Origin of the sequence: Marivivens donghaensis (genome assembly GCF_030410045.1) — a bacterium.
Classification (GTDB): domain Bacteria; phylum Pseudomonadota; class Alphaproteobacteria; order Rhodobacterales; family Rhodobacteraceae; genus Marivivens; species Marivivens donghaensis.
In genome coordinates this window covers 1-113096 of record NZ_JAUFRA010000004.1, presented here as the reverse complement: position 1 = coordinate 113096, position 113096 = coordinate 1, and the positions used below count along the sequence as shown (strand labels likewise).

The 113096-nt window shown below is 58.4% G+C and carries 111 protein-coding genes and 4 tRNA genes (1 of these 115 running past the window's edge); 39 read left to right on the top strand and 76 right to left on the bottom strand.

Annotation, left to right across the window (positions count from 1 at the left end; genetic code table 11):
- From QWY83_RS04050 to hisH, 5 genes are all read left to right on the top strand, one after another.
- On the top strand, positions 1–27 hold the end of the coding sequence (locus QWY83_RS04050; protein ID WP_249946476.1) for a pyruvate carboxylase. Its footprint begins 3420 nt before the window's first position; 27 of the gene's 3447 nt are visible here — the last part of the coding sequence; its start codon lies off the left edge, out of view; it ends in the stop codon at positions 25–27.
- A gap of 127 nt (positions 28–154) precedes the next feature.
- Positions 155–229, top strand: a tRNA-Gly gene (locus QWY83_RS04045).
- 18 nt (positions 230–247) lie between these two features.
- Positions 248–322: transfer RNA gene (locus QWY83_RS04040), tRNA-Gly, on the top strand.
- A gap of 105 nt (positions 323–427) precedes the next feature.
- Positions 428–1015 (top strand): imidazoleglycerol-phosphate dehydratase HisB, encoded by a 588-nt coding sequence (gene hisB, locus QWY83_RS04035; protein WP_249946477.1) that lies wholly within the window; start codon positions 428–430, stop codon positions 1013–1015.
- Positions 1012–1653, top strand: a complete 642-nt coding sequence (gene hisH / locus QWY83_RS04030) for an imidazole glycerol phosphate synthase subunit HisH (protein WP_249946478.1) — start codon at positions 1012–1014, stop codon at positions 1651–1653. The genes hisB and hisH overlap by 4 nt, the downstream gene beginning before the upstream one ends.
- Before the next feature lie 30 nt (positions 1654–1683).
- Here the strand turns inward: hisH and QWY83_RS04025 are convergent, their stop codons facing one another.
- Positions 1684–2070: a DUF2147 domain-containing protein gene (locus tag QWY83_RS04025; protein ID WP_249946479.1), complete on the bottom strand. Its 387-nt coding sequence runs from the start codon at positions 2068–2070 to the stop codon at positions 1684–1686.
- Positions 2071–2203: 133 nt separating this feature from the next.
- Between QWY83_RS04025 and hisA the strand changes: the two genes are divergently transcribed.
- Positions 2204–2926 carry a 1-(5-phosphoribosyl)-5-[(5-phosphoribosylamino)methylideneamino]imidazole-4-carboxamide isomerase gene (gene hisA, locus QWY83_RS04020; RefSeq protein ID WP_067549480.1) on the top strand — a complete coding sequence of 241 codons (723 nt, stop codon included), beginning with the start codon at positions 2204–2206 and terminating at the stop codon, positions 2924–2926.
- Positions 2927–2955: 29 nt separating this feature from the next.
- A complete protein-coding gene (locus QWY83_RS04015) occupies positions 2956–3249 on the top strand; it encodes a hypothetical protein (RefSeq protein WP_249946480.1) in 294 nt (97 codons plus the stop codon).
- Positions 3250–3301: 52 nt separating this feature from the next.
- Here the strand turns inward: QWY83_RS04015 and QWY83_RS04010 are convergent, their stop codons facing one another.
- The 4 genes from QWY83_RS04010 to QWY83_RS03995 form a co-directional block, all read right to left on the bottom strand.
- The gene (locus QWY83_RS04010; RefSeq protein WP_249946481.1) at positions 3302–3811 is read right to left on the bottom strand and encodes an alkylphosphonate utilization protein; all 510 of its coding nucleotides are present in this window, start codon (positions 3809–3811) and stop codon (positions 3302–3304) included.
- A 140-nt stretch (positions 3812–3951) separates the two neighbouring features.
- Complete coding sequence (locus tag QWY83_RS04005) at positions 3952–5844, bottom strand: acyl-CoA synthetase (RefSeq protein ID WP_249946482.1); 1893 nt, start codon at positions 5842–5844, stop codon at positions 3952–3954.
- 95 nt (positions 5845–5939) lie between these two features.
- Complete coding sequence (locus tag QWY83_RS04000) at positions 5940–7736, bottom strand: ABC transporter transmembrane domain-containing protein (protein ID WP_249946483.1); 1797 nt, start codon at positions 7734–7736, stop codon at positions 5940–5942.
- A 106-nt stretch (positions 7737–7842) separates the two neighbouring features.
- Positions 7843–7916 (bottom strand) — tRNA-Gly (locus QWY83_RS03995).
- Between the two features lie 143 nt (positions 7917–8059).
- Between QWY83_RS03995 and QWY83_RS03990 the strand changes: the two genes are divergently transcribed.
- Positions 8060–8455 (top strand): hypothetical protein, encoded by a 396-nt coding sequence (locus QWY83_RS03990; protein WP_158664535.1) that lies wholly within the window; start codon positions 8060–8062, stop codon positions 8453–8455.
- Here the strand turns inward: QWY83_RS03990 and QWY83_RS03985 are convergent, their stop codons facing one another.
- The 3 genes from QWY83_RS03985 to QWY83_RS03975 all read right to left on the bottom strand — a co-directional run bounded on the left by QWY83_RS03985 (position 8456) and on the right by QWY83_RS03975 (position 11071).
- A complete protein-coding gene (locus QWY83_RS03985) occupies positions 8456–9103 on the bottom strand; it encodes an SOS response-associated peptidase (protein WP_245918060.1) in 648 nt (215 codons plus the stop codon). It lies immediately after the preceding gene.
- 11 nt (positions 9104–9114) lie between these two features.
- The gene (locus tag QWY83_RS03980) at positions 9115–9423 is read right to left on the bottom strand and encodes a DnaJ family domain-containing protein (RefSeq protein ID WP_105235482.1); all 309 of its coding nucleotides are present in this window, start codon (positions 9421–9423) and stop codon (positions 9115–9117) included.
- Positions 9424–9508: 85 nt separating this feature from the next.
- Entirely contained in the window at positions 9509–11071 is a 1563-nt protein-coding gene (locus tag QWY83_RS03975) for a bifunctional metallophosphatase/5'-nucleotidase (RefSeq protein ID WP_249946484.1), read from the bottom strand.
- Positions 11072–11240: 169 nt separating this feature from the next.
- On the opposite strand from QWY83_RS03975, the gene QWY83_RS03970 reads away from it, so the two are divergent.
- The 3 genes from QWY83_RS03970 to arsC are packed head-to-tail and all read left to right on the top strand — an operon-like array spanning position 11241 to position 12957.
- Positions 11241–11573, top strand: a complete 333-nt coding sequence (locus tag QWY83_RS03970) for a DUF952 domain-containing protein (protein ID WP_249946485.1) — start codon at positions 11241–11243, stop codon at positions 11571–11573.
- Complete coding sequence (locus tag QWY83_RS03965; protein ID WP_249946486.1) at positions 11570–12622, top strand: quinone-dependent dihydroorotate dehydrogenase; 1053 nt, start codon at positions 11570–11572, stop codon at positions 12620–12622. Before QWY83_RS03970 ends, QWY83_RS03965 begins: the two co-directional genes overlap by 4 nt.
- Positions 12619–12957: an arsenate reductase (glutaredoxin) gene (arsC, locus tag QWY83_RS03960; RefSeq protein ID WP_249946487.1), complete on the top strand. Its 339-nt coding sequence runs from the start codon at positions 12619–12621 to the stop codon at positions 12955–12957. The genes QWY83_RS03965 and arsC overlap by 4 nt, the downstream gene beginning before the upstream one ends.
- On the opposite strand, the gene QWY83_RS03955 is transcribed toward arsC, so the two are convergent.
- Genes QWY83_RS03955 through QWY83_RS03945 form a run of 3 tightly spaced genes read right to left on the bottom strand, consistent with a single transcriptional unit; the run spans position 12954 to position 15200 of the window.
- Positions 12954–14252, bottom strand: a complete 1299-nt coding sequence (locus QWY83_RS03955; RefSeq protein WP_249946488.1) for an MATE family efflux transporter — start codon at positions 14250–14252, stop codon at positions 12954–12956. The two genes, arsC and QWY83_RS03955, sit on opposite strands and share 4 nt — an antisense overlap.
- The gene (locus tag QWY83_RS03950) at positions 14245–14745 is read right to left on the bottom strand and encodes a PaaI family thioesterase (RefSeq protein WP_249946489.1); all 501 of its coding nucleotides are present in this window, start codon (positions 14743–14745) and stop codon (positions 14245–14247) included. The genes QWY83_RS03955 and QWY83_RS03950 overlap by 8 nt, the downstream gene beginning before the upstream one ends.
- Positions 14745–15200 carry a PaaI family thioesterase gene (locus QWY83_RS03945; RefSeq protein ID WP_105235489.1) on the bottom strand — a complete coding sequence of 152 codons (456 nt, stop codon included), beginning with the start codon at positions 15198–15200 and terminating at the stop codon, positions 14745–14747. Before QWY83_RS03945 ends, QWY83_RS03950 begins: the two co-directional genes overlap by 1 nt.
- A 136-nt stretch (positions 15201–15336) precedes the next feature.
- Here QWY83_RS03945 and QWY83_RS03940 point away from each other — a divergent pair, with 136 nt between their 5' ends.
- The 6 genes from QWY83_RS03940 to QWY83_RS03915 all read left to right on the top strand — a co-directional run bounded on the left by QWY83_RS03940 (position 15337) and on the right by QWY83_RS03915 (position 22488).
- Positions 15337–15705, top strand: coding sequence for a MerR family transcriptional regulator (locus QWY83_RS03940; RefSeq protein WP_105235490.1), 369 nt, complete (start codon positions 15337–15339; stop codon positions 15703–15705).
- Positions 15706–15904: 199 nt separating this feature from the next.
- Positions 15905–16324 carry a MerR family transcriptional regulator gene (locus QWY83_RS03935; RefSeq protein WP_290245472.1) on the top strand — a complete coding sequence of 140 codons (420 nt, stop codon included), beginning with the start codon at positions 15905–15907 and terminating at the stop codon, positions 16322–16324.
- A 38-nt stretch (positions 16325–16362) separates the two neighbouring features.
- The gene (locus QWY83_RS03930; RefSeq protein WP_105235492.1) at positions 16363–18135 is read left to right on the top strand and encodes an acyl-CoA dehydrogenase C-terminal domain-containing protein; all 1773 of its coding nucleotides are present in this window, start codon (positions 16363–16365) and stop codon (positions 18133–18135) included.
- Positions 18136–18421: 286 nt separating this feature from the next.
- Positions 18422–19054, top strand: a complete 633-nt coding sequence (locus tag QWY83_RS03925; RefSeq protein ID WP_249946490.1) for a glutathione S-transferase family protein — start codon at positions 18422–18424, stop codon at positions 19052–19054.
- Between the two features lie 10 nt (positions 19055–19064).
- Complete coding sequence (locus QWY83_RS03920) at positions 19065–20276, top strand: acetyl-CoA C-acetyltransferase (RefSeq protein WP_249946491.1); 1212 nt, start codon at positions 19065–19067, stop codon at positions 20274–20276.
- A 13-nt stretch (positions 20277–20289) separates the two neighbouring features.
- Entirely contained in the window at positions 20290–22488 is a 2199-nt protein-coding gene (locus tag QWY83_RS03915; RefSeq protein WP_249946492.1) for a 3-hydroxyacyl-CoA dehydrogenase NAD-binding domain-containing protein, read from the top strand.
- 54 nt (positions 22489–22542) lie between these two features.
- Here QWY83_RS03915 and QWY83_RS03910 read toward each other — a convergent pair whose 3' ends face one another.
- The 4 genes from QWY83_RS03910 to QWY83_RS03895 form a co-directional block, all read right to left on the bottom strand.
- Positions 22543–23298, bottom strand: a complete 756-nt coding sequence (locus QWY83_RS03910; protein ID WP_249946493.1) for a hypothetical protein — start codon at positions 23296–23298, stop codon at positions 22543–22545.
- A 210-nt stretch (positions 23299–23508) separates the two neighbouring features.
- A complete protein-coding gene (locus QWY83_RS03905; RefSeq protein ID WP_249946494.1) occupies positions 23509–24168 on the bottom strand; it encodes a Hint domain-containing protein in 660 nt (219 codons plus the stop codon).
- Between the two features lie 161 nt (positions 24169–24329).
- The gene (locus QWY83_RS03900; protein ID WP_249946495.1) at positions 24330–24980 is read right to left on the bottom strand and encodes a sulfotransferase family 2 domain-containing protein; all 651 of its coding nucleotides are present in this window, start codon (positions 24978–24980) and stop codon (positions 24330–24332) included.
- Positions 24977–25930, bottom strand: a complete 954-nt coding sequence (locus QWY83_RS03895; RefSeq protein WP_249946496.1) for a DMT family transporter — start codon at positions 25928–25930, stop codon at positions 24977–24979. Before QWY83_RS03895 ends, QWY83_RS03900 begins: the two co-directional genes overlap by 4 nt.
- Positions 25931–26082: 152 nt before the next feature.
- Between QWY83_RS03895 and QWY83_RS03890 the strand changes: the two genes are divergently transcribed.
- Positions 26083–27102 carry a hypothetical protein gene (locus QWY83_RS03890; protein WP_249946497.1) on the top strand — a complete coding sequence of 340 codons (1020 nt, stop codon included), beginning with the start codon at positions 26083–26085 and terminating at the stop codon, positions 27100–27102.
- 10 nt (positions 27103–27112) lie between these two features.
- On the opposite strand, the gene QWY83_RS03885 is transcribed toward QWY83_RS03890, so the two are convergent.
- From QWY83_RS03885 to QWY83_RS03860, 6 genes are all read right to left on the bottom strand, one after another.
- Positions 27113–28249: a hypothetical protein gene (locus QWY83_RS03885; RefSeq protein ID WP_249946498.1), complete on the bottom strand. Its 1137-nt coding sequence runs from the start codon at positions 28247–28249 to the stop codon at positions 27113–27115.
- An 87-nt stretch (positions 28250–28336) separates the two neighbouring features.
- Positions 28337–28969: a uracil phosphoribosyltransferase gene (gene upp, locus QWY83_RS03880; protein WP_067549546.1), complete on the bottom strand. Its 633-nt coding sequence runs from the start codon at positions 28967–28969 to the stop codon at positions 28337–28339.
- Complete coding sequence (locus tag QWY83_RS03875; RefSeq protein ID WP_249946499.1) at positions 28966–29955, bottom strand: adenosine deaminase; 990 nt, start codon at positions 29953–29955, stop codon at positions 28966–28968. The genes upp and QWY83_RS03875 overlap by 4 nt, the downstream gene beginning before the upstream one ends.
- On the bottom strand, positions 29952–31142 hold the full coding sequence (locus tag QWY83_RS03870) for a phosphopentomutase (RefSeq protein WP_249946500.1): 1191 nt from the start codon (positions 31140–31142) through the stop codon (positions 29952–29954). The genes QWY83_RS03875 and QWY83_RS03870 overlap by 4 nt, the downstream gene beginning before the upstream one ends.
- Positions 31139–32443, bottom strand: coding sequence for a thymidine phosphorylase (locus tag QWY83_RS03865; RefSeq protein WP_249946501.1), 1305 nt, complete (start codon positions 32441–32443; stop codon positions 31139–31141). Before QWY83_RS03865 ends, QWY83_RS03870 begins: the two co-directional genes overlap by 4 nt.
- Position 32444: 1 nt before the next feature.
- The gene (locus QWY83_RS03860) at positions 32445–32837 is read right to left on the bottom strand and encodes a cytidine deaminase (RefSeq protein WP_105235506.1); all 393 of its coding nucleotides are present in this window, start codon (positions 32835–32837) and stop codon (positions 32445–32447) included.
- A gap of 179 nt (positions 32838–33016) precedes the next feature.
- Here QWY83_RS03860 and QWY83_RS03855 point away from each other — a divergent pair, with 179 nt between their 5' ends.
- Both QWY83_RS03855 and prpE read left to right on the top strand, forming a co-directional pair.
- Positions 33017–35296 carry an NADP-dependent malic enzyme gene (locus QWY83_RS03855; RefSeq protein WP_249946502.1) on the top strand — a complete coding sequence of 760 codons (2280 nt, stop codon included), beginning with the start codon at positions 33017–33019 and terminating at the stop codon, positions 35294–35296.
- A gap of 267 nt (positions 35297–35563) precedes the next feature.
- Positions 35564–37456: a propionate-CoA ligase PrpE gene (gene prpE, locus QWY83_RS03850; protein ID WP_249946503.1), complete on the top strand. Its 1893-nt coding sequence runs from the start codon at positions 35564–35566 to the stop codon at positions 37454–37456.
- Positions 37457–37513: 57 nt separating this feature from the next.
- Here the strand turns inward: prpE and QWY83_RS03845 are convergent, their stop codons facing one another.
- Positions 37514–38272: an NAD kinase gene (locus tag QWY83_RS03845; protein WP_105235509.1), complete on the bottom strand. Its 759-nt coding sequence runs from the start codon at positions 38270–38272 to the stop codon at positions 37514–37516.
- Between the two features lie 210 nt (positions 38273–38482).
- Between QWY83_RS03845 and glyA the strand changes: the two genes are divergently transcribed.
- Together glyA and QWY83_RS03835 are read left to right on the top strand one after the other, a co-directional pair.
- Entirely contained in the window at positions 38483–39772 is a 1290-nt protein-coding gene (glyA, locus tag QWY83_RS03840; RefSeq protein ID WP_105235510.1) for a serine hydroxymethyltransferase, read from the top strand.
- A 100-nt stretch (positions 39773–39872) separates the two neighbouring features.
- Positions 39873–40625: an alpha/beta fold hydrolase gene (locus QWY83_RS03835; RefSeq protein ID WP_249946566.1), complete on the top strand. Its 753-nt coding sequence runs from the start codon at positions 39873–39875 to the stop codon at positions 40623–40625.
- Between the two features lie 110 nt (positions 40626–40735).
- Here QWY83_RS03835 and QWY83_RS03830 read toward each other — a convergent pair whose 3' ends face one another.
- On the bottom strand, positions 40736–40918 hold the full coding sequence (locus QWY83_RS03830) for a CTP synthetase (RefSeq protein WP_249946504.1): 183 nt from the start codon (positions 40916–40918) through the stop codon (positions 40736–40738).
- Positions 40919–41207: 289 nt separating this feature from the next.
- On the opposite strand from QWY83_RS03830, the gene QWY83_RS03825 reads away from it, so the two are divergent.
- Entirely contained in the window at positions 41208–41513 is a 306-nt protein-coding gene (locus QWY83_RS03825; RefSeq protein ID WP_249946505.1) for a hypothetical protein, read from the top strand.
- A 19-nt stretch (positions 41514–41532) separates the two neighbouring features.
- Here QWY83_RS03825 and QWY83_RS03820 read toward each other — a convergent pair whose 3' ends face one another.
- Positions 41533–42504: a hypothetical protein gene (locus QWY83_RS03820; RefSeq protein ID WP_249946506.1), complete on the bottom strand. Its 972-nt coding sequence runs from the start codon at positions 42502–42504 to the stop codon at positions 41533–41535.
- 70 nt (positions 42505–42574) lie between these two features.
- Entirely contained in the window at positions 42575–44374 is a 1800-nt protein-coding gene (gene lepA / locus QWY83_RS03815; protein ID WP_249946507.1) for a translation elongation factor 4, read from the bottom strand.
- 266 nt (positions 44375–44640) lie between these two features.
- On the opposite strand from lepA, the gene QWY83_RS03810 reads away from it, so the two are divergent.
- The gene (locus QWY83_RS03810) at positions 44641–45615 is read left to right on the top strand and encodes a quinone oxidoreductase family protein (protein ID WP_249946508.1); all 975 of its coding nucleotides are present in this window, start codon (positions 44641–44643) and stop codon (positions 45613–45615) included.
- A gap of 26 nt (positions 45616–45641) precedes the next feature.
- Entirely contained in the window at positions 45642–46376 is a 735-nt protein-coding gene (locus QWY83_RS03805) for an SDR family oxidoreductase (RefSeq protein ID WP_249946509.1), read from the top strand.
- 26 nt (positions 46377–46402) lie between these two features.
- Here the strand turns inward: QWY83_RS03805 and glcF are convergent, their stop codons facing one another.
- From glcF to QWY83_RS03785, 4 genes are all read right to left on the bottom strand, one after another.
- A complete protein-coding gene (gene glcF, locus QWY83_RS03800; protein ID WP_249946510.1) occupies positions 46403–47677 on the bottom strand; it encodes a glycolate oxidase subunit GlcF in 1275 nt (424 codons plus the stop codon).
- A 3-nt stretch (positions 47678–47680) separates the two neighbouring features.
- Positions 47681–48757, bottom strand: coding sequence for an FAD-binding protein (locus tag QWY83_RS03795; protein WP_249946511.1), 1077 nt, complete (start codon positions 48755–48757; stop codon positions 47681–47683).
- Positions 48754–50184 (bottom strand): FAD-linked oxidase C-terminal domain-containing protein, encoded by a 1431-nt coding sequence (locus tag QWY83_RS03790; RefSeq protein WP_249946512.1) that lies wholly within the window; start codon positions 50182–50184, stop codon positions 48754–48756. Before QWY83_RS03790 ends, QWY83_RS03795 begins: the two co-directional genes overlap by 4 nt.
- 91 nt (positions 50185–50275) lie before the next feature.
- Positions 50276–51046, bottom strand: coding sequence for an IclR family transcriptional regulator (locus QWY83_RS03785; RefSeq protein ID WP_245918061.1), 771 nt, complete (start codon positions 51044–51046; stop codon positions 50276–50278).
- An 89-nt stretch (positions 51047–51135) separates the two neighbouring features.
- Between QWY83_RS03785 and QWY83_RS03780 the strand changes: the two genes are divergently transcribed.
- Complete coding sequence (locus QWY83_RS03780; RefSeq protein ID WP_249946513.1) at positions 51136–53268, top strand: malate synthase G; 2133 nt, start codon at positions 51136–51138, stop codon at positions 53266–53268.
- 12 nt (positions 53269–53280) lie between these two features.
- The gene (locus tag QWY83_RS03775) at positions 53281–53703 is read left to right on the top strand and encodes a GlcG/HbpS family heme-binding protein (protein ID WP_249946514.1); all 423 of its coding nucleotides are present in this window, start codon (positions 53281–53283) and stop codon (positions 53701–53703) included.
- Between the two features lie 56 nt (positions 53704–53759).
- Here the strand turns inward: QWY83_RS03775 and QWY83_RS03770 are convergent, their stop codons facing one another.
- From QWY83_RS03770 to QWY83_RS03735, 8 genes are all read right to left on the bottom strand, one after another.
- Positions 53760–53921 carry a hypothetical protein gene (locus QWY83_RS03770; protein ID WP_249946515.1) on the bottom strand — a complete coding sequence of 54 codons (162 nt, stop codon included), beginning with the start codon at positions 53919–53921 and terminating at the stop codon, positions 53760–53762.
- A 4-nt stretch (positions 53922–53925) separates the two neighbouring features.
- Positions 53926–55284 carry an amidase gene (locus tag QWY83_RS03765; RefSeq protein ID WP_249946516.1) on the bottom strand — a complete coding sequence of 453 codons (1359 nt, stop codon included), beginning with the start codon at positions 55282–55284 and terminating at the stop codon, positions 53926–53928.
- Positions 55268–56692, bottom strand: coding sequence for a TRAP transporter large permease (locus QWY83_RS03760; RefSeq protein ID WP_249946517.1), 1425 nt, complete (start codon positions 56690–56692; stop codon positions 55268–55270). The genes QWY83_RS03765 and QWY83_RS03760 overlap by 17 nt, the downstream gene beginning before the upstream one ends.
- A 59-nt stretch (positions 56693–56751) precedes the next feature.
- Positions 56752–57321, bottom strand: a complete 570-nt coding sequence (locus tag QWY83_RS03755) for a TRAP transporter small permease subunit (protein WP_105235522.1) — start codon at positions 57319–57321, stop codon at positions 56752–56754.
- A gap of 67 nt (positions 57322–57388) precedes the next feature.
- On the bottom strand, positions 57389–58528 hold the full coding sequence (locus QWY83_RS03750) for a TRAP transporter substrate-binding protein (protein WP_105235523.1): 1140 nt from the start codon (positions 58526–58528) through the stop codon (positions 57389–57391).
- A gap of 153 nt (positions 58529–58681) precedes the next feature.
- Positions 58682–59644 (bottom strand): 2-hydroxyacid dehydrogenase, encoded by a 963-nt coding sequence (locus QWY83_RS03745; RefSeq protein ID WP_249946518.1) that lies wholly within the window; start codon positions 59642–59644, stop codon positions 58682–58684.
- Between the two features lie 55 nt (positions 59645–59699).
- Positions 59700–60572, bottom strand: coding sequence for an NAD(P)-dependent oxidoreductase (locus QWY83_RS03740; RefSeq protein ID WP_249946519.1), 873 nt, complete (start codon positions 60570–60572; stop codon positions 59700–59702).
- 137 nt (positions 60573–60709) lie between these two features.
- Entirely contained in the window at positions 60710–61585 is an 876-nt protein-coding gene (locus QWY83_RS03735) for an AEC family transporter (protein ID WP_249946520.1), read from the bottom strand.
- 281 nt (positions 61586–61866) lie between these two features.
- Between QWY83_RS03735 and QWY83_RS03730 the strand changes: the two genes are divergently transcribed.
- A complete protein-coding gene (locus QWY83_RS03730; RefSeq protein WP_067549605.1) occupies positions 61867–62073 on the top strand; it encodes a cold-shock protein in 207 nt (68 codons plus the stop codon).
- A gap of 178 nt (positions 62074–62251) precedes the next feature.
- The gene (locus tag QWY83_RS03725) at positions 62252–62569 is read left to right on the top strand and encodes an arginine transporter (RefSeq protein ID WP_105235527.1); all 318 of its coding nucleotides are present in this window, start codon (positions 62252–62254) and stop codon (positions 62567–62569) included.
- A gap of 4 nt (positions 62570–62573) precedes the next feature.
- Here QWY83_RS03725 and QWY83_RS03720 read toward each other — a convergent pair whose 3' ends face one another.
- Complete coding sequence (locus tag QWY83_RS03720) at positions 62574–63326, bottom strand: SDR family NAD(P)-dependent oxidoreductase (protein ID WP_249946521.1); 753 nt, start codon at positions 63324–63326, stop codon at positions 62574–62576.
- An 88-nt stretch (positions 63327–63414) separates the two neighbouring features.
- Here QWY83_RS03720 and hisF point away from each other — a divergent pair, with 88 nt between their 5' ends.
- Both hisF and QWY83_RS03710 read left to right on the top strand, forming a co-directional pair.
- Complete coding sequence (gene hisF / locus QWY83_RS03715; RefSeq protein WP_067549611.1) at positions 63415–64173, top strand: imidazole glycerol phosphate synthase subunit HisF; 759 nt, start codon at positions 63415–63417, stop codon at positions 64171–64173.
- A complete protein-coding gene (locus QWY83_RS03710) occupies positions 64170–64481 on the top strand; it encodes a phosphoribosyl-ATP diphosphatase (RefSeq protein WP_211096447.1) in 312 nt (103 codons plus the stop codon). The genes hisF and QWY83_RS03710 overlap by 4 nt, the downstream gene beginning before the upstream one ends.
- A gap of 39 nt (positions 64482–64520) precedes the next feature.
- Here QWY83_RS03710 and QWY83_RS03705 read toward each other — a convergent pair whose 3' ends face one another.
- The 11 genes from QWY83_RS03705 to hemA all read right to left on the bottom strand — a co-directional run bounded on the left by QWY83_RS03705 (position 64521) and on the right by hemA (position 77736).
- A complete protein-coding gene (locus QWY83_RS03705; RefSeq protein ID WP_249946522.1) occupies positions 64521–65501 on the bottom strand; it encodes an ABC transporter substrate-binding protein in 981 nt (326 codons plus the stop codon).
- Between the two features lie 41 nt (positions 65502–65542).
- A complete protein-coding gene (locus QWY83_RS03700) occupies positions 65543–66391 on the bottom strand; it encodes an ABC transporter permease (RefSeq protein ID WP_249946523.1) in 849 nt (282 codons plus the stop codon).
- The gene (locus QWY83_RS03695; protein ID WP_249946524.1) at positions 66388–67335 is read right to left on the bottom strand and encodes an ABC transporter permease; all 948 of its coding nucleotides are present in this window, start codon (positions 67333–67335) and stop codon (positions 66388–66390) included. Before QWY83_RS03695 ends, QWY83_RS03700 begins: the two co-directional genes overlap by 4 nt.
- A complete protein-coding gene (locus QWY83_RS03690) occupies positions 67328–68101 on the bottom strand; it encodes an ABC transporter ATP-binding protein (RefSeq protein ID WP_249946525.1) in 774 nt (257 codons plus the stop codon). The genes QWY83_RS03695 and QWY83_RS03690 overlap by 8 nt, the downstream gene beginning before the upstream one ends.
- Before the next feature lie 21 nt (positions 68102–68122).
- The gene (gene hydA / locus QWY83_RS03685; protein WP_249946526.1) at positions 68123–69577 is read right to left on the bottom strand and encodes a dihydropyrimidinase; all 1455 of its coding nucleotides are present in this window, start codon (positions 69575–69577) and stop codon (positions 68123–68125) included.
- Positions 69578–69592: 15 nt separating this feature from the next.
- Positions 69593–70843, bottom strand: coding sequence for a Zn-dependent hydrolase (locus QWY83_RS03680; RefSeq protein WP_249946527.1), 1251 nt, complete (start codon positions 70841–70843; stop codon positions 69593–69595).
- A 178-nt stretch (positions 70844–71021) separates the two neighbouring features.
- On the bottom strand, positions 71022–72323 hold the full coding sequence (gene preA / locus QWY83_RS03675) for an NAD-dependent dihydropyrimidine dehydrogenase subunit PreA (protein WP_105235536.1): 1302 nt from the start codon (positions 72321–72323) through the stop codon (positions 71022–71024).
- A gap of 1 nt (position 72324) precedes the next feature.
- Positions 72325–73638: an NAD(P)-dependent oxidoreductase gene (locus tag QWY83_RS03670; protein WP_249946528.1), complete on the bottom strand. Its 1314-nt coding sequence runs from the start codon at positions 73636–73638 to the stop codon at positions 72325–72327.
- Positions 73639–73969: 331 nt separating this feature from the next.
- Entirely contained in the window at positions 73970–75091 is a 1122-nt protein-coding gene (ispG, locus tag QWY83_RS03665; RefSeq protein ID WP_249946529.1) for a flavodoxin-dependent (E)-4-hydroxy-3-methylbut-2-enyl-diphosphate synthase, read from the bottom strand.
- A gap of 93 nt (positions 75092–75184) precedes the next feature.
- The gene (locus QWY83_RS03660; RefSeq protein WP_249946530.1) at positions 75185–76399 is read right to left on the bottom strand and encodes a helix-turn-helix domain-containing protein; all 1215 of its coding nucleotides are present in this window, start codon (positions 76397–76399) and stop codon (positions 75185–75187) included.
- A 113-nt stretch (positions 76400–76512) separates the two neighbouring features.
- On the bottom strand, positions 76513–77736 hold the full coding sequence (gene hemA / locus QWY83_RS03655) for a 5-aminolevulinate synthase (protein WP_105235540.1): 1224 nt from the start codon (positions 77734–77736) through the stop codon (positions 76513–76515).
- Between the two features lie 186 nt (positions 77737–77922).
- Between hemA and QWY83_RS03650 the strand changes: the two genes are divergently transcribed.
- A complete protein-coding gene (locus tag QWY83_RS03650) occupies positions 77923–79296 on the top strand; it encodes a M20/M25/M40 family metallo-hydrolase (protein ID WP_249946531.1) in 1374 nt (457 codons plus the stop codon).
- Between the two features lie 15 nt (positions 79297–79311).
- On the opposite strand, the gene QWY83_RS03645 is transcribed toward QWY83_RS03650, so the two are convergent.
- The gene (locus QWY83_RS03645; RefSeq protein WP_249946532.1) at positions 79312–79731 is read right to left on the bottom strand and encodes a CoA-binding protein; all 420 of its coding nucleotides are present in this window, start codon (positions 79729–79731) and stop codon (positions 79312–79314) included.
- Between the two features lie 180 nt (positions 79732–79911).
- Complete coding sequence (rlmB, locus tag QWY83_RS03640) at positions 79912–80685, bottom strand: 23S rRNA (guanosine(2251)-2'-O)-methyltransferase RlmB (protein ID WP_067549636.1); 774 nt, start codon at positions 80683–80685, stop codon at positions 79912–79914.
- Positions 80686–80828: 143 nt separating this feature from the next.
- Between rlmB and QWY83_RS03635 the strand changes: the two genes are divergently transcribed.
- The 5 genes from QWY83_RS03635 to pdeM all read left to right on the top strand — a co-directional run bounded on the left by QWY83_RS03635 (position 80829) and on the right by pdeM (position 86344).
- A tRNA-Tyr gene (locus tag QWY83_RS03635) sits at positions 80829–80912 on the top strand.
- Between the two features lie 115 nt (positions 80913–81027).
- Positions 81028–82029, top strand: a complete 1002-nt coding sequence (locus QWY83_RS03630) for a GT-B fold glycosyltransferase domain-containing protein (protein ID WP_249946533.1) — start codon at positions 81028–81030, stop codon at positions 82027–82029.
- Positions 82030–82103: 74 nt separating this feature from the next.
- Positions 82104–83216 carry a CaiB/BaiF CoA transferase family protein gene (locus QWY83_RS03625; protein WP_249946534.1) on the top strand — a complete coding sequence of 371 codons (1113 nt, stop codon included), beginning with the start codon at positions 82104–82106 and terminating at the stop codon, positions 83214–83216.
- Between the two features lie 47 nt (positions 83217–83263).
- Positions 83264–85654 (top strand): ligase-associated DNA damage response DEXH box helicase, encoded by a 2391-nt coding sequence (locus tag QWY83_RS03620; protein WP_249946535.1) that lies wholly within the window; start codon positions 83264–83266, stop codon positions 85652–85654.
- A gap of 42 nt (positions 85655–85696) precedes the next feature.
- Positions 85697–86344, top strand: coding sequence for a ligase-associated DNA damage response endonuclease PdeM (pdeM, locus tag QWY83_RS03615; RefSeq protein WP_249946536.1), 648 nt, complete (start codon positions 85697–85699; stop codon positions 86342–86344).
- 21 nt (positions 86345–86365) lie between these two features.
- Here the strand turns inward: pdeM and folD are convergent, their stop codons facing one another.
- From folD to QWY83_RS03490, 25 genes are all read right to left on the bottom strand, one after another.
- The gene (gene folD, locus QWY83_RS03610) at positions 86366–87259 is read right to left on the bottom strand and encodes a bifunctional methylenetetrahydrofolate dehydrogenase/methenyltetrahydrofolate cyclohydrolase FolD (RefSeq protein ID WP_067549642.1); all 894 of its coding nucleotides are present in this window, start codon (positions 87257–87259) and stop codon (positions 86366–86368) included.
- A gap of 49 nt (positions 87260–87308) precedes the next feature.
- Positions 87309–88985: a formate--tetrahydrofolate ligase gene (locus QWY83_RS03605; RefSeq protein WP_249946537.1), complete on the bottom strand. Its 1677-nt coding sequence runs from the start codon at positions 88983–88985 to the stop codon at positions 87309–87311.
- Between the two features lie 127 nt (positions 88986–89112).
- On the bottom strand, positions 89113–89697 hold the full coding sequence (locus QWY83_RS03600; protein WP_249946538.1) for an MOSC domain-containing protein: 585 nt from the start codon (positions 89695–89697) through the stop codon (positions 89113–89115).
- A complete protein-coding gene (locus QWY83_RS03595) occupies positions 89698–90483 on the bottom strand; it encodes a methyltransferase domain-containing protein (RefSeq protein ID WP_249946539.1) in 786 nt (261 codons plus the stop codon).
- Positions 90480–92384, bottom strand: coding sequence for an ATP-dependent zinc metalloprotease FtsH (gene ftsH, locus QWY83_RS03590; RefSeq protein WP_249946540.1), 1905 nt, complete (start codon positions 92382–92384; stop codon positions 90480–90482). Before ftsH ends, QWY83_RS03595 begins: the two co-directional genes overlap by 4 nt.
- Before the next feature lie 79 nt (positions 92385–92463).
- On the bottom strand, positions 92464–93735 hold the full coding sequence (gene tilS, locus QWY83_RS03585) for a tRNA lysidine(34) synthetase TilS (protein WP_249946541.1): 1272 nt from the start codon (positions 93733–93735) through the stop codon (positions 92464–92466).
- Positions 93726–94547, bottom strand: a complete 822-nt coding sequence (gene ybgF / locus QWY83_RS03580; RefSeq protein ID WP_105235549.1) for a tol-pal system protein YbgF — start codon at positions 94545–94547, stop codon at positions 93726–93728. Before ybgF ends, tilS begins: the two co-directional genes overlap by 10 nt.
- Before the next feature lie 24 nt (positions 94548–94571).
- Positions 94572–95099: a peptidoglycan-associated lipoprotein Pal gene (pal, locus tag QWY83_RS03575; RefSeq protein ID WP_105235550.1), complete on the bottom strand. Its 528-nt coding sequence runs from the start codon at positions 95097–95099 to the stop codon at positions 94572–94574.
- 79 nt (positions 95100–95178) lie between these two features.
- The gene (tolB, locus tag QWY83_RS03570) at positions 95179–96495 is read right to left on the bottom strand and encodes a Tol-Pal system beta propeller repeat protein TolB (RefSeq protein WP_249946542.1); all 1317 of its coding nucleotides are present in this window, start codon (positions 96493–96495) and stop codon (positions 95179–95181) included.
- Between the two features lie 138 nt (positions 96496–96633).
- Complete coding sequence (locus QWY83_RS03565) at positions 96634–97806, bottom strand: energy transducer TonB (RefSeq protein WP_249946543.1); 1173 nt, start codon at positions 97804–97806, stop codon at positions 96634–96636.
- Positions 97807–97810: 4 nt separating this feature from the next.
- A complete protein-coding gene (gene tolR / locus QWY83_RS03560) occupies positions 97811–98281 on the bottom strand; it encodes a protein TolR (protein WP_067549661.1) in 471 nt (156 codons plus the stop codon).
- A 3-nt stretch (positions 98282–98284) separates the two neighbouring features.
- Entirely contained in the window at positions 98285–98959 is a 675-nt protein-coding gene (gene tolQ, locus QWY83_RS03555) for a protein TolQ (protein WP_211096399.1), read from the bottom strand.
- 159 nt (positions 98960–99118) lie between these two features.
- Positions 99119–99520, bottom strand: coding sequence for a tol-pal system-associated acyl-CoA thioesterase (gene ybgC, locus QWY83_RS03550; protein ID WP_249946544.1), 402 nt, complete (start codon positions 99518–99520; stop codon positions 99119–99121).
- The gene (locus tag QWY83_RS03545; RefSeq protein WP_249946545.1) at positions 99517–100137 is read right to left on the bottom strand and encodes a hypothetical protein; all 621 of its coding nucleotides are present in this window, start codon (positions 100135–100137) and stop codon (positions 99517–99519) included. The genes ybgC and QWY83_RS03545 overlap by 4 nt, the downstream gene beginning before the upstream one ends.
- Before the next feature lie 39 nt (positions 100138–100176).
- Complete coding sequence (gene ureG / locus QWY83_RS03540; protein ID WP_249946546.1) at positions 100177–100809, bottom strand: urease accessory protein UreG; 633 nt, start codon at positions 100807–100809, stop codon at positions 100177–100179.
- Complete coding sequence (locus QWY83_RS03535) at positions 100806–101441, bottom strand: urease accessory protein UreF (protein WP_249946547.1); 636 nt, start codon at positions 101439–101441, stop codon at positions 100806–100808. Before QWY83_RS03535 ends, ureG begins: the two co-directional genes overlap by 4 nt.
- Positions 101425–101880 carry an urease accessory protein UreE gene (locus QWY83_RS03530; RefSeq protein ID WP_249946548.1) on the bottom strand — a complete coding sequence of 152 codons (456 nt, stop codon included), beginning with the start codon at positions 101878–101880 and terminating at the stop codon, positions 101425–101427. The genes QWY83_RS03535 and QWY83_RS03530 overlap by 17 nt, the downstream gene beginning before the upstream one ends.
- A gap of 7 nt (positions 101881–101887) precedes the next feature.
- Positions 101888–103588 (bottom strand): urease subunit alpha, encoded by a 1701-nt coding sequence (gene ureC, locus QWY83_RS03525; protein ID WP_249946549.1) that lies wholly within the window; start codon positions 103586–103588, stop codon positions 101888–101890.
- Positions 103588–103893, bottom strand: a complete 306-nt coding sequence (locus QWY83_RS03520) for an urease subunit beta (protein WP_249946550.1) — start codon at positions 103891–103893, stop codon at positions 103588–103590. The genes ureC and QWY83_RS03520 overlap by 1 nt, the downstream gene beginning before the upstream one ends.
- Before the next feature lie 9 nt (positions 103894–103902).
- Positions 103903–104205, bottom strand: a complete 303-nt coding sequence (locus QWY83_RS03515) for an urease subunit gamma (RefSeq protein ID WP_249946551.1) — start codon at positions 104203–104205, stop codon at positions 103903–103905.
- 9 nt (positions 104206–104214) lie between these two features.
- Positions 104215–105012 carry an urease accessory protein UreD gene (locus tag QWY83_RS03510; RefSeq protein WP_249946552.1) on the bottom strand — a complete coding sequence of 266 codons (798 nt, stop codon included), beginning with the start codon at positions 105010–105012 and terminating at the stop codon, positions 104215–104217.
- Positions 105013–105148: 136 nt separating this feature from the next.
- Positions 105149–106843, bottom strand: coding sequence for an adenine deaminase (ade, locus tag QWY83_RS03505; protein WP_249946553.1), 1695 nt, complete (start codon positions 106841–106843; stop codon positions 105149–105151).
- A 382-nt stretch (positions 106844–107225) separates the two neighbouring features.
- The gene (locus QWY83_RS03500; RefSeq protein ID WP_249946554.1) at positions 107226–108158 is read right to left on the bottom strand and encodes an FAD:protein FMN transferase; all 933 of its coding nucleotides are present in this window, start codon (positions 108156–108158) and stop codon (positions 107226–107228) included.
- Entirely contained in the window at positions 108115–110310 is a 2196-nt protein-coding gene (locus tag QWY83_RS03495) for a PepSY domain-containing protein (protein WP_249946555.1), read from the bottom strand. Before QWY83_RS03495 ends, QWY83_RS03500 begins: the two co-directional genes overlap by 44 nt.
- 9 nt (positions 110311–110319) lie before the next feature.
- A complete protein-coding gene (locus QWY83_RS03490) occupies positions 110320–110790 on the bottom strand; it encodes a DUF2271 domain-containing protein (protein WP_105235565.1) in 471 nt (156 codons plus the stop codon).
- A gap of 154 nt (positions 110791–110944) precedes the next feature.
- Between QWY83_RS03490 and QWY83_RS03485 the strand changes: the two genes are divergently transcribed.
- Positions 110945–111604, top strand: coding sequence for a response regulator (locus QWY83_RS03485; RefSeq protein WP_105235566.1), 660 nt, complete (start codon positions 110945–110947; stop codon positions 111602–111604).
- On the top strand, positions 111604–112914 hold the full coding sequence (locus QWY83_RS03480; RefSeq protein WP_249946556.1) for an ATP-binding protein: 1311 nt from the start codon (positions 111604–111606) through the stop codon (positions 112912–112914). Before QWY83_RS03485 ends, QWY83_RS03480 begins: the two co-directional genes overlap by 1 nt.
- Positions 112915–113096 lie beyond the last annotated feature (182 nt).

Sequence of the window (113096 nt, the reverse complement as noted above, 5' to 3'; positions counted from 1 at the left end):
AAGGATCTGTTGATCGAGTTCGAATAAGAAAACGACGGGCGCCTTCGGGCGCCCGTTCTGTTTTCGGAAAAAGTTGGAAAAATTTCGTGGTGACCTTCATTTTCCTCTTGCAGCCCCCCGCGCCTTTTCATATCTCACGCCCACTGACACGGAAGCGGGCGTAGCTCAGGGGTAGAGCATAACCTTGCCAAGGTTAGGGTCGGGCGTTCGAATCGCCTCGCCCGCTCCAAGTCGGTCCATAACGGAAGCGGGCGTAGCTCAGGGGTAGAGCATAACCTTGCCAAGGTTAGGGTCGGGCGTTCGAATCGCCTCGCCCGCTCCAAAATGGACCACCAAACAGGACGCCCTCGGGCGTCCTTTTGTTTTTCAGTGCTTGGCCTACCCCCTGCCCCGCCGTATAAGGCCCTCGTAAGCGAACGGAGGCCCCATGCGCACCGCAAAGATCTCGAGAAAAACTGCCGAAACGTCGATTGAAGTCGAACTGAACCTCGACGGCAAAGGCACCTATGACAACCAAACTGGCGTTGGGTTCTTTGACCACATGCTCGACCAGTTGTCGCGTCACTCGCTGATCGACATGACCATCCGCGCCAAAGGCGACTACCACATCGACGATCACCACACCGTCGAGGACACAGGCATCGCTATCGGTCAGGCACTGGTTCAGGCACTGGGCGACAAAAAAGGCATCAACCGTTACGGCCACTTTGCGCTGGCGATGGATGACACGCAGGTGCGTGCCGCTCTCGATCTGTCGGGTCGGTCGTTCCTTGTCTGGAACTGCGATTTCCCGTCCCAGAAAATCGGCACCTTTGACACCGAACTCGTTCGCGAATTCTTTCAGGCGCTTGCGCTGCACGGTGGCATCACTCTGCACATTGACCTTGTGCACGGCGTGAACAGCCACCACATCGCAGAGTCTGCGTTCAAAGCGGTCGCAAAATCACTGCGCATGGCTGTAGAGACCGATCCGCGCATGGCAGGTAGCCTTCCGTCGACCAAAGGCGCCCTATGAGCCTGATCGCGCTTGTAGATTACGACAGCGGCAACCTTCACTCGGCTCACAAGGCCTTTGAACGGATGGCGCATGAAGCGGGGCGTGGCACGGTCGTTGTCACCTCCGAACCCGATGTTGTGGCCAAAGCGGATCGCATTGTCCTTCCGGGTGATGGTGCGTTCCCCGCTTGCCGCAAGGCGCTCAGCGATATGGGCGGTCTGGCCGAAGCGATTGTCGAAGCGGTGGAAAAGGACGGCAAACCCTTCCTTGGCATCTGCGTCGGCATGCAGATGCTCGCCACGATTGGTCACGAATACGAAGAAACCGCAGGGTTCGATTGGATCAGCGGCGAGATCGTTAAGATCACCCCAGCGGACGCCACGCTCAAGGTACCGCATATGGGATGGAATGATCTGGTGATCGACACCCCCCACCCCGTGCTCGACGGCATAAAAACGGGCGACCACGCTTATTTCGTGCACTCCTACCACATGAAAGTCAGCGACCCCGCCCAGCGGATCGCCCATGTGGATTACGCAGGCGACATCACCGCGATTGTGGGCCGCGACAACGTGGTCGGAACCCAGTTCCACCCAGAAAAGTCCCAAGCGACAGGGCTACGGCTCATCGCGAACTTCCTGAACTGGAAGCCATGAAAAAGGGCGCCTTGCGGCGCCCTTTCGTTTTTACTGACGCATCCACGTGCCGCCATTGCGGCAGATCATGAGAACGCATCCATTCACCTCAAGCGTATCTCCGCTCAGCACGAGTTTGGAGTTGTAGACCTTATCGCGGTCTGGGGACCAAACCTTACCAGAATAGGTGCCGTCACCGTTCGCAACGGTTTCATAGATGATCTGACGGCCGATGTTCTCGGATGCCATTTCAGCGCCCGCGCTATCAAACGACTTGATCAGGGTTCCGCAGAGTTGCTCACCGCAAGGTGCAACCGAAATCAGGCCAGAGTTGCCGTTATCATCCGCAACCGTGCGCCACGTTCCCTCGAGCGGATCGGCCAGAGCCGCGCCCGTAAATCCCAGTACAGCGATCGCCGCCAGTGCTAGTGTCTTCATGTCTTCCTCCCATGTTCTCGTTGCGATTAGCCTGCTCATCATGACCGATTCCAATCAAGTCTGACGTTGGGTTCGTTGCAATTCTGGCCTCTCCGTGGTTAAGGACAGGCAAACAGACAAACGGGTGCCCGCTATGATCCTCTATCCTGCTATCGACCTCAAAGACGGCAATGCCGTGCGCCTCTACAAAGGTGAAATGGATCAAGCCACGGTATTCAACGAAAACCCCGCTGCACAAGCGCTGGAGTTCGTGAACGCTGGCTGCGAATGGCTGCACCTCGTGGACCTGAACGGCGCCTTCGCGGGCGAACCCGTGAACGCGGCCCCCGTCGAAGAAATCCTCAAACAGTGCAAGGTCCCTGCCCAGCTCGGTGGTGGTATCCGCGATATGGCAACGATCGAACGCTGGTTGGACAAGGGCCTGACCCGAGTGATCCTCGGCACCGTTGCCGTCGAAAACCCTGATTTGGTGCGCGAAGCCTGCAAGGCCTTCCCCGGTCACGTGGCCGTCGGCATCGACGCCCGCAACGGCAAGGTCGCGACCAAAGGCTGGGCCGAAGAAACCAACGTCAATGTCATCGACCTCGCCCGTTCGTTCGAGGACGCAGGCGTGTCGGCTATCATCTACACCGACATCAACCGCGACGGCGCGATGCAAGGCCCGAACGTCGAAGCCACAGCCGAGCTTGCTAACGCTATGTCAATCCCAGTGATCGCCTCTGGCGGCGTGTCCTCGCTCGACGATTTGCGGAACCTAAAAAACTGCGGCGCAGCACTAAACGGCGCAATCTCTGGCCGCGCGCTCTATGACGGCGCGATTGATCTGGGCGAAGCGCTGAAGGTTCTTAAGGGGTGATTGGCACAGCCAACAAAGGCCGCGTCTAAATGCGGTGGCTCTACGGCATATGGATCGCTTTGATCGCCCTGTGCCTGAGCCCTATCGCCGTGCTGACTTGGGTTGGCTGGTTCGCTGACAAACACGGCTGCACCGTCACTGAAAACGCGACATTCCCGTGTATCGTGGACGGTTACGATTGGGGACCGACACTGGCGGGGTGGAGCCTGTCGGGCTGGATGCTGATCGTAACATTGCCGCTGGCCGCCCTACTCACCGCAGGCTTGGTCCTGACAGCGATCATCCACTTTATCCTGCGTAGACGGCGCGACGCAAAGCGCTGAGCGAGCCCACTACCCAAAGGTTGGATATGGGGGGCATTGCCCCCACGATCCCTTACTTCTTTTTGACGAATTGGGTCAGGATCACGATCCGCTGACCTTCAACGCGGCCTTCGATATGGCCTGCGTTATCAGGCACCAGCGAAATGTTCCGCACAGCCGTGCCACGTTTCGCGGTAAAGCCCGCACCTTTCACAGGAAGGTCCTTGATCAAGGTCACCGTGTCGCCGTTCGCCAGAACAGTGCCGTTGCTGTCTTTGTGCACAACGTCGCTGGCCTCAGCAATGCCAGCCTCGGCCCATGCTTGAACCTCAGGATCGAGGTAAACACCGTCGAGCACGTCATTCGCCCATGCCGCATCCAGTGCCTTGAGCACGCGGAAAGCCGCAACCTGCACCGCTGGGGTTTCAGACCAGATCGCGCCGTTCAGGCACTGCCAATGCGGGGCATCGGTCGGGGTGCCAGACAGACCTTCAGCGCAGGTCGCACAGAGCGCAATGGTGTCCTCACGCGGAGAAATTGTGATTTCGGTGGTGTCAGCGGCACCGCAAAACTCGCAAGTCATAATGACATCCTTTTTCTAAAACTTGCGCCGCTTATCTGCCCCTTGTCTGGTCAAGTCTACTATCTAGAACCCGCAAAAACGAAAATGGCAGCGCCGAAGGTTCGACACTGCCATTCTGTTCAATCAACACGTGTCGATCTTTACGCGGCCCACGCCCACGGACGGGTATGAGCACCAAGGCAGGTCGCGACCGCCTCGTCATCAACCTCGCCCGTTCGGGCCAGTTTAGCGACCAAGCCCAGCTTTTTATCCTCGACCACTTCGACCACTTCCGCGGCAAGACCCGCAGCCGCCAAAGCTTCGTTATAGACGCGGGTGATCGCACGTTTCCGCAGATCGGGTTTAAAGATCTTACCAACAGCCGTTTTCGGCAGTTCATCCAATATCTCGAGGTGTTTTGGATGCGCTGCACGTTCGTGGATTTTCTCTTTGGCAAAGGCCATGAGTTCCTCGACCGTCGCCTCTGCGCCGTCGATCAGTTCGACATAGGCGCAAGGCAGTTCGCCCGCGTAGCTGTCAGGCTGACCAATCGCGCCCGCAAAGGCGATTTTCGGGTGACCAGCCAGCGCCTCTTCGATCTCGGCGGGGTCGATGTTGTGACCCGAACGGATGATAAGGTCCTTGGCGCGGCCCGTGATCCACAGATAACCGTCCGCATCAATCCGACCCAAATCGCCCGTCCGCAGGTATTGGGTCGGCCCCAGATCACCTGGATAATAGAGGTCAGCGTTCTTTGCGGCCTCAGTATAGGTCGCACCCATGTTCACACCGGGGCTCGAGAGGCAAATCTCGCCAATCTGATCGGTACCGCACTCCTCATGCGTGACGTGGTCGAAAATCTTCACGTCCGTGTAGGGGAACGGGAAGCCGATAGACCCGATCTTCTTTTCGCCATCGGGCGGGTTGATCGACACGAGGCAGGTCGCCTCGGTCAGACCGTAACCTTCGCAGATGGTGACCTTGGCCGATTGTTCGAACCGTTTATACAGCTCCACTGGCAACGGCGCAGAGCCACAGAAGGCGAGCTGTAGCGACGAGATGTCTGCGTTCACAGGACGCTGCATAAGAGCCGCAATCGCCGTAGGCACGGTGATCATAAACGTGACCTTGTGGCGTTCGATCAGCTTCCAGAAGTTATCGAACACACCGTCGCCACGATAGCCAGCAGGGGTCGGCAGCACATAGTGCGCACCAGAGCCGAGCGACGCACCAAGCGACACAATCGTCGCGAACACGTGGAACAGTGGCAGCGGGCAGATCTGCACGTCTTCGGGTTTGAAGAGCAGTCGATCACCCAGCCACGCGTTGTAGATGATGCCCGAGTATTTGTGCTGCACGATCTTTGGCAGACCCGTCGTACCACCCGTATGGAAATAGGCCGCGACACGGTCACCTGTGCTGTCGGCAAAGGTCAGTTTGTCAGGCTGCTTGGCAACCGACTTGTTGAAATCGATGACTTTCGCGCTGTGCGACACGGGCACCTTCGGGCGGATCAGCGGGATGATCAGCTTTTTCAAGCCGGTCATATAGCGCAGCAAATCCACTTCAACGACGGTCTGCACGTTCGGCGCAAGCTTGACCGCTTCAGCCGCCTTTTGCGCGATGTCGGTCTTTGGGAAGGCCTTCAGCGTCACGAGAACCTTCGCCCCCGTTTCGCGCAGGATACCCCCGATATGTTCGGGATCGAGAAGCGGGTTGATCGGGTTCACGATGCCCGCAATCTGACCGCCCAAATAGGTCAGCACGGTTTCGGTGCTGTTGGGCATCAGATAGGCCACAACATCATTTTCACCGACGCCAAGGCTACGGAACAGGTTCGCCGTGCGGCAGGTTTGGTCATGCAATTCCGACCACGACAGCGTTTCCGCTGGCGCATCAGGATCAGAGAACATTTGGAACGTCACAGCAGGACGGCCACCATGTGCTGTGGTGGTCCGGTGCAACAATTCATACATTGTCTTTGGCTGATTGCGATCTTCCCACGGCTTTTCAGCCATGATCGCGGCACGGTCCGCTAGTGTGGCATAAGTCATGCCGTCTCCTCCCCTTGTGCGCATTGACGCGCGATTAACAGGAAAGATGGGGTATGCCCCCCCATGAACGCAAGTATGACGCTGCGAAAATGCGATTATTCCGCAGCGATACCGTCGGTAAACTGAAGTCGTGCAAGACGCGCGTAGAGCCCACCTTCGGCGACCAATGCGTCATGCGTGCCCACGGCGACGATCTGACCGTCCTCGAACACCACAATGCGGTCGGCCTTTTTCACAGTCGCCAAACGGTGCGCGATAATCAGCGTGGTGCGGGTGCTGGCCAGTTCATCGACCGCAGCCTGAACCAGACGTTCGCTTTCGGCATCTAGCGCCGATGTCGCCTCATCCAACAGAAGGATCGGCGCGTCACGCAGGATCGCGCGTGCAATCGCGATGCGCTGCTTTTGACCGCCAGACAGCATCACACCGCGTTCACCGACATAGGTGTCGTAGCCTTCAGGCAATGCAGTCAGGAAATCATGCGCAGCGGCAGCTTTGGCAGCGGCCTCAACTTCGGCATCTGTTGCCGACGGACGACCAAAGCGGATATTTTCGCGGGCTGTATCGGCAAAGATTACCGCGTCTTGCGGAACCAGAGCGATTTGCTGACGGAAGTCAGCACGGGTCATGTTCCGCAGGTCAACGCCATCCAATTTAATCGCGCCACTGTTCGGGTCATAGAACCGCAAGAGCAGTTGAATAATCGTCGACTTACCCGCCCCAGACGGACCAACCAATGCCACGGTTTCACCCGGCGCCACATCAAGGCTGATGGCATTAAGCGCAGGCGCATTTGGGCGGGACGGATAGAAGAACGTCACATCCTCGAACGAGATCTGGCCCTTCTCCATCTTCGGCGTGGCCACAGCCTGCGCTGGATCGGTCACGCTATCGTTCGCATTCAGAAGTTCGATCAAACGTTCGGTCGCACCGGCGGCACGCTGCAGTTCGCCCCAAATCTCGGTCAAGGCACCAACGGCACCTGCGACCATAACGGCGTAGATCACGAACTGAACCAGTTCGCCGACCGACATCTGGTCTGCACCAACGTCACGGGCCCCGATCCACAAGACGCCAACAACGCCCGAAAAGATCAGGAAAATAACGATCATCGTCATCATCGCACGGGTCAGAATACGGCGCTTTGCACTGGCAAAGCTCTGCTCTGTCACCTTGCGGAATTTCTCGCGGGTACGGTCCTCTTGGGTGAAGGCCTGAACGGTCTGCACCGACAACAGCGCCTCGGATGCGGAACCAGACGAATTGGCGATCCAGTCTTGGTTTTCACGACCCAACTGGCGCAACCGGCGGCCCAGAACAACGATCGGCACGATGACGGCGGGTACGATCAGCAACACCAAACCTGTAAGTTTTGCCGATGTCATCATCAACAAAACCATGCCACCAACGAATACAAACACGTTGCGCAGCGCGACAGATACCGACGACCCAATGACAGACAGGATCAAGGTGGTGTCCGTCGTGATGCGGCTCAGCACCTCACCCGTCATGATGTTTTCGTAGAACGACGGGCTCATGCCGACCATGCGGTCGAACACGGCTTCGCGGATGTCAGCCACCACACGTTCGCCCAAACGGGTCACGAGGTAATAGCGCACGGCGGTGCCCATCGCCAAAAGCGCAACGATGATTAGGGCCGCGCCGAAATATTGGTTCAACAGGGGCGATGTGCCCCCTTCAAAGTTGTCGACCACACGGCGCACAGCCAAAGGCAGGATCAGCGAAATCATCGCCGTGACCGACAGCGCCACAAAGGCCGCAAGGACCATCAGACGGTATGGCCGAATAAAAGGCCACAGCCCACCAAGAGCCGAAACACGTTTGGATCGGGCGCGGTCTTGTCCCGCGACGTCAATTGGTGCCTTTGCCATGAATCCTCGCCTTCAAAGTCGTTGTCGGGTTGATACTGACCACGACGCGCAATCACAAGCACAGGGTTGCCGCATACGACGATAAGGACCGAAACTGAGGGGATTTTGGAGCGGGTGACGGGAATCGAACCCGTGTCATCAGCTTGGAAGGCTGAGGTCTTACCATTACACAACACCCGCGTTCAGAACCATATAGTCCAGCCTTTAGGGGAAGTTCAAGACGCAGTTTTCAGCCTTTTTCGCGCCTTATTTCTGCCGAATTACCTACCTAATCGTATATGCGATGCTCCGAATGGGAGCGTATTTCATTTATGGAGGCGATGATGCTTCGCATTGCTATGCTCGCGTCTGTGGCGGTTCTCTCGACGGCTACGATGCTCAATGCCGATAGTGAACAAACCTATCAAACCGTGGTGATCACCGATTTCGGGTTCTTCCCGCTCACCACTTACGTTGATCCAGGCGAGATTGTTCAATTCAATAACCAAGCCGACAACGCCCGCGTGATCAGCGCGATCCCGTTTGAGGACAGCCAAATCGTTCAATGGACCAGCCCTTCGCTGGAAAAAGGTGAAACCTTCCTCATTCAAGTGAACGCAGACACCGTGCTCGAATTCACGTCGTCGCTTGCCGAAGAAGAACAGCACGGCGCGTTCAGCTTTGATGAACCCCCGATCGAAGAAGCACCGGACACCACCACGTCCAGCGGCAACAACTGATCATTCGTCCTCGATCAGTGGCTCGATCAGGTCTGGTCCTGTCGCACGATTCGAATTGACGGCTTTGGACACCCGCCGAAGGGAGAGGACCCCTTCTTTGGCGGGTGTCATCAATTTTGCGGCCCCATGTCCCGCTTCACCCAACCACAGCGCCCAGTCATCAGGCGGCAGGATCAATGGCAATCGGTGATGGATCGGCGCCATATCCGCATTGGCGTCGGTGGTGACAATCGCGCAGGTCGCCTGATCGCCCCACGTTTGCCAAATCCCCCCAAACACCATCGGCGCGCCATCAGTACGCGTCACCCAGTAAGGCAACGGCGTGTCACCATCGCGGTGCCATTCGTAAAACCCATCCGCCGCAATCAGGCAGCGCCTTTGACGGCAAGCTTCGCGAAACGCAGGCTTTTCCGCGATGGTTTCGGCACGGGCATTTATCAACAGCGGGCCGCCGTTCGGTTTGTCATACCACGACGGAATGAACCCCCAGCGCATTGGCCGCAAATGCCGAACGTTATCGTGGCTGGTCACAGCCGCGATGGTGGTTGTCGGACAAACGTTCCAGTTCGGTTCATCCGCTGGCAAAGTGTTGGACTTTGCCGCAGAGAACATCTGCGCCATCGCATCATGAGGCAGCGTGATCGCCATGCGCCCACACATCAGCGGGCAAAGGCCTTGCGCGACAGATCAATCCGCGCTTCTAGCATCGACATATCTTTGAGCAGTTGATGCCGCCGCGTGCGGTCCGACTCTTCAGCCAACTCTTCGCGAAGTTTTCGCAGCTCGCGGCCCAAGGTGACGAACTCTGGCACAGCGCCGTTTTCGCGGATCACCCGATTGATCAGCGCGTTTTCAGGATCATCACAGGGCGGCAACGGCTTTCCCGCGCCTTCGAGGTTATCAAAGGCACCGTCTTTTTCCGCTTCGGCAATGCGGGCGTTGATCAGGTCGAGCAAGGGATGATCCATACCAGCAGTGTGCCACCCTCCCCCGCAAACGAAAAGCCCCCACCGCATCCGGCAGGGGCCAAGTGTTTAGACAGTGGGGCCAGGATTATTCGCCAACAACTGTGATACGACCGTCAGTGTATGGGGTGAACGGCGATTGCGCGGCCAAGTATTCCGCCAGAACATCCGCAAGGTCAGGGCCAAAGTCATAGACGTTTGCCGCATTGACAAACATGCCATAGCCGTCGCCACCGTTGCGCACGTAGTTGTTCGACACAACGCCATAGGTCGCCGACACGTCAATCGGTGCGCCGCCAACCATGACGTCCGACACACGGTCGCCCGCCGGTTTCGACGGATCAACGGTAAAGCTCATGCCTGCAACCTGAGGGAAACGACCAGCACCTTCTTCCCACTGGCTCACCCCATTTTCCAACGCTGCAATCACAAAGTCGCCTGTGACTTGGAATGTCGAAAGCGTGTTCTGGAACGGCAGGACGGTCAGCACTTCGCCCATGGTGACAGGACCAGCATCGATCGAGGCACGAATACCGCCGCCGTTCTGGATCGCGATCTGAATGCCCTGATCCGCAACACGTGACAGCATCGCGTCCGCGATCAACGACCCCATCGCACATTCGCGGGCGCGGCAATCTTCACGCACGCCAACGATTTCCTCTGCAGTCTCGGCGACGACACGGTTGCGCACTTCTTCGAGCGGAGCCGCCAGTTCGCCGATACGCGCAACGACCGCTGCATCTTCTGCAACTTCGCCATTGATCAAGATCGGCTGACCCGAAGCCTCGGTCAGGTTGCCGTCGTCGTCAAAGGTGACGTTCAGCTCGCCAAGGAACTTGCCGTAAGCATAGGCCGACACAATCGCGGTGTTGTTCACCATGGTCGGATATGGACCTTCGGCTTTGTCCATGTCACCCAAAAGGGTGTTCGAGTGACCACCAACGATCACATCAACGCCTGTAGTTTCAGCCGCAACCCGTTGGTCCACCGAATAGCCAGAGTGGGACAGAACGATGATCTTGTTCACGCCCTCAGCGGTCAGTTTATCAACCTCGCCCTGAACCGCATCCACGGGATCGGTAAAGATCACGTTCGGACCGGGGCTTGCGAGTTCGTCCGTGTCATGCGGTGTCAAACCGATCAGGCCGATCTTTTCGCCACCACGTTCGATCACGGTCGACTTCAGCAGTTTGTCCGACAGCAGCGCCTCGCCCGAGAAATCGGCGTTCGACATCAGCACGGGGAATTCAACGCTATCCATAAATCCGCGCAGAACTTCGGGGCCGTCGTCGAATTCGTGGTTACCAACGGTCATACCGTCGTAGCCCAAGAGGTTCATGAACTCCGCCGCCATCGCACCCTTATAGAAGGTGTAGAACAGCGTGCCTTGGAACTGGTCGCCGCCATCAACAAGGATCGAGTTGTTCGACCGTGCGCGAGCCTCTGCCACCGCTGTGACTAGACGCGCGGTGCCGCCGAAACAATCACCCGCGGTGTTGTCCTCTGCAGAGCAGGTCGAATCGTATTTGCTGATCGGTTCAAAGCGAGCGTGGAAATCGTTCGTGTGCAAAATGGTCAGCGAATAATCCGCCATTGCTGCGCCGGCAGACAGCGCAAGAGCACAAGACGATGCTAGAATACGTGTAATCATTGGGATCCCCCTGGTTGATATTCGATCAGCTTGGGCAGAACTGACTATTGAGTCAAATATTGCCTGCATCCTTTCGACCTATTCCCGCCACGTAACAGGCTGGTGTCAGAGGCCTGCCCGAAATTGATGCACTCTTGACCAAATCGAGGGACAAAGGCATCACCGCGCCATGCTGATCTACAAAATCTTCCGCGCCCCAGAGTGGGCAGAGCTGCAGGCCAAGGGTGAAACCCTCGGTGCGCCGATCGACGTGATCGACGGCTATGTGCATTTTTCCACCGCTGAACAGGCCCAAGAAACCGCCGCGAAACACTTCGCTGGTGAGGATGGTCTGGTCCTCCTCGCGCTTGAGGCTGACAGCCTCGATCCGCTGGTCTGGGAACCCTCGCGCGGTGGTCAGTTGTTCCCGCATCTCTACCGCCCTCTGCGGATGACCGATATTTTGTGGGACAAGCCTTTGCCGATTGTTGACGGCGCACATCAGTTTCCGGAGCTCGCATGACCCTGCTTGAACAAATCGGGATGCGCGTCCTGCGCTCCACCGACCCCGAAGTGGCGCATGGCCTCGCTCTGAAATCGCTGAACCTCGGCCTCGGCCCCAAGGCTGGCCCGTTCACCACGCCGCGCCTTGCCACCACAGTTGCGGGCATGTCCCTGCCAAACCCTGTTGGTCTGGCCGCTGGTTTCGACAAAAACGCGACCGCGCTGCACGCTTTGGCGAAATGCGGGTTCGGCTTTGTTGAGGTCGGCGCGATCACGCCACGCCCACAGCCTGGCAACCCGAAACCGCGCCTCTTCCGCCTCACCGAGGATCAAGCCGCGATCAACCGCTTTGGTTTCAACAACGAAGGCATGGAGGCCGCTGCGACCCGCCTCGCTGCTCGTCCGCGTGGGGGCATCATTGGCCTCAACCTCGGCGCCAACAAAGACAGCGAAGACCGCGCGGCAGATTTCGCCCGCGTTCTGGCCCGCTGTGGTGCCCATCTCGATTTCGCAACGGTCAACGTATCCAGCCCGAACACCGAAAAGCTGCGTGATTTGCAAGGCAAGGACGCGCTCGCAGCACTCTTGGCTGGTGTGATTGAGACGAACGCTGGTCTGGCAAAACCGCTACCCATCTTCCTCAAGATCGCACCGGATCTGACCCACGAAGAACTCGACGACGTGGCCGAAGTTGCCAATGCCTCTGGCATCGCGGGGATCATCGCGACGAACACAACGCTATCGCGGGATGGTCTGCGCAGCGTTCACAAGGACGAAAAAGGTGGCCTTTCGGGGCAACCCGTCTTTGAAAAATCAACCCGCCTACTGGCGCGTCTGTCTGGACTGACCACCATTCCGATCATCGGTGTCGGTGGTGTCGGCAGCGCTGAACAAGCCTACCAGAAAATCCGCGCTGGCGCGTCTGCTGTGCAGCTTTACACCGCGCTCGTCTACGGCGGCATCAGCCTCGCGGATGACATCGCGCGTGGTCTGGACGCACTGCTGGCCCGCGACGGCTTTGCCAATGTTGCGGAGGCTGTTGGCACTGGACGGGGCGACTGGACATGATCACCATCTGGCACAATCCCCGCTGCAGCAAGAGCCGCGAGACGCTCGCTCTTTTGACCGACAAAGGGATCGCGCCAGAGGTTCGCCTCTACCTAGATGATGTGCCGACGGCGGATGAACTGCGGTCGGCCCTCGCCACCTTGGGCCTGACGGCGGGTGAATTGGTGCGGCGCAAAGAGGCGCTATTCAAGGACCTCGACCTCGCTAATGCCAGCGACGATCAACTGATCGATGCGATGGTTGCCAATCCCAAACTGATCGAACGCCCTATCGTGTTTGCCAATGGTCGTGCAGCACTTGGCCGTCCGCCTGAAAACGTGCTTGCAATCCTTTAGCGCGCTGCTCTTTCCAGCGCGGGGTAGCGGAGCGCAAGCGTCAGCCCACGAGCGCAATAGCTCACCATCATCGCCATCCAGAGCCCGTGATTGCCAAAAACGGGCATCAGCGTCAGTGCGGCGACCAGATAGAACCCGAGCGACAGGATACTCATGTTGCGCATGTCGCGGCTGCGAGTTGCCCCGATGAAAATCCCGTCGAACATGAACGCAGGCAGGCCAAGGATCGGCGCAACCGCCATATAGGGCAGGTAAATCCGCGCTTCCTCGCGTACATCAGGCGCGGTGGTCAAAATATCGATGATCGTGCCACCGCCCAACCAGAACCCTGCCGCCATCAGTACCGACGCCCCCAGCCCCCACGCTGAACTGCGCAACGCGGCCTGACGTAGCTCTGTCGGATCGCGCCGCCCAAAGGCCTTGCCCACCAACGTTTCCGCAGCAAAAGCGAACCCGTCCAAGGCAAACGCCGTGACGGAGGTGAACTGCAACAGCACTTGGTTCGCCGCCAATGGCACGTCGCCGAAACCAGCGCCCCAAAAGATGAACAACACAAAAACCGCGAGCAGTCCCAGCGAACGGATCAGAATATCGGTGTTCACCGCCGCCATATTCTTTAGCCGCGCGGGATCGAGGATCGCAGGCCAACCGACCTTTGTCCGCAGTGCATCACGGCAGAGCCATAAGCCCAGCGCCAACCCCAGCCATTCCGCGATAAAGGTCGCACCCGCAACGCCAGCCACACCCCAACCGAGGCCAAGCACAAACAGAACATCGAGCAGGATATTCGCCCCGTTCATCACGATCTGAAGGAGGAGAACCGCCCGCGTCCGCTCTGCCGCGATCAGCCAACCGTTCACCGCATAGAGCGCAATCGCCGCAGGGGCCGACCACACACGCACCGACATATAGTCATGAGCCAGCGCCTCTACGCCGACACTCCCCGGTGAAAGGTAGAGCGAAAGCGCGAAGATAGGCATTTGCAGCAGAATAATGAACGCCCCAAATCCACCACCCAGCAGTAGCCCGCGAAAGAGCAGCGCCGAAACCTCGCCGGTGTGCCCTGCCCCGATGGCTTGGCTCGTGAGGCCCGTGGTCCCCATCCGCAGAAACCCGAACACCCAGTAGATAGAGGTGAGGATCATCGCACCGATGGCCACGGCACCGATAGGCTCTGCCGCGCCCAATTGACCGACCACGCCCGTATCCACCAACCCCAGCAAAGGGACCGTCACATTGGCGAGGACGATAGGAACAGCGATCTTGAGGATGCGCCGATGGCTCAGGTCAGCCATTTCTGGACGGCATAAGGAAATGTCCTGTGGCCTGCGCAAAGAGACGCGACCGATTGTCCTGCCAGCCTTCGACATGAACGCTCGCATAGCGACGGCCCGACCTGTTGATCGTCGCCCGTGCATAGGCATCGCGCGGCAGACCAGATCGCAGGTAATCCACGGTGAAATCAATGGTCTTTGGCAAACGGATCGGCGCATCGCCCAGTTGGAAATCTGGGGCAGAGCCACTTTCCATCTCTTGCCACATCATCCCCCACGCCAATTCAATCAGCGCCGTGGTTTCGAGGAATGCAGCCGTCACGCCGCCGTGGATCGCGGGCAACATCGGGTTGCCGATCAGTTTGTCGTCAAACGGCAAAATGGCAGTCAATTCATCGCCACGACGGTCAAACTGGATGCCGAGGAACTGAATATAAGGCACGCCACTGACCAGCTTTTCCAAGGCCGCATCGCGGCGCTGTTTGATCACCTGAACGGGTTCTGGTTTGCGCATCACTTGCCCCCCTTACTGCCGTCGACCGTAAAGGCCCCTGTCGCCGTGGCCACAGGCCGCGCTGTGTCCTCATCCGTCGCGGTCGCGCGAACAAAGGCCACGCTGCGGGTCACGTGATAGCATTCCGCCGTGGCTGTGATCTTTTGACCGGGGGTGGCGGGGCGCATGTAATCAATCCGCAAATCCAAGGTCGCCGTCCCACCCGCACAGGAGGGATGGCTCATCACAGCCGCCCCGCCGCAGGTGTCCATCAGTGCGGACACCGCACCACCGTGGATCACGCCCGTTTCGGGGTCGCCAATGAACCGCGTGTCATAATCCATCTCAATCGTCGCCATCCCATCCCCGATAGCTGTCATCCGCATCCCCAGTGCCTTTGCGTGTGGCAGGGTCGCGATGAACTGGTCGGCAAGCCGTGCCTTGCGTTCTTGATGGTCTTGCGGTGCGTCAGTCATGAGCATTCCTTTCGGTTGCTCTATTGGTTCACGATCCAGAGCAAACGCGCAAGACTTGGTCTTAGATTTACCGTCGCGTCAGGAGCGGTTGCCCATCGTTTTTTTTCGCCCTAGTGTAGCCACGAGGGAGAGATAGATGCCGGATACACGTCTGACATTCAAAGAAATGTGCGCGAAGTTCGATGTGACGCCGCGGACCCTACGCTATTACGAGTATATCGAACTCATCTCCCCTGTTCGCGAAGGTCGGTCACGGTTCTACGGGGCCCGCGAAATCGCCCGAATGACGCTGATCCTACGTGGCCGCCGCTTTGGTTTTGCGCTCGAAGACATCCGTCAGTGGCTGTTGATCTACGAAAAAGAAGGCACTGACGCGCAGATGCGCCGCTGGGTCGAAATGGCGAATGGTCAGCTCGCTGAATTGGCAGAGCAAAAGATCCAGCTCGAACAGACCATCGCAGAGTTGGAATCACTCCGCGACGACACGCTGGCCTCGCTCGGCTAAGCCACCCCAAATTGAAAATTCGCGTTTCGCGTGTGGAAATTGATTTTCTGCACGCTCACATTATTTCGCCTTACGTAACGACAGCTTTAATGACCTTTCGTCATACTGAAAAATGACGCAGCGTTTCGTTTACGTTCTGGTAAACTTGGCTTGTATGGTGAAACTGTCTTTGCAGATTGCGCTACCATCACTTCAACGCATGAGTGAGACGAACATGAACGAAACGAACAACCAGACCATGACCATCCGCGAGATGTGCGACGCCTACGACGTAACACCTCGCACTTTGCGGTTCTACGAGGCCAAAGAGCTGTTGTTTCCGATCCGTGACGGGCAAAAGCGCCTGTTTACCAAACGCGATCGGGCTCGCTTGAAACTGATCCTGCGCGGTAAGCGCTTCGGTTTCTCGCTGGAAGAAATCCGGCAGCTCCTCGACCTCTACGAACTGGACGACCAGCAAGAAACCCAGCTGGTAAAGACCTACGAAGTGGCCAAACAACATCTGGCCGAGATGGAACAACAAAAGGCCGAGTTGGAAACCGCCATCGACGATCTCCGACAGCAGATCGAATGGGGTCGCCAACATCTGGCGAAATTACGCGCGGAACGGGCGGCTTAAGGCGCCCTTCCCACACCACCGGAGGAGAAGACCGCACAATGCCCAGCTACACCGCCCCCATCAAAGATATCCAATTCGTGCTGCACGACCTGTTGAAGGTTTCGGAACAAGATATCGCCGGATACGACGAGCTGGACCGCGATTTCACTTCTGCCGTGCTCGAAGAAGCTGGCAAAATCGCGTCGGAAGTTTTGGCCCCGCTGAACGCGGTTGGCGACACCGAAGGCTGCACCTATGAAAACGGTGTCGTCCGCACGCCGACTGGGTTCAAAGCGGCCTTTGACCAAATGAAAGAAGGCGGTTGGACCGCGCTCGACTGTGACCCCGAATACGGCGGTCAGGGTCTGCCTTACGTGTTCAACACCGCCGTGATGGAACCCTTCGTTTCGGCCAACATGGCCTTTAACATGTATCAGGGCCTCACCCACGGCGCATACTCTGCCATCCACGCTCACGCCTCGGACGACCTAAAGGCGAAATTCCTGCCCAAGATGGTCACCTGTGACTGGACTGGCACGATGAACCTGACCGAACCACATTGCGGCACCGATCTGGGCCTCATGCGGACCAAGGCAGAGCCGCAGGACGACGGCAGCTACAAAATTACTGGTCAAAAGATCTTTATCTCGGCAGGCGACCACGACCTGTCAGAGAACGTCATCCACCTCGTTCTGGCAAAAATCGTTGGCGGTCCCGAAGGCATCAAAGGCGTCTCGCTCTTTATCGTGCCGAAAATCATGGTGAATGATGATGGCTCGCTCGGCGACCGCAACGCGGTCTCGGTCGGTAAGATCGAAGAGAAAATGGGCATCCACGGCAACGCCACCTGCGTGATGAACTACGACGGCGCGACAGGCTATTTGGTGGGTGAGGCGCACAAAGGCATGCGCGCCATGTTCACCATGATGAACGAGGCACGTTTGGGTGTTGGCCTTCAGGGCTATGCCCAGTCCGAGGCCGCCTACCAAAACGCCGTCGCCTATGCCAAAGACCGCCTGCAGGGCCGCGCCGTCACGGGCGCCGAGAACCCCAACGGTCCAGCCGACCCGCTGATCGTGCACCCAGATATCCGCCGCAATCTGATGGACCAAAAGTCCTTTACCGAAGGCGCGCGGGCATTGACCTACTGGGGCGCAAACCTGATCGACCGTGCGCACCGCTCTGGTGATGCAGCGGCCGACGGCCTCGTGTCCCTGCTGACCCCTGTGATTAAGGGCTTCCAGACCGACAAAGGCTTTGAAATGGCCGTGCAGGCCCAACAGGTTTACGGCGGTCATGGCTATATCGAAGAATGGGGCATGTCCCAGTTCGCCCGCGATGCGCGGATTGCCATGATCTATGAGGGTGCGAACGGCATCCAAGCGCTCGACCTCGTTGGCCGCAAATTGGCCCAAGACGGCGGCAAACACGTCATGGCCTTCTTTGAGATGGTCAAGGCAGAGTGCAAGTCCCACACCGATGAGCGGATGCAACCCTTTGTCGAGGCCCTGAAAAACGCATCAAAACAGATGCAAGCGGCGGGCATGTATTTCATGCAAAACGGCATGAAAAACCCCAACAACGCGCTCTCTGGTTCCTATGACTTCATGCACCTCATGGGCCATGTCTGCCTCGGCCTGATGTGGACCCGTATGGCGGCAGCGTCTTACACCGCGCTCGACAACGGCGCCTCTGACACCGCGTTCTACGAAGGCAAAATCGCAACGGGCAAATACTACATGGCACGTCAACTGCCCGCCTGTGCGATGCACCTAGCCCGCATTGAAACGGGTGCAGAGACTGTCATGGATTTGTCAGCAGAGCAGTTCTAGAGTTTGGCATGTTACCGCCCTGCCCCGCGGTCGGGGCCTCCGGCGGGAGTTGTTACGGCAAGGTGAAACGAAAGTTCCACCCTGCCCGCGACATTCTCTCGGAGGACGCGGAACAGGGCTTCACCTTGCAGGGCCCTGGGTTCTCCAACCTGTACCTTGGGGTCTGAATAAGAGGGTGGCGTTAAAAAAGGATAAAGGTGGCCAGTTCACCTTGCTGCAACAACTCTCCGGGGGTCCGGGGGTGGAAAACCCCCGGCGCTCACGGCGACCTGAGGAGGATGAGACAGTGACCAAACAACTTTATTGTTTTGGGGAGAGCGGCCATTCGTACAAAGTGGCGCTGGCCCTGACCTTGGCCGAGGTCGATTGGGACCCCATTTTTGTTGATTTCTTCGCAGGTGGGTCGCGCAGCCCAGAGTTCCGCGCCGTGAACGAAATGGGCGAATGCCCCGTTTATGTGGATGACGATCTGGTGCTGACCCAATCGGGCGCGATTTTGGATCACCTCTCAAAAGTGACAGGCAAATTCGGTGGCGCGAACGACCGCGAGGCCTCTGAAATTCTGCGGTGGGTTTTGTGGGACAACCACAAATTCTCGTCCCAAGCGGGGATGCTGCGGTTCCTGATGAATTTCCTACCCGAGGACAAACGCCCGCAAGAGGTCATCGCTTTTGTCAGCGGTCGACTAAAGGCGGCTTTCGCAACGCTAGAGGCGCACCTTGAGGGACGTGATTGGATCGTGGGCGACACGATCACCAATGCTGATCTGTCCTGCTGTGCTTACCTTTATTACCCCGAACCCTTTGGGTTCGAGCGCAAGGATTATCCCAATATCGACCGTTGGCTCGACCGCATTGCGGCTCTGCCCGGTTGGAAACACCCATACGATTTGATGCGCCGCGCATTTCCTGCGGCCTGAGGAGGACTGAATGACCGAAGCCTATATTTACGACGCGATCCGAACTCCGCGGGGCAAGGGCCGCAAAGACGGCAGCCTGCACGAAGTGACCTCGGCCCGTTTGTCGGCAAATGTGTTGAACGCACTGAAATACCGCAATGGCCTTGATGGTCACGCGGTTGAAGACGTGATCTGGGGCAACGTGACCCAAGTTGGCGAACAGGGCGGCTGTTTGGCGCGCACTGCAGTTTTGGCCTCTGACCTTGACCAATCGATCCCCGGCCTTGCCATCAACCGGTTCTGCGCCTCTGGCATGGAAGCCGTGAACCTTGCTGCAAACCAGATCAAGGGCGGCGCGGGTATGGCCTATATCGCGGGCGGCGTTGAAATGATGGGCCGCGTTGCGATGGGCAGCGATGGTGCTGCGATTGCTGTTGATCCTTCGATCGCGATGGACACCTATTTCGTCCCCCAAGGCATTTCGGCAGACATCATCGCCACCGAATACGGGTTTAGCCGTGAAGACGCAGACGCGCTCGCTGTGGAATCTCAGCGCCGCGCAAAGGCTGCATGGGACGACAACCGCTTTGCCAAATCCGTGGTGCCTGTGATCGACCAAAACGGTCTCACCATCCTCGACCACGACGAATACATGCGCCCTGGCACGACCGCAGAGATGCTCGGCGCGCTGAAGGCGTCGTTCAAGGACATGGGCGAGGTGATGCCGGGCTTTGATAAAGTGGCCCTGATGAAATACCCGCATCTTGAGCGGATCAACCACATCCACCACGCAGGGAACTCATCAGGCATCGTGGACGGCTCGGCTGGTGTCCTGATCGGCAACAAAGAGTTCGGCGAAAAGTACGACCTGAAACCGCGTGCCCGCATCCGCGCCACCGCGAAAATCGGCACCGATCCGACGATCATGCTGACCGGTCCTGTTCCTGTGACCGAAAAGATCCTCGCTGACAGCGGCATGTCGATCTCTGACATTGATCTGTTCGAAGTGAACGAAGCCTTCGCTTCGGTCGTCCTGCGCTTCATGCAAGCGTTCAACGTTGATCCGTCGGTCGTGAACGTCAACGGCGGTTCGATTGCGATGGGTCACCCATTGGGCGCGACAGGCGCGATCATCATCGGCACCTTGCTCGATGAACTTGAACGTACGGGCAAGGGCACTGGCCTCGCCACCCTGTGCATCGCATCCGGCATGGGTGCAGCAACCATCATCGAACGCGTCTGAGGGAGGTAAGACCATGACCGATTTCACCATGACCACAGACGCCGATGGCGTTGCCGTAATCACGTGGGACGTTCCCAACAAATCCATGAACGTGCTGAGCCTCGAAGGGCTGGCGCATCTCTCTGATCTTATCGATCAGGCCCATGCCGACGAAGCCGTCAAAGGCATCGTAATCACCTCTGGCAAAGATACCTTTGCAGGCGGCATGGACCTCAACGTCATCGCCAAGATGAAAGAGAGCGCGGGCGATGATCCCGCCAAGGGCCTCTTTGAAGGCACCATGCAGATGCACGCGATCCTGCGCAAAATCGAACTCGCAGGGATGGATCCGAAAACCCAGAAGGGTGGCAAACCGACGGCAGCAGCCCTCCCCGGCACCGCTCTTGGCATTGGCCTCGAACTGCCACTGGCCACCCACCGTATTTTCGCGGCGGACAATCGAAAGGCCAAAATCGGCCTGCCTGAAATCCTCGTCGGTATTTTCCCGGGCGCTGGCGGCACCACACGCCTGTCGCGCAAGCTCGGCGCGATGGCAGCATCGCCGTTGTTGCTTGAGGGCAAACTGAACGATCCTAAGAAAGCCAAGGCCGCTGGCGTCATCGACGAAGTGGTGCCTGCTGAGGACCTCTTGTCCGCAGCCAAGGCATGGGTGCTAGAGGCCAAAGACGCTGATCTCGTGAAACCATGGGATCAGAAGGGCTTTAAAATTCCGGGCGGCACGCCCTACCACCCCGCAGGCTTCATGACTTACGTTGGTGCCTCTGCGATGGTGAATGGCAAGACCCAAGGCGTCTACCCTGCCGCCAAGGCCATGCTCTCTGCCGTCTATGAGGGCGCAATGGTGCCGTTTGACACCGCTCTGAAAATCGAGGCCCGTTGGTTCACCAACGTTCTGATGAACCCGTCGTCTGGCGCGATGATCCGCAGCCTCTTTATCAACAAAGAAGCGCTAGAAAAGGGCGCAAACCGTCCGAAGGTCGAGGACCAGAAGGTCAAAAAACTCGGCGTGATCGGCGCGGGCATGATGGGCGCAGGCATCACGCTCGTCTCTGCGCAGGCAGGCATGGAGGTTGTGCTCATCGACGCGACCCAAGAGGCCGCTGACCGTGGCAAGGCCTACACCGAGAAATACATGGACGCGGGCATCGCCAAACGCAAAGCCACGCCAGAGAAGAAAGAACAGGTTCTGTCGCTGATCACCGCGACCACCGACTATGCGGCGCTTGCTGGATGTGACCTGATTATTGAGGCTGTGTTCGAAGACCCGACCGTAAAGGCTGACGTGACGGCCAAGGTTGAGGCCGCCGTGGGCGAGGATTGCATCTTTGCCTCCAACACCTCGACCCTGCCAATCTCGATGCTGGCGAAGGCATCCAAGCGTCCAGAGCAGTTCATCGGCATCCACTTCTTCTCGCCCGTCGAGAAAATGATGCTCGTTGAGATCATCAAGGGCAAAGCAACAGGCGAACGCGCCGTGGCTAAGGCTCTCGATTACGTGCGCCAGATCCGTAAAACCCCGATCGTGGTCAATGACGCTCGGTTCTTCTACGCGAACCGCTGCATCATCCCCTACATCAACGAAGGCATCCGCATGGTTGCCGAAGGGGTTGAACCTGCACTGATCGAAAACGCCGCGAAACTGGTCGGTATGCCGCTCGGCCCGCTGCAGTTGGTGGATGAAACCTCCATCGACCTCGGCGTCAAAATCGCCAAAGCAACCAAAGCCGCAATGGGCGACGCCTACCCCGATGGCGCTGTGGACGCGGTTCTGTTCTGGATGGCCGACGAAGGCCGTCTGGGTCGCAAATCCGCGGCTGGTTTCTATGCCTACGACGAGAAAGGCAAACGTCAGGGCCTCTGGACGGGCCTCGCCGCGCAATACCCTGTGGCCGACGAACAGCCAGACCTACACACGGTTCAGCACCGCCTGCTCTTCGCTCAGGTCCTAGAAGCGGTCCGCGCGCTCGAAGAAGGCGTTCTCGAAGACATCCGCGAAGGTGACGTGGGCGCGATCCTCGGCTGGGGCTTTGCTCCGTGGTCTGGCGGTCCGTTCAGCTGGCTCGACATCATCGGCACGCCTTATGCGGCAGAGGTCTGTGATCAATTGACCGAAACCTACGGCGACCGCTTTGCCTGCCCCGCGTTGCTGCGTGAAATGGCGGATAAGGGCCAAGAGTTCTACAACCGCTTCGCTGCAGAGCAAGCAGCCTAAAACAACAAAGGGCGGGGAAATTCCCCGCCCTTTCTCTATCTGAAAACTTTCTGCTTATGCGTAAGCGAAGGTCAGCGCGGGAACGTCCGCCATGGTCAGACCTTTGAGGTAGACCATCGAATAAATCTCGCCGCTCCAGTCGTCGGTCACAGTGACCATCAGACCGTCGTCGTCCTCTTTGAAGCCAAGGAAGTCGTCGATGTTGTCTTCGGTGATGTGGGTCAGACCCAGATCAAAGACGAGAACGTCTTCTTCGGGATCAAAGTCCTCAATCGTAGCCTCAGTCGCGATGTCGCCCATCACGACCACATCCGCACCCGCGCCCAAGGTCAGGCTCTCAACGATCGAACCGTAGCCCAGTGTGACGCTATCGTCGCCCGCGCCGAGGTCGAGCTCATCCACATGCGACCCAAAATCGCCCTTAAGCACCACAGTGTCGTCGTCTGCGCCCGCATCGACGGTGTTGGTGCTGTCCAGACCGTCCTGCTCTGCCGCGCCGTCTAGGGTGATGTCGTCGTTGCCGTTGCCACCGCTAATGTCAAAGCTGTAGACCACGTCTTCGTTGGTGTAGTCATCTTCGTCGTCGTTGGTTTCAGCAACGATTGTATCGTCACCTTCGCCGCCATCAGCGCTGCCTTCGTTGGTCAGCGTGATCAGATCGTCAAAGAAGCTGGAAAGATCAGTAGTCGCCGCGAGGTCGTCGGTTTGCTCGTCAGCCGGTGCATTATCACCGTCTGTCTGCCCCAATAGCTCAGGGAGCACGAGACCACTTGCGGCCGCAGCACCCAACAGTAGAAACAGGAAACCCATTCGAAACTCCAGCGAAACAACATAGCATTATCTGCTGACCGCGTGGATATATCAAAATTACCTAAGGTTTAAGATACCCTATCCTTTTGAATGCAAATCTCGGTGAATTTGTCGATATTTTGACGAAATACACTCTAAAGGTGCGCGAATATTCAGATTAGCGCACCTTTAGAGTGAATATCAGCTGTGTCGGCGCCCTACAGCTTCGACTCAGGCCGCCAGATGGGCGCGCGTCGGAGCGACCGAACCATAGGTTTCGCTCTCGAGTTCAAGGAAGCTGACCAACAGATCGGCTTGCTCTTGCGACAGCACCGAATAGCACGGCTCACCCTTGTCAAAGAGATCCGACAGGATGTCAGTCGCTTTGGGGCAGTAGAACAATGCACCTGTGTTCGCGAATACGATCTCGTCGCCAGCAAAGTGCAGGGTAACGATTTCGATACGGTCGGCAGGGCGGGACGGTGTGATGCCACGGAAGCCTTCGAGAGACGCTACAGGGATCAGCGCAAAGGGATCACCGAACACGTCCTCGGCGGTATCGCTTTCGATCAGAACAGCCTGACGGGCGGGGATACGCATCTCTTCTCGGTTGCCCAGTGCACCAGCGGGAACCAACATCGGCCAGTCTTCAATAGCCGCTGCGGTTTCACCAGCAAAGATCACCTGACGGCGCACCGCCACAACGGTCTGCAAACCACCGTCAAAGGTCAGCACTTGATCGCCTTCGCAGATCGCCTCAACCCGACGCCAGCCCATCGCGGTCGCAACGCGGGTGCCAGCCAGCATCCCGTGATCTACATCGGAAAGGGTCGCATCATGGCCGAGAGCGGCATGGGCGTTTGTCCAGCTTTTGTCGTTCCAAGCATACATTTGCGTCTTCCTTCGCGGTCGGAGCACCTTCTGCACTCCCGTTAAAGAAGAATTCACCTATTCCCGCGTCAGAGTTTGGGACGGATCATGGTTTAATTGGGGCATTGTTCGGGGATATGCGAAAATACTGGGGGCGCACCCTAGGATTTCACCGAAATCCCTCAACAACCGAACCGATATCCAAAGCGTTCGATGTCCGCAGCGCAGAGCGATTCCACGACCGCTTTGGTTGATTCGTCGTAGTATCCGCGCCAATCTTTTTCGCGCTTTGACGTGTTCACCACGGGAATTTCTGGCACAAATTCAAGGTGATCTGACAAACCCGCCAAATCCTCCCCCAAATGTTCGATCCGGATGTAGGCGTTGCAATGCTCAACCCCTGCGGTATCCCGCATGTAGCTGTCAAAGGGCGATGATTTGAGGCTCGCATGGGTATGCGGATGGGCCATGAACCCCGTGAAATCCGTGGTCTTTGCCAGTGTCACAGCGGGATGCTCGAACTTCTGACCTTGCAACCAATGGTAATAACTCACCATCCGATCCCAAGGGTTACGCACCAGCGTAAAGGTGAAATACTCCGCCATCTGCTCGCGCGTGACCAATCCTTCGATATCGGCGAGGCGAGAATGCTTCCACAGACGCCCTGACACCTCTACCCCGCGCAACCGACGCCGCCGCTTGATCGCCTTGGGTGTATCGCCAATCAACACGTCATCCGCCATCGCCCGCGCCTCAAGCGCCAGCGCCATGGAGGTGCCCCCAGTTTTCGGGATATGGACAAAGATATAGCGACGACCGTGGGAAATTATCATTCCACGATGTTATCGGTTCTTGCCATCGGGGGCGAGTCTGTACGGATCGCGATGATCACCCCAGAGGTCGCAATCATGATCAGCCCCACAATCATCAGCGGTGTCGGAAATTCGCCCCAGAGGATCGACGCCCAGATCGTCGCAAAGACCAGAAGCGTGTTTTCAAACACCGATACGAATGTGGCGTCTGCGGCTTGATACGCCCGAATGGTCAGCCCCACGCCCAAGAGCGACCCAAAGCCATGCAAAACGATCAGGCCGAGGAACATCCCCACGGGCGCAACCCATCCACGGGTCACATAACCCGCAGGGCCACCCACATCCGGCACCGCCATCCACGTCACAATCATTAGCCCAACCGCGCCCCAGATCGTGATCATCACCGTGTAGCCCGTCAAAAGCGAAAGCGTCGTTTCGCCCTCGCACCAACGGCGCGTCGCCATATTCCCCATGGCATATGCCGCCCCCGCAAGGATCGGCAGCAGACTGACCAATGACAGCTCCCCTGCCCCGCCGCCCAAGGCCAAAACAGCACCGGTAAAGCCGATCACCACCGCAAAAATGCGCCGTGGCCCGACCTTTTCGCCAAAGAACACCACCGAAATCAGGATCACCCAGATCGGAGAGGTAAAGAGACCCGCAACGGCTTGGGCGATGGGCATGATGCCGAGGCAGGCAAAGTACAGAACCAGCGCCCCCGATGACACCACAGAGCGCGCATAGACATTCCGCCGCCGCTTGGGTTTGAGGCTATAGCCCGTCACCAACGAAATCGCGCCCAATCCCGCCAATGCGACCACACCGCGCAACAATTGGAACTGCCACAACCCTGCCTCTTCGGCGACCAAACGTACGAAGTTATCAATCAAACCGAACCACGCCATTGCGGACATGATCAGGAAGGCGGCCAATCCAGCGCGGTTGTGCGATGAGGCAGAGAGTGCAGTCATAAATATCCCTCAAACTGTTGCTAGGGTTATGCAAAACCTAAAACGACCTGACTTGTCCCCTAGCGACATATTTGATCAAATTTTGTCCGATTGTCCGCCCTATCCAATATCGCTGGGACAGGTTAAAGTGACGCAAAATAGAATAAGAGCAGATGACAGCACTTAAACAGTATACTCGGTTAGAAAGTTTGGGCCTTTGGCGGGCCGACGGACAGGCACAGCGCCGCGAGGTGGCTGTGTGCTTTGGCGATGCCACATTGATCATCCGCGATACGGCCAATCGGCCTCTGACCCACTGGTCCCTCCCCGCGATTGAACGGCTGAACCCTAACGAAGTGCCTGCCCTCTTTGCGCCCGACGACAGCGGTGATGAAACGCTGGAAATCGACGACGAACTGATGATCGAAGCGATTGAAAAGGTGCGCAAAGCGCTCTCCAAACGCCGTCCGAAACCGGGGCGTCTGCGCGGTGCGGGCCTGTCCTTTTCCATCGCTGCGGTGCTGGCCTTGGGCGTTCTGTGGCTGCCCTCCGCGCTGCGCACTCACACGCTCTCTGCGGTGTCTCAAGCTAGCCGCGCGTCGATTGGCGCGACGCTCTTGGGGCATGTGCAGCGACTGACGGGCTCCGTCTGCCGCAGCCCTCGTGGTATCCAAGCCCTCGAACGGCTCAAAGATCGCGCATTGGGCGCTGACAGTGATGTGCGTGTGCTCATTGTCCCCGAAGGCATCGCAACCACCCTCGCCCTGCCTGGCGGGATCATCCTGATGAACCGCGCCCTCGTCGAAGATTACGAGGACCCGGGCGTCCCCACAGGGTTCCTAATCGCCGCCGAATTGGCGCGTCAGTCCGACGACCCATTGGGGCACCTGATGAAAACCTCGGGCATTCAGGCGACTTTCCAACTGCTGACAACAGGCGACATGAGCAGCGCGACCCTGCGCGATTATGCCGAAATCGCCGTCACGGACAAAACCCCACCCATCTCGACCGATAGCCTGATCAAGGCCTTCGCTGACGCAGAGGTTTCCACGAAACCCTTCGCTTTTGCCTTGGACATCACAGGGGAACGCACGCTCGACCTAATCGAGGCCGATCCGGTGGACCCATCTCAAGCGCCACTGATCTTGTCAGATGGCGATTGGGTCGCGTTGCAAGGGATCTGTGGGAACTAATCCCTGCGGCTTAGTAGCTAGTCAAACCACGCTGCGGGTTCAAACGACCGTCCGTCCACGCGCCGATATACCCTTCGGGTGGAGAGTAAGGTCCAACGCTGCTCACGCCCACTGGGTTCGATGCGGGCACAACAGGCCCGAACAACCCGCTCCCCGTCACCATCGAAGTCGCACGTGTCGCGTCCACACCCACAGCGCTCGTCACATAACGGCTGGCCGATGGGGACTGTTGTTGCGGGGTGCAGCGGACGCCAGCGCCCCCTGCATATTGCGCACTCACGCTGTCAAAATTGCAGCCGCTCGACCGCACAGCGGGGGCGGGAACGGTCACGGTCGGGACCGAGACAACAGGCGCAGCCATGGCAGGCTGACGCGGCACATAGGTCGTTGTCGATACGCCGCTTGCCGCGGTGGTGTTGACCGCAATCGGATTGCTCGCTGGAACGCGGTTGCTGTAGCGCGAAATGGTTTGGGTCTGCGGACCACAGCGGACAGTCATGCCCGCGCCGCCCGTCAGATAGGCTTGTCCAATCGACGGACAGGCAGACGCTCCTACCGAAGGCACCATTGTCGGCGCGACAGTGGCAACCGCGACAGGACGCGCTGGACCGCAGTTGATCGGTTGACCGTTTGCTGCGTTCACATAGCCCGCCAAAATCCCACTCTGCCCCTGACAAATCTCAGCCAAGGTCACACGGCGCGGCTCTGGCCGTGTCACTTGCGGCGTCGCAACGACGGGCCCAGGTGCAGGCGCGACGACACGCGGGGACACGCCAATCGACGCAACAGTCTGGATCGGATCACGGGTCGCAGCAGGTGCCACAACAGCAGGCGCCGCAGCCGCAACAGTGGTCGTCGGTTCGCTCACACCGATGATCGGCACATCCGCAGGCAGCGGTGACGCAACGCGACCCCCAATCGACGGTTCAAACCCGCACAATTGCTTGCGATCACGGTTTACACGCGGCACCCAATTCACCGACCCCGCAAGGCCCGCACGAATGAACACACAGCCCTTGCTGTCGACGTATTGGTTACCCGTAAAGGACGCGGGTGGGATTTCCGCAGGAAGTGTATCGGCCAGTACGCCTTGCGATTGAACGGCAAGACCAACAACGACAGCTGCAATAAAACGAAAATCCGACATGAATGTCCCCATTAATTAACGGTGACAATGCCGCAGATCGGTGAACCTGTAAAGAGTCTGCACCCGCTTAACGCTAGTTTGCGCCCATTATTTTGTGCCAAACATGCGGTCACCCGCATCCCCTAGACCCGGAACAATATATCCATGGTCATTCAGACGCTCATCTACCGATGCTGTCACGATCGGAACGTCAGGATGCGCTTCCTTCATCCGCTCAACCCCTTCGGGTGCAGCGAGCAAGCAGAGGAACCGAATATCCTTAGCGCCCGCCTGTTTGATCAGGTCAATCGCCGCCGCCGAAGAGTTCCCCGTCGCCAACATCGGATCAACGACAATCACCGTGCGATCCTCTAGCTGGGTTGGCACTTTGAAGTAATACTGCACAGGCTGCAGCGTTTCCTCATCACGATAAAGCCCGACAAAGCCCACACGTGCCGCAGGGATCAGCTCTAGAATACCGTCCAGCAACCCGTTGCCCGCCCGCAGGATCGACACCAGCGCGAGCTTCTTACCCTCGATCTGCGGGGCCTCCATGCTGCACATCGGTGTTTCAATCGTCCGCGTGGTCATCGGCAGCCCGCGCGTCACCTCATAGGCCAGCAGCAGGGAAATTTCGCGCAGCAACTGACGGAACTGCGCCGTGGACGTGCGGGACTCGCGCATCAATGTCAGTTTGTGTTGAACCAGCGGGTGATCCACAACAGTCAGATGGTCGGTCATTGGGCAGTCTCCAATCGTTTGATGATGATGTCGCGGGTGGCTGCATCGCAGAACGCAGCCTCAATCGCGGTCTTGTTCAATTCGGCAAAGTCGTCGTCACCCCAGCCAAAAGTCTGGGCCAGCATGTCGTATTCTTTGGTCATAGTGGTGTGGAAAAACGGCGGGTCATCGGTGGACACGGTGACCTTAACGCCCGCATCGCGGAGCGGTTTGATCGGGTGATCCGCCCACTGGCCCGACGCGCCGAGGAACACGTTCGACCCTGGACAGACCTCCAGAACGATCCCCGCCTCAGCGATATCGTCCACCAATTTGCGGTCCTTGATCGCGTTGATGCCGTGGCCAATGCGTTCAACCTTTAGATCGCGGATGGTGTCAGCCACCATATCTGGCCCACCCCATTCGCCCGCATGACAGGTCAGCCGCAGCCCAGCCTCGCGGCCCATATCGAACGAATAAGCGAAATCACCAGGGCGGTGCATCATCTCTGCCCCACCCATGCCAAGCCCGACGATAAAGTCACCCTTCGTCTCAGCCGCACAGAGCGCCGCCTTTTTCGCCTGTTCAGGTCCGAAATGGCGGATCGGCGTCACGATCCCACGCAGCGTAATGCCCATGTCGCGGTCAGCCTTCGCCGCCGCTTCTTCAATCGCGTGCAAATATTCGCGCCACGCGCTCACATCCGCGCCACCGCAGAAATCGGGCGACAGGAACGTCTCGCAATAGACCACACCGTTTTCCGCGCTGCGTTCTAGCACCGCAGAGCAGAGCCGCGCAAAATGCTCTGGTGTTTTCAGAACCGAGGTCGCCGCCTCATAGACCTCAAGGAAATGGTCAAAGTCGCGGTATTTATAGCTGCAGTCCTCATTGAAAATCTTGGACAAATCGACCTTTTGTTCAAACGCCAATTGGCGAATGAAATCAGGTGGTGCAGCCCCTTCGAAATGGAGGTGAAGCTCGACCTTTGGGGTGGATTTATAGCTCATATCACTGATTTTCCTGTGCCTTGGGCGGGAACACCCAGATGGGCGGCAATCGTCGCGGCCACGTCGGAGAACCCGATGTGCCCCAGCGCGCGCGGCCCAAGTCCGTGGATCAAAACGGGCACTCGTTCACGGGTGTGATCGGTGCCTGTCCATGTCGGATCATTGCCGTGATCGGCGGTGACAACCAGCAGGTCGCCCTCACGCAGTCGCGGCAAAATCTCATTTAGTTTAACGCTAAACCATTCAAGGTGCGCCGCATATCCTGCCACATCCCGACGGTGCCCGTATTCGCTGTCGAACTCGACCAAATTGGCAAAGGTCAGCGATCCATCAACCGCCTCATCGACCAGATCGGACAGATGCCCCATCAGCACATCATCGCGGCCCTTTCGAACCTCATTGATGCCCCGCATAGAGAAAATATCTCCAATTTTACCAACGGCGTAGACATGCCGCCCAGCGCCCTGCACCCAATCGCAGAGTGTCGGCGCAGGCGGTTCAATCGCGAAATCCTTGCGGTTTGCGGTGCGGGCAAAGGCGCCGACCTTACCTACAAAAGGCCGCGCAATCACGCGCCCGATTTTCATCTCGTGCAGCATCGGCGCGATGCCTTTACAGAGGTCCAACAACCGCTCTAGACCAAACGCCTCTTCATGCGCTGCGATCTGAAACACGCTGTCAGCAGAGGTATAACAGATCGGATAGCCCGTCCGCAGATGCTCCGCCCCAAGGCGGGCGATGATTTCGGTGCCAGAGGCGTGGCAATTGCCCAAAATCCCATCAACGCCCGCAACCTTACAGACCTCGGCAATCACAGCCTCAGGGAACGAATTCTCGTGGTCTGTGAAATAGCCCCAGTCCCACGGCACAGGCACGCCCGCCAATTCCCAGTGACCTGACGGCGTATCTTTGCCCTTGGACACCTCGCTCGCTGCGGCCCACGCGCCCACGGGGTCAGCGCCTAGACCTTCGACCTCTAGTCCAGAGGCCAACCGCAACGCCGCGCCCAATCCCAGCGCATCCAAGGTCCCGACCTGCAACGGTTTCCCCGCCGCCGCCATCGCCTGCGCGATATGGCCAACGGTATTCGCGCCCGTATCAGGCCGCCCATCGTTGAAATAGCTGTCCGCATCGGGCGCGCCACCAATCCCGACAGAGTCGATCACGACCAGAAACGCACGGCTCATGGGTCGATCCTTTCATGCACCAAGGGGTGATCAGGGTCCGTCCCGCCAATCGATACCGCCGCTTGAACCTCGGCCACCGCACGCACCGCATCGTCGTCTCGCCGCGCGTGGACAAAGGCAATCGGATCGCCCTTTTGCACCTCACGACCCAGCGGGATCGCAGCCGACAGACCGACCGCAGGATCGACCTTATCCGTCTCAACCTGACGTCCGCCGCCCAATCCTACAACGGTGAGGCCAAGTGCCTGACCATTCCAGCCAGAGACCATTCCAGCCTCGGGCGCGGGCACAGGAACCACAATCGGCGCATTAGGCAAATGGGTGCGCCAGTCCTTATCCATGTCGGGCGGTCCGCCCATCTCGAACACCATCTGGGCAAAGCGATCCATCGCGGCACCGCTTTCGATCGAAGCGCGGATTTTCTCTTCGCCCTCACCTTCGGCCCCGCCAGCCAGCGCCAAAAGCCGCCCGCCCAGCGCGACCGTCAGATCAAAGAGCCGAGGTGCCGCGAGCCGATCACCGCCCATCACCTCCAAACACGTCGCAACCTCGAGAGCATTGCCCAATGTCGGCGCGAGCGGTTCGTTCATATCGGTGATCATCGCGGCCGTCGGGCACCCTGCCCCGTTCGCCGTATCCACCAACGACCGCGCCAAGGCCCGCGCCTCGTCTGGCGTTTTCATGAACGCACCCGTGCCGACTTTCACGTCGAGGATCAGCCCCTCTAGCCCTGCCGCCAATTTCTTGGACAGGATCGACGCGGTGATCAGGTCGACGCTTTCCACCGCCGCGCACACGTCCCGCACCGCATAGAGCCGCTTGTCCGCTGGCGCGATTGACCCCGTGGCACCTACGACCGCACAGCCGACCTTGGCCACGATGCGGCGCAACTCTGCCTCGGAAATCTGGGCCGTCACACCGGGGATGGCTTCCATTTTGTCCAATGTGCCGCCCGTATGCCCCAGCCCCCGACCAGAGATCATCGGAACCAACACACCACAGGCCGCCAGCGCTGGTGCGAGGATCAACGACACGCAATCCCCGACGCCGCCCGTCGAATGTTTGTCCATCACTGGACCATCCATCCGCCATTTCAGCACATCACCAGAATCGCGCATACCGAGCGTCAGAGCAATCCGCCCCTCTTCGCCCAGCCCATTCAACAGCGCCGCCATCGCAAAGGCCCCCGCCTGCGCGTCCGACACCGCGCCAGAGGCAAGCCCATTGGCAAACCACCGAAGCTCTTCGGTCGTAGGCGACTGGCGGTCGCGAACTTTGGCAATGATTGCGCGGGCGTCCATTTTAGGTATTGGCCATATGATCTGCGGTGAACACACCAGGCAGTAACTGCGCCACGGTCATATCCAGCTGCGCCCCACCCGTCGTATACATCCGCACGATCGTGTCAGGCTGCGCAAATTCTGCAATTTTCTGACGGCATCCGCCACAAGGCGTCACAGGGGTTGGGCTATCGGCGATCACCGCGACCTCAACAATCTTGCGGTCACCCGCCGCACACATGGCCGCAATAGCGCCCGCTTCGGCGCAGGTGCCTTCGGGGTAGGCGACATTTTCAACGTTGACGCCTGTATAGATCGTCCCGCTCGCTGTCTGGACCGCCGCGCCTACCTTAAAATTGGAATAGGGCGCATAGGCATTTTCGCGAACGGCTTTGGCATGATCGAGCAACGACATAGGACCCTCTTTGATCGTTTGGTAAAATGTGCAGCGCGAAGCGGACGGTTGCAAGCGCTATGACTTAAATACCGCCTATATCAGCCGATAAGGTTTGCAACGAGAGGTCAATCCCCTGTATGGAGGCCTTGGACCAACAGAAAATTTAGTTTAACGCTAAACTAAAAAGGAATGACCACATGACCGACAAGAGCAAGGACAACCTGCGTCAGGCAGCGCTGGACTACCACCAGTTCCCGAAACCGGGGAAACTGGAAATCCGCGCAACCAAACCTCTGGCAAACGGACGTGACCTTGCCCGCGCCTACAGCCCCGGCGTGGCCGAAGCCTGTCTGGAGATCAAGGCCGACGCGGAAACCGCGCGCGCTTATACCTCGCGCGGCAACCTTGTTGGTGTTGTGACAAACGGCACGGCAGTTCTGGGCCTTGGCAATATCGGTGCCTTGGCGTCCAAGCCCGTTATGGAAGGCAAGGCGGTTCTCTTTAAGAAGTTCGCGAACATCGACTGTTTCGACATCGAACTGAACGAACCCGATCCCTACAAACTGGCCGAGATTGTCTGTTCGCTCGAACCGACCTTTGGTGCGATCAACCTCGAAGACATCAAAGCGCCTGATTGCTTCATCGTCGAAAAGATCTGCCGCGAACGCATGAACATTCCTGTGTTCCACGACGACCAGCACGGCACCGCGATTGTTGTGGGTGCTGCTGCCACCAACGCGCTGCACGTCGCAGGCAAGAAATTCGAAGACATTAAGGTCGTCTCTACAGGCGGCGGCGCAGCAGGTATTGCCTGCCTTAACATGCTCCTGAAACTTGGCGTGAAGCGTGAAAACGTATGGCTCTGCGACATCGCGGGTCTGGTCTATCAGGGCCGCACTGAAGAAATGACCCCGCAGAAAGAAGCCTACGCTCAGGCCTCTGACCTGCGTACACTGGACGAGGTGATCGAAGGCGCGGACCTGTTCCTTGGCCTGTCTGGTCCGGGTGTCCTGAAACCCGAGATGGTCAAGAAAATGGCGACCCGCCCAATCGTCTTTGCACTGGCAAACCCGACACCAGAAATTCTGCCTGACCTCGCCCGCGAAGCCTCGCCTGATGCGATCATCGCGACAGGCCGTTCGGACTACCCGAACCAAGTCAATAACGTGCTCTGCTTCCCGTTCATCTTCCGCGGTGCCCTCGACGTGGGCGCGACAGAGATCAACGACGAAATGCAGATCGCCTGCGTTGAAGGCATCGCCGCCCTCGCCCGCGCAACCACCAGCGCCGAAGCCGCTGCTGCGTACCAAGGTGAAAAGCTCACCTTTGGCGCAGATTACCTGATCCCGAAACCGTTCGACCCGCGTCTTATGGGCGTTGTGGCCTCTGCCGTGGCAAAGGCGGCGATGGAAACTGGCGTTGCGAAAACCCCGCTCGACGATATGGCGGAGTATAAGAAACGCCTCGACGGGTCGGTCTTTAAATCCGCGCTCCTCATGCGCCCCGTCTTCGAAGCCGCCCGCACTGCGTCGCGCCGCATCGTATTCTCCGAGGGCGAAGACGAACGCGTTCTGCGCGCCGCTCAGGCCGTTCTCGAAGAAACCACAGAGACCCCGATCCTCATTGGTCGTCCCGAAGTCATCGAACGCCGGTGTGAACGCGCTGGCTTGAAAATCCGTCCGCAGGTCGATTTTGAGATCGTGAACCCCGAAAACGATCCGCGCTACTACGACTACTGGACCACCTACCACAGCCTAATGGAACGTCAGGGCGTCACGCCCGATCTGGCAAAGGCCATCATGCGCACCAACACCACCGCGATTGCGGCGATCATGGTGCAGCGTGGCGAGGCCGACAGCATGATCTGCGGCACCTTTGGTCAATACCTTTGGCACCTCAACTACGTGACCCAAGTTCTGGGCCGCGACGGACATGAACCGACCGCCGCTCTGTCGATGATGATCCTTGAGGACGGCCCGCTGTTCATCGCAGACACCCACCTGCACCCTGAACCGACCCCCGCGCAGATCGCAAAAACCGTGATCGGTGCTGCACGCCACGCAAAACGCTTTGGCATCACGCCGAACATCGCGCTCTGTTCTCATTCGCAGTTCGGTAGCCTCGACATTGACTCGGGTCGTCGGATGCGGGCCGCGATGGCGCTCTTGGACGCAGAGACACGTGATTTCTGCTATGAGGGCGAAATGCACATCGACGCAGCGCTCGATCCTGAACTGCGCGAACGCATCTTCCCGCAGAGCCGCATGAAGGGTTCGGCCAACGTGCTGATCTTTGCAAACTCTGACGCGGCCTCTGGTGTGCGCAATATTCTCAAAATGAAAGGCGGCGGTCTTGAGGTCGGCCCGATCCTGATGGGCATGGGCAACCGCGCCCACATCGTCACCCCGTCGATCACAGCACGCGGCCTGCTGAACATGTCGGCAATCGCGGGCACGCCAGTGTCGCACTACGGCTAAAATCGGGTTGTGGCGCTCTTGGCAACAGGGGCGCCACAGCTAGAATCTCTGCAAAGACAGATTTACAAAATCTGACACCAAACTTTGCAAACCTCGCCTATTTTTACCGAAATCCGTATATTTCTGTAAAGTTTGCAAAAATTTGCAACCCACAACACCCCTTTTCTGCAAATTTTTTGCGCCAAAGCGTCGCTCTGGACGCTAACATTGTTGCTTGCCTGATCCCCTCTCGCTTAGACCATTACCCAAGCAAGAGGAGGAGCTCTTATGACCTACAAAGACGTATACGACAGCTGGAAATCTGATCCCGAAGGGTTCTGGATGGAACAGGCCAAGGCAATCGACTGGGTCGAGGCTCCGACCAAGGCACTGTTTGATGACAACGCTCCGATTTACGAATGGTTCTCGGATGCAAAGGTCAACACCTGCTACAACGCCGTTGACCGCCACGTAGAGGCAGGTCGCGGCGAGCAGGCTGCGATCATCTATGACAGCCCGATCACTCACACCAAACGGTCGATCTCTTACGTCGAACTACGCAATCGTGTGGCATCGCTTGCTGGTGCGCTTCGTGCCAAAGGCATCGAAAAAGGCGACCGCGTCATCATCTACATGCCGATGATCCCCGAAGCTCTTGAGGCGATGCTGGCCTGCGCCCGTATTGGCGCGATCCACTCGGTCGTGTTCGGTGGTTTTGCGGCGCACGAACTGGCTGTTCGGATCGACGACGCGAAACCCAAAGCGATCATCGCGGCATCCTGTGGTTTGGAACCGAACCGCGTTGTGCACTACAAACCGCTCCTCGACGGTGCCATCGAACAAGCCACTCACAAGCCCGACTTCTGCGTTATTTTCCAGCGAGAACAAGAAGTCGCAGAACTGATCCCAGGTCGTGACTTTAACTGGCACGGCTTCCAATTCGGTGTTGAGCCTGCGGAATGTGTCCCTGTTGAGGGCAACCACCCCGCCTACATCCTCTACACCTCGGGCACCACAGGTCAGCCCAAAGGCGTCGTTCGTCCGACCGCAGGCCATCTGGTCGCGCTGAACTGGACGATGAAGAACATCTATAACGTCGATCCGGGTGATGTGTTCTGGGCTGCATCGGACGTGGGTTGGGTCGTAGGTCACTCTTACATCACCTACGGTCCGCTGGTGCACGGCAACACCACCATCGTCTTTGAAGGCAAACCTGTCGGCACCCCCGACGCTGGCACCTTCTGGCGCGTGATCCAAGAACACAACGTCCGTTCGTTCTTTACCGCACCGACCGCGTTCCGCGCGATCAAACGCGAAGATCCGAAGGGCGAGTTCATTAAGAAATACGACACCTCCTGCCTGCGTGCCCTCTACCTCGCTGGGGAACGCGCTGACCCTGACACCATCGTCTGGGCGCAAAATGTGCTGGGCGTGCCTGTCTATGACCACTGGTGGCAGACCGAAACCGGCTGGACCATCGCGGGCAACCCCGCGGGGATCGAAGCGCTCCCTGTTAAAATCGGCTCCCCGACCGTTCCTATGCCGGGCTATGATGTGCAGATCCTCGACGATGCTGGTCACCCTGTCCCAGACGGAGAGCTCGGCGCGATTGCGGTGAAACTCCCTCTGCCTCCGGGCACACTGCCGACCCTGTGGAACGCCGAAGAACGTTTCCGCAAGTCCTACCTGAACACCTTCCCCGGTTACTATGAAACGGGCGATGCAGGGATGAAGGACGAGGACGGCTACCTCTACATCATGGCCCGCACCGATGACGTGATCAACGTGGCAGGCCACCGCCTGTCGACTGGCGCGATGGAAGAAGTGCTCGCCTCGCACCCTGACGTGGCCGAATGCGCCGTGATCGGTGTTGGTGACGACCTCAAAGGTCAGTTACCAATGGGCTTCCTCTGCCTCAACTCGGGCTGCAACCGCCCGCACGATGAAATCATCAAAGAAGTCGTCAAACTCGTCCGTGACCAGATCGGCCCAGTGGCTGCGTTCAAACTCGCAACCGTGGTGGATCGCCTGCCGAAAACCCGTTCGGGCAAAATCCTGCGCGCGACGATGGTGAAAATCGCGGACGGCGATGAGTTCAAGATGCCCGCGACCATCGACGATCCTGCGATCTTGGATGAAATCCGCGCGGCTCTGATCCCGATGGGCTATGCGAAGTCGTAATCGACCGACAGACCAATAGACAAAGGCGGTAGGATCATCCTGCCGCCTTTTCTTACTCTATACGAACTGTTCTTGGATCAGACGTTCCTCTAATCCGTGGCCTGGGTCGAACATGATGCGGTGCACCACATCCGTCGCCGTCTTAATCCGGACCCGCGCAACATCCCGCACCGACCGCCCATCCGCGTCCGCCATCACGGGACGCTTTTTAGGGTCGATCACATCGAACTGAACCTCAGCCGATTTCGGCAACAACGCCCCGCGCCACCGCCGTGGACGGAACGCAGCCACAGCCGTCAAGGCCAGCACATCCGCACCAATCGGCAAAATCGGACCGTGGGCGGAATAGTTATAGGCCGTGGACCCCGCGGGCGTGGCAAGCAGCGCACCATCACAGACCAATTCGGCCATCCGCAGCTTTCCATCGACCGTGATCCGCAAACGCGCCGCCTGAGGCCCTTCGCGCAAGAGCGACACCTCGTTAATCGCCAGCGCATGATGAACTTTGCCATCATTGGTCTCTGCGGTCATGGAAAGCGGGTTGAACTGCTCTTCCTCCGCAGCGGCGAGACGGAACAACAGATCGTCCTCGTGGTATTCGTTCATCAAAAAGCCGACCGTGCCACGGTTCATCCCGTAAACAGGCAGGTCCAGATGTTCCGTCCCGTGCAAGGTCTGCAACATGAACCCATCCCCGCCCAAGGCGACGATGACCTCAGCCTCTTCGACGGGCACCGATTTATAACGCGCCAAAAGACGCTCCAGAGCATTCTGGGCGGTGGGTGCATCACTGGCAACAAAGGCAATTTTCGTCATTGTCCCCTCCGGTCAATGATCAATGGGTAGCAAAGGAACCGTCGCCCTGCACCGCCAAAGTTGCCTATGCGCGAAAATATCCCCGATCATGGCCCCCTTTCCCGCCTTTGCTTCGCTTTCATGATGATTATGACGTTTTCGCGACTTTCCCCGCGCCGCTAGAACCCCTAAACAACACTCAATCAAAACTCCTACTCTGAGGACGTGCGTATGACTGCCACCGACGCTGGTTTTTTCACCGAAAGCCTTGAAACCCGTGACCCCGATCTTTTTGCTGCGATCCGCTCTGAATTGGGCCGTCAGCGCCACGAGATCGAACTGATCGCTTCGGAAAACATCGTATCCAAAGCTGTGATGGAAGCCCAAGGCTCTGTCATGACCAACAAATACGCCGAAGGTTATGCTGGTAAGCGTTACTACGGCGGCTGCGAATACGTAGACATCGCTGAAACCCTCGCGATCGAACGCGCAAAACAGCTGTTCAACTGTGAATTCGCAAACGTTCAGCCGAACTCTGGTTCGCAAGCGAACCAAGGCGTGTTCCAAGCCCTCCTCCAGCCGGGTGACACCATCCTCGGCATGTCGCTCGACGCAGGCGGCCACCTGACCCATGGCGCAAAGCCGAACCAGTCGGGCAAATGGTTCAACGCGATCCAATACGGCGTTCGCCAGCAAGACAGCCAGATCGACTACGACCAGATCCAAGCTCTTGCCACCGAACACCAGCCGAAGATGATCATCGCAGGTGGCTCGGCTATCCCGCGCATCATCGACTTCGCTAAAATGCGCGAAATCGCAGACAGCGTTGGCGCATACCTCCTCGTCGACATGGCACACTTTGCGGGTCTCGTGGCTGCTGGCCTCTACCCGTCGCCGTTCCCGCATGCACACGTTGCTACCACAACTACCCACAAGACCCTCCGTGGTCCGCGCGGCGGCATGATCGTCACCAACGACGAAGCCATCGCAAAGAAACTGAACTCGGCGATCTTCCCGGGTATTCAGGGTGGCCCGCTGATGCACGTCATCGCAGGCAAAGCGGTTGCATTCGGTGAAGCACTGCGCCCCGAATTCAAAGAGTATCAGAAGCAGGTTGTTGCAAACGCTCAGGCGCTCGCAGACCAGCTGATGAAAGGTGGCCTCGACATCGTAACTGGCGGCACCGACAGCCACCTGATGCTCGTTGACCTGCGCCCCAAAGGCGTAAAAGGCAACGAAACCGAAGCCGCTCTGGGTCGCGCAAACATCACCTGCAACAAAAACGGCATCCCGTTTGACCCTGAAAAACCGACCGTAACCTCGGGCGTTCGTCTGGGTTCGCCAGCTGGCACCACCCGCGGCTTCAAAGAAGCAGAGTTCCGTCAGATCGCTGACTGGATCGTTGAGGTTGTCGACGGTCTGGCTGCAAACGGCGCCGACGGCAACGCAGAGGTCGAAGCTAAGGTCAAAGCCGAAGTCGAAGCCCTGTGCGAAAAGTTCCCGCTCTACCCGACCCTCTAAGGGCAACCAGAGCTACATGATCAAAGGGGTCGCGACAATGTCGCGGCCCTTTTTCTTTGCCCTATCGGTCGATATACCTGTGCCAAATTGGGGAAAGATTATGCTGAACACGATCCGCCACGGCGAACCGACCGACAAACCGAACCTCTTGATTGCACACGGACTTTTCGGGTCAGGCCGCAATTGGGGTGTGATCGCGAAACGTCTTTCAGATGAACGTGAGGTCGTGGCGGTCGATATGCGCAACCACGGCAGCAGCCCTTGGAACGACAGCCACACCTACCCCGAACTGGCCGATGACATCGCGGAAGTCATTGAAAAAAAATGGAATATCCTCGGTCACTCGATGGGTGGCAAATCGGCGATGATGGTGGCTTTGAATTACCCTGAAAAGGTTAACAGGCTGATTGTGGCAGATATAGCGCCGATTGCTTATAGCCATACGCAGACACAAAATATTGATGCGATGCGGGCTGTTGATCTAAATATTGTGGAAAAGCGGCAAGATGCGGTGGCTCAGCTGGCGCATTTAGACGAAGGGCTACAGGCGTTTTTCCTGCAATCCCTTGATTTAAAAGAGAAACGTTGGAAGCTCAATCTGGATGCGCTTGAGGTGAATATGCCTGCGATTTTGGGCTTTCCTGATGTCACGGGCAAGCGGTTTGAGGGCGAAACGCTGTTCCTGTCAGGCGCAAATTCGACCTATGTTTTGCCCGAATACCGAAACAAAATCAAAGAGTTATTCCCCAACGCGCATTTTGCCAAAATCCCTGGAACGGGGCATTGGTTGCATGCGGAAAAACCGCGGGAATTTGAACTGGCGGTCAGGACGTTCCTCAACCTAGATTATTGAGGACGAATAGACGGCGGCGACCGATAAAGCGCTGATAATAAGGAGATAAACTGTGGGCATTGGCGTCTCCTTTATAGGTAAACGCCGATGCCACTGATTTCCGTCGAGATTTATGCGTTCTGGATCGCTTTAGCGACCAGCCACGTCACGGGCAGAGCGGCGACAAAGCCCACGCCAGCCGCGATGAGGATGGGGTTCAGCGTGTCGTAACCCATTGTAAGTGCTGCAACAACGAGCGAACCCGCGAGGGTGGTGCCGATCAACGAATAGAGAATAGATGCAAGGCGAAGCATGGATGCCTCCTGTCAACAAATGCCAATATGTTGAGATTAACTTATATTAACGCCACTCCGCGTTGATCTGCGTCAATCCCTACATCTTGTGGCCTCACCCCCACCGCACGGTTGTGTAAGGGGACGTTAGGAGCGTTTTGGTAAACCTAATCGCACCTGTTTGAGGCAAATACAGGACGTATTAACCGTGCACCGTCACGGTCCGTTACTGGGCCAAAACCCCGTAAAGAGTCCGATTTTCCGCAAAACAGGACGTATTTTGAATTCCTTATGGAAGGTTTTGCCCCAAATGCACCTCGACCCGTTGCCTCAGTTCAAAAAAGTGTCGCTCACCACGTTCCGCACCCGCGCCAATGCCTATGTCGAATGGATCGACCGCATGGGCACCCACGTCTGGATCACCAAACACCGCCGCCTCGTCGCGGGGGTGGTGCCGTTCTACCAACTCCGCGCGATGGAGCGGCTGATGGGCAAAGACATCACCGACCACGAACGAGACATCGACGCCAAACGCCGCCGCGTGATGTGGGCGGCCTATGACCACCAGATCGAGATGCTCATGCGCGAGCAGGAGTTGCGGACGCGGAAGAAGTGATTGGCGGGCAGCAATCAGATCAACTCTCTTCTGGTGACGTTATAGGGCTAGAAGAAATTTTCGAAAAATTGGTGGAGGGGAGCAAAACGAAATCCTCCCCATCGAAAAACAATAGAAGATCGCTTTCTGCAGGACCTATAAATGACAACTCTAATAACTCTCCATTAGAATTTTCTATCAATAAATACTCCTTCAGTTCCCCGCTTAATTTCAACGCACCCGCAGCAACAAAAACAAGGACAGCCAGTGGATAGGTGATGACTGAACTTCGCCCCCCATTGTTCATTTTGTATATCTTCAATCTTAATTTATTTTTCTTGTTTGCACTTCGTGCAATCTTAAAAGAAAAATCAAAGAACCCTGAACGAACATCGTTAATGAATAATCTAATTTTTTGATATCTGAGTTTAACCGATAACACGCGCTCCCCGCGATCTAAGAGCTCCTTGTATCTCAAAAGTTCTCGATTTATCTCAAGATTCTTTCGCTTTCGTTTTTTCAAATTGTTATCTAAAATCAGCAAAAACCAATCTATGCATACCGTTTGAAATTCAATCATTTTGAATTCCATATCCCTTATAAGAATAGCAAACAAAATCACTAACCCAACTAACCCATAGGGATCAGCCGTATAAAACAATGGAAAGACTGACAGCGTTAATCCCATATTCAATTTAATAGGTGATTTAATAATCAACCTATGGAACCGTCTCCACCTAATTTTTCTATATTTCAATACGGTCGAAAAAGTGTCAAGAAAATGTAGGATAAGAACAAATACACCAGATATTACACCAGAATAAAAAATTGACTGAACTATTTCTGACTGCAGTGCGGCGTAGAACTGCAAGCCCAAAAACTCTCGAATTTCTGATGGTATATTTAAAAGATACCCAAAATAGACCGCATGAATGGAGACAAAAATAGAAGCCCCCCAGTATACAAGCGGATGTTTAAAATGCCCTGACAATTTCGCGATGTCTAAATACATCTTCCCCACCAATCAAAAAAGCCGCCCCGAACCGGAGCGGCTTTCATGTAACTACACCTTAGCGCGTTGATCAATCGTCCATTTTCAACGCAGAGATGAAGGCTTCCTGCGGGATTTCGACTTTGCCGAACTGACGCATCTTCTTCTTACCCGCCTTCTGTTTATCCAGAAGTTTGCGTTTACGGGTGGCGTCGCCGCCGTAACACTTGGCCGTCACGTCTTTGCGCATGGCGGAAAGGGTTTCGCGGGCGATCACCTTGGCGCCGATGGCCGCTTGGATCGGGATTTTGAACATGTGACGCGGGATCAGGTCCTTGAGCTTTTCACACATGGCGCGGCCACGGGTTTCGGCACGGTCACGGTGGACCAGCATGGAGAGCGCGTCCACGGGTTCTTCGTTCACGAGGATCGACATTTTGACGAGGTTATCCTCGCGGTAACCGACAAGGTGGTAGTCGAAGGAGGCATAGCCCTTGGTCACGGATTTCAGGCGGTCGTAGAAGTCAAAGACGACCTCGTTCAGGGGCAGGTCGTATTCGGTCATCGCGCGAGAACCTGCGTAGGTGAGGTTCAGCTGGATGCCGCGGCGGTCCTGACAGAGTTTGAGCACGTCACCGAGGTATTCATCGGGCACGAGGATGGTCGCTTTGATGCGGGGCTCTTCGATGTGGTCGATGAGGGTCTGATCGGGCATGTCAGCGGGGTTGTGCAGGTCGCGCACTTCGCCCGATTTCATGTGCAGGTGATAGACCACGGAGGGCGCGGTGGTGATCAGGTCGATATTATATTCGCGCTCAATGCGGTCACGGATCACTTCGAGGTGGAGAAGGCCGAGGAAGCCACAGCGGAAACCAAAGCCGAGGGCGGCAGAGGATTCCATCTCGTAGGAGAAGGAAGCGTCGTTGAGGGCGAGTTTTTCGATCGCGTCGCGCATGTCCTCGAATTCGGAGGAGTCGACGGGGAAGAGGCCGCAGAAGACCACAGGGATCGACGGCTTAAAGCCCGGAAGCGGTGTGTCGGCGCCCTTTTTGTCGTGGGTGATGGTGTCACCCACGCGGGTGTCGCGCACCTGTTTGATCGATGCGGTGAGGAAGCCGATCTCGCCCGGTCCAAGTTCATCAACGGCGAGCATGGCGGGTTTGAAAACGCCGATACGGTCCACGTGGTGGACGGTGCCGTTGGACATAAATTTGACTTTGTCGTTCTTGCGCAGAACGCCGTCGACGATACGGACGAGGACCACAACGCCGAGGTAGCTGTCGTACCACGAGTCCACGAGCATCGCCTTGAGCGGGGCATCGCGGTCGCCTTTGGGGGCGGGCAGACGGTGGACGATGGCTTCGAGCGTTTCTTTGATGCCGATACCAGATTTCGCAGAAACTTGGAGCGCCTCAGAGGCGTCGATGCCGATCACGTCTTCGATCTGTTCCGCCACGCGTTCGCAGTCTGCTGCGGGGAGGTCGATCTTGTTCAGGACTGGCACGATTTCATGGTTCGCGTCGATGGCCTGATAGACGTTGGCGAGGGTCTGTGCCTCAACGCCTTGGGTCGAGTCCACGACCAAGAGCGAGCCTTCAACCGCGCGCATTGAGCGGGAGACCTCATAGGCAAAGTCGACGTGTCCGGGAGTGTCGATCAGGTTGAGAACGTATTTCTCACCATTGTCAGCGAGGTAATCGATGCGGACGGTGTTCGCCTTAATGGTGATGCCGCGTTCGCGTTCGATGTCCATGCTGTCGAGAAGCTGCGCCTTCATATCGCGGTCAGCAACGGTTTGCGTCGACTGGATCAGACGGTCCGCAAGCGTGGATTTACCGTGGTCAATGTGAGCAACGATCGAGAAGTTCCGGATGTGGGACAGGTCGGTCATGGAAAAGGCAGCCTATGTGGGGTTCAGCGCCTGTCTATGTAGGGGAAAGGTCCGTTTTGCAAGGGGGGAGATACCGCCAACCGCATAGCCACGGGGCCTATGGGCGGAATGTCGTGCGAAAGCAGTGGATGGGTCGCCCTATCTGAAGGAATTTTCGGAAATCGCTGGCAATCGTGGCGGGCTGCGCCAGTTCCCTCAGGGAAATGATTGTGAACCGTTCAAACGGTCGCTAGCGTTTCCGAAAGACAGGGAGGAGGAGCCCGACGATGGATACAGTGATCAGGTTGGAGACAACTGGTGCACCCGAGGTTTTGCACGCCGTTCAAGTAGAACCAGTGGCCCCCGCAGCGGGAGAATTGCGGATCGAACATGAGGCGATTGGGATCAACTATCTCGACGTGATGCAGCGCAAGGGCACAGCGCCGTTTGCGGTTCCGAATGGGTTGGGGCTTGAGGGGGCTGGACGGGTTGTGGCGATTGGCGAAGGTGTCACGGGCTACAGCGTTGGCGATCGGATAGCCTATATTCTGGGACCTGTTGGGGCCTATGCCTCTGCCCGCAATATCCCTGCGGCGCGGGCCGTGAAAATCCCCGAGGCGCTGAGTTTTGAGGACGCGGCGGCGATTTTGTTCAAGGGGATCACGGCGGAATATCTGCTGACCGCCACAGGCGAAGTCAAAGCGGGCGATACGATCCTCGTTTTCGGGGCTGCGGGCGGCGTGGGTCAGATCCTGACCGCATTGGCCAAGGAAATCGGCGCGACGGTGATCGGCGTTGTGTCTTGTGCGCATAGTGTTGAATCGGCAAAGGCCGCGGGCTGTGATCTGGTGTTGATCTGGGGCACAGATAACATCGTTGAAGAGGTGAGCGCATTTACCAAGGGCGCGAAGGTTCAGGTGGTTTATGACGGCGTGGGGCGTGCAACGTTTGACACGTCCATCGACTGCCTCGCCCCGCGTGGGTTGATGGTGTCGATGGGGGCATCCTCTGGCGCGCCTGCTGCGGTCGAAATGTCGACGCTGAACACCAAGGGATCGCTGTTCATCACCCGCCCGACTATTGCCAACCATGCGGTCGACGAGGCCGAATATCGCATGCGGGCTAAGGCCGTCTTCGATGCGGCAGAGCGCGGTGTGATCAAGCCGAACGTCTGGCGTCGGTTCCCACTGGCGCAGGCCGCAGAGGCTCATGCCGCCATCGAAGCAGGCGGTGTAACGGGCGCAGTGTTGCTGACGGTGTAATGGGGGCTGACTTGGGCGATAACACGATGAAAACAATCATGATCACAGGGGCCGGGAGCGGCATCGGACGGGCCACGGCGCGTCATTTTCTGGAAAACGGCTGGCGGGTGGCTCTGGTCGGTCGCCGCGCGGAAACGCTGACCGAGACGGCACAGGGGCATGAGAACGCGCTCGTCCTGCCGTTCGACGTGACCGTGCCGAGCGAGGTCAATGCGGGCTTTGCCACGCTGCGCGACACCTGGGGGCGGCTCGATGTGTTGTTCAACAATGCAGGCGTCGGCGTTCCTGCGGCGCATATCGACGAGATCAAGGTCGAAGATTGGCTTAACCTGTCGAACATCAATATCACGGGCATGTTCCTCTGTGCCCGTGCGGCCTATGGGATGATGCGGCATCAGTCGCCGCAGGGCGGACGGATCATCAACAACGGGTCGATCTCTGCCCATGCTCCACGGGTGGGATCGGTGCCCTACACCATGTCGAAACACGCGGTGACGGGGCTGACAAAGACGCTGAGCCTCGATGGGCGGCAGTTCAACATTGCTTGCGGTCAGATCGACATCGGCAATGCGCTGACCGAAATGGCTGCACCGATGACCAAGGGCATTGCGCAGGCGGATGGGTCAATCAAGGTCGAACCGACGATGGACGTGGCTCAAGTCGCGACGAGCGTGATGTATATGGCGGGACTGCCGCTAGAGACGAACGTTCAGTTCATGACCATCATGGCGACCGCGATGCCGTTCATCGGACGCGGGTAAACGGGCAAAAAGGCCAGAGTAGTCCCCTACTCTGGCTTTGGTCCGCCGTAGGCCCAGTCGAGCAATTGAACCGTGTGGAACACGGGCACGTTTGCGCCTGACCCGATCTGGGTCATACAGCCAATGTTGCCTGCTACGATCACGTCGGGTTTGGTGTCGTTGATCGTTGCCAGCTTGCGGGCCTTGAGTTCATTCGCGATTTCCGGCTGCAAGAGGTTGTAGGTGCCTGCAGAACCACAGCAGAGGTGGGAATCCTTGGGCGTTGCCACGTCGAAACCTGCGCGGGTCAAGAGCGCCTTTGGCGCGTCTTTGACCTTTTGGCCGTGCTGGAGCGAACAGGCCGCGTGGTAGGTCACGCGCATGTTCTGTTTTGGCTGTTCGGGCAGGTCCAGCGTGGCGAGGAATTCGGTAATATCGCGGCAGATGCCTGACACTCGCGCGGCATCTTCGGCCAGATCGGTGTTGCGGAAAGTGTGGCCGTAGTCCTTGACCGTGGTGCCGCATCCCGACGTGTTGATGATGATCGCATCGAGCCCTTTGCCATCCATCTCACGCGCCCATGTCTGGATGTTCTGACGGGCAAAGCTGTGGCTCTCGGACTCGCGGCCCATGTGGTGGACGATGGCACCGCAGCAACCTTCGCCCTCTGGAATGACCACTTCGACGCCGAGGCGGGTCAGAAGGCGGATGGTGGCGGCGTTGATCTCTGAATCGAGCGCCTTTTGCGCACAGCCTGTCATCAGGGCCACGCGTTTCCGAGCCGCGCCTTGGGCCGCGTGGGTTTGCGGGCGGTCGTGGTCAGCGGGCGGCACGATACGGTCTGGGGCCAGCGCGAGCATGGCGCGTAGACGTGGGTCAGGCATAAGCGGGCCGAGGATGCGACCGATACGAGCCGCACGCAGTACGAGGCGGAACCGCGACGGGTATGGAATGATCCGCGCCAGCGTCCAACGCAGCACCCGATCAAAGAGCGGGCGCTTATAGGTCGCCTCAATATGGCTACGAGCATGGTCCAAGAGATGCGCGTAATGCACCCCCGACGGGCAAGTCGTCATGCAAGCCAGACAGCCGAGACAACGGTCGATGTGTTTGACCGTTTCCGCATCCGCAGGACGGTTGTTTTCCAGCATATCCTTGATCAGGTAGATGCGCCCACGGGGGCTATCCATTTCGTCGCCAAGGATTTGATAGGTCGGACAGGTCGCCGTGCAGAACCCGCAGTGGACGCAGGACCGCAGGATTTCGTTGGACCGCGCGATGGCGGGAATGGCGAGCTGTTCTGCTGTGAATTCAGTTTTCATGGATCACCCGTTGAACAACCCGCGTGGGTCGTAGGCTTTTTGCAATGCAGTGGTCAGTTGGGCAACGCCGTCAGCGGCGGGTTCGAGCGCGGGCGCATCCCCTGCCCCGCGCAGACGCGTGGCGTGTCCGTGTAGCCCGCCGAGGGCAGAACGCAGGTCAAAGCCGTTATCCGTGCTCGCCCAGAGGAGCGCACCGCCCCAATCCAAGGTCACATCTACGCCCATGCCCATCAGCCGCTCAGCCGCTTTCGCGCCGTTGCTGGCCCGCAGGGACACGCGCCAAATGTCGCGATCTGTGGTGGCCGCAAAACGCGCGTCGCGCAGATCGTCCCATGGGTTTTCATCGACGAGGGTCAGACCCGGTAGGAGGCCCGCGAGCTGGTCGGCGCGATAGCTGACGGAGTCGTTAAACCCTTCGACCCGAAGGAGAATACGGCCCTGATGCCATGCGGCACCGTTGACTTCGAACGGGGAACCGAGCGCTTTGGACAAGCCCGCAACCGCTGCGATGGGTGATGGTTCGGCCAGTGCCATAGTGGCGGTGCGTTCGGGCAGTGGCAGCACCTTGAGCGAGATTTCGGTCATCACGCCAAGTTTCCCACGCGCCCCGCAATGAAGGCGTGCAATGTCATAGCCCGTCACGTTTTTCATCACGCGGCCACCGTTTTTCACGATGCGTCCGCTGCCATCGACAAACCGCAGGCCCAAGAGCATATCGCGGGCCGATCCCGCCTGAACGCGGCGCGGACCGCAGTGGTTCAGCGCGATCATCCCGCCGAGTGTTGGTTCGCCTGTGGTGCCCAGAACCGCGCGGTGATCCATTGGCTCAAATGGCAGACGCTGGCCGTTATCCGCCAAGAGCGCGTTGATCTCTGCCATTGTGGTCCCTGCCCCAGCCACGAGGGTCAGCGCACCAGGTTCATAAAGGCGGACGCCCGATAGCCCAGCGGTCGAAAGACGCTGATGGCCCGCAGGCGTATGGCGCGTGCCGCCGCCGACGATGTCGAACGGCCCAATGGCAGACGCGATAATGTCGGACAGTTCGTCTTCGGTCGTCGGGGTGAATGTGGTTTGGGTCATGCGCGGCGGGCCTCTGACGCATCAAGCGGGAATACTTTGGCCGCGTTCAAGAGCCATTTCGGGTCGAACACATCCTTAACGATCATCTGCGCCTCTAGGTCTTGGGCGTTGAATTGCGCGTGCATGAGGTCGCGTTTTTCGATGCCAACGCCATGTTCGCCCGTGAGGCAGCCGCCGACCTCAATGCAGAGGCGGAGGATATCAGCCCCCATCGCTTCGCACCGTTCGAGATCACCAGGTTTATTCGCATCAAAGAGGATCAGCGGGTGCATATTGCCGTCGCCCGCGTGGAAAACGTTCGCAACGCCGAGGCCGTATTCCTTGGAAAGTTCGCCGATCCGTTCGAGGACGTAGGGCAGTTCAGACACAGGGATCGTGCCGTCGAGACACATGTAGTCATTGATCTGCCCCATCGCGCCAAAGGCCGATTTACGGCCTAACCAGATGCGGGCGGATTCATCGGCAGAACGGCTTTCGCGGATTTCGTCGGGGTTATGGCGTTCGGCAATCTCGCGGATCAGGGCAAGTTGGTGATCGATTTCGCGGTCAGAACCCTCTACCTCGATGATCAAAAGCGCCTCGCAATCGGGGTAGCCCGCTTTGGCGAAAGCTTCGCAGGCTTCAATGCATGGGCGGTCCATGAATTCGATGGCAACAGGGACGATGCCCGCCTGAATGGTGTCGGACACGCAAGCGCCCGCGACGGCGGAGGATCCGAAGGCCACCATGACAGGGCGTGCGCCTTCGGGTTTGGGCAGGATGCGCAGCGTGGCTTCGGTCACGATACCCAACTGGCCTTCGGCACCGCAGACCACGGGCAGAAGGTCGATATCGCCTGCATCCATATGAGCACCACCGAGGTCGATGATCGTGCCGTCCATCAGCACCATCCGCAGGCCCAAGAGGTTGTTAACCGTCACCCCGTATTTGAGGCAATGCGCCCCGCCAGAGTTCATACCGATGTTGCCAGAGATCGCACAGGCGAGCTGGGACGATGGATCGGGGGCGTAGAACCAGCCGTCCTCTTCGATTGCGGCGGTGACAGAGAGGTTCGTGCGGCCAGTTTGGATGCGCATGATGCGGTCGTCATAATCGACTTCGAGCACATCCGTCAGACGGGCAACGCCGACAACAACAGCGTCCGCCGTCGGCAGCGACCCACCCGCGAGTGAGGTGCCAGCGCCGCGTGGAACGACAGGGATGCCACGGTCATGGCAGAGTTTCAGGACGGCGGCGACCTCTTCGGTGTTGCAGGGCAGAACCACGGCGAGGGGCGTGCAGCGATAGGCAGTGAGTGCGTCACATTCGTAGGCACGCAGGCCAATCACGTCCTCAATCACGCGGTCCGCAGGCACCACGGATTTGAGCGCGGCTATATGATCTGCGCGGCGCGACAAAATCTCTGCGCTTGGAATTGGCATGTCCATCGGTTCGTCCTCCCTGACTTAACAATAGGCCGAAACGCGGAAAGACCAACGCAATTTTTCCAGTTTTTCCATCTAGTGGAAAAATGGACGATTAAGCGGTTCCGCGCAGCGATTCTGTCAATGATTGTGCCATATCGCGGATGCGAACGCCGACTTCGCTGATGCGATCAGGGGAAAGGCGCGAAGAGAGTGCAGAGACGGAAATCGCGCAGACTGCATCCTCTGCCCGCGACAAAACCACCGCCGCAACGCAGCGCAAACCAGCGGCGTGTTCTTCGTCATCGACGGCATATCCGACCTCGCGGATGTGGCGGATTTCGGTCATCAATGTGTCGAGGTTTCGGTGCGACCGAGGGGTCATTGGGTGGAACCCTGCCCGCTCTGCAAAGCGTTCGATTTGATTGTCTGACCACGTCGCCAAAATGGCCTTACCCATGCCCGAACAAAAGGCCGGAACGCGCCCGCCTGTGGGGGAAATGGCGCGGACGATTTCGCGGCTTTCTACTTGAGAAATCGTAACAATTTGCTCTCCGTCAAGCACGCCGAGGTTCGCGGTTTCGCGTGTCTCGTCCCGCAGTTTTCGCAGGTAGGGCAAGGCGGGGGTTACGAAGTTATATTTCTGCACATAGGCCGATCCGACAGAGTAGGCCTCGCGCCCGATGTGCCAGAGCGCACGCTCTGGATCGAAGTAGGCAAAGTTGTCGATTTCGAGTGTGGTCAACAGACGGTGGGTGGTGGACACAGCGAGGCCCGCACCCTTGGCAAGATCGCTGACGCGGTGACCTTCATCTGACGCCGCAAGGGCCTTGAGCAGGGTCATGGCCCGCTGCACCGATTGAACTGATCCGACTTTCTGTTTCATCGACATTTTCCGCATCGTGAAAAACTATTTCGTCGATGGTTAACACCCCGCCTGCCCTCGGTCTACATTTTTAAAAAATGGAGGCCGCTATGACTTATGTAAAACGCTCTGAACTTGAGGTGTCTGCTGATCTGGCGGCTCTCATTGAAAACGAAATCCTGCTTGGCATTGATGCTGATGCATTTTGGGATGGGTATTCCGCCCTTCTCAAGGACCTCGTGCCTGTGAACCGCGCGTTGATTGAAAAGCGTGAGGATCTGCAAGCGCAGATCGATGCGTGGTATAAGGCGCAGAAGGGCAAGGACTTTGACGTCGAAGAGGCGAACGCGTTCCTGCGCGAGATCGGCTATCTTCAGCCCGCGCCTGCCCCGTTCGAGATCAAGGTTGAAAACGTTGACCCAGAGATCGCAAGCATTGCGGGTCCGCAGCTGGTTGTGCCTGTGATGAATGCGCGCTTTGCGCTGAACGCGGCGAACGCACGTTGGGGGTCGCTCTACGATGCGCTCTACGGCACCGATGCGATCGAAGGAAAGCCTGCGGGCAAAGGCTATGACGCTGAGCGCGGCGCAAAGGTTGTTGCCTGGGCGCGTACGCATCTAGATGAGGTCGCACCGCTGGCCAATGGGTCGTGGGCGGATGTTGAGGCGCTGGACGCGGGTGAGGCTCTGTCGATCACCGTTGGTGGCGCTGCGACCACGCTGAAAGATGCGAGCCAATACGCGGGCTACCGTGCGAACGGCGATGTGATGCTGCGCGTCAACGGCCTGCTGATCGAGATTAAGATCGACCGCGAGAGCGCAATTGGCGCGACCGATCCTGCTGGCATTTCGGATATCCGTCTGGAAAGCGCACTGACCGCTATTCAGGACTGCGAGGACTCTGTCGCTGCAGTGGACGCTGAGGACAAATGCGTTGTCTATGCGAACTGGCTGGGCTTAATGAAAGGCACGCTGGAAGAGAGCTTTGACAAGGGCGGTAAGGTCATGACCCGTCGTCTGAACGATGACGTGACCTATACGGCGCCGAATGGTGAGGCCGTCACCCACCCTGGTCGTGCGCTGATGCTGGTGCGCAACGTGGGTCACCTGATGACCAACAACGCAGTTCTGATGAACGGCGAAGAAACCCCCGAGGGCATCATGGACGCGGTGATCACCGTGGCCTGCGCGATGCACGATCTGGCTAAAACCGACGGGATGCGGAACTCGCGCAGCGGGTCTGTTTACGTCGTGAAGCCAAAGATGCATGGCCCCGAAGAGGTTGCCTTTGCCAACACGCTCTATGGTCGGGTTGAGGACATGCTCGGCCTGCCGCGCGATACCGTAAAGCTCGGCATCATGGACGAAGAGCGCCGCACCTCGGCGAACCTCGCGGCCTGTATCAACGCGGTTAAGACGCGCTGCGTGTTCATCAACACCGGCTTCCTCGACCGTACGGGCGATGAGATCCACACGATGATGCAGGCGGGCCCTGTGATCCCGCGCGGTGAAATGGCGGGGAGCTCGTGGCTCGGTGCCTATGAGAACGGCAACGTGGACACAGGTCTGGCGGCTGGCCTCACAGGTCAAGCGCAGATCGGCAAAGGCATGTGGGCGCGTCCGGACGATATGGCGGATATGCTCAAGGCGAAAATCGGCCATCCGAAGGCGGGTGCAAACACCGCTTGGGTCCCCTCTCCCACCGCTGCGACCCTGCACGCGACGCATTACCACCATGTGAATGTGTCCGAGGTTCAAAACCAGCTGCGGTCGCGTGACCATGCCTCGCAGAACGCGCTGCTGACACCGCCTGTCATGATCGGCCGCAATGTGTCGGACGAGGATGTGACCCGCGAGTTGGACAACGCCTGCCAGTCCATTCTGGGCTATGTGGTGCGTTGGGTTGATCAGGGCATCGGCTGTTCCAAAGTGCCAGACATCGACGATGTGGCACTGATGGAAGACCGTGCGACACTGCGGATTTCGTCGCAATACCTCGCCAACTGGATCGAGCATGGCATCTGCACCGTCGATCAGGTCGAAGCGGCGTTCCGCCGTATGGCACCGAAGGTAGACGCGCAGAACGCAGGCGATCCGGCATACAAACCAATGGCACCGTCGTTCGATGGCGAGGCGTTCAATGCGGCGCGTGCGCTGGTGCTCGAAGGCATTTCGCAGCCATCGGGCTACACTGAGCCGCTGCTGTATAAGGCGCGCCTGCGCGTCAAAGCTGCTGCGAAGTGATCGGAGAACGTCATGCAAATCATTAAGCGACTAGACCTGAACGACGCGCGCATCCTCCTTGAGGGTGCGCGGGCCAAAGCGACTGAAATCGGCGTGCCGATGTGCATCGCGATCACAGACGAAGGCGGCAATCTGGTGGCTTTTGAACGGATGGACGGCGGCAAGGTCACGTCGATCACTATCGCCATCGACAAGAGCTTTACAGCGTCTGCGGCGAAAAAGGCGACGCATGATTACGGCGCGATCAGCCAACCCGGTGGTCCGACCTATGGCATCGACTCTGCAATCGGGGGTCGTTTGATGGTCGTCGGTGGCGGTCTGCCCGTCATCGTAGACGGGGACGTTGTGGGCGGCATTGGCGTGTCGTCAGGCACCCCAGCCCAAGACCGTGAGGTCGCACAGGCGGGCATTGATCACTTCCTCGCCACGCTCTGAGGTCAGATAGTTAAACGAAAACGGGCGGCTCTAGGGCCGCCCGTTTTTATCTGTGCTTAGCTCTTTTTGGCAAAGCAGGTGGTGTAGAGGTCCCAAAGGCCCAGTGCCACCGTGATTGCAATCACTGAGACCAAGTCAACGCGCGGGACATGGATCACAAGGATCGACAAGAAGGCGATGACCACCAAAAACGCAAATACAGCAATCGTATTGTTCATAGTCTCAGTTCCCTGTTTCGAGTGTTTCTATATGTGAGTTGAGCCATTTGGCTGTCCGCAAGAGCCGCGCATCATCATTGCGACGACCAACAAGCTGGACCCCCATTGGCATTCCGTTTTCCGCGACAAAGAGCGGGATCGTGACGCTGGGCATCCCTGCCAAGGTCCAAAGCCCGTTAAAGATCGGGTTACCTGTGTCCTCTAACCCTTCGGGCGCAGGGCCGAGGGCGGCAGGACAGATAATCGCGTCCGCGCGGTTAAAGATCGCCTCGAACCCAGCGTTCAACACCTCGCGCCAATCCAGCGCAGAGATGTAGTCGCGGGCCATGACGTCTTTGCCCTTGTCGATGGCGGTGCGGAGTTTGTCCGACAGTTGATCCCGCCCACGGGCCTCCAAGTGGTAGTAACATTTTGCCATTTCAGCGAAGTTGATCAGCTCGCGGGTTTTTGCGGCTTGGCTCAGTTCGGGCAGCGGGGCATCAATGCATTTGTCGCCCAAGAGGTCGACCAGTTCTTCGATGGCGGCGGTCATTTGCGGATCGGCCTGATCCCATCCGGGTATACGGGCCAAGGCAAAGTCAGGCAGCACGGGTGGTTTCGACATCGCCACGTCGAGCATCCGTGGCATTGGAACTGGGGATGTTGCGCGGTCGAGAGGGTCATGACCTGCGATGACCTCGGTCAAGAGAGCGCAATCTTCGACGGTGCGGGCAAAGACGCCGACTGTGTCGAGGTGTGGCGATTGCGGCAGGATACCTGTGCGCGGGATGAGGCCAAAGGTGGGTTTGAACCCAACGATCCCGCAGAACGATGCGGGCCGAATGACAGAGCCGCCCGTTTGCGTACCGATGGCAAAGGGCACCATGCCCGCCGCGACTGCAGCCGCAGAGCCAGAGGACGAGCCACCGGGGGTGTGATCGGGGTTATGCGGGTTCCGGGTTTTGCCCGCGTGCATGAACGCGGCCTCAGTCGTGACCGTTTTGCCCAAGATGATCGCACCCGCAGCCCGCAGGCGTGCGACGATCCAAGCATCCTCGGACGGGACACGACCCGCGTCGATGGGGGTTCCGTTTTCGGTCGGGATGCCTTTGGTGTCGATGATGTCTTTGAGACCAACAGGTAGCCCGTGAAGCGGACCCAAGGGACGTCCCATTTGCCGCCATTGATCCAGACGCTGCGCCTGTTGAATGGCGTGATCGCCATCGAGCCACGCCCAAGCACCAACCTGCGGTTCATATTCGGCAATGCGGTCAAGGTAGGCCTCGACCACATCGACGGCCGTGAATTCACCCGAAGCGAGGCGGTCGCGCAAAGCGACCGCCCCCAAACCGAGTATGGCCTGTGTCTTAGCGCTGCGGACCATAGACGGCATCCGGTAGGCTAAAGACAATCTGCGGGAAGGTGTACATGAGTAACATGGCTATCACGACCATACCGCAATACGGCAGCACGCCCTTGAAGATCTCGAGCAGTTTGACCTGCGGCGGTGCGATACCTTTGAGGTAGTACGCACTCATCGCCATTGGTGGGGTCAAGAAGCTGGTCTGAAGGTTCAGCGCCACGAGCACACCAAAGAACAGCGGATCAATCCCGAACATCGGCAGAAGCGGCAGGAAGATTGGCACGAAAATGATGATGATTTCGGACCATTCCAGCGGCCAGCCGAGAAGGAATATGATCAACTGAGCGATGATCAGGAACTGGATCGGTGTCAGATCGAGGTGGGTCACAAACTCTGCGATCACCTGTTCACCGCCCAAGTAGCTGAAGACAGCCGAGAACACATAAGAACCAACGAACAGCCAGCACACCATCGCGGTGGTGCGGACAGTCAGATAGACGCTTTCGCGCAGACGATCAAAGGTCATTGCACGGTAGGCAATCGCCAGAACCATACCACCCAGCGCACCGATAGAGGCTGCCTCGGTCGGGGTTGCCAGACCAAAGAGGATGGAACCAAGAACCGAGAGGATAAGGATCGCAAGCGGCAGGAAGCTGGTGGCCAGCATCCAGAGCATTTTGCCCGTCGGAACCTCGGGCAGTTCTTCTTTGGTCGGTTTCGGCGCGAGTTTCGGGTTCAGGATCGACCGCACAACGATGTAAGTGATGTAGAGGCCAACCAGCACGAGACCCGGCAGCAGAGCCGCAGCGTAGAGGCGTACGATCGAAACGCCCGACGATGCTGCGTAAACGATCAGCATGATCGACGGCGGGATCAGAATACCCAGCGTACCGCCCGCACAGATGATACCAGCCGCAAAGCTGTGATCGTAGCGCATCTTAAGCATCTGCGGCAGCGCCAAGAGGCCCATCAGGGTCACAACCGCGCCCACGATACCCGTTGCGGTCGCAAAGAGCGCACAAGTGATAAGAGCCGCCACGCCGAGCGAACCTGGGATGTTGCGCGATGCGAGTGCAAGCGTGCTGAACAGCTTATCAACGATGTTCGCACGTTCCACGATGTAGCCCATAAAGAGGAACAGCGGGATCGCCGTGAGAACTTCGTTTGATATGACTGAGTAGGTTTGGTTGATGAAGAGGTCGAAGATACGGTTGTTATAGAACCCCTCTAGCCACAGAGAGGTCGAGTCCCACCAACCAGCGTCTTCTGTCAGTCGGTTAAAGCTGCGCCACATGCGGGCAGCGTCAAAATAGGCGTAGTAGCCAAAGCCTAGGCCAATCGCCATGAGCGTATAGGCAATCGGGAAGCCCAAAAACACGCAGGCAATAAAGATGCCCAGCATGGTAAGAGCGATTTGCGGATCGGTCACGGTGTGAACTCCAGTAATAGGACGGCAGATGAGTAGGTCTCAGCCAGATGGGGACCTGATTATTTGCCCTCAGATGCCTGTTTCATAAGTAGGGTTTCGGTTTCCTCTACGTCCGACGCCATCGGGGGCCACTTGCCCTCTTTGATGCAGATGATGCAGCGGAACACTTGCGCGATACCTTGGATCAAGAGCAAAAGGCCTGCCGCAACGATCACAGTTTTGAACTGATAGATTGGAATGCCTGCGGGGCTGTTCACCGAAACCTCAGTGTAGCTCCACGACCGGCTTGCGTATTTCCAGCCCGAAAAGATGAGCGCGAGGATACCGGGGAAGAAGAACAGGATGTAGAGTGTCAGGTCGACAATCGCCTGAGTCCGTTCCCGCCACAGCCGGTAGAGGAAGTCGCCGCGCACGTGCCCGCCACGCGACAGGGTGTAGGCGCCGCCCATCATGAACAACGTCCCATACATGATAAAGCTGATGTCCAGCGACCACGGTGTGGGGCTGTTCAACAGATACCGAACGAAGACCTCGTAGCTCATGCCAAGGGTCATCAGGATGATCAGCCATCCAAAAGCCTTGCCGAACCACGCAGATACAGTATCGGCAAATCGGATATATTTTAGCATTCGTAACTCCAGTCCGGACCAATCCTAGGTGAAAAAGGCGCGGTCCCCCGCGCCTTTTTGCTGATGATCAGAGCTTCAGCTTACCCGGGAAATAGTGGTCATATGCGAGGCCGAGGTCAGGTGCGTTCATCAGTTCGTAGTACGCAACTTTTTCGGTCCAAGCACGCTGGCTTTCCATGACACGTGCGTTGAACTCATCCGTTTCCAGATCAGCAATCAGCGTGTCCCAAGCGGCCAACTGACCCGCGAGAATTTCTTTGGACGTACGGTGGACGGTGACGCCCTCGTCCGACTGAAGTTCTGCGAGGTCTTTCGAATATTCGCGCATCGCCAGAGCGGTGTTCGAGGTCGAAGACGCTTCAACTGCGTGCTTGAGGATCGCCTGCAGGTCTTCTGGCAGGTCTTCCATGAAGTCTTTGTTGAAGAGGAATTCGAACGATTCCGACGCCTGGTGATAGGACGACAGGTAGTAGTTCTTAGCAACGTCCTGTGCGCCGAAACGACGGTCCGACGACGGGTTGTTGAATTCGAACGCGTCGATCACGCCACGCTCCATTGCGGGAACGATTTCACCGCCCGGAAGCTGTGCAACAGACATACCCATGCTCTGCAGAAGGTCAGCCGCCAGACCCACAGTACGGTATTTAAAGCCGTTGAGGTCTTCGACGGTGTTCACTTCCTGTTTGAACCAGCCAAACGGCTGTGCAGGCATCGGCATACCCATCATACCGATGACGTTCAGGCCGAGGATATCTTGGGTCAGTTCGCGATACAGCTCTGCGCCGCCACCCTGATAGAACCAGGCCTGCATTGTTGTAGCAGAGCCACCGAAAACAGGGCCGGTGCCGAAGAACGACGCCGCTTTGGATTTGCCGTACCAGTACACAGGCACAGTGTGCGCAGCGTCGAGAACGCCGTCATGCACAGCGTCCATCACCTGGAACGCGGCAACAACTGCGCCTGCGGGCAGAAGGTCGATCTTAATGCGGCCACCGGACATAGCCTCAACGCGGTCAACGTATTCGCGCGCGAAATCCATCCAGATGTCCGACGCAGACCAAGATGTCTGCATTTTCATCACGATCGGAGATTGGGCCAATACCGGCGGAGCCGCCAGAACGGTTGCGGCAGCAGCCGAACCACCTAGGGCACCGGTACGAATAAAGGAACGGCGCGACAAACGCGCAGTGTCAGTTTTCTTAGTCATTGATGTCCTCCCAGACGATTTCGGACACATCATGTGTCGTTAATCTATCTCATACGGTAGAAGGCCTTTCATCAAAATCAAGCAAATAAATTTATCTTTTCCACCAGATGGAAATCAAAATGAAAAAGAAAAAATTATCCTTTATTTTTAATATTATGCCACGCGGTCATGGGGCTCTTCGCCCTTGAAATAAGCGTCCAGATTGTCGAGTGCACGATAGCCCATGGCATCCCGTGTCTCTTCGGTTGCCGAGCCAATATGCGGCAACATGAATATATTCTGCAAGGCAGCGAGCTTTGGGTTTCCGCCCGGCTCTGTTTGGAAAACATCCAACCCTGCCGCGAACAATTTACCTGACGTCAAAGCGTCAATGAGAGCGGTTTCATCAACCAATGCGCCCCGCGCCGTGTTCACCAGAATCGCCCGATCAGGCAAAAGCGCAAGGGTTTTGGCGTTGATGATTCCAGCGTTTTCGGCCGTGGATGGGCAATGGAGGCTCAACACATCCGAACAGGCGAGAAGGCCTTCGAGGGTGTCGTGATAGATCGCGCCTTTTTCAAGGTGTTCGGGCAAACGGCGACGGTTGTGGTAATGGATTTCCATTCCAAACCCGCGCGCCCGTTCAGCGGTGACTTGGCCGACCCGCCCCATGCCCAGAACGCCAAACCGTTTGGAGGTCACCTGACGCCCGACCATGAAGGCAGGCGACCAGAAATTCCATTGACCAGAGCGCACCATCGCGTCCCCTTCGGCCCCGCGCCGCGCAGCGCCGAGCATGCAGAGCATCGCGATTTCAGCAGTCGCATCCGACAGCACATCAGGGGTGTTTGTGACGACAATCCCCGCCGCTTTGGCAGCAGTAAGGTCAACGTGATCAGTGCCGACCGAATGGTTGGCGATGATCTTTAGCCCCGCGCCGATCTCAGCGATTACATCGGCGCTGAAAAGTTCGGAATGGCAGGGCAGTACGGCGTCAACAGTGCGGCAAGCCGCGATCAGTTCATCGCGGGTGAACAGACGGTCCGCGGGGTTAAAGGTCACGTCATAGTCACGCGCCGCGCGCGCCTCCACGTCGGGCCGTAGTTTACGCGTAATCAGCAATTTCGGCTTGGTCACGGTCGTCTCCTTCGTGGGGCGCGGCGGTTCGTTTCGTTACATGGGACGCGAGGGATTACCCCGCCGCACGAAGACGTTTGATGAGCGATGACGTATCCCAACGTCCGCCGCCCATCTTTTGAACGTCCTTATAAAATTGATCGACCAGCGCAGTGACAGGCAGGCTTGCCCCTGTTTCATCTGCGGTCGATAGACAAATACCCAGGTCCTTGCGCATCCAATCCACGGCAAAGCCATGTTCGAAATGGTCGTCGATCATAGTTTGATAGCGGTTCGACATTTGCCAGCTGCCCGCAGCGCCTTGGCTGATCACTTCGACCACGGATGCACCGTCGAGGCCTGCTTTTTCCGCGAAATGCAGCGCCTCTGACAGACCCTGAACGAGGCCCGCGATGGCGATCTGGTTGCACATCTTGGTCATTTGACCCGCTCCAGAGTCGCCGATGCGACGGCAGATGCGCGCGTAAGAGGCAATCACAGGTTCAGCTGTGTCATATTGCTCCTGAACACCGCCGCACATGACCGACAGCACGCCATTTTCGGCACCCGCCTGTCCACCCGAAACGGGCGCGTCCACAAACCCGAGACCGAGCGCCTCAGCCGCGGCGAACAGTTCGCGTGTCACAGCGGCAGACACGGTGGTGTGGTCGACAAAAATCGCGCCCTTTGACATGCCCGCAAAGGCACCGTCAGCGCCTGTGCAGACGCCGCGCAAATCGTCATCGTTTCCAACGCAGGCGAATACAATGTCCGCACCCTCAGCCGCTTCACGTGGGGTGGCTGCCATCGCGCCGCCGTGCTGGGCGACCCATTTTTCGGCCTTGGCCGCGGTGCGGTTATAGACGGTGACGTCATGCCCCTTGGCCTGCAAATGGCCCGCCATCGGGTAACCCATCACGCCAAGCCCTAAAAATGCTACCTTTGTCATCGACATCCTCCCTCATTCGAATTCTTGGAATTGGTGAATAGTTAGGTCTAATTTTGCAAGCACAAAACTTTTTGCATTTGCGGCGGTTCGGGCGTCATTTCTGATCGCCCTCCACCGCCGGATTTTCGGCCCCATCGTCACATCAAGGCCAGCCATAGCCCGAGGGGCAAAACGATCAGACTGCCGAAATGACCTGTGACGACCATCGAGGCGACCTTGTTCGGCTCTGCATCGTATTTGTCGGCGAGCATGTAGTTGAACACAGCGGACGGCAGACAGGCAAACAGGATCAGCGCGCCGCGTTCGATCCCTTCGAGCGGAATGAACAACAGTATGATGTAGCAAGCAAACATCCGCGCCAGCGTGGTCAGTGCGGTGCCGCGCACGCCTACACCGACATCGCTGATTGCACTGGTGGACAGCCGCGCACCGAGTGACAAAAGCATCGTCGGCACAAGGATATTCCCGATCATCGTCAGCGGTGTATCGACCCATTTCGGGAAGGTCAGGCCAAGCTGTGAAACGGCTATTCCCGCAACCGTCGCCCAGACCAGAGGATTGGTGAACACGATCCGCCAATGAGTTCGGCCACTCATCACGCCTGCGCCGAGTGTGAAATGGAGGATGTTCGATAGGACGAGCAAAACCACCGCAATCGGCAGTCCTTCAGGCCCAAAGGCGAGCACGATCAAAGGAATGCCAACGGGTCCGACATTGCCGAACATGACGCAGGGCAAAAGGGAACGCCAATTCGCACCCGAGAACCGAGCGAAGGGGTAGGCCAACAAACCACTGGCGAGGATGAGCAGCACAGAGGCCATTGCAAACATCGCCGCTGACAGCGGATCGAAGTCTTTATTCGAGAGCGACGTGAAAATTAAAACGGGTAGCGCGATATCGACGATCATGCGGTTAATGCCAGACAAATCGGGCTTTACCGCACGGCTGTAAACAAATCCGACCGAGATGATTATGAAGATGGGCAGGACTACTTCGAGAATTTGGAAAATCATGTGTCCCACATTTCTTTAGACCGCTCACTTTGGTTTCATAAGGCAGCGGACTTTCATTTGCAGTCAAGGCGCCAACTTGGCTGAACTAGAGCGGGCAAACGGTCGGGCAAGGATGCCCCGCCACGGTGGTCCCCGTTTTCGTTTGCGTAAAGGCGGACACTCTGCTAGAAGGCGTATGCAATCTGAATTTCGACACTGTTCCTTACCCGGCCCAGCTATTCGACGTTGAGCTGCCGGCGGCGTCGCGTTTTGCGGGCGCCTTAACATAAAGGAACTACACCATGGCTAATGGTACCGTAAAATGGTTTAACTCGACCAAAGGCTTCGGCTTCATTGAAGTTGAAGGCGCACGTAACGACGTTTTCGTTCACATCTCTGCTGTTGAGCGCGCTGGCCTGACCGGTCTGAAAGACGGTCAAGCGGTTACTTTCGACATCGAATCCGGCCGTGACGGTCGCGAGTCGGCTTCGAACCTCGCTCTGGCATAATCGCCGATCGAATATGTCCTTCGGGACCGGAACAGGGCGCAGTTTTGCGCCCTGTTTTCGTTTGAGCCTTATGCCGCGTGGACATTCGGCCCCCTCTCTGGCACTCTGCACCTGAGAGGCAAATCAGCCCAACAAAGCCCACGTTGATGGGTGGGGCGTTTAATCGGCAGAGGTTTTTATGGTCCGTTTTGTGATGGCCGGCATGGCTTGTTTGGCACTGATGTCCTGTGGTGGTGGACGATCGGGCGCGTCTGGCGATATTTCGAAGGCTTGTATGTCGAGCCACCGCACCGCTGCGAACCCTGCGCTCTGTTCCTGCATCCAGCGGGCGGCGAACCAGACCCTACGCGGGTCGGATCAGACCCGCGCGGCGGAACTCTTCGGCGATCCGCAAAAAGCTCAAGATACGCGCCAATCCGACAACCCCGCGACCGAGGCGTTTTGGCTGCGCTACAAGAACTTCGCTCAGACCGCCGAAACCATGTGCCGCGCGTGATCGATTAAATCGATCCCGCATCCACAACGTAGTTCGTCGCCGTGCACATCTTTGCGTCGTCAGAGGCAAGGAACAGCACCATGCGTGCAACGTAGATCGGATCGATCAGATCGGGCAGGCACTGGCGTTCTTTGTGTTTCGCGATGCCTTCGGGCGTGACCCAAAGCTGTTTCTGCCGTTCGGTCATAATCCAACCCGGAACCACGGTGTTCACACGGATGCGATGCGGGCCGAGGTCACGCGCCATGCCACGGGTCATACCGTGCACAGCGGCCTTTGCAGTGGTGTAAGAGGGCATACCGCCTGCGGCTTCCCACCAGCTGTTTGACCCCATGTTGATGATCGACCCGCCCCCTTTAGAGATCATGCCGTCGGCAACGGCTTGGATCGCAAAGAACATATGGCGCAGGTTGGTCGCTTGACGCTGGTCCCAGTATTCAGGCGTTACATCGCGCCAATCGTGACGGTCATCGCGGGCGGCGTTGTTGACCAGAACGTCCGCATAGCCGACCTCGTTCTCAAGCGCGGCAAAGGCCACGCGGAGGGCCTCGATATCCGTCAGGTCCGCAGCTGCAAAGGTCAGATCACCGTCGACTTCGTCCATCAGTTTAACGGCCGCGTCCTCATCGATGTCGATAAAGCCGACCTGCGCTCCTTGGGCTGCAAAAGCCCGCACAATATCCGCACCAATGCCTGACGCACCGCCTGTGACGAAAACGACTTTGTCTTTTAGGCTCGGGTAGTTTGCGAATGTCATTCGTATTCTCCTTATTTGTGCGGACCATTTCACACCACGGCGCAAACGACAACTTGCCCGTTGCGCCCTGCCCGCGTAAGGAAAGGTCATGCTAAAGACCCGTATCATTCCCTGCCTAGATGTCGCTGATGGCCGCGTGGTCAAGGGCGTCAATTTCGTTGACCTGATCGACGCCGGTGATCCCGTCGAAGCCGCAAAGGCCTATGACGCCGCAGGTGCGGACGAACTGTGTTTCCTCGATATTCATGCGACCCATGAAAACCGTGGCACGATGTTCGATCTGGTGACCCGCACAGCAGAGGCCTGTTTCATGCCCCTCACGGTGGGTGGCGGCGTTCGGACGCACAATGACGTTCGGGCGCTTTTGTTGGCCGGTGCGGATAAGGTGTCGTTCAATTCGGCGGCTGTTGCGGACCCTGATGTGCTGACGGACGCGGCGATGCGGTTCGGGTCGCAGTGCATCGTTTGTGCGATTGACGCGAAAACCGTTGAACCTGGCCGTTGGGAAATTTTCACCCACGGCGGACGTAAGCCCACGGGCATTGATGCGGTCGAGTTTGCAATCACCGCGATGGAGAAAGGCGCAGGGGAAATCCTGCTGACCTCAATGGATCGCGACGGGACCAAGGCGGGCTTTAACTTGCCCCTGACCAAAGCCATTTCGGACGCGGTGGATATTCCTGTGATCGCTTCGGGCGGTGTGGGGAACCTTGATCACCTTGTTGAGGGTGTGACCAAGGGTGGTGCGTCGGCTGTTCTCGCGGCGTCGATTTTCCACTTTGGCACCTACACAATCGGTGAGGCCAAAGAACACATGGCCGCTGCCGGCATTCCAGTGAGGCTCTGATGTCGCTCTACGATCTCGATAAAACCATCCAGTCACGCAAAGGCGCGGACCCAGAGAGCTCTTGGACGGCAAAGCTGTTCTCCAAAGGCCCTGAAAAATGCGCTGAAAAGTTTGGCGAAGAAGCCGTTGAGGCGATCATCGAAGCGGTCAAAGGCGACCGTGAAAAGCTGATCGGGGAAGCGGCAGATAGCCTCTATCACCTGCTGGTGATGTGTGCGGCCCGCGATGTGACGCTCGCTGATATTGAGGCAGAGCTGGACAAACGCACGTCGCAGTCTGGCATCGCCGAAAAGGCGTCACGCGGATAAAAAGTCGGGCAGGAGATCACTCTCCTGCCCGTTTACTTTTTACTGAAGCGCTGCGTCGGTGATCGCATGGGTCCATGCGCCCGACGGTTCAACGGTGATCACAGGATCAGAGCCGCCAGCCAGTAGGGTCGCAACGGTGCGTTCATAGTCCGCAACATCTAGTGCGCCATTCGAACCAGCGGTCAGTTTCGCAACTTCACCCATCATATAGATCTGGTGCTCTTCGGTCTGCGCGCCTGTCTCGTCGTTGTCGAGAACGATCATGGCTGCGTCTTCTGGGTTCTCTTCAGCCCATTTCCAGCCCTGCATCGATGCACGCACAAAGCGGACCATTTTGTCAGCGAAGGCCGGGTCATTGAGGTTCTCTTCGAGGACATAGAGACCATCCTCGAGGGTTGCGACGCCCACGTCTTCGTATTTGAAGGTGACGAGTTCGTCGGGAGAAACGCCAGCCTCAAGCACCTGACCGAATTCGTTGTAGGTCATGGTAGAGATACAGTCGGCCTGACGCTGCAAGAGCGGGTCAACGTTAAAGCCCTGCTTCAGGACCGTAACGCCACCTTCGCCGCCATCGGTGGAGATACCCTCTTGGCTCATCCACGACAGGAACGGATATTCATTGCCGTAGAACCAAACGCCGATGGTGTGACCAGGGAAGTCGGCGGGGCCCGTGATGCCGCTGTCTTTCCAGCAGGTCAGCATGAGGCCCGAGGATTTATAAGGTTGTGCGATGTTGACGATCGGCAGGCCTTTTTCGCGCGCAGCCAATGCCGACGGCAACCAGTCGATCATCACGTCAGCGCCGCCACCAGCGAGCACCTGACCCGGTGCGATGTCGGGGCCACCAGCGAGGATCGTCACGTCCAGCCCTTCGGCCTCGTAAAAGCCTTGGTCCAGCGCGACGTAGTAGCCTGCGAACTGGGCTTGGGTGACCCACTTCAACTGAAGCGTCACATCGTCTGCAAAGGCTGTGGTGGCGGTGCAAAGGGCGGCCACGGCGCCGATCATATAGGTCTTCATTGGGTTACTCCTTGTTGGTGGTGATCCGACTTTTGCGCCGGTTAGTGTTTTCGTTGCGATGGATGCCAGAAGGTCACCCATTGCTCGATCTTGGCGACCAGCCCGTAGAACAGGCTGCCCGCAATTGCCGCGACAACGATCTCTGCCCAGACCATATCAAGGGCCAACTGACCGACCGATGTCGAAATTCTAAACCCCATCCCCAAAACAGGTGAGCCGAAAAATTCGGCTACAATCGCGCCGATTAGCGCCAGCGATGTCGCAATTTTGAGCCCGTTGAAAACAAAAGGCATGGCGGCGGGGATGCGGAGTTTCAAAAGCGTTTGCGCGTAGGACGCGCCGTACGTGCGCATCAGGTCGCGCTGCATGGTAGAGGTATCGCGCAGACCCGCGACCGTGTTCACCAGCATAGGAAAGAACACCATAACAACGACGACCGCGGCCTTGGACTGCCAATCAAAGCCGAACCACATCACGAGGATCGGCGCGGTGCCCACAATCGGCAAGGCCGCGACAAAGTTCCCGACGGGCAAGAGGCCACGGCGCAGAAAATCGTAGCGATCCACGATAATCGCCACGAGGAAGGCCGCGCCACAGCCGATCACATAGCCGCTGAACGCACCTTTGACGAAAGTTTGGAAAAAGTCTGCCCAGAGGATCGCGAGGTTTGCGCCAAAGGCGGATGCGATGGCGGTGGGCGCTGGCAGGATCACGGCAGAGATGTTCAGGCCCGTGACCAAAAGCTCCCAGATGATCAACACGGTTGCGCCGAAAATCAGTGGCACACCAATTTGCGCGGCAGAGGTTTTGGCGGCGCGACCGTTGGCAATCACAGCGTTCAGGCCCCAGCCCATAGCCCAGATCAGAGCGGCAAAGAGGACGTAGATCATGCCTGCACTCCCATCCGTTTGAGGGTGCGGGCCTCAACCCAGCCGATCAACGCGACCAAGAGTGCTGCCATGCCAGCGGCAAAGAACAGTGCCGCCCAGATTTGTTCGGTCTGGCCGTAATACGACCCGCCCAGCATGCGCGCACCAAGCCCGCCGCGCTGCACAGGCAGTTCGCCAACGATAGCCCCGACGAGCGATGCCGCGATGCCGACCTTGAGCGAGGTAAAAAGATAAGGCACCGAGGACGGCAGGCGGAGTTTCCAGAAGGTAGCACCTTGGCCCGCGTTATAGGTGTGGAGGAGGTCCAACTGCATCGCATCGGGGCTACGCAGACCTTTGACCATGCCGACAACGACAGGGAAGAAGGACAGATAGGCGCTGATCACGGCCTTGGGGATCAGGCCTTGGATGCCAAAGGAATAAAGCACCACGATAATCATCGGCGCCAGTGCCACAATCGGGATCGTCTGGCTGACAATCGCCCAAGGCATGACCGACATATCCATGGTTTTGCTGTGCACGATGCCAACCGCGAGCAGCACGCCGAGGCCCGCACCGATGGCAAAACCAACGACGGTGGCCGAGAGTGTGACCCAGCCGTGATAAATCAGCGACTTATTCGACAGGCTGCCAGAGTTCACGATGCCACGGCGACCATAGACCTCTTCGGTCCATGTGCTGTCCCAAAGCTCTGCCACGATCTGATGTGGCGCGGGCAGACGGGCGCGTTCGACTGACCAGCTCCCAGCTAGGGTCTCGGTGTTTTGCAGCATGAGGGAAAACCGTCCGACCTCTGCGCGGGCGCGGGCGTTGTCGGGGGTCACTACGGCCCCTGCCCGTTCGGCAGCGGTGAGCGTTTCCTGCACGTTCATCGGGATACAGGCGACATACCAGAGCGCCATGATCGCGAGGACGACAGTCAGGATGGGGCCAACCTTAGTCATCAATATGCCCCGCACGCAGGCCTTCGCGGACGCGGTGGGCGATTTCGATGAACTCTGCGCTGTCCCGAATATCCAAGGGACGTTCGCGCGGCAGGGTGCTTTCGATCACATCGGTGATCCGACCCGGACGGGGCGACATCACGACGATCTTGGTCGAGAGATAGACAGCCTCTGGGATGGAGTGGGTCACGAAGCCGATGGTTTTCTCCGTGCGCGCCCAGAGTTTCAAAAGCTCTTCGTTCAGTTTGTCGCGGACGATTTCGTCGAGTGCGCCAAAGGGTTCGTCCATCAGCAAAATGTCGGCATCAAAAGCCAGAGCACGGGCAATCGACGCCCGCTGTTGCATCCCGCCAGAAAGCTGCCACGGGAATTTCTTTTCGAACCCTGTGAGGTCCACAAGATCGAGCGTCTTTTTCACCCGCTCGGATTGCTCCTCTTTGGAAAAGCCCATGATCTCTAGCGGCAGACGGATGTTGCCGCCGATTGTGCGCCACGGATACAGACCTGCCGCCTGAAACACGTAGCCATAGGCCCGCGCCTTGCGAGCCTCGTCGGGGGTCATGCCGTTGACCGAAAGCGTGCCGCCCGTGGGATGTTCCAGCCCCGCGATGCAGCGCAGGAACGTCGTTTTACCGCAGCCAGAAGGCCCGATGAATGAAACGAAATCGCCTTTCTCAATGGTGAGGTTGACGTCGCGAAGGGCATGAACGGGCCCGTCGTTGGTCTGAAAGGTAAGGTTGAGGCCTTGGGCTTCGATGACACTCATCAGGTCTTCTTCTTTCTTCTCTTAAACGCCCGTTGCCGGGATGCCGCTGCGTTCGACAGGACGCGGTGCGGTCAGTTCTTTCCACGTGGACAGGGCCTTGTTCACGGCGGTGTTTGGACCGCGTTTCACGAACTCGCCATGACCCTCTTGGGTGCGGATTTCACCATCATGGATGGCCACATGCCCGCGGGTCAAAGTGAAACGTGGGAGACCCTTAACCGTCTGTCCTTCGAACACGTTATAATCGATTGCCGACTGTTGCGAAGAGGCCGAGATGGTCTTTTCTTTCTCTGGATCCCAGACAACGAGGTCCGCATCGGCACCCACGAGAACCGCGCCTTTTTTCGGGTAGCAGTTCAGAATTTTCGCGATGTTGGTTGAGGTTACAGCGACAAATTCATTTGGCGTCAGGCGACCTGTATTGACACCGTGGGTCCAGAGCATCGGCATACGATCTTCGAGCCCCCCTGTGCCGTTCGGGATCTTGGTAAAGTCACCGACGCCATAGCGTTTCTGATCCGTGGTAAAGGCGCAGTGGTCCGTTGCCACGACCGAAAGCGACCCAGATTGCAGGCCTGCCCAGAGGCTGTCCTGATGTTTCTTATTGCGGAACGGCGGGGACATGACGCGGCGTGCGGCGTGGTCCCAATCGGGGTTAAAGTATTCGCTTTCGTCCAAGGTCAGGTGCTGGATCAGCGGTTCACCCCAGACCCGTTTGCCGTTCATGCGTGCACGGCGGATGGCCTCGTGGGCTTCTTCGCAGGAGGTGTGCACGACATAAAGAGGCACGCACGCCATATCGGCGATCATGATCGCGCGGTTGGTGGCTTCGCCTTCGACCTGAGACGGGCGGGAATAGGCGTGGGCCTCGGGGCCTGTGTTGCCTTCACGCAAAAGCTTGGCCGAGAGTTCGGCGACAACGTCCCCGTTTTCAGCGTGCACCATCGCGATGCCGCCCAGTTCGGCGAGACGCTGGAACGAGGCATACATTTCATCATCGTTCACCATCAACGCGCCCTTATAGGCCATGAAGTGTTTGAACGTGTTGATGCCGCGATCACGGATCACGGATTCCATTTCGTTAAAGACCTGTTCGCCCCACCATGTGACCGCCATGTGGAACGAATAGTCACAGTTCGCGCGGGTCGATTTGTTGTCCCACATTTGCAGGGCATCATGGAGACCCTGCCCCGGTGATGGCAGCGCAAAGTCGACGACCATCGTCGTGCCGCCCGCTAGCGCCGCACGCGTGCCGCTTTCGAAATCGTCCGAGGAATAGGTGCCCATGAACGGCATTTCGAGGTGGGTATGGGGGTCGATGCCACCCGGCATGACGTAGCACCCCGTAGCATCCAGTTCCTTATCGCCCTTGAGCCCTTGCCCGATTGCGGTGATGACGCCGCCCTCGATCTGGACGTCGGCCTTGTAGGTGAGGTCGGCGGTGACGATGGTGCCGTTTTTGATGACTGTGGTCATGGTCTGATCTCCCTCTTATTCGACGATGACCGCGCTTTCGAGCACGGCATGGAGGAGGACATCTGTGCCCGCCTTGGCCCACTCTGGGCTGATCTCTTCGGCCTCGTTGTGCGACAGGCCATCGACGCAAGGACACATGACCATGGTCGCAGGGGCCACACGCGCGGCCCAGCAGGCGTCATGCCCAGCGCCAGAGATGATGTTCATGTGGCTGTAGCCCAACCGCTCTGCCGCGTTGCGGACATTGGTGACGAGGTCGGGGGCAAAAGTGACGGGATCGAAATGGCCGACGGCCTCAACGGAACAGCCAACACCCAGTTCGGCAGCGATTTCAGCGCCGCGTGTTTCAATCTCTGCCCGCATCGCGTCGAGTTTGGCCTGATCGGGCGTGCGGATATCGACGGTAAAGACCACCTTACCCGGCAGCACGTTTCGCGAGTTCGGAGAGAACCGCATCTGCCCCACACCGCCCACGGCGTTGGGCTGGTTTTTCATCGCGACCTCTTGGACCATTTCCAGAATGCGCGACATGGCGAGGCCCGCGTTCACACGCAGCGGCATCGGGGTAGAGCCCGTGTGCGCCTCTTTGCCCGTGAGGGTGAATTCGAGCCACCATAGCCCCTGACAATGGGTGACGACACCGATGTCTTTGCCCTCTGCCTCTAGGATCGGGCCTTGTTCGATGTGCAATTCGTAATAGGCGTGCATCTTACGAGCGCCGACCTCTTCGTCGCCCTTCCAGCCGATCCGCGCGAGTTCATCGCCAAAGGATTTGCCGTCGAGGTCAGTCCGCGCATAGGCGTAGTCCTGCGTGTGCATCCCCGCGAAAACGCCAGAGGCGAGCATGGCGGGAGCGAAACGGGCGCCCTCTTCATTGGTCCAGTTCACCACGACAATCGGGTGTTTGGTTTTGATGCCAAGGTCATTCATCGTCCGAACGGCCTCTAGCGCGCCGAGCACGCCCAGAACGCCATCGTATTTCCCGCCCGTGGGCTGCGTGTCGAGGTGAGAACCCACATAGATCGGCAATGCGTCAGGGTCGGTGCCTTCGCGGGTCATGAACATATTGCCCATGGTATCGACGCCCATCGTCATTCCCGCCGCATCGCACCACGATTTGAACAGCGCGCGGCCTTCGGCGTCTTCGTCGGTCAAGGTCTGACGATTACATCCGCCGGCAATCCCTGGACCGATCTTGGCCATCTCCATCAAGCTGTCCCAAAGTCGATCCCCATTTACGGTCAGATTGCCGGTAAGTGCAGCCATTCCTGTCTCCTGATGTCCGAGTCTCTTTTGACCAAGCGGTAAAAGCATCCTCATGCTGACCGCTTTTTTGATCAAAACAAAGTGCTAAAATTTCGAGCGTAAGCCCAATTCTGAACCGTTGCGCGGCAGGTTTCTGGCAGCTTGCCCAAGAAACAGGCAGCCGCGCAACGATTTTTCCTTACTCCGCGGCCTGCGCCGAGGGGTTGTTCGGGTGGGTCGTCCAGTTGGCATAGTCACCGCGTTTGCGGCCTGTGCGTTCGTCCAGCTCGCCCTTGGGCAATTCGACCATGGTGATGCAGTCCTCAACGGGGCAGACATCTACGCAGAGGTTACAGGCGACGCATTCGCTGTCGTCCACTTCGAACACGCGGCCCTCTTTCATCAGGATCGCTTGGTGGCTGGTATCTTCGCAGGCGATGTAGCAGCGACCGCATTTGATGCAGGCATCTGGGTCGATCTTAGCCTTTGTGACGTAGTTCAGATCCAGGTACTGCCAATCGGTGACGTTCGGCGTGGCCATGCCGATAAAGTCGGCGGTCGAGGTATAGCCTTTGTCGTCCATCCATTCCGACAGGCCGCTGATCATCTCTTGAACAACCTTAAAGCCATAGGTCATCGCGGCGGTGCAGACCTGCACGTTGCCCGCGCCAAGCGCCATGAACTCTGCCGCGTCGCGCCATGTGGTCACGCCACCGATGCCCGAAATGGGCAGGCCAGCGGTCTGCGGGTCACGGGCGATTTCGGCCACCATGTTCATCGCGATCGGTTTCACCGCTGGGCCGCAATAGCCGCCGTGCGTGCCCTTGCCGCCGATGGTCGGCTGCGGGGCCATCAGGTCAAGGTCAACAGAGGTGATCGAGTTGATCGTGTTGATCAAAGACACCGCATCTGCACCGCCTGCCTTTGCGGCGCGGGCGGGGTTGCGGATGTCGGTGATGTTCGGCGTCAGCTTAACGATCACCGGTTTGGAGTAGTATTTCTTGCACCATTCCGTGACCATCTGGATGTATTCCGGCACCTGCCCCACGGCAGCGCCCATGCCACGTTCGGCCATGCCGTGCGGACAGCCAAAGTTCAGTTCAATCCCGTCGGCGCCTGTTTCCTCGACCATCGGGAGGATCGCTTTCCACGACTCCTCATCACAAGGCACCATCAGCGACACGATCAACGCGCGGTCTGGGTAGTCCTTTTTCACGCGGGTGATTTCTTCGAGGTTAGTTTGCAGCGGGCGGTCGGTGATCAGTTCGATGTTGTTCAACCCGAGGAGCCTGCGATCCGCACCCCAGATCGCGCCATAGCGCGGGCCAGAGACGTTCACGACGGGCGGGCCTTCGGAGCCGAGCGTTTTCCACACGACACCGCCCCAACCCGCCTCATAGGCGCGGCGAACGTTGTATTCCTTATCGGTCGGCGGCGCAGAGGCGAGCCAGAACGGGTTCGGGGAGGTAATACCTAAGAAGTTTGTCGTCAGATCGGCCATGTTACGCTCCCATCACTGCAGCGTGGATATCTTCGGCGGCGTCGCGTCCTTCGGCGACGGCCGTTACGGTGAGGTCTTCGCCACCCGTGGCACAGTCGCCACCCGCCCAAACCCCTGCGAGGCTCGTACGGCCTGTGGCATCAACGGCGATCTTACCGCCCTCAAGTTTGAGGCCAGCATCCGTGGTGAGGGTCTGACCGATGGCTTTGAACACTTGATCGGCGGGCAAGGTCACGGTTTCGCCCGAGCCAGAGAGTTTGCCATCCTTTGTCGCGGTGTATTCCAGCGTGATCGCCCCATCGGCAATCGCGGTCGGCATGACGTTGAACATCAGGCGCACACCTTTGGCGGCGGCGAGGTCTTGTTCAAATGGGCTTGCCGCCATTTCAGCGCGGCTGCGGCGGTAGGCGATTGTCACCGTATCCGCGCCCAGCAGTTTCGACTGAACAGCAGCATCGACGGCGGTCATGCCGCCGCCGATCACCACCACATTCCGACCCACGGGGAGTGTCGTCAGGTCGGTGGATTGACGAAGGTCTTCGATGAAATCAACGGCGGCGGTCGCGTGGTCTTCGCCTTCGATGCGCAGAGCGTTTACGCCACCCAAGCCAACGGCGAGGAACACCGCATCATGGTCGGCTTTCAGCCCATCAAGGGTGAGATCACGCCCAAGCATCTTGCCCGTCTCAACGGTGATGCCGCCGATTTCCAAGAGCCAAGCGACCTCGCGCGCGGCAAAGTCGTTGGTCGATTTATAGGAGGCGATCCCGTATTCGTTCAGACCGCCTGCCTTTGCGCGACCGTCATAGAGGGTGACATCGTGGCCTTTCATGGCAAGTCGGTGCGCACAGGACAGACCCGCAGGCCCTGCCCCTACAACAGCAATGGATTTGCCCGTGGGGGCGGCGCGGGTGAACGGATGCACCCCCTTGGCCATCAGCGTGTCAGTCGCATAGCGCTGAAGCTGACCGATGATGACGGGCTTACCTTCGGCCTCTTCGCGCACGCAGGCCTCTTCGCAGAGCGTCTCTGTCGGGCAGACACGGGCGCACATACCGCCAAGGATATTCTGCGACAGGATCGTTTTCGCAGCCGCCTCGGGCGTGCCCGTTTGGATCTGACGAATAAACAGCGGAATATCGATCGACGTCGGACAGGCCGTCATACACGGCGCATCGTGACAGAAATAACAGCGGTCGGCAGCAACGCGGGCCTCATGCGCATCGAGCGGCGCATGGAGATCTTCAAAGTTCCGCGAAAGCGCGTCGGCTGACAAACGGCCGGATTGGATACCGGGGGTCATCGGCGTGGTCATTTGTGGTCCCTGTTGTCATTGGTTTTGCCGAAAGACTGCCAAGGTTTTATTTTTTATCAATTGGTAAAATAATCCGACAAAAACGCATGGGATTTCAGGGGCGCGGTGCCTTCGCGCAATGCAGAAAAGCCGTGATCGTCCGCAGGGAAACTACGGAAACCGTTCCAAAACAGTGGATTGCAGGATGACCTTAGGGAAACGGCCAGACGAAAAAACCGCCGATTTCCTGCAATGCAGCACGAAATCGACGGTTTAAATTTTTTGCATGCTTGGTCAAAAACAGAGGCGTTTGCTCAGTTTTTACGCGGACCGCAAAGCGGTGACGCGTTGATCAGAGAGCCTTGGCTTGGTCCGCTTCGATCTCTGCGGCTTTCTTTTCGACCTGTTCGACGATGTGATCGATCATCTGATCGTTGCCGAGCTTATGGCTCTGCTTACCGGCCAGATAGACCATGCCCGATCCTGCCCCGCCGCCAGTGAACCCAACGTCGGTCATCAGCGCCTCACCAGGGCCGTTCACCACGCAGCCAATGATCGAGAGGCTCATCGGGGTTTTGATGTGGGACAGACGGTCCTCTAACGCTTCAACGGTTTTAATTACGTCAAAGCCCTGACGCGCACAGGACGGGCAGGAAATGATGTTCACACCGCGGTGGCGCAGACCGAGAGATTTCAGGATTTCATAGCCGACTTTGACTTCCTCAACGGGATCAGCAGAGAGGCTGACGCGGATCGTGTCGCCAATGCCCATCCACAAAAGGTTACCAAGGCCAATCGCCGATTTGATCGTGCCCGAGGTCAGGCCACCCGCCTCTGTGATGCCGAGGTGGATGGGGGCGTCGGTCGCCTCTGCCAGTTGCTGATAGGCCGCCGCTGCCATGAACACGTCAGAGGCTTTGCAGCTGATCTTGAACTCGTGAAAATCGTTGTCCTGAAGGATTTTGATGTGATCAAGGCCGCTCTCCACCATCGCGTCGGGGGTCGGTTCGCCGTATTTGTCCAAGAGGTGCTTTTCCAGCGAACCCGCGTTCACGCCGATGCGGATCGAACAGTTGTTATCACGGGCGGCTTTGATCACTTCTTTGACCCGCGCTTCATCCCCGATGTTACCCGGATTGATGCGCAGGCAGGCCGCGCCCGCGAGGGCGGATTCGATGCCGCGTTTGTAGTGGAAATGGATGTCAGCCACGATCGGCACGGGGCTTTCGCGGCAAATCTCTTTCATCGCGGCAGAGGATGCCTCGTCCGGCACAGAAACGCGCACGACGTCAGCGCCCGCCTCAGCCGCGCGGATGATCTGGTCGAGCGTCGCCTTTACGTCATGGGTCAAGGTATTCGTCATGGTCTGCACGGTGATCGGCGCATCGCCACCCACAGGCACATTGCCAACCATGATCTGGCGCGATTTACGACGGTCGATATTGCGCCACGGACGGATCGGGTTGTGCGACATGGGACACCTTTGAAATAAGCCTCGGCGCTTTACCTAAAGCGCGGCACCCCGACAGGCAACGGGTCAACGAAAAGATGTGATCGGAAAGGCGGATTACTGAGTGATTTCAGCCTGCGCGACATTCACCATCGCAGCCAGATCATCGTCAGCTGACAAATCAGCAACCGCAAAGGTCTGCGCCAGTTCATCAGCCGACAGCGCGAGGTTCGACGTCACCACGCCGCGTTCGCCCACCGGACCGTGGATCGTGCCGTTGATCTGGAAATAGACCGCGCCTGATTCACCCGTCCGCAGGACAGGGGGTTCGGCCATCGCGGGCACAGCCCATGTGTCGCCAGCGTTCATGATGCCTTCGAAGATGACGGCACCGTCGGCGGCACGCACACGCACCCACGACGGACGCACAGCAACCATCGCCAGTTCAGGCGCAGGGCCGTCGGTCACTTGAACAGTGCCCGTGATCGGTGTTGCAGCCTCTGTCGGTAGTGCGGTCGCCATGATGGTCGGGCCTTGCTCTACCTCGGGGGCGAGCGCACCAATCGACGACGGGTCAAGCGCAGAGATCGGGCCATCACGGGCGATCATCACAGGCACGTCGAGCGCCTGAGGACGATATACACGGTCGAGGCCATCAGCCGCAGGCGGTTCAAACGCAGCGGCATAGGCACCAGCGTCATCCGCAACAGTGCCAAGACCTGCCAGCGGGTCGAGGTCAGCCACAACAACGGGGGTGTTCTCAACAGGTGCGAAACGGACCTTCTGCACTTCTTTCAGAACAGTCCAGCCGCCGTAGCCCAAGCCCGCAACCAGAGCCACGAGAACAGCGAGCGAGCCAATCGCGCCCGGTTCGATCTTGGCAAAGAAGCCCTCGCCCGCAGGAACGAACGGGGTCGATGGGGTCGAGAACATATCCTTGGGTTTCGACTGCTGGGACGCAAGGTCGGTGGCCAAGGTGCGGTTGGTCTTTGTGCTGGAGGCCGCTTTGGACATACCATGCGCGGTCGCAAATCCGCTTTCGCGGCAAAATGTCGTGAAAGCCCAATCGGGGTCCATATTCAGGTAGCGCGCGTAAGAGCGCACGTAGCCCGCGATGAAGCCCGGAGTATCGAATGCAGAGGGGTCAGCGTTCTCGATCGCCGCGATATAGGCCGCTTTGATTTTGAGTTCGCGTTGAACGTCCAAAAGGCTCTTGCCCATGGTGGCACGCTCGCCACGCATGAGGTCACCAAGGCGCAGATCAAAGGCATCAAAGCCTTTGTTTTCTTCAGCCTCAGGTGCAGCTTTACGCCGGAAACCTTTAACGATCATTAGGGCCGTCCCACCGCCTCAAATTAGCGGCATCGCTTTACGATTCGTCCCAATCACGATGCCTTTGATTGCCCCTAGCATATACCAAAGAGCAGTGCACAGGCAGAAAAAAGTTAACCAGCCATTTCGGCACGATTCAGCGCACAATGGCTCCAGAGTTTGTCCATTGCGCTCACCAAAGCATCAATTTCCTTTGGTCCGTGCACAGGCGACGGGGTGAACCGCAGACGTTCTGTGCCGCGTGGAACGGTGGGGAAGTTGATCGGCTGAACGTAGATGCCGAACTGGCTCAGCAGCATGTCGGACAGCTTTTTGGTGTGGACGGGATCGCCGACGATCACAGGCACGATGTGGGACCCGTGGTCGATGATCGGCAGGCCCATGCCCTTGAGACGGAGTTTCAGAACCGCAGCGCGTTCCTGATGCAGATCGCGCAGCGCCTGATCGGTCTTCAGATGCGCGACAGAGGCCGCAGCGCCAGCAGCCACAACAGGCGGCAGCGAGGTCGTAAAGATGAAACCAGGCGCGTAAGAGCGCACCGCGTCACACATTTTGGCCGATGCCGCGATATAGCCGCCGTGGACGCCAAAGGCCTTGCCCAAGGTGCCGTTTACGATGTCGATACGGTCCAACAGACCGTCACGTTCGGCCACACCACCACCGCGCGGACCATACATGCCAACGGCGTGCACCTCATCAAGGTAGGTCAGCGCGCCGAATTCCTCGGCCAGATCGCAGAGTTCTTTGATCGGGCCAAAGTCACCGTCCATCGAATAAACGGATTCAAACGCGATCAGTTTCGGCGCAGCAGGATCGTCGGCCATCAGTTTGGCGCGCAGATCGGCCAGATCGTTGTGTTTGAACACGCGTTTCGCGCCACCATTGCGGCGGATGCCTTCGATCATCGACGCGTGGTTCAGTTCATCCGAGTAAATGATCAGACCGGGGAACAATTTCGGCAGCGTCGACAGCGTCGCATCGTTCGCGATGTAAGCGCTGGTAAAGAGAAGTGCCGCCTCTTTCTGGTGAAGGTCGGCCAGCTCTGCCTCGAGTCGTTTGTGATAAACGGTCGTGCCAGAAATATTCCGTGTCCCGCCGGAGCCAGCGCCCGTTGCGTCGAGCGCCTCATGCATAGCCGCCAGAACGACAGGGTGTTGACCCATGCCAAGATAGTCATTGCCGCACCACACTGTGATCGGCTGTTCGCTACCGTCCTCTTTGCGCCAAAGCGCGTGAGGGTAATGTCCCTTTTTGCGCTCGATATCGATGAAGGTCCGATACCGGCCTTCTTCGTGGAGTTTACCAAGTGCAGCGTCGAGGTGGGCGTTGTAGTCCAAATGTCTATCCTTCACGTCAGGCAGCGCGAATACGCTAACGGCAGGTTCGTGGGTCCATATAGCCTTAGACTGGTTCTAACAATACGCTACCTTTTGACACGCCAGCGACAAAAACGACCTTTTCGACCTCTGGACACCCTATCGGAACGGCGTAGTCTCCTATCGGAAACCACAGCCGGAGCGATCATGACCCTGTCCACCATCCTCACCCGTATCGACACTGATCTGGATAACGCCTTGGATCGTTTGATGGAATTGCTCCGCATTCCGTCGATCAGTACGGATCCTGCGTATAAGGCCGACTGTGCAAGGGCGGCGGATTGGCTGGTTGAGGACCTCAAGAGCATCGGATTTGACGCTGCGTCCCGCCCTACCCCCGGTCATCCGATGGTCGTGGCACATGGCGGCGAAGGCGGAACGCATGTTCTGTTCTATGGGCATTACGATGTGCAGCCCGTTGATCCGCTGAACCTCTGGAACCGCGATCCCTTTGATCCTGCGATTGAAGAGACTGACAAAGGCAAGGTCATTCGCGCCCGTGGTGCATCCGATGACAAGGGCCAGTTGATGACCTTTATCGAGGCATGCCGTGCCTATGTTGCGGAAACGGGCAAGCTGCCGTGCAAGATCACGATTTTCCTTGAGGGCGAGGAAGAAAGCGGTTCGCCTTCGCTCGTCCCATTCATGGAAGCGAACGCCAAGGACCTCACCGCCGATGTTGCGCTGATCTGTGACACCGACCTCTTTGACGCGAATACGCCTGCAATCACAACGATGCTGCGCGGTCTCTTGGGCGAAGAACTGGTCATCACGGGTCCGTCTAAAGATCTTCACTCTGGGTCTTATGGCGGCCCCGCGATCAACCCGATCCGCGTGCTGTCGAACATCATCGCCAATCTGCACGACGACACTGGCCGCATCACGGTGCCTGATTTCTATGACGGCGTGCCAGAGCTATCCGACGAATTGCGCAGCCAGTGGGAGGCTTTGGGCTTTGACGATAAGGCGTTCCTTGCCGACGTGGGCCTCAGCACCCCTGCGGGCGAAGCGGGTAAAACCGTCCTCGAACAGATTTGGGCGCGGCCAACGGCAGAGGTAAATGGGATCACGGGCGGTTACACGGGTGACGGGTTCAAGACCGTGCTGCCCTCTGTCGCCAAAGCAAAGATCAGCTTCCGCCTTGTCGGGACCCAAGATCCGCTGAAAATCCGCGATAACTTCCGTCAGCGGGTGCGCGATCAGCTTCCGCCCGATTGTTCGGTCGAATTCCATGACCATGGCGCGGGTCCAGCGAGCGTGATGGCGACAACCAACCCCGCCTTTGCCGCTGCACGTGCGGCCCTGACCGATGAATGGCCCAACCCTGCGGCATTTACAGGATCGGGCGGATCGATTCCCGTCGCTGGTTATTTCAAGACCATCCTCGACATGGATTCGATGCTGATCGGTTTCGCGATGGAGGATGATTCCATCCACTCGCCCAACGAAAAATACGACCTGCGGAGCTTCCACAAAGGCATCCGTAGCTGGGCTCGCATCTTGGATGCTCTGAGCAACTGAGGGGGTTGGCCCCCGTCAGAGCCCTAGGCGCGCAATCTCGATCTTTGGGCAGCGGTCTTGGATTACGGTGACGCCGCGCGTCTCTGCCATGGCTGCTGCTCCGTCGTGAACAACGCCCAACTGGGTCCAAACGACCTTGAGCGTGGGCCAGCGCAAAAGCGCCTCTTCGACGATGGCAGGCACCGCGTCGGATTGGCGGAAAATGTCGACCATATCGACCTCATCAGGGATCGAGGTCAGGTCAGGATAGACCAACTGACCCATCAATTCCTGCCCAGCGAGGCCCGGATTCACGGGGATCACGCGGTATCCGTTGGCCATGAGATAGGCCATCACCTGATAAGATGGGCGTTCAGGATTTGAAGACGCCCCGACCAGAGCAATGACTTTGGTTTGGCGTAGAACGGTTTCGATGATGTCGTCTTGGATCGTCATGGAGCGGATTACCCAGCATTTTCGCAGAAAAAAGGCGTTCGGGGGATTGGGACCCGAACGCCTAGTATGGAACGAGGGACAGTGAGATATTGCAAGCCTGTTCCGAGGCTCGCCTCATGAAAGAAAGATAGGCACTGATTTGCCTAAGAAAAGACTGTTCAGAAAAACGTGAACAGAGGCTTAACGGGACGCATAAAGCGACACCGCCGCAGCGTTCGACACGTTGAGCGATCCGAATCCGCCCGCAAAGTCGATCCGCACCAGCGCGTCACAAGTTTCGCGGGTTTTTTCCCGCAAACCTGGGCCTTCGGCGCCAAGAACGAGTGCGACAGGGCGATCCTTGCGACCCTCCAGTGCAGCTTCGATCGTTTGATCCGCCTCACCTGCGAGGCCCAGAATGATGAAGCCCAATTGTTTCAACTCTTCCATCGCATCCGCCAAATTGCGCACGCGGATATAGGGCTGACGCTCTAGCGCGCCGCTCGCGGTTTTCGCCAGCGCACCCGTTTCAGGGGCAGAGTGACGTTGCACACCGACCACAGCGCGGGCACCGAACACCTCGGCAGAGCGGAGAATCGCACCGACGTTATGCGGGTCGGTCACACGGTCGAGCAGGATAATCCGTGCAGGATCAATCCCCGGCCCCATGACCACATCCGTCAGAGTGCCCCACTCAAGAGCCTTCACCTCGAGCGCAGCACCTTGGTGGACCGAGTCGGGATCGATGGGGGCCGCAAATTTGCGTGGGTCCGAAATTTCGGGGACCATGCCGCTGGCCGCGATCGCATCCGCCAGCTTCGCCTCGGCATTTTTGGTCACAACCAGCCGCAAACGCTTGCGACGGGGGTTCATCAGCGCATCGCGCACCGCATGGAGACCAAACAGCCAGACGGTTTCTTGTGCGGCTGCACGTTTGGCCTGTTCTTTTTCGATGACCCACTTCGGTTTTTGCATGGCGAACCCCTTATATCCTAGCCCTCTCAATGGGCCAAACTGGCACTTTACACAAGTGTGTCGAAAAACGATCATTTTTCCTGTTGACGCCCTCGGCCAAGACCCATATTCAGCCCCCCACGAACGAGGCTTTGCCTAGGTTCGGGCGACGGGCTGCAAGGTGCGGCAGCGGACTGTAACTCCGCCGGGGAGACCCACGCCTGGTTCGATTCCAGGGTCGCCCACCACTTCCCCCACATGTCGATGCACCGCACACCGCGATTTCCGCGCATCCTTTGGCGTGTTCGGGTTTCGCAGGTCACGACTTCCCCCTATAGTGGTTGCAAAAGACCTGAGGCAGCTATGGCGCGAAAATCGAAAACCACTCCGCCGTTCAATATTATGATCGTCGGACAATCGGGACGGCTTCAGTATGAGGCCCTGCTGTTTGCGGCTTCGCTGCGGGCGAATTCCCCCGATTTCAAAGGTCGTCTGATTATTGCAGAGCCGCAAATGGGGCCGCTGTGGAAATCCGACCCAACGATGGACACTTCGGTCAAAGAAGCGCTGATCGAACTGGGCGCTGAGATCGTTCCGTTCGAAAGCAAACATTTCGGGCAGACCTACCCCTATGGCAACAAAATCGAAGGCCTCTGCACCCTGCCCGCTGGCGAGCCGTTCGTGTTTTTCGACACTGACACCTTGATCACGGGCGATATTTCCAAGGTCGCGTTCGATTTCGACCGTCCGTCGGCATCCATGCGGCGCGAGGGCACATGGCCCGAAGAAGAGCTCTATTGGCCCGGCTACACAGGCGTCTGGAAATCGCTCTACGACAAATTCGGGCTGGAGTTCGAAAGCACGCTCGACCTGAACGAACCCGATGAATACTGGAAACGGTATCTCTATTTTAACGCGGGCTGGTTTTTCTATCGCGATCCTGCGGAATTCGGAAAACGGTTCACCGAATGGGCGGTAGAGCTGCGCGACAATCGTCCTGATGAACTGGCGGTTCAGTCGCTCGACCCGTGGCTGGACCAAGCGATCCTACCGCTGGTTATCCATTCCTTTGGCGGCGGCAGACCTGGGCCAGAGTTGGACGGTCTGGATGGGGATGTCACCTGTCATTACCGCATGTTCCCGCTGCTCTACGCACGCGAAAGCGACCGTGTGGTTGAGGTGCTCGAAGAAGTCGCGACACCGAACAAGGTGAAAAAGATCCTCAAACTCTATGAGCCGATCAAACGGTTGGTCTATCAGGGGCGCGGGGCGAAAATTCGGGACCTGTTCGATCAGAACGACCTTCCGCGGAAAGAGCGCCAGATTCGCAATCGGATCAAAGCCAACGGATTCTGGATGCGCTGACGCGCTGGTCTTTGTCCGCCTCGCCCCTCATAACTTTACTTGGGGGACATTTAGGCAGGGAGAAGCCAGCGATGATGTTGGATGGCGTGCGGATTATCGAAATCGAAGGGCTTGGCCCCGGTCCCTTTGCCGCGATGCTCTTGGCCGATCTTGGCGCTGATGTGATCGTCATTCATCGCAAGGGCGGCGGCGTGACACCGGGGATGCCCGAACGCGCCGTTCTGGACCGTGGGAAACGGTCTATCGCTCTCGACCTCAAGTCCCCTGATGATGTGGCGAGCGCGCTTCAACTGGTGGCGAGCGCGGACGGCCTTATCGAAGGGTTCCGCCCCGGCGTGATGGAGAAACTCGGCCTTGGGCCAGATGTTTGCCATCAGGTGAACCCAGCGCTGGCGTTCGGGCGCATGACGGGCTGGGGCCAAGACGGGCCGCTGGCGCATACGGCGGGGCATGACCTGAACTACATCTCTTTGGCGGGCGGCGCGTGGTATGCGGGCGAAACAGGGGCGCAGCCGATGACGCCCCCGACCTTGGTTGGCGATATTGGCGGCGGTGCGATGTATCTGGCCGTCGGTATGCTGGCTGCCATCCTCAAGGCCCGCGCCACAGGGAAAGGCACCGTTGTCGATGCCGCGATTTATGACGGCACGGCGCATATGATGAACCTTCTGATGACATTGCGGCAGTCAGGCATGTTCCCAACGGCTCGTGGGCAGGGCCTCTTGGACGGGCCGCATTGGAGCCGAACCTATCGCTGTGCCGATGGTGGGTTTATTGGCGTTCAATGCCTAGAGCCAAAATTCTACGCGATCTTCCTCGACCTTCTTGGGTTGGGCGATGATCCCGCGTTTCAGGACCAATTCAATCGTGACGCGTGGCCCAATCTGACCGACCGACTGACAGGGATTTTCGCGACACGCAGCCGTGACGTCTGGGCCGATGTATTTGCGGGAACGGATGCCTGCGTGGCCCCTATCCTCAGCCCAGAAGAGGCGATGGCGCATCCCTTGAACGCCGCGCGGTCCGCGTGGCACGAGGTTGACGGAACCCTGCAAGCTGCCCCAGCGCCACGGTTTTCAGGCCAACCCGCATGGTCGCCCGCCGCCATTCCGCACCGTGGTGAGCACAGCGACGACATCCTTGCAGAGATTGCCGACCGCGCAAATGCGAGACCATCGGCACTGTAATCAATCGCTGGGGTTGACGTGGCATCGAACCAAGGCAGATTGGCCGTATGACCGCCCTACCCCAAGTTTTCGATGATTGGTTCGCCAGCCGTGGCTGGCAGATCCACCCGCATCAGCGCGACATGCTGGAGCGGGCGTCGGAAAAGGCGTTGCTGCTGATTGCCCCGACGGGCGGCGGTAAGACGCTGGCTGGGTTTTTGCCGAGCTTGGTGGAACTGGCGGATGGCGCGCACGAGGGCCTGCATACGCTCTATATCTCGCCGCTCAAGGCATTGGCGGCGGACATCGGGCGGAACCTGCGGCGGCCTGTTGAGGATATGGCATTACCGATCCGCATTGAGGATCGGACGGGCGACACCAGTGCCACGCTCAAGAAACGACAGCGGGTTGATCCGCCGCATATCCTGCTCACCACACCAGAAAGCCTTGCGCTGCTGACTTCGTATGAAGACGCGCATCGGATGTTTCGCGGCCTGAAACGTGTGATCGTCGATGAAATCCACGCCCTATCCGAGAGTAAGCGCGGCGATCAGTTAATGCTGGCCCTCTCGCGGCTAGAGGCGATGTGCCCTGATTTGCGGCGCGTGGGATTATCGGCGACCGTGGAGGACCCTCAGGCCCTCGCAAGGGAACTGTCCCCCACTGGCTGCGCGATCCTCAATGCGGACCCAGGTCCTGCGCCAGACATTGGGATGTTGGTCACAGACGCCCCGCCGCCTTGGGCTGGAGGGGGCGCGAGCTATGCAATCCCTGCGGTGTTGGAAGAAGTCAAACGCCACAAAACCACGCTGATTTTCCATAACACGCGGGCGCAGGCAGAGATCTTCTTTCACAACCTCTGGCTCGCCAATACGGACGATTTGCCGATTGGCATTCACCACGGGAGCCTCTCGCGCGATCAGCGTGATGCGGTTGAAGCGGCAATGGTGCGCGGGGATTTGCGGGCGGTGGTCTGCACGGGGAGCCTCGATCTCGGCATCGACTGGGGCAACGTCGATCTCGTCATTCAGGTCGGCGTACCCAAGAACGTGAAACGGTTGATCCAGCGGATCGGTCGGGCCAATCACCGTTACAACGCGCCGTCCAAGGCGCTCTTGGTGCCTGCGAATAGGTTCGAGGTGATCGAGTGTGTTGCCGCCCTTGCCGCCGCACGGGATCACGATCTGGATGGCGACCCCAAGGGCGACGGGCCGCGTGACGTTCTGTGCCAGCACATCCTGATCCGCGCCTGTGCAGGACCGTTTGATGCGACAGAGCTGTTTCACGAGATCAAATCCGTTGGTGCCTATGCGGGGCTTTCGCGAGCGGCGTTCGACGACTGTTTGGATTTCGTGGCGACGGGCGGCTATGCGCTGCGGGCCTACGACAAATGGCAACGGTTGATGGAGCGTAACGGGCTGTGGCAGCTTCGCGATCCACGGGCCGCGCAATCGATCCGCATGAACATCGGCACCATTCAGGACACCGAGACACTGAAGGTGAGGATGCGAGGTGCGGGCAAACCGCTGGGCGAGGTCGAAGAGAGCTTTGCCGCGACCCTAACCGCAGGGGATACGTTTCTGATCGGCGGGCAAATCGTCCGCTATCAAGGGATCAAAGAGATGGTGGTGGAGGTCACGCGCTCTGCCGCGCAGAACCCGCGTGTGGCGGTGTTCAACGGGACAAAGTTCGCCACATCGACCCAGCTTTCAGCCCGCGTTATGGCGATGTTCCAGCAGAGCGATTGGCCCGAGTTGCCCCGTCATACGGCGGAGTGGTTGCACCTTCAGCGGGAGGTCTCGCAGCTGCCCCGCGCGGATCGGCTACTGGTCGAGACATTTCCGCATGACGGGCGGCAGTTCATGTGCGTCTACGGCTTTGCGGGGCGCAATGCGCAGCAGACACTGGGCCTTATCCTGACGCAACGGATGGAGGAAGCGGGCCTCGCACCTTTGGGCTTTGTCGCGACGGATTATGCGACGCTTGTCTGGGGATTGGACCCTGTTGAGGATGTTGCGCCCCTCCTCACCGCAGACGGGCTACGCGAAGGACGTGATCGGTGGCTGCAATCGAACATGGTGATGAAGCGGACGTTCCGCACGGCGGCCACCATCGCCATGCTAATGATGCGGAACACGCCGCAGTCGAAAAAGACGGGGCGGCAGGCGACGGTGTCGTCCGATATCCTCTATGACACGCTGGCGAAATACGACCCCGACCACCTGATGCTGCGCATCACCCGCGAAGAGGCCATGCGCGGCTTGGTCGATTTTGGGCGGATTGAGGAAATGCTGACACGGACGAGCGGGCGGATTGATCATCTCGCGCTCGACCGTCTGCCGCCACTGGCCGCGCCGTTGTTGTTAGAGGTCGGTAAGATACCCGTCCAAGGGGTCGCCCGCGAACGGCTAGAGGCTGAACGCGCCGAAGCCCTGATGAAAGAGGCGGGATTGGGCTAAGTCCACTTGACGCATTTCCCCGCTGCGGCCAAAGACGCTGGCATGACGCATCACGTTTTTTCCCTCTGTGACACCCAACTGACCGCGCGTGCCGATGGCGCGCTGTGGTTGGCCGATCATAACACTCTGGTCGTGTCGGACCTGCACCTGTGCAAGTCCGAACGCTTTGCCCGCAAGGGGCGCGCCCTGCTGCCGCCCTTTGACACGCGCGATACGCTGACGCGGTTGGATGCTGTGCTGGATGAAGTGTCGCCCGCGCGGGTGATTTGTCTGGGCGATAGCTTCGACGATGTTGAGGCGATCGAACATATGCCCGACGCGGAGAAACTGTGGCTTGCGCGGATGCAGGCGGGGCGCGAATGGGTCTGGATCGCGGGGAACCACGATGCGGGGCCAGTCGAGTTGGGCGGCGAATATGTGGGCGAAGTGACCGCGGGATCGCTGACCTTCCGCCATATCGCGGAAAATGGGGCGCAAGCCGAAGTGTCGGGTCACTACCACCCGAAACACAGCCTCAGCGGACCTGCGCGGGCCTGTTTCGTCTATGATGAAAATCGGCTGATTATGCCTGCCTTCGGGACCTATACGGGTGGGATTCCTGCGGTCAAATCCCCGATCAGGGATCTCTTTGCGGCGCGGGCTTTTGCGGTGCTGACGGGACCGCGGGCATTAGTGGTGCCCCTGCCGTAGTCACGGCAAGGGCGATTGGTTTTAAGCAGTCAGGCCTTTGGGCTCTGGCAGACCGTTCGCGCGGCAACATGCGGTCACGGTGTTCGCCAGAAGGCACGCAATGGTCATCGGGCCAACGCCACCTGGAACGGGGGTGATCGCACCAGCAACCTCAGCGCAGCTGTCATAGTGGCAATCGCCAACCAGACGGGTTTTGCCTTCGCCTGCATCAATGCGGTTGATGCCCACGTCGATGACGGTCGCACCTGGTTTGATCCAGTCGCCTGTGACCATTTCAGGACGGCCAACCGCCGCGACAACGATATCGGCCTGACGGACGACAGCTTCGATGTCTTTGGTGCGGCTGTGCGCGATAGTGACGGTGCAGCTATCGCCCAGCAGCAGCTGCGCCATTGGTTTACCAACGATGTTCGAACGACCGATCACAACAGCGTTCAGACCCGACAGCGATCCGTGGTGATCGCGCAGCATCATCAGACAGCCGAGCGGCGTGCACGGAACCATCGATTTCTGACCAGTGCCCAAAAGACCGACGTTCGAGATGTGGAACCCGTCCACGTCCTTAGCCGGATCAATCGCGTTGATCACAAGGTCAGAGTTCATATGTGACGGCAACGGCAACTGAACCAAGATCCCGTGAACCTGCGGATCGTTGTTCAGTTTGTCGATGACGGCCAACAGTTCGTCTTCGGTCGTGGTATCAGGCAGTTTGTATTCAAACGACTTCATACCGACTTCGACGGTCTGTTTGCCTTTAGAGCGCACGTAGACTTGGCTCGCGGGATCTTCGCCAACCAAAACCACAGCAAGGCCCGGAACGATCCCTTGCTCTTCTTTCAGGCGGGCCACATGACCCGCCACTTTTTCGCGCACTGAGGCCGCAAAGGCCTTTCCGTCAATCACAGTTGCCGACATACGGCTCCCCTCTTTTTCAATTGGTGGCGTTGCTGACCCGTTACCCTGATCAGAACAGCCCCTCAACCTGCCCATTGTCACCAATGCGAATGTTTTCCGCACTCGGCACACGCGGGAGACCGGGCATGGTCATGATCTCACCGCAGATCACTACAACGAAACCAGCACCAGCGGACAGGCGCACTTCGCGGATCGGAACGCTATGTCCGGTCGGAGCGCCACGCAGGTTCGGGTCCGTTGAGAACGAATATTGTGTCTTTGCCATACAGACCGGCAGATTGCTGTAGCCTGCGTCTTCCCATTCGCGCAGTTGATCGCGGATTTTCTTGTCCGCGAGAACTTCGTCCGCGTGGTAGATGCGCTTTGCGATGGTTTCGACCTTTTGGAACAAAGGCATGTCGTCAGGATAGAGCGGCGCAAAGTGAGCAGCGCCAGAGTTCGCCAGTTGCACGACCTTATGTGCCAGTGCTTCTGCACCTTTGCCGCCGTCAGCCCAGTGGGTCGACAGGATGGCTTCGGCGCCTTGCTCGGCAACGTAGTCTTTGACCGCTTGGATTTCGGCTTCGGTGTCGGTGACGAAGTGGTTGATCGCAACGACAACAGGCACGCCGAAGGATTTCACGTTGGCAATGTGACGGCCAAGGTTCGGACAGCCCTTTTCGACCGCAGCAACGTTTTCCGCGCCGAGGTCAGCTTTCGCCACGCCGCCGTTCATTTTCATCGCGCGGACGGTTGCCACAACAACAACAACGTCAGGTGCGAGGCCAGCCTTGCGGCATTTGATGTTCATGAACTTTTCAGCGCCGAGGTCGGCACCGAAACCAGCCTCAGTCACAACGTAGTCTGCGAGTTTCAGCGCAGTGGTGGTTGCAACAACAGAGTTACAGCCGTGAGCGATGTTTGCGAACGGTCCGCCGTGCACGAAAGCAGGGTTGTTTTCGAGCGTTTGAACGAGGTTCGGCTGCATCGCGTCCTTGAGCAGAACGGTCATTGCGCCGTCCGCTTTGATGTCGCGGCAGTAGATCGGGGTGCGGTCGCGACGGTAGGCCACAATCATCGAACCCAGACGTTCCTGAAGATCGTCGATGTCGTTTGCGAGGCAGAGGATCGCCATAACTTCGGATGCCACAGTGATGTCAAAGCCCGTCTGACGCGGGAAGCCGTTCGACACACCACCGAGCGAGGTCACGGTGTCACGCAGAGCACGGTCGTTCATGTCCAGCACGCGGCGCCACGACACACGACGTTCGTCGATCTCGAGCTCGTTGCCCCAATAAATGTGGTTGTCGATCATCGCCGACAGAAGGTTGTGCGCCGAGGTGATCGCGTGGAAGTCGCCCGTGAAGTGGAGGTTCATGTCCTCCATCGGAACGATCTGCGCGTAACCGCCGCCAGCCGCGCCACCCTTCATCCCGAAGTTCGGCCCGAGGGACGCTTCGCGGATACAGATCGCAGCTTTCTGACCGATACGGTTCAGACCATCGCCCAGACCTACGGTGGTGGTAGTTTTACCTTCGCCTGCAGGGGTCGGGTTGATCGCGGTGACGAGGATCAGTTTACCGTTCTTGCGCGATTTAACTTCTTCGACAAAACGAGAAGAGACTTTTGCCTTATCGTGACCGTAAGGGATCAAATCCGCAGACTCGATACCAAGGATGGCACCGATCTCTTGGATCGGTTTCTTATTCGCCTCACGGGCAATCTGAATGTCAGTCTTGAAGGTCACGGGTCATTCCTCTTCCCTGTTATTTGCGGCAAGGCTATCGCGGGAGGAAGTGGGGGATGTATGCGTTTCCGACCTTTTCAGCCTTGAAATCGCCGCCAAGGGGAAAGCGCGGTTGCCGATCGGAAACCTAAGGGGCCCATGCGCGTTGATCTGGAACGTGCAGGCATAGCTGATCGCCGACTTGAATCTCTCCGATCCGTTCGACCCAAGCGGTCACACCACGTTTGCCGTTTGCAGCACTTTTGAAGGTTTTCCCATGTCCCGGCTCTGCCTCTTCGATGGTCTTAGCCACGACGTGACAGGGACGGTTTTGCATATCGACCGTCAGCGTAAGGCCCGTGCGTTCGCACTGTAGACGCGAGGACGGCGGAATGTGGGAAAAATCAGGAATACCTTCGATCACAATGGTCGCGCCGAGCCATAACGGGTCCAGCGCCTCTAGCCCGAGGTCGGCAGCAATCTCTGCCATCTCATTGGCGGAGAGGATCGAAACCTGACGGGTGTTTCGAATCTCGGTGCCTTTGGGATACTGCTGGGTCACACGGCTGCACGACGGGCGCGTTAGGCCGTAGTGGGCGTCCTTGTCATAGCCCCCGAAGTCCATCGCCATCTGATCGACAGCATGAGACGTGACCGTGCCATCCGACAGCGTCGGCATGTAGCCAAGATGAGTAATCGTTCCAATATATTTGGTCTTAATCAGAGCAGGCATTTACGTTTCCAAAACAAAAAAGATACGGCGGAACGGGAATAAAACGCCGCCGTTGGGTAACAGAGGATAGGCCACAGCTAACCCAGCCTCATAGGCCGCGAGGAAGCTCGCCTGTTCGTCCGCATCGAGTTTATCGAGGATCGGGCGCAGGTAAGTCGACTGGGTGAAATGGCGCACGGGGTGGCCATCGTCCACGGCAGCGAGTGGCTGGAGGTAGGTCGTCTCCCACGCGGTGACAGTGCCGAGGCGGGACAGGATGCGGTGGTAGGCCGCTGGGTCCAGAACATCCGTATTCCAGCCGCCGTTGGCAAGGCGGTCTGGGAACATCTCAACCGCGATTTCTCGGGCGAGCGCATGGGACGGGCCGTTGTGCTGTCCCGGCATTTGCACAGCGAGGATACCGCCCTCTGCCAGTTGCCCCGCAAGCCGCGGCATCAGCGTTTGATGATCGCCGATCCAATTCAGTGCCGCGTTGGAAAAGATCACCGCAGGTGGACGGGCGGGTTGCCAATGGTCGATTTGGGCATGAACGAGGTCGTCATAGGCGCGGGTTTCTGACGCCTGCACCAGCATCGCTTCTGAAGCATCGACGCCAATGATTTTGTGACCTGCGAAACGTTCCGCGAGCGGTTCGCCAACGGCGCCGTTCCCGCAACCAAGGTCGATGATGTCACCATCAACTTCGCCATTAATCTGTTGCAGCAGGTCAATCGCGGGGCGCAAACGCAAACCCCGAAACCTTGAATAGGTTTCGGGGTTCCAGTCGTTCTTTAGCTTTCCGCTCAAGCGGTAGGCTCCGGCTCTAGCCCGTCGTCTTTGGGCTTGCGAGCCTTGCCAGCCTTGGGCATCGCGACCACGGACGGCGCATTGCCTGCATCGTCGTCGCCGTTGCCTTGGGGCGGTTCGCCTTTCATGACGCGCTGGATTTCTTCGCCCGTGAGGGTTTCGTATTCCAGCAGGCCTTGGGCCAGACGTTCCCATTCCTCATTCTTTTCAGTCAGAATGCGGTAGGCGGTGTCATAGCCGTCCTGAATGAACTGACGAACTTCTTCTTCGATCGCTTCTTTGGTGTGCGCCGAGACAGAGAAACCAGCGGTGTTGCCCGTGTAGCCATCAGCGGCCTCGGAATAATCCACGTTACCGATCTTGTCCGACATACCCCAACGCAGAACCATCGCACGCGCCAGTTGGCTGGCTTGCTGGATGTCACCTGCAGGACCGTTCGACACGTTGTCGGCACCGTATTTGATGATCTCAGCCGCTTTACCCGCCATCGTCATCGCGAGTTTTTGCTGACATTCAGCCTTGTGCCAGTTCAGGCGGTCGATCTCTGGCAAAGACACAACCATGCCCAAGGCACCGCCACGCGGAATGATCGTCGCTTTATAGACCGGGTCACATTCAGGCAGCGACAGGCCAACAACAGCGTGGCCAGCCTCGTGATATGCGGTTTTTTCTTTTTGATCGGGGGTCAGAACCATCGAACGACGTTCTGCACCCATCATGACTTTGTCCTTGGCGTTTTCAAAGTCGATCATAGTGACAAAGCGGCGACCAACGCGGGCAGCGGTCAGGGCCGCCTCGTTCACGAGGTTGGCGAGGTCCGCACCAGAGAACCCTGGGGTGCCGCGTGCGATGATGCGCAGATCAACATCGGGGCCGAGCGGGGTTTTCTTAGCATGGACGCCGAGGATCTTCTCGCGGCCTTTGATGTCTGGGTTCGGCACGGTGACCTGACGGTCAAAACGGCCCGGACGCAACAGCGCAGGGTCGAGCACGTCACGGCGGTTGGTTGCCGCAACGATGATCACGCCCTCGTTCGCTTCAAAGCCGTCCATCTCAACGAGCAACTGGTTGAGCGTTTGTTCACGTTCGTCGTTACCGCCGCCCATGCCAACGCCACGCGCACGACCAACAGCGTCGATTTCGTCGATGAACACGATGCAGGGTGCGTTCTTTTTCGCCTGTTCGAACATGTCGCGGACGCGGGATGCACCCACACCAACGAACATTTCAACAAAGTCAGAACCAGAGATGGTGAAGAACGGAACGCCAGCCTCGCCCGCGATTGCGCGTGCCAGAAGCGTTTTACCAGTACCCGGAGGGCCAACGAGAAGCGCACCTTTGGGGATCTTACCACCGAGACGGCTGAATTTCTGCGGGTTGCGCAGGAACTCTACAATCTCTTGCAGTTCTTCTTTGGCCTCGTCGATGCCAGCCACGTCATCAAAGGTCACGCGGCCATGCTTTTCGGTGAGCAGTTTCGCCTTGGATTTGCCAAAGCCCATCGCACCACCACGGCCACCGCCCTGCATTCGGTTCATGAAATAAATCCAGACGCCGATCAGTAGAACAAAGGGCAGAAGGCTTAGCAGTACAGCTTGGAAGGTGGATTGTTCCTGCGCGTCTGCGGTCACCGGAATATCGCGTGCGATCAACATATCTGTGACCTGCGCATCGGTCGGACGGATCGCGACGTATTCGCGGTTGTCAGTTCCGGTGTAGAGGACACGCTCGCCATCCAGCGTTACCTTTTGGACGCTGCCGTCATTCACCGCTTGGATGAATTCGGAATAGCTCCGCTGAGTGGATTGCAGGCTCGACGAACCAGACGAGAAAACATTGAAGAGCGAGACGACCAGCAAAAACAGGACGACCCAAAATACGATATTGCGTGCGTTGCCCAAGGGGGACTCCTTTGACGTTCCCGACCTGCATTACGGCAAGTCAGATTTGTACCTTAAAATAGGGATCAAACGAGGAGGTTCAATGGACGTTCTTACCCATACTGAATGGCGCGACGATCTGCGCGGTCCATTCTGTGCCAAAACCTGCCAATGGCGCTGCTATTATGGTGTTTGAGCGCCAAACAGCGGGCGAAGAAATAATCGACGGACGTGGAAAACCAGAGGCTCTCCAGTCGGAACACTGGCGAATCCCCTCTTCGCCCACGGCGGAAATGTGCAGATCAGGCGCGTGAGGACCCGTCAGTTGCCAGCGTCCGTCCCAAGTTTCGGTGGTAGGGCAGCAGAGGTCACGCACAGCGTTCAGTTCACGGGTAAAGCGGATGTGGTCCCGTTTCACGAGGATCGCGCAGCCGTTTAGCGTCACGTCCCGCCCGTCGCGGATGCCGTGGGTGATCTGGGAAAGACCGCTTTGCCGTGGCGCATGATCTCCGCCGCCGATCCACATCACAGCCGCGAGCCAGAGCCTACGTTGGATGTCTTGCGGCACCATCAAACGGTCGAGGTTACGCGGCAGGATCACATCGCCGCCCTGAATGGTCAGGTGGGTATCGGCTTCCTTGGCGGCGTAATGATCCAGTGCCGCGCGAGCCATCTTTTGGTTAAAGGCGCTGGTGGCGATGGCATCGATGGTGAGGCCCAGATCAGCCAGTTGCGGCATCGCTGCGCGAATACGGCTACGAAGGTATTTCGGGTTTTCGTTGGTTGGATCGTCGATCCACTCGATCCCTTGACGGGTCAGGTAGTCGCGCAGTTCAGATCGCATGGATTGATGCAGCGGCCTGCCCCAGTGAATACCCAACCGATGCGGTCGCCAATCCATCGCCGACAACCCATCGACCCCTGCCCCACGGCCAAGCTGCATAAGAAACGTCTCTGCCTCGTCATCACGGGTGTGGCCCAGCATAACATGACCGATCCCGTTGGATTTGGCCCAGTCTGCAATCAAGTTATACCGCGCGTCACGGGCAGCGGCCATGAGGTTGCCTTGGGCTTCTGTACCGTTCCAGTTCAGGGTGGTGTGGGGAATGTTCAGCATTTGGCAAAACTGTGCGACAGTTGCGGCTTCGGCCGCCGACTCCGCCCTTAGCCCATGATCGACTGTCACAGCAGAGAGCGTTTGCCCCGTCTGCCCCGCAACGCGATAGGCCAAATGCAAAAGGGCGACGGAGTCCCCGCCGCCAGATACCGCCACCGCAATATGAGATGGATGATCAGAATAGGCCGAATGCACCTGATGCAACAGCATGGCGTCTTCGCCCTGCTGCATCAGCCATTCAGGGTTTAGGAACATCCGAAGTTGCGCATCGCGCTCTGCGCATCCAAGGCCGCTTCGCTATTGGGGAATTTGTTCCCAACCTGCTGAAGCGTCACGCAAGCGTCCTGCGTCTGCCCAATCGCGCCGAGCGAGAAGCCCAGTTTGAACAGCGCGTCCGCCGCACCTTCGCCCGTTTGATCCGCAGAAAACGCCGACAGGTAGGCGCGTGCAGCGTTGGTCATTTCGCCAAGGCTCTCATAGGATTCACCGCGCAGATAATGGGCCTGCTGACTTAGCGGGCTACCAGGGTATGCGGCGGTAAAGTTGTCAAACGCGATGGCAGCGCCAGCGAAATCGCCCTCTTCCATCATGGTTTGCGCGGCCTCAAAATCGGCCTGTTCACCGATAGCGAGCTGCGGTTCGATCGAGGTCGTTGGCGCAGGCTGCGGTGCGACAGGGGCCACATCCACGCCACCCAAGGTCGGTGTGTCGCCCAAGGCGCCAATATCGCAGCCTTCTTCCAATTCGCAGAGGCGGAACTCTAGGTCGCCAATGCGGTTCGTACCATCACGGACAACTTGCCCGATGCGGAACTCTAGTTCTTCGCTCTTGGAGGTCAGACGCTGAAGCTCTGCCTCAATCGCGTTCAGACGATCAAGGGGCGTGGCCCCCGCAACACCTGCCGTCATGCCGCCCGTGGCCGAAAGTTCAGCCCGCAGCGATTGCACGTCAACATACAACGCAGAAAGCTGTTGGCGCACATCAGCCAAGGTCTGCGCGTCCTGCGCCGCTACTGGAACGGCTGTCGCGCAGGCCAAAGCCACGGCAAGGAAAGTGTTGCGGATCATATCACGCCCCCAAAGTTCGTCGTCTTAGCCCAGTTGGCCGATGCTGATCACGGTCACAGCGCGGCGGTTCTGGCTGTAGCAGCTTTCCGATGCGCAGGTCGCCAGCGGGCGCTCTTTACCATAGGAAATGGTGCGGATGCGCGAGGCCGAAATGCCTTTGGAGATCAGATACTCGTAAACGGCGTTCGCACGACGTGCACCGAGCGCAAGGTTGTATTCGCGGGTACCCTGTTCGTCAGCGTGACCTTCGATCACAGCGAGGTAGTCGTTGTTGGTCATCAGCCACTGTGCCTGACCGTCCAGAACCGCACGGCCTTCGGCAGAGAGGGTCGATTGGTCGACAGCGAACAGAACACGGTCACCGACGTTTTGCTGGAAATAAGCTGGGCTTGTGGGGTCGTTCACATCGCCAAGGCCCGACATGCCGATGCCACCAGCACCGCCAGCAGCGTTAAGATCGACCGAGTTACCAGCGCCGAAACGGTCGGGGCGGGTACAGGCGGCGGTGGACAGGGCCAGAACGATAAGGGCCGCTTTGGTAAGGGTTTGCATGGATTTTCTATCCTGTTTTTGACTGCTCTTGGGTCATGTATAGCATGGACGGACCCCTATTGGGAATCCGTCCATAATATTAGCGTAGCAACGGGCCCCATGAGGGGTCAGATGCGAAACCGTTGGAGGGGACCTGACGCAGGTTCCGACCAGAAATATCTACCGAGTAGAGCGATGGACCACCGCCCGCGCCGAGCGCCTCGCGGAAGAACATGATCACACGGCCATTGGGCGCCCATGTCGGACCTTCATCAAGGAAGCCGCCAGAGGCAGAGGACAAGAGGCGCTCTTCGCTGCCATCGGTGCGCATAACGCCGATATGGAAGCGGCCCGCGTTCTGTTTGGTAAAGGCAACGAGGTCCCCACGTGGCGACCAAACCGGAGTGCCATAGCGCCCTTCGCCAAAGGAAATGCGGCGCGGTTCACCGCCAGACACTGGCATCACATAAAGCTGCTGGGTGCCTGAACGGTCGGATTCAAATACGATCTGGCTGCCATCGGGCGACAGCGACGGACCTGTTTCGATCGACGGCGCATTGGTCAGGCGGCTGTGCTGGCCTGTTGCGATGTCGGTCATCCAGATGTCGGTGTTTCCGCCCGTCTCTAGCGAATAAATCACGCGCTGACCGTCACGGCTAAAGCGCGGCGAAAACGCCATGTTACCCGGAGCGGTGGTGATCGGCTGCGCAACGGCAGAGGACACGTTCAGCATATAAATGCGCGGGCTGCCAGACTCGTAAGAGGTATACAGAACGCGATCACCCGTCGGCGAAAAACGAGGTGCAAGCACCAACGAGTTGCCTTGGGTTAGCGACTGCGTGTTCTGCCCATCGTAATCCATGATCGAAATGACCTTGCGGCGGTTATCCTTCGGACCACTTTCCGCGACATAGATGACGCGGCTGTCAAAGTAGCCAGACTCGCCCGTGATGCGGGAATAGACCTGATCGGCAACCTTGTGCGCCAGACGACGCCAGCCGTCGACACCAGCGACCAACTGCTGCCCCTCGCCCATCTCAGCCCCTGTGAACACGTCATAGAGACGGAACTTCACGACGACCTGACCGCCCTGCACCGCAACTGCACCTGTGATCAGGGCTTGGGTGTTGATGGCGCGCCAATCTGGATAGGCGGGCGTGGTGTCAAAGATGTGCTGGCTGATAAAAGCCGAGGACGGGATTTGACGGAACAGCCCCGTGCCAGAGAGGTCCTCTGCGATCACACGAGTGATATTCGCGGCCATATCCTCGGACCCCGCGATCTCAGCTTGGAATGTCGGGATCGCGTAGGGGAGCGGTTCGATGACACCATCGGTGATGGTCAGACGCAGGGGTTCCGCAACGACAGGTGCGCCCAGAAAAACCACCAGCAGAAGGGCCATAAACTTCTTAAACATTCGTATCCTCATGTGCCTGCATGTCGCAGCCTTGGGGTGTTAGCGCTGTCTTTACTAGATTTCCGTAACAAAGATCGGAAAAATACGCGGAAAGACGCCAATTCGTGAACAAACGTGAGCAGTGAAGCGCGCAAGCCATCAGCGGAGCCTCATTGTCGACGGGTCAAACGTCAGTTCGACGTCTTTCCAATGTTCGTATTTATCTGCCGGCAGCGGGTAGCCCGACGACTGGCAACGAAGGATCGCACGGCGGGCCGCCTCGAATGCGGCGCGCGCGGTGGCCTGATCGCCGCCAGTAAAGTTCAACAGTTCGACATCGCCTGCGACTTTACCCTCTTGGGTCATGCTAAAGCCGACGGTGACTGTGACGCTCGCCCATTGTGCGCCGTTGTCGACCACCCAACAGCTGCTGACGGCACGACGGAACCCGTCCTCTTCGCCGCCAGTGAGCGGCGGACCAGAGGTCGCTGGGCCTTGGTTCACCGCAGCGCCAGAAGCGGCAGCCAAGGCCGCCGCGATATTCGCTGCCTCGGTGTCGGTGGTGCTGGGCGCAGGCGTCTCTGCAGGTGCAGGGGTCTGCGCGGTTTGTGTCTCCGGCTCTGGCGTCTGCGTGGGTGCAGGTGTTGGCGGAACAAGCGCCGATGGACGCGACGGCGGACGCGGAGTCGATGTCGGCGCAGACGACGGCTTTTCATCTGGGGACACGATGCGGGTCGCGGTCTCTTCGGGCGCGGTCGGAGTTTGCTCTTCGATCACCGGATCGGTGGTCTCGGTCGGGGCATCCTCAACAACAGCCGTTTGCGCCTGAGGAGAGACTTCGGCCTCTGGCGGTGGGGGCGGCGTTGGGGTCGATGCAACACGGTCCGCGGGACGCTCAACAGGGCGATCGCTCACGGGCATATCGGGGGCACCAGCGGGCTGTTCAGGCGGTGTCGGTTCCACGACCGTATCCGCAGGCGGCGCAACGGGTTCAGGCCGCGCAGGTGGCGGCGGAGGCGGCGTGTCCTCAACAGGGGCTTCAGGCGCTGGGGTCGGCGCAGGTGTAACAGGCGCGACCTCTTCGACGACGGGCGCAGGTGTATCCACGGGAACGTCAGGCGTCACCATCTCGCCAATTGGTTCAGCGACAGGGTTCGGCGAGGTTGCAGCCACCATCGCCTCGTATTCCGCACCAGAAACGACAGAGACTTGCGTCACTTCGAAATCCATCGGCGTGTTGTTCATGCCCCAGCCAACAATCAGCCAGAGGATCAACCCTGTATGGCCGACCCCCGACACCCAAGTGCCGATGCTGTAGCGTTGTAGGTTCACGACCTTAACCGCCCGATCCCGGAGTTGCGATGTCGGTCACAAGACCGATGTTGGAAAATCCGCCCGCGTTCAGCAGTCCCATGACATGCGCCACGCGGTCCCAATTGTTGGCCCCATCTGCACGCAGATAGATACGGTCAGAGGTCCGCTCTGCCGCGATTGCCTGTAGTTTGGTGACCAGTTCCGCCTCATCAGTTTCGCTGTTCTGGATGGCGACGGCACCCTCTGCGGTGATTGTCACCGTCAGCGGTTCCTCGTCATCTGTCGGCAGCGCACTTGCTTGCGTTTTCGGAAGCTCAACAGGCACGCCCACCGTCATCAACGGGGCCGCGACCATAAAGATGATGAGAAGCACCAGCATCACGTCTACGAACGGCGTGATGTTGATTTCTGACATGGCAGCATTGCCGCCGCTCACGCGACGACGACGGCGTGACCCGCCGCCCCCGCCCTTTTTCATGACGCCCGCACCCATGGATCAGCTATCCAGCTGACGACCAAGGATGGTCGAGAATTCGTCGGCAAAGGCCTCGTAGCCTGCGATGACGTGGTCACTGTCGTTGGACAGTTTGTTATAAAAGATAACCGCAGGGATCGCGGCCAGAAGGCCCAGACCTGTCGCCAAAAGCGCCTCGGAAATACCAGGGGCCACAACAGCAAGGTTCGTTGTCTGCGCCTCAGCGATTTCGATGAAGGAGTTCATGATCCCCCAAACGGTCCCAAAGAGACCGACGAACGGCGCGGTAGACCCCACAGTTGCGAGAACCGGAAGCCCCTTTTGCAAGGCGGCGGCTTCTTTGGCGATGGCAACATCCATGGATCGGTCAATCCGCGCATGTGCGTTGGCGATGAACCCACCGTCCCCACGCAAGCTACGCTGCCATTCGAGCATACCCGCGACGAAAATGCGCTGGCTCGGGCCTTGGGGATTGGTGCCAATTTGGTCGAACAGATCGTTCAGCGGCTCACCCGACCAGAACGAACGGTCAAAGACGGCAGCCTCAGCGCGTGCTTTGCGATATTGGACGATTTTGTCCACGATCACCGCCCAACACCAGACCGATGCCATTATCAGCATGATCATGACGAGTTTAACAAGAATTGTCGCGCGGGCGAATAACGCCCACATCGTGTAGTCGGTTGCTGCTTCCATCTGCCTGCTCGTTTGCCGCCGCGGTTCGTTCCGCGATTTGCATAACTCTTTACAGCATATGCGGGTATTCTGCCAAGGGTCCGCCGATCACGGCTTTGTATCAGGCGGAAATACGCGGACGGCAGGGGTCAGCGATCACAACCCACGGAAAGATATGATTTAATGCAGCGGACGCCGCAGGATTGCGGGCAATCGCACTGCAGTTCCGTTCCGCCCAATCGCGACAAGTGTTACAAGTGCCGTGAACAATGGGGCGGCTTTGGGGTCGGTCGTTCGGGTCACAATCTGACGCAGAACCATGCTCGCCCCGCCCATATGTTCGACGGTGGTTTCGATGGTCAGTTCGTCGTCGAATTTCGCCGGATGCAAGTAATCAGCCTCAACGCGACGCACGGCAAAGACGATCCCATCCTCGTCTTTCATCCTCGCCTGATCGATGCCAAGCCCACGGACCCATTCGCTCCGCGCGCGTTCAATGAACCGCAGGTAGTTCGCGTAATAGACGATCCCCGCGAGGTCGGTGTCTTCGTAGTAAACGCGGCAGGTAAAACGGTGGGTCATGACAGCTCCGTTCTGGCGGCAAGGCGGTAGGCGTGGCTGGGATCACGGTCGCAGACAGGCAGGACCGGATGATAGGCGGCCGCGATCACCGCAGCGATGTCAGGGCGCAAAACGGTCACGCCATTGGCCAGCGCCAGCGGCGATTTCGTGGCAAAGGCCCCGTCACCCCATGTCAGCAGCATCTGCGCGGCCTGCGCCAGCGCGATATCCTCGGCAGGTAGTTTGGCCATTTGCGCGTCCATACGAATGAACACCACGCAGGCCGAAATCGCGCCCGTGCTATCGAATTTGAACGTGCGGAACTGGTTGGCGTTCGACGCCTCTAGGCGCGCAACAATCCCGTCCAGCCCATCGACCAACTTTTCAAGGTTCGGCACGCCCGAAATCTCTGCCCACTCACGGCAGAAAAAGATCATCAGGTTCGCGCCCAATTCTGGGTCCGTCTCGGCCATTTTGTGACCGGACATCGCGACAACGACCTCAATCGCGCCCTTCAGGACAGAGAGGGTTTCTTCTTCGACGCCGAAAATGACAGGCACAATCGGGCGCCCCCAACGGGCGCAGAGAAAGCTGCCATCGGCACGGGTGAAGAGCGGGATGATATCGTCTGGCGTCATGCCCCGTCGATAGCCTGAGCCGTCTTTGGGATCAATGGGCTAGGCCACCGCATCCCGCAAACTGATCCCGCCCTCGCGGATGATGAACTCTGCGATTTCCTCTGGTCCGATCCCGTTGCGCAATTCGGCAAAGAGGAACGGTTTACCCTTTCGGTGCTCGGTCGCGTCGCGGTTCATGCGATCGGTATCGGCGCCCACATAGGGCGCAAGGTCGCGTTTGTTGATCACGAGGAGGTCCGATTTCGTCAGCGCAGGCCCGCCCTTGCGCGGAATGTCATCACCCGCCGCCGTGTCGATCACATAGATCGTCAGATCGGCAAGCTCAGGACTGAACGTGGCCGAAAGGTTATCGCCGCCGCTCTCGATCAGGATTAGGTCGAGGTCAGGGAAGGCTTCGTTCAATTCAGCCACGGCGGCGAGGTTGATCGAGGCATCCTCGCGGATAGCAGTGTGCGGACAACCGCCCGTCTCAACCCCGCGAATACGGTCAAGGGGGAGAACCTGCGCCCGCATCAGCGCCTCTGCGTCCTCGCGGGTGTAGATGTCATTGGTGATCACCGCCATCGAACAGCGGTTTGCCAGCTGTTTGCACAACTCCTTGATCAGAGTGGTTTTTCCAGCGCCAACAGGTCCGCCGATACCAACGCGCAATGGGCCATGAGGAGAGGTCATGTACGGTAAATCCTTGTTCTTTGGGTTTCGTGGGCAATCGCTGCGAGGTCAGAGGCCATCGCAGCACTGCCGATGTCATCCTCGGTCGCAGTGAGCGCGTCGCGGGCGATGGCCTCTATGATTGGAGCGATGGAGCGCAGGACAGATTGCGCTTCGGTCTGGCCGATGGGGACGCAACGGGCCGCTATGGTGCAAAGGTTGCCCGCAAAGGATTGCAAGGCAAAGGTCAGGGTTTCAAACAACGGCAGGCCTTCGCGTTGGGCCGCAGCGCCAGCAACCACGGGTAAGGGCCATGCGGTTGCCGCCCCGCCCCAGACATCCGCCACGACCGCACCAAAGGCCCGTCCCTGCGCAGTGGTTTCCAGATGCCGTTCTGCGGTCGCACTCAGCGCCAGTGCCAGTTCCGCCACCTGCCCCGCCTCCCCGCGATAGGCCAAAGACAACAGGATCGCGTCTTGCCGCCCAGCACCGCGTTCCAACACGTCCCGCAGCCACGCGGCGAATGTTGTTGCGTCCGTGACCGCGCCGCTTTCCGCCATCGCCTCGAGCCCGTGGGAATAGGCGAATGCCCCTGTGGGGAAATTCGCGCCAAACCATTGCGAGAGGGTCAATAGGTCAGTGGGCGTGGCCATGCGTCCTCCCGTGACCATAGGCGCCGCCTTCGGGGGTGAAGGGTTCGGTGACGCGGCGGACGTTGGCCCCAAGGCGCATGAGCATATCGGCCATCACGTGGTCCTCGCGGATCAAAAGGCGACCCTCTGCGATCTGGCAGGGCGTATGACGATTGCCGATGTGCCATGCGATGCGGGTGAGGTCGTTGCCCGTCACTTCGATCAGCGCCTCGGGTGCTGCGAAAATCGCCACCCCGCGCCCATCTTCGAGCATCAGCATGTCCCCATGATCAAGCGAGGTCGTCTCTGCCAAATCCAACAGAACCGCCTGCCCCTGATCCGTGATCAGCCGTTTACGGCGGAGGAACCGATCCTCATAAGTCAGCGTGATGCTCAGACTTGCGGGCGGGTTCGGACCACGGCGGACCTCTCGGGCGGATAGGGTGAGTTCGGTCAGCATGGACACCTCAGAACAAGAAATAGCGCTGCGCCATCGGCAGTTCGCTCGCGGGTTCACAGGTCAGAAGTTCGCCGTTCGCGCGGACCTCATACGTCTCAGGATCAACCTCGACCTTTGGCATCAGCGCGTTGTGGACCATGTCGGCCTTGCCGATGTTGCGGCAATTCTCGACCGCGATCACCTCTTTACCGAGGCCATCGCCCACGCCTGCCTCATAAGCGGCCTTAGAGACAAAGGTCACGCTGCCAGCGGTCAGACCACCGCCAAAGCTGCCGAACATCGGGCGGGTGTAGACGGGCTGCGGTGTCGGGATCGACGCATTTGGGTCGCCCATTTGCGCAACCGCGATGGTGCCGCCCAGTAGAACCATCTCTGGCTTCACGCCAAAGAACGCAGGGCTCCAGAGCACGAGGTCTGCGCGTTTTCCGACCTCAATGCTGCCGATGTGACGGGACATGCCATGGGCAATCGCGGGGTTGATCGTGTATTTCGCAATGTAGCGTTTGACGCGGGTATTGTCGTTGTCGCCTGTTTCTTCGGCCAACCGCCCGCGCTGTTTGCGCATTTTGTCGGCGGTCTGCCATGTACGGATGAGAACCTCACCCACACGCCCCATCGCCTGACTGTCGGACGCGATGATCGAAAACGCGCCCATGTCGTGGAGGATATCCTCTGCCGCGATGGTTTCCTTACGGATGCGGCTTTCGGCAAAGGCAACGTCCTCTGGGATCGACTGGTCGAGGTGGTGACAAACCATCAGCATGTCGAGGTGCTCTTCGAGCGTGTTGACCGTATAGGGGCGCGTCGGGTTGGTGGAGGACGGGATCACGTTCGGTTCGCCACACACGCGGATGATATCAGGCGCGTGCCCGCCGCCTGCGCCCTCGGTGTGGAATGCGTGGATGGTCCGACCCTTCATCGCGGCAACGGTGTTTTCGACAAAGCCCGATTCATTGAGCGTATCGGTGTGGATCATCACCTGAACGTCCATCTCGTCCGCGACACTCAGGCAGCAGTCGATAGCGGCGGGTGTGGTGCCCCAATCCTCGTGCAGTTTTAGGCAGGACGCCCCTGCCCGCACCATTTCGCGTATCGGATCAGGGAGCGAGACGTTGCCTTTGCCCGCAATGCCCGTGTTCATCGCCAAGCCGTCAAAGCTCCGCATCATCTGGCCGATGTGCCATGTGCCCGTGCAAGTCGTCGCCAGTGTGCCATGCGCAGGACCAGAGCCGCCGCCGATCATCGTCGTGACGCCTGAATGCAGCGCATCGTCGAACTGTTGCGGCGCGATAAAGTGGATGTGGCTGTCAATCCCGCCAGCGGTGAGGATGCGCCCCTCGCCCGCAATGGCTTCGGTCGCGGGGCCGATGATGATATTCACGCCGGGCTGCGTGTCAGGGTTGCCCGCCTTACCGATCGCATGAATACGTCCGTTTTTCAGGCCGACGTCTGCCTTATAAATCCCCGAATGGTCCACGATCAGCGCGTTGGTAATGACGGTGTCAACGGCACCCTGATCGCGGGTGCGCTGGGATTGCCCCATACCATCGCGGATCACCTTACCGCCGCCGAATTTGACCTCTTCGCCATAGATGGTGTGATCGTGTTCGACCTCAATAATTAGGTCCGTATCAGCAAGCCGCACACGGTCCCCAACGGTCGGGCCAAACATATCAGCATAGGTCGCACGAGAGATTTTTGCAGGCATCAGAGGTCTCCCATCACGTGTTGGTTAAAGCCGTAGACCCGACGGTCGCCCGACAAGGGGATCAGGGACACTTCGCGTTCTTGACCCGGTTCAAACCGCACGGCGGTTCCTGCGGCAATGTCGAGACGCAGACCGCGTGCGGCCTCGCGGTCAAAGGACAGGGCGGGATTGGTTTCGGCAAAGTGGTAATGGCTGCCAACCTGCACAGGACGGTCGCCCGTGTTCGCCACCAAAAGCGTGGTCACAGGCGCACCTGCGTTCAGTTCGATATCGCCCGCTTTGGGCATGATTTCTCCGGGGATCATGGGCGCCTCTTATCGAATGGGGTGGTGAACGGTGACGAGCTTGGTCCCGTCGGGGAAGGTCGCTTCGACCTGAACGTCGTGGATCATCTCGGCGATGCCATCCATGCACATCTGGCGGGTGACGACATGAGCGCCCGCCTCCATCAGATCCGCGACCGAACGACCATCCCGTGCGCCTTCAACCACGAAATCGGTGATCAGGGCGATAGCCTCGGGGTGGTTCAGTTTGACGCCACGCTCCAGCCGCTTGCGGGCAACGATGGCAGCCATTGCGACCAGAAGTTTATCTTTTTCACGAGGGGTGAGGTTCATCGTGCCTCCTTACATTGTCCAAACGCGGGGCAGATCGCAGCCGCGGAAATTGCGTAGAAATTCGGTCAGTTGGCGGCGCATTGCGCGGGCGTCGTCATGCATCAACCGCACGACGAGTTTCCCACCCCAAGCCGTGGCGGGAACGTCCAGCGCGCGGGCCTCATCCAGACGGTCCATCGCATCGGGGCCAACATAGAGGATGGTCGCCGTGGTGCGGGCGCCGTTGAGGCAGCCAATCCCCTGATACTGTATGAAATCGCCAGTGATGCGGGTGGCCTCGGCGTGGATCAAACGACCATCAACGCGGATGCGCCACTGGTCGCTAAAGGACACGGTTTGCAGCGTTTCGCCCATCGCCTTACGGCCAAAGATCACGGGTTCGACGATCAACAAACGGCTATCCGCATCAAGATCAGCGGTGATCGTGCGGGCAATCGCGCTTTGGTCAAATAGGATGGTTTCTTGCGGCATCCAATGGACCGTCGCGCCCCCTTTGGCCTTCAGGTGGACATCCATCCGCGCCACCCCTTGGGAGGCTTTATAAACCCGCTCTGCCGTTTGCGTGGCGACCGTGGCAGAGGCACCGTCATGGGCGTGAATGTCGATGCGGTAGTCATCCCCGCCCGTCAAACCGCCCGCCGTATTGACCAAAACCACATCGGGCACGGGCGCATGATTGCGTGGCAGAAGCGCCTTTAGGCTACCAGATTGATGCAGATCGCGCAGACGATTGTCGGGGCCACAAAACCCCGCCACCACCCGCCCTTTGGCGCGTTGCAATTTGACCTGATGTGTTGCGTCCAGCATCCCGTTCCCCACTTGCTCGGGTAGCTAGACAGAGGCCCGCGACAGGGAAAAGACGACGCCGTGCGGGGCGCTTAATCCATGGGCATACAGTCCACGAATTGCCCGTTTCGGGGCGTTTCGGTGAAAAAATAGGCAGTTAGGAAATCAGTTCGAACTTATGAACATCGACCATACCGCGGTCGGTGATTTTCAATGCGGGGATCACAGGCAGAGCGAGGAAGGCCAGCTGCAAGAACGGCTCTTCGAGCGTGACGCCCAGTGAATGCGCAGCGGCCCGCAGAGGGATCAGCTGATCGCGGACCTCTTCGAAAGACAGAAGGCTCATGAGACCCGCAACAGGTAGCGCAAGCTCGGCGAGGATTTTGCCATCCTGAACCACCACGAAACCACCTTCGATCTGGCCCAAGCGGTTCGCGGCAAGCGCCATATCGTCGTAATCCGCGCCAACGACCGCGATGTTGTGGTGGTCGTGACAAACGGTCGATGCGATTGCTCCGGACTTCAGCCCGAACCCTTTGACAAAGCCAGTCGCAGAATTGCCGTTGACCCCGTGCCGTTCGATCACCGCGATGCGGATCAGATCGCGGGTGATGTCAGGGCGTTTATCGCCATCGGTGCTGGGAATGTCCTCGTGCAGGAATTCGGTGATGATCTTTCCCTCAAGGATACCAATGACGGGCGTCTCGGGGTTGTTGCCACCGTGACGGAAATGATCGGGCGTGACGGTCGGGGCCTTGACCGAATTGCGGCCTACGGGCGGGATGATATCCCGTGCAGCAAAGGCAGCGTCGTTCACGACCTTGCCACCACAAAGCACCAATTGCGCATCGCAAGCTGAGAGATCGCCAATCGCAACGATATCCGCCCGTTTCCCCGGCGCGATCTGACCACGGTCCTTGAGGCCAAAGGCCTCAGCCGCAGACAAAGACGCCGCGCGGTAAACAGCCGTGATCGGGCTACCCCGTGCGATCAGACTACGGATCATGTAATCGAGATGCCCGTATTCATCGATATCCAGAGGGTTTCGATCATCCGTGCAGAGGCACATATAAGCCGAAGTGATATCGGTCAGAACGGGTTGCAGCGCGATCATATCCTTAGACACCGACCCTTCGCGGATCAGCACGCGCATGCCTTTTTGCAGCTTCTCAATCGCCTCTTCGGCGGTGGTGGCCTCGTGTTCGGTGCGGATGCCTGCGGCAACATAAGCGTTGAGGTCCTTGCCCGACAGTTGCGGGCAATGGCCGTCGATATGGCCACCCTCGAACAGGCGGATTTTGTCCATGCAGTCAGGGTCACGGTAAATCACGCCGGGGTAATTCATGAACTCCGCCAGCCCAATGTTCGACGGATGCCCCATCACTTGCGCAATATCCTCGGCCAAGAGCCGCGCCCCTGCCGTTTCCATATGCGAGGACGGCACGCAGGACGACAGTTGGACTTTGATATCCATGACAGTGCGCTCTGACGCCGCCTGAAAATAACGGATGCCCTCTAGCCCGATGACATTGGCGATCTCATGGGGATCACAGATCGCGGTCGTCACCCCGCGCGGCGCAACACAGCGGTCGAATTCGAACGGCGTGACAAGGCTGCTTTCGATATGGAGGTGTGTATCAATGAACCCCGGCACCAAGGTGAGGCCAGACACGTCGATGACCTCTTTGCCCTCGTAATCCGCACCGATCCCAACGATGATATCGCCGCAAATCGCGACATCCCCAGAAATCCGTGCCCCTGTGACGACGCACAAAACCTCGCCCCCACGCAGGACGATATCGGCGGGTGCATCACCACGCCCTTGGGCAATACGGGTTTCTAGGTCGGCCATGTCTACGCTCCGGTCTTTTGGTCAGTAGACCGCAGAGACACCAAAGGGACAAGCGCCGATCAGAATTCGAACGCAACGGAGGGGAAATCGGGATCCTGCGCGACGCCAGTATCTGCGCTGATCGTGTATGGGTGTAGCACCTCTAAACCACTGCTCATGTTCGCGTCACTAGGAAGGAAAACAGAAACAAACGCGAGGGGGATTACGTAAAATGCGAACATGAGCAGGATTAGTTAAGAGGTAGGAACACTTTTGATATACACCCTTAACGTGATCACTCCATGCGTGCGCATGGGGTAGCGCTGCACGCAAATGCGGTATCAACCTACACGTTCGTGCAAGAAACTAGAGGGAGAACCCGACCTCGGGGGTTCGACCCGACTCAGGTGCGTTCGAGGTACATCGCCTTAATGCCGTTCGCCCGTGCAAAGTGCGTTCCCGCCTCCTTGCCCATCACCATTAACGCCGTCGCCCAAGCATCTGCAGCCATGCAGGTTTCATCCAAAACGGTGACAGAGGCAGGACCATCGGTCAGGGGGATGCCCTGACGAGGGTTGATAGTGTGCGACAGCCGTTTGTCCCCGACCGTAATCCAGTGCCGATAGTCGCCAGAGGTGGCAACGGCGACGTCGGTTACTTCGACAACGGAATGGATTGCGCGGCGGTCGTAGTCGGGGGCTTCAACCGCGATGGGCCAGAACCCACCGTCAGGTTTGGTGCCGATGGCGCGCAGGTCGCCGTCGATCCCCGCGCAGATGGATGTCACGCCCAAACGGCGGGCCGTGTCGATGAGGCAGTCGGTGCCGTATCCTTTGGCAATGCCGTTAAGGTCCAATTGCACGGGATGGTTTTTGCGCACCCGAAGGCCCTCTGCATCCAGTTCAACTGCGTCATGGGCCGTGATATGCGATGTGTCGCCGATCATCTGGGTCAAGTGGTCCGCATCGGTAGGTTTAGGGCCGAACCCCCACGCCTGGACCGCGCGACCAACGGCAATATCAAAGGCCCCGCCCGACAGCCGCCCGATGGTCAGCGCCTGATCCAGAACCGTAAAGAGCGCAGCGGGCACAGTCACCCATTCCCCAACAGCTGCGGCGTTCAGACGGCAAAGGTCGCTTTGCGGTTTCCAGAGGGACATCTGGGCATCCACGGTGTCCACCGCCTTTTGGAACGCTGATTGATAAGGGGATGGGTCCGCGCCCTCGGGCAGCCAGAATTGCGCATGCCAGCGGGCCGTGCCCATCGTTTCACCCGAGAGGTTGTGACAGCGCTCAGAACACATCAGCAGCATACCGTCCTTCGGCCTTGAGCGCATCAACACTGAGGCCCAGAGGGGTGAGGATATCGTCGAGCGCCACTTTGACGCCGTCACCCATATCCCGTCCACCACAGATCAAAATCTGCGCACCGGTATTGATCAGGTCAGCAATGCGCACAGCGTCATCCGCGACCGCGTTCTGCACGTAGCGGGGTTGGGCACCACGCGACAGCGCCAAGGTCAGAGAGGACAGCCGCCCGTCCGATTCCCATGCCGCAAAATCGTCGTCATAGGCATAGCCACCACGGCGGCTGCGGACACCGAAATACATATGAACAGGACGGTGGGACGCGTTCGCCCGAATAAAGCCCGCCAAAGCCCCGACACCAGCACCCGCACCGATCAGCACCAAGGGCGCGTCCCCTTTTGGCGCGTGGAAGGCCGCGTTGGTCGAGACATAAGCATTGACCGTCTCACACACCTCTAGCGCATAGAGTTGCCCAGAGCACAGACCACCCGGCGCCTTGCGGACACAGATTTCGACAAAGCCGTCCTTGGAGGCAGAGGCCAGCGAATAGGACCGTGGGCTTGGGTCGCCATGAGGCAGGATGTTCAACAGATCCCCCGCCTCGAACCCCGCAAAACCACGTCGCATTAGACGATCAAGGACAGACCGTTTCGGCAGGGCAAAGCGCAGGACGGCCATCGGGGCTTGGTCCTCTTCGCCGTAGGTGCGTTTAGAGATCAGCGTCAGATCGGTCGTCGGCTGCGGATCAACCATAGTGGCAAGGTCGGGTTCGGGCAGACCGAATGCCGCCGCATAATCACGGCCCCAAGCTGCGAAATCCTGAACCGATTGACGGTCAACGGTGTGAATGTCCGACGGCACAGACCAGCCACGCTCGCGCAGCGTTTGGGCAACTTTGCGGGCATAGCCGCAGAACTCTGGGTAAGACGAGTCCCCGAAACCAACGATGGAAATCGGGGTCAACAATGGGCGTGCCGTTGCGATAGCCTCGCAAAAATCGGATGCGGAATGGGGCGCGTCCCCTTCGCCATAGGTCGCAGCACAAAGGATGATCGATTTGGCCGCTGCGTATGTCTCGGGCGCGAAGTCGTTCATATCGGCGATATGCGTCGTTTGCCCCTGCCCTTGCAGCCAGAGCGCCGCCGCACGTGCAAACCGCCCAGTTGTGCCAGTCTCAGAGCCGATCAAAAGAACCACATCGGCATGAGCTGCGTCCGTGTTGTGCAGCTTTGGACCACGGCTCCGCCCTGCGATCCAGACCAAGAGGCCAGAACCCGTCAGAACAGGAACCGCCAAGGACATGAGGCCCAGCACCAACCCGAGGATCGACGCGCCCTGCCCTGTGTGCAGCAGGTGCATGACGTCCATAACTTTGGACCAGAGCGAGCGTTGATCCCATGTTAGCATCTCGCCCGTTGCGGGATCGACATAGCCCGCCCCCGCGTCTGTCTCGATCATATAGGCTTGGCCTGGAATACCTGCGCGGGGGATGGTGATTTGGCGGATGGTATCGCCGTCTATCGCGGTGAGGGCTGCCAGTTGATCGGCGGGCAGCGCGGCCTCTGTGCTGATCGCAGAGGGCCACTCAGGATAGGGCGAGGTTTCAGGGATCAGGCCGAGCGTCGAGGCCCCCATCCACACGCCAGAGATCGACGAGATCAGCAAACCGATCCCCGCGATCCGTGCGATTTTCAGGTGCAGACCGCCCGCCCCTTCGCCACGATCACGGGCAAAGAGTTTGCGCCAGCCGCCCATGCGACGGGCCGCGAGGAAGTAACCAGAGATCGACAGGATCACCATGGCAAGGGTGACGATCAGGACAACCACATGGCCTATGTCCGAGAGAAACAGCGCGCGGTGCAGGTTTTCGAACCAAAGCTCTAATTGGCTACTCTGCACTGCGCCCATTGCCGCGCCGGTCGCAGGGTCGATGAGGGTTTGCTCTAACCCGTTCGCCCCGAACGACACGGCGGACATGACACCGTTGTCATCAACGACAATTTGTTCCGCACCTGGAATGGCTTGCTGAACGGCGACGACCAAATCCCCTGCATTCAACCGCGCCACTGTGCGGTCAGCGGAGAACACAGGAAAGATCGACAGGATCGCGCCCGTCAGGGCCACAATCACCAGCAAGAGAGAGGCAGAGACACCTGCCCAACGGTGGAAAGCGCGGAACATGCGGTGACCTCACATATCAAAGGTGAAGGTGGCGATGTATCCGCGACCTGCAACGGTTTGACCTTTGTTCGCGTCATCCAGAGGCACAATGATTTCAGCGGGGCTGTTGGGCATATGCTCAACGGCCACATCGACGCGGATTTGATAGCCTGCGTTGATCAATGCGTCTTCGACATCGACCGTAATCTCGCGCGTCCGACCAGATCCGAGGCTTGCGCCCGACAGACCAGCGATTTCGCGGCTCGATCCACCTGTGCCTGCATACCAACCGCTCAGGTGATCCCACCACCGCGACTTGCCCGAGGCTATCCAGAGGTGACGCACATATTGGCCGCTCGCATCGGTGAGGTAATAGCCGAGGTAGGCATCTTCGCCGCCGTAGTTGCGCATATGTGTGGTCAATGTCACCTGCGCTGCAGAGGCAAATGACGGGGCAACAAGGGCGGTTGTCGCGACAAGAGCGGGGGTCAAAAATTTCATCTGTATTCTCCGTCAGAGTGGGCGCTTTGCCCAGTTATCGATTGCCTTATCGCCACCAAACCTGAAGCCAAACTGAAGGTTTCTGAAAACCGTCTTCAGCTTGTCTTCAGGTTCACAAGAGAGTGTAATCCCTAGACAATGAACGGAGTGCGACATGCGCGTTTTGCTGGTGGAGGATGATTTGGTGCTCGGCCCGGCGGTGGCCGATCAAATCATGGCCGATGGGCATAGCGTGGATCGCGTGACGACCTTGGACGAGGCGCAGTCGGCGGTTATGGCCTTCCCGTTCGACCTGATCCTGTTGGATTTGCTGCTGCCAGATGGGCGCGGCATTCCATTCCTGAAATCCCTGCGGTCCCGTGGCGATGCAACGCCCGTCATTATTATCACCGCCTTGGATCAGGTCTCTGACCGCATCGCGGGGCTACAGTCTGGTGCGGATGATTATCTGGTCAAACCCTTTGACCTCAGCGAACTCTCGGCCCGCATCGGATCTGTGTCGCGCCGCTATGCAGGCAACCCGAACCCACTCATCACCCATGGCGATCTGGACATCGATATCGCGGGGCGGACAGTTCTAAAATCGGGCGTCAAAGTTGCGCTCACCAACCGCGAATGGGCGATTTTTGAGGCGATCCTCCAGCGTCCGAACCAAGTTGTCGGCAAGGGCCAGATCGAAGAGGTTCTATCGAATTTCGACACCAGCGTTGGGCCGAATACTATTGAGGTCCACATCAGCCATCTGCGCAAAAAGATCGGCAAAGAGGTGATCCTGACCGAACGTGGTCTTGGCTACCGTTTGGGGCAACCATAATGATCAAACGTCCTCTTTCTCTTGTCGCGCGGATCGGCCTCTGGGTCAGCCTCATGGTCACCGTTTTATGGATCGGCGCGGCCATCGTGACCGTCCAGCAAATGTATCACGAGGTGAACGAGGGCTTTGACCGCGACCTGCGCACCGCAGCCGACCGCATTCTGCCCATCGTTTTGTATGAACATTTTGACGACCACGAAGACGACCGCCCCCGCGATCTAGGGCGACTGGATCATTCAGATGACGTGGAGTTTCAGATTATCCGCGGCCGCAGTGGCCTACTCCTGCGCTCTGAGGGTGCGAAGGCGATCGATTTTCCGACCCGCACAGGGTTTTCGGATGGGGACGGCTATCGGTTCTACGTGGCCCCCGAACGACGCGGCGCTGTGATTGCTGTGGCCCGTCCCTTGGATGCGCGCGAAGAAATCCTACACACTGCGATTACGGCGTTTTTGCTGCCGCTCCTCATTGTCGTGCCGCTCACGCTCGTGGCTATATATTATGCCGTTCGGCGCGGGCTCGTCCCGCTTGGCCTCTTGCGCAAAGAGATTGAGACGCGCGGCCCTGCAAACCTCACCCCCGTCGACATCGCCGATCTACCGCGTGAATTGAAACCGATGGTCGACGGCACGAACCGCATGATGGAGCGCCTCAACGCAGGCTTTGCCGCTGAACGTGACTTTGCCGCCAATGCCGCCCACGAATTGCGCACCCCTGTCGCGGGCGCCATTGCACAAGCGCAACGTCTGCAGGCGGAAAGCAAAGACACTGTCGCCGTCGCACGGGCCAAAGAGATTGAAACCACGCTTAAACGCCTGAACCGCTACGCCGAAAAGCTGATGCAAATGGCCCGCGCAGAAGGAGCAAAGCTCCGCGTTGAAGAGTCGATGGATGCGGCCCTCGTCATCGGCATGATCGTGGATGACTTCAAACGGACCGAGCCTGAACTGGCCGTTCAGGTCAGCCTGCCCGACACTGCGGTTTTGACCGACCTCGACCCTGATGCGCTGGGCATTGTGGTGCGGAACCTGATCGAAAACGCGCTGCGCTATCGGACAGAAGGCACCGAGATTTCCGTCACCCTCGACGCAGATCACCGCCTCACCGTCGCCAACGATTGCCCTGTCGTCGATGCCGAAAAACTTGCCCGCTTGTCACAACGGTTCATTCGTGGCGGCGGCGCAGGCGACGGCACCGGCCTCGGCCTCTCTATCGTCCACATCATCGCAGAACGCAGCACCGCAGAGTTTTCCATCACCTCGCCACGATCTGGATCGGACCAAGGCTGCGAAGCGACGTTTACATTCTGACGGATTGCGGCAGTGGACCACGTGTCAGGCGCAGAATAGTTGGACATTTGGGAAAGAAGTGGTGCCCCCACACGGTTAGACTTTGTGTTCTATTCCCGTTACAGGCACAACAAATCTGCTAACACTCTGATTTCATTACATAGGCTAATCCGTAGTTCATCACAATACGGCACATCTTGGTC

What these genes read in the sequence shown, in the direction of transcription:
- hisB (WP_249946477.1), top strand. Translation starts at nt 428, where the DNA reads ATGCGCACCGCAAAGATCTCGAGAAAAACTGCCGAAACGTCGATTGAA.
- hisH (WP_249946478.1), top strand. Translation starts at nt 1,012, where the DNA reads ATGAGCCTGATCGCGCTTGTAGATTACGACAGCGGCAACCTTCACTCG.
- QWY83_RS04025 (WP_249946479.1), bottom strand. Translation starts at nt 2,070, where the DNA reads ATGAAGACACTAGCACTGGCGGCGATCGCTGTACTGGGATTTACGGGC.
- hisA (WP_067549480.1), top strand. Translation starts at nt 2,204, where the DNA reads ATGATCCTCTATCCTGCTATCGACCTCAAAGACGGCAATGCCGTGCGC.
- QWY83_RS04015 (WP_249946480.1), top strand. Translation starts at nt 2,956, where the DNA reads ATGCGGTGGCTCTACGGCATATGGATCGCTTTGATCGCCCTGTGCCTG.
- QWY83_RS04010 (WP_249946481.1), bottom strand. Translation starts at nt 3,811, where the DNA reads ATGACTTGCGAGTTTTGCGGTGCCGCTGACACCACCGAAATCACAATT.
- QWY83_RS04005 (WP_249946482.1), bottom strand. Translation starts at nt 5,844, where the DNA reads ATGACTTATGCCACACTAGCGGACCGTGCCGCGATCATGGCTGAAAAG.
- QWY83_RS04000 (WP_249946483.1), bottom strand. Translation starts at nt 7,736, where the DNA reads ATGGCAAAGGCACCAATTGACGTCGCGGGACAAGACCGCGCCCGATCC.
- QWY83_RS03990 (WP_158664535.1), top strand. Translation starts at nt 8,060, where the DNA reads ATGCTTCGCATTGCTATGCTCGCGTCTGTGGCGGTTCTCTCGACGGCT.
- QWY83_RS03985 (WP_245918060.1), bottom strand. Translation starts at nt 9,103, where the DNA reads ATGGCGATCACGCTGCCTCATGATGCGATGGCGCAGATGTTCTCTGCG.
- QWY83_RS03980 (WP_105235482.1), bottom strand. Translation starts at nt 9,423, where the DNA reads ATGGATCATCCCTTGCTCGACCTGATCAACGCCCGCATTGCCGAAGCG.
- QWY83_RS03975 (WP_249946484.1), bottom strand. Translation starts at nt 11,071, where the DNA reads ATGATTACACGTATTCTAGCATCGTCTTGTGCTCTTGCGCTGTCTGCC.
- QWY83_RS03970 (WP_249946485.1), top strand. Translation starts at nt 11,241, where the DNA reads ATGCTGATCTACAAAATCTTCCGCGCCCCAGAGTGGGCAGAGCTGCAG.
- QWY83_RS03965 (WP_249946486.1), top strand. Translation starts at nt 11,570, where the DNA reads ATGACCCTGCTTGAACAAATCGGGATGCGCGTCCTGCGCTCCACCGAC.
- arsC (WP_249946487.1), top strand. Translation starts at nt 12,619, where the DNA reads ATGATCACCATCTGGCACAATCCCCGCTGCAGCAAGAGCCGCGAGACG.
- QWY83_RS03955 (WP_249946488.1), bottom strand. Translation starts at nt 14,252, where the DNA reads ATGGCTGACCTGAGCCATCGGCGCATCCTCAAGATCGCTGTTCCTATC.
- QWY83_RS03950 (WP_249946489.1), bottom strand. Translation starts at nt 14,745, where the DNA reads ATGCGCAAACCAGAACCCGTTCAGGTGATCAAACAGCGCCGCGATGCG.
- QWY83_RS03945 (WP_105235489.1), bottom strand. Translation starts at nt 15,200, where the DNA reads ATGACTGACGCACCGCAAGACCATCAAGAACGCAAGGCACGGCTTGCC.
- QWY83_RS03940 (WP_105235490.1), top strand. Translation starts at nt 15,337, where the DNA reads ATGCCGGATACACGTCTGACATTCAAAGAAATGTGCGCGAAGTTCGAT.
- QWY83_RS03935 (WP_290245472.1), top strand. Translation starts at nt 15,905, where the DNA reads ATGAGTGAGACGAACATGAACGAAACGAACAACCAGACCATGACCATC.
- QWY83_RS03930 (WP_105235492.1), top strand. Translation starts at nt 16,363, where the DNA reads ATGCCCAGCTACACCGCCCCCATCAAAGATATCCAATTCGTGCTGCAC.
- QWY83_RS03920 (WP_249946491.1), top strand. Translation starts at nt 19,065, where the DNA reads ATGACCGAAGCCTATATTTACGACGCGATCCGAACTCCGCGGGGCAAG.
- QWY83_RS03915 (WP_249946492.1), top strand. Translation starts at nt 20,290, where the DNA reads ATGACCGATTTCACCATGACCACAGACGCCGATGGCGTTGCCGTAATC.
- QWY83_RS03910 (WP_249946493.1), bottom strand. Translation starts at nt 23,298, where the DNA reads ATGGGTTTCCTGTTTCTACTGTTGGGTGCTGCGGCCGCAAGTGGTCTC.
- QWY83_RS03905 (WP_249946494.1), bottom strand. Translation starts at nt 24,168, where the DNA reads ATGTATGCTTGGAACGACAAAAGCTGGACAAACGCCCATGCCGCTCTC.
- QWY83_RS03900 (WP_249946495.1), bottom strand. Translation starts at nt 24,980, where the DNA reads ATGATAATTTCCCACGGTCGTCGCTATATCTTTGTCCATATCCCGAAA.
- QWY83_RS03895 (WP_249946496.1), bottom strand. Translation starts at nt 25,930, where the DNA reads ATGACTGCACTCTCTGCCTCATCGCACAACCGCGCTGGATTGGCCGCC.
- QWY83_RS03890 (WP_249946497.1), top strand. Translation starts at nt 26,083, where the DNA reads ATGACAGCACTTAAACAGTATACTCGGTTAGAAAGTTTGGGCCTTTGG.
- QWY83_RS03885 (WP_249946498.1), bottom strand. Translation starts at nt 28,249, where the DNA reads ATGTCGGATTTTCGTTTTATTGCAGCTGTCGTTGTTGGTCTTGCCGTT.
- upp (WP_067549546.1), bottom strand. Translation starts at nt 28,969, where the DNA reads ATGACCGACCATCTGACTGTTGTGGATCACCCGCTGGTTCAACACAAA.
- QWY83_RS03875 (WP_249946499.1), bottom strand. Translation starts at nt 29,955, where the DNA reads ATGAGCTATAAATCCACCCCAAAGGTCGAGCTTCACCTCCATTTCGAA.
- QWY83_RS03870 (WP_249946500.1), bottom strand. Translation starts at nt 31,142, where the DNA reads ATGAGCCGTGCGTTTCTGGTCGTGATCGACTCTGTCGGGATTGGTGGC.
- QWY83_RS03865 (WP_249946501.1), bottom strand. Translation starts at nt 32,443, where the DNA reads ATGGACGCCCGCGCAATCATTGCCAAAGTTCGCGACCGCCAGTCGCCT.
- QWY83_RS03860 (WP_105235506.1), bottom strand. Translation starts at nt 32,837, where the DNA reads ATGTCGTTGCTCGATCATGCCAAAGCCGTTCGCGAAAATGCCTATGCG.
- QWY83_RS03855 (WP_249946502.1), top strand. Translation starts at nt 33,017, where the DNA reads ATGACCGACAAGAGCAAGGACAACCTGCGTCAGGCAGCGCTGGACTAC.
- prpE (WP_249946503.1), top strand. Translation starts at nt 35,564, where the DNA reads ATGACCTACAAAGACGTATACGACAGCTGGAAATCTGATCCCGAAGGG.
- QWY83_RS03845 (WP_105235509.1), bottom strand. Translation starts at nt 38,272, where the DNA reads ATGACGAAAATTGCCTTTGTTGCCAGTGATGCACCCACCGCCCAGAAT.
- glyA (WP_105235510.1), top strand. Translation starts at nt 38,483, where the DNA reads ATGACTGCCACCGACGCTGGTTTTTTCACCGAAAGCCTTGAAACCCGT.
- QWY83_RS03835 (WP_249946566.1), top strand. Translation starts at nt 39,873, where the DNA reads ATGCTGAACACGATCCGCCACGGCGAACCGACCGACAAACCGAACCTC.
- QWY83_RS03830 (WP_249946504.1), bottom strand. Translation starts at nt 40,918, where the DNA reads ATGCTTCGCCTTGCATCTATTCTCTATTCGTTGATCGGCACCACCCTC.
- QWY83_RS03825 (WP_249946505.1), top strand. Translation starts at nt 41,208, where the DNA reads ATGCACCTCGACCCGTTGCCTCAGTTCAAAAAAGTGTCGCTCACCACG.
- QWY83_RS03820 (WP_249946506.1), bottom strand. Translation starts at nt 42,504, where the DNA reads ATGTATTTAGACATCGCGAAATTGTCAGGGCATTTTAAACATCCGCTT.
- lepA (WP_249946507.1), bottom strand. Translation starts at nt 44,374, where the DNA reads ATGACCGACCTGTCCCACATCCGGAACTTCTCGATCGTTGCTCACATT.
- QWY83_RS03810 (WP_249946508.1), top strand. Translation starts at nt 44,641, where the DNA reads ATGGATACAGTGATCAGGTTGGAGACAACTGGTGCACCCGAGGTTTTG.
- QWY83_RS03805 (WP_249946509.1), top strand. Translation starts at nt 45,642, where the DNA reads ATGAAAACAATCATGATCACAGGGGCCGGGAGCGGCATCGGACGGGCC.
- glcF (WP_249946510.1), bottom strand. Translation starts at nt 47,677, where the DNA reads ATGAAAACTGAATTCACAGCAGAACAGCTCGCCATTCCCGCCATCGCG.
- QWY83_RS03795 (WP_249946511.1), bottom strand. Translation starts at nt 48,757, where the DNA reads ATGACCCAAACCACATTCACCCCGACGACCGAAGACGAACTGTCCGAC.
- QWY83_RS03790 (WP_249946512.1), bottom strand. Translation starts at nt 50,184, where the DNA reads ATGGACATGCCAATTCCAAGCGCAGAGATTTTGTCGCGCCGCGCAGAT.
- QWY83_RS03785 (WP_245918061.1), bottom strand. Translation starts at nt 51,046, where the DNA reads ATGAAACAGAAAGTCGGATCAGTTCAATCGGTGCAGCGGGCCATGACC.
- QWY83_RS03780 (WP_249946513.1), top strand. Translation starts at nt 51,136, where the DNA reads ATGACTTATGTAAAACGCTCTGAACTTGAGGTGTCTGCTGATCTGGCG.
- QWY83_RS03775 (WP_249946514.1), top strand. Translation starts at nt 53,281, where the DNA reads ATGCAAATCATTAAGCGACTAGACCTGAACGACGCGCGCATCCTCCTT.
- QWY83_RS03770 (WP_249946515.1), bottom strand. Translation starts at nt 53,921, where the DNA reads ATGAACAATACGATTGCTGTATTTGCGTTTTTGGTGGTCATCGCCTTC.
- QWY83_RS03765 (WP_249946516.1), bottom strand. Translation starts at nt 55,284, where the DNA reads ATGGTCCGCAGCGCTAAGACACAGGCCATACTCGGTTTGGGGGCGGTC.
- QWY83_RS03755 (WP_105235522.1), bottom strand. Translation starts at nt 57,321, where the DNA reads ATGCTAAAATATATCCGATTTGCCGATACTGTATCTGCGTGGTTCGGC.
- QWY83_RS03750 (WP_105235523.1), bottom strand. Translation starts at nt 58,528, where the DNA reads ATGACTAAGAAAACTGACACTGCGCGTTTGTCGCGCCGTTCCTTTATT.
- QWY83_RS03740 (WP_249946519.1), bottom strand. Translation starts at nt 60,572, where the DNA reads ATGACAAAGGTAGCATTTTTAGGGCTTGGCGTGATGGGTTACCCGATG.
- QWY83_RS03735 (WP_249946520.1), bottom strand. Translation starts at nt 61,585, where the DNA reads ATGATTTTCCAAATTCTCGAAGTAGTCCTGCCCATCTTCATAATCATC.
- QWY83_RS03730 (WP_067549605.1), top strand. Translation starts at nt 61,867, where the DNA reads ATGGCTAATGGTACCGTAAAATGGTTTAACTCGACCAAAGGCTTCGGC.
- QWY83_RS03725 (WP_105235527.1), top strand. Translation starts at nt 62,252, where the DNA reads ATGGTCCGTTTTGTGATGGCCGGCATGGCTTGTTTGGCACTGATGTCC.
- QWY83_RS03720 (WP_249946521.1), bottom strand. Translation starts at nt 63,326, where the DNA reads ATGACATTCGCAAACTACCCGAGCCTAAAAGACAAAGTCGTTTTCGTC.
- hisF (WP_067549611.1), top strand. Translation starts at nt 63,415, where the DNA reads ATGCTAAAGACCCGTATCATTCCCTGCCTAGATGTCGCTGATGGCCGC.
- QWY83_RS03705 (WP_249946522.1), bottom strand. Translation starts at nt 65,501, where the DNA reads ATGAAGACCTATATGATCGGCGCCGTGGCCGCCCTTTGCACCGCCACC.
- QWY83_RS03700 (WP_249946523.1), bottom strand. Translation starts at nt 66,391, where the DNA reads ATGATCTACGTCCTCTTTGCCGCTCTGATCTGGGCTATGGGCTGGGGC.
- QWY83_RS03695 (WP_249946524.1), bottom strand. Translation starts at nt 67,335, where the DNA reads ATGACTAAGGTTGGCCCCATCCTGACTGTCGTCCTCGCGATCATGGCG.
- QWY83_RS03690 (WP_249946525.1), bottom strand. Translation starts at nt 68,101, where the DNA reads ATGAGTGTCATCGAAGCCCAAGGCCTCAACCTTACCTTTCAGACCAAC.
- hydA (WP_249946526.1), bottom strand. Translation starts at nt 69,577, where the DNA reads ATGACCACAGTCATCAAAAACGGCACCATCGTCACCGCCGACCTCACC.
- QWY83_RS03680 (WP_249946527.1), bottom strand. Translation starts at nt 70,843, where the DNA reads ATGGCTGCACTTACCGGCAATCTGACCGTAAATGGGGATCGACTTTGG.
- preA (WP_105235536.1), bottom strand. Translation starts at nt 72,323, where the DNA reads ATGGCCGATCTGACGACAAACTTCTTAGGTATTACCTCCCCGAACCCG.
- QWY83_RS03670 (WP_249946528.1), bottom strand. Translation starts at nt 73,638, where the DNA reads ATGACCACGCCGATGACCCCCGGTATCCAATCCGGCCGTTTGTCAGCC.
- ispG (WP_249946529.1), bottom strand. Translation starts at nt 75,091, where the DNA reads ATGTCGCACAACCCGATCCGTCCGTGGCGCAATATCGACCGTCGTAAA.
- QWY83_RS03660 (WP_249946530.1), bottom strand. Translation starts at nt 76,399, where the DNA reads ATGATCGTTAAAGGTTTCCGGCGTAAAGCTGCACCTGAGGCTGAAGAA.
- QWY83_RS03650 (WP_249946531.1), top strand. Translation starts at nt 77,923, where the DNA reads ATGACCCTGTCCACCATCCTCACCCGTATCGACACTGATCTGGATAAC.
- QWY83_RS03645 (WP_249946532.1), bottom strand. Translation starts at nt 79,731, where the DNA reads ATGACGATCCAAGACGACATCATCGAAACCGTTCTACGCCAAACCAAA.
- rlmB (WP_067549636.1), bottom strand. Translation starts at nt 80,685, where the DNA reads ATGCAAAAACCGAAGTGGGTCATCGAAAAAGAACAGGCCAAACGTGCA.
- QWY83_RS03630 (WP_249946533.1), top strand. Translation starts at nt 81,028, where the DNA reads ATGGCGCGAAAATCGAAAACCACTCCGCCGTTCAATATTATGATCGTC.
- QWY83_RS03625 (WP_249946534.1), top strand. Translation starts at nt 82,104, where the DNA reads ATGTTGGATGGCGTGCGGATTATCGAAATCGAAGGGCTTGGCCCCGGT.
- QWY83_RS03620 (WP_249946535.1), top strand. Translation starts at nt 83,264, where the DNA reads ATGACCGCCCTACCCCAAGTTTTCGATGATTGGTTCGCCAGCCGTGGC.
- pdeM (WP_249946536.1), top strand. Translation starts at nt 85,697, where the DNA reads ATGACGCATCACGTTTTTTCCCTCTGTGACACCCAACTGACCGCGCGT.
- folD (WP_067549642.1), bottom strand. Translation starts at nt 87,259, where the DNA reads ATGTCGGCAACTGTGATTGACGGAAAGGCCTTTGCGGCCTCAGTGCGC.
- QWY83_RS03600 (WP_249946538.1), bottom strand. Translation starts at nt 89,697, where the DNA reads ATGCCTGCTCTGATTAAGACCAAATATATTGGAACGATTACTCATCTT.
- tilS (WP_249946541.1), bottom strand. Translation starts at nt 93,735, where the DNA reads ATGTTCCTAAACCCTGAATGGCTGATGCAGCAGGGCGAAGACGCCATG.
- ybgF (WP_105235549.1), bottom strand. Translation starts at nt 94,547, where the DNA reads ATGATCCGCAACACTTTCCTTGCCGTGGCTTTGGCCTGCGCGACAGCC.
- pal (WP_105235550.1), bottom strand. Translation starts at nt 95,099, where the DNA reads ATGCAAACCCTTACCAAAGCGGCCCTTATCGTTCTGGCCCTGTCCACC.
- tolB (WP_249946542.1), bottom strand. Translation starts at nt 96,495, where the DNA reads ATGTTTAAGAAGTTTATGGCCCTTCTGCTGGTGGTTTTTCTGGGCGCA.
- tolR (WP_067549661.1), bottom strand. Translation starts at nt 98,281, where the DNA reads ATGGGTGCGGGCGTCATGAAAAAGGGCGGGGGCGGCGGGTCACGCCGT.
- tolQ (WP_211096399.1), bottom strand. Translation starts at nt 98,959, where the DNA reads ATGGAAGCAGCAACCGACTACACGATGTGGGCGTTATTCGCCCGCGCG.
- ybgC (WP_249946544.1), bottom strand. Translation starts at nt 99,520, where the DNA reads ATGACCCACCGTTTTACCTGCCGCGTTTACTACGAAGACACCGACCTC.
- QWY83_RS03545 (WP_249946545.1), bottom strand. Translation starts at nt 100,137, where the DNA reads ATGACGCCAGACGATATCATCCCGCTCTTCACCCGTGCCGATGGCAGC.
- ureG (WP_249946546.1), bottom strand. Translation starts at nt 100,809, where the DNA reads ATGACCTCTCCTCATGGCCCATTGCGCGTTGGTATCGGCGGACCTGTT.
- QWY83_RS03535 (WP_249946547.1), bottom strand. Translation starts at nt 101,441, where the DNA reads ATGGCCACGCCCACTGACCTATTGACCCTCTCGCAATGGTTTGGCGCG.
- QWY83_RS03530 (WP_249946548.1), bottom strand. Translation starts at nt 101,880, where the DNA reads ATGCTGACCGAACTCACCCTATCCGCCCGAGAGGTCCGCCGTGGTCCG.
- ureC (WP_249946549.1), bottom strand. Translation starts at nt 103,588, where the DNA reads ATGCCTGCAAAAATCTCTCGTGCGACCTATGCTGATATGTTTGGCCCG.
- QWY83_RS03520 (WP_249946550.1), bottom strand. Translation starts at nt 103,893, where the DNA reads ATGATCCCCGGAGAAATCATGCCCAAAGCGGGCGATATCGAACTGAAC.
- QWY83_RS03515 (WP_249946551.1), bottom strand. Translation starts at nt 104,205, where the DNA reads ATGAACCTCACCCCTCGTGAAAAAGATAAACTTCTGGTCGCAATGGCT.
- QWY83_RS03510 (WP_249946552.1), bottom strand. Translation starts at nt 105,012, where the DNA reads ATGCTGGACGCAACACATCAGGTCAAATTGCAACGCGCCAAAGGGCGG.
- ade (WP_249946553.1), bottom strand. Translation starts at nt 106,843, where the DNA reads ATGGCCGACCTAGAAACCCGTATTGCCCAAGGGCGTGGTGATGCACCC.
- QWY83_RS03500 (WP_249946554.1), bottom strand. Translation starts at nt 108,158, where the DNA reads ATGCGCTCAAGGCCGAAGGACGGTATGCTGCTGATGTGTTCTGAGCGC.
- QWY83_RS03495 (WP_249946555.1), bottom strand. Translation starts at nt 110,310, where the DNA reads ATGTTCCGCGCTTTCCACCGTTGGGCAGGTGTCTCTGCCTCTCTCTTG.
- QWY83_RS03490 (WP_105235565.1), bottom strand. Translation starts at nt 110,790, where the DNA reads ATGAAATTTTTGACCCCCGCTCTTGTCGCGACAACCGCCCTTGTTGCC.
- QWY83_RS03485 (WP_105235566.1), top strand. Translation starts at nt 110,945, where the DNA reads ATGCGCGTTTTGCTGGTGGAGGATGATTTGGTGCTCGGCCCGGCGGTG.
- QWY83_RS03480 (WP_249946556.1), top strand. Translation starts at nt 111,604, where the DNA reads ATGATCAAACGTCCTCTTTCTCTTGTCGCGCGGATCGGCCTCTGGGTC.